Here is a 111499-nt window from a genome sequence, read left to right as displayed (position 1 = left end):
GCCCGTCTGATTGGCATTATGAGCCGTACGTTCGGCGAAGCCGCCTGCCTGCAGGAGCTGGAAGCGCTGCTGGCCCATCGCGATGCCATCACCGCGGTCGACCTCGCCGGCGACGAGCTGGGCTTCCCGGGCAGTCTGTTCCTCTCCCACTTCAACCGCGCGCGCAATGCCGGCTGGCACATTACCGTGCATGCGGGTGAAGCGGCTGGCCCGGAAAGCATCTGGCAGGCCATCCGCGAGCTGGGCGCCGAGCGTATCGGTCACGGCGTGAAGGCGGTTGAAGATCGCGCCCTGATGGATTTCCTGGCGGAGCAGCGTATCGGGATTGAGTCGTGTTTGACGTCTAACATTCAGACCAGCACCGTGGCAACGCTGGCGCATCATCCGCTGAAAACGTTCCTCGAGCACGGCGTGCTGGCCTCGCTGAACACCGACGACCCTGCGGTTCAGGGCGTGGATATCATCCACGAGTACAACATCGCCGCACCGCAGGCGGGCTTGAGCCGCGAGCAGATCCGTCAGGCGCAGATTAACGGGCTGGAAATTGCCTTCCTGACGCCTGAAGAGAAGCAGGCGCTGCGGGATAAGGTGGCAACCGCGTAAACCCTTTGCCGGGTGGCGGCTACGCCTAACCCGGCCTACAAAAGCATTTCAAACTTATGCCAGACAGAGCGTGGCGCGATGTTTGGCAGATTCGATGCCCAGTTCAATCAGCTCCATAATCTGAATCGCCTGGCTGGCCGGAACCGGATTCTCTCCCGTGCCGTTCAGCGCATCGCGGATGGCCGCATAGTAGGCCGGATAGTTCCCCGGGATCGTCAGCAAAGTCTCCTCAACGAGTTCCTCGCCTTCAACCCGCGTGACCACGCCGTCGCGCATGTCATAGCCCCAGTCTTCCTGCGGTAAACGTTCACCGCTTTTCAGTCGGTCCTCCTGCGGATCGAGACCAAACTTCACGTAGCTCCCGCGCGTTCCGTGAATGATATAGCGGGCCGATTCTGCGGCCGCGACCATCGTGCCGTGCAGTACAATCCGTCGCTGCGGGTAGCTGAGCACCGCGTGGAAGTAATCGGTTGTCTGCGCGCCGGGCCTGAGCTGGGCCAGATCGACCGTCATGCTCACCGGCAGACCAAAAAGATTGACGGCCTGATCCAGCAGGTGCGGGGCTAAATCGTACCAGATACCGCTGCCCGGACCGGCCTGCTCGCGCCAGCGGTTTCTCACCTGCGGACGGAAGCGGTCAAAGTGCGATTCAAAAAAGAGGATCTCCCCTAGCGTGCCCTCGCTGAGAAGCCTTTTTACCGTCAGAAAATCGCTGTCCCAGCGGCGGTTATGGAATACCGACAGCAGCCTGCCCAGGCTCTTTGCCAGCGCATCCAGCTCGCGAGCCTGAGACAGCGTGACGGTAAAGGGCTTATCGACAACCACGTGCTTACCGGCTTCCAGCGCGGCTTTTGCAAGCGGAAAGTGGGTGTCGTTCGGCGTGGGGATGACGATTAAATCAATATTCGGATCGTTGAAAAGGTGTTTAGGTTCAGAGACAACCGGCACGGAGGGCCAGTCGGCGTGGACTTTAGCGGCATCGCTGCTGGATACCGCCGCCAGCGCCATCCCCGGCGTCCCGGCTATCAGAGGCGCATGAAACGTTTTGCTCGCGTACCCGTAGCCGATAAGCCCGACGCGGATATTATCACTCATAGTGCCATCCTCTTTTATGACGTTCTTATTTCACACTGCCTAGCCCGGCATGACCATAGATTAATAATGTGCCATATGACTTAAAATAGCAGGTTGTACGGGTTGTTTTTGTTACATAGTATTAACCTACTGATTTTGTTTAAGGGAACCGTTCCCAAAGCCCTTGCCGTCGGGGAAACGTCGCTGTAACATTTGCGCCCTGTATTTATGGATAAAGTACAATTACGAATCATGACGTCAATTATTAATCGAATCATTGAATTAGCGGGATGGATTGTCCTTGGGGTTTCGGTCATTTTGCTGGGCGTTGCCAGCCATATCGATAACTACCAGCCGCCGGAGCCTGTCACAGTCGCCCAACCTAAGTAACCGGTTACCGCAATAAAGAGTGACATAATATGTCAGTTACTTATTGCCAGCCCTGGTGAACACGGTTAACCTTCTCTTCCAGGCATCGTCTGATGCCTGAATTTCAGCAAAGAAAACTCCTAATTTCGTCGCGTTACCTGAGTGGGCTGTTTACGTCTTAATTAATCCGTTTATTATTCGACCGAATTACCTTAACTGGTATTACTCACTTTTATATGGAAACTTATTAATATGACAGTTCAGGACTATTTATTAAAATTTCGCAAGATCAATTCGCTTGAGAGCCTGGAAAAACTGTTTGACCATCTGAACTACACCCTGTCGGATAATCAGGACATCATTAATATGTATCGCGCCGCTGACCATCGCCGTGCGGAGCTGGTTTCCGGTGGTCGTTTGTTCAACGTCGGTGAAGTGCCTAAGTCCGTATGGCGTTACGTTTTATAAGAAAGTAGCCATCCGCGCGAAATGTTATATACTCTCCGCCCTGCAAACTGGCTGTACAACATTTCGCGCAGATTATGGGAGAGTTCATGACCGCAACGCCTGGAGAACGCATTGGAGGCTGGTTAATCGCCCCACTGGCATGGCTGCTGGTTGCCTTATTAAGCGCATCGCTTGCGCTGCTGCTGTATACCACCGCATTAGTTACCCCTCACGCCATCCAGACCCTGATGTCGCAAAGCGTGCTGAATATTGCGATGTGGTTTGTGTCGTTCGTTTTCGCGATTGGAATGTGGTACTACACGCTGTGGCTGACCATTGCCTTCTTTAAGCGCCGCAAGAGTGTGCCGAAGCACTACATCATCTGGCTGCTGATTTCGGTTCTGCTGGCGGTGAAAGCCTTTGCTTTTTCGCCCGTTTCAGACGCTCTGGCCGTTCGTCAGCTGTTTTTCCCACTGCTGGCTGCGGCGCTGCTGGTGCCCTATTTCAAGCGTTCGACGCGGGTGAAAAACACCTTCGTGAACCCGTAATAACCCTACAGATAACCTGTTGTCGCCTGCGTTGGTTTGTCCGATAATAGGCGGCTTTTTTATTTCAGGCTAAATAATGACCGATTACTTACTGCTCTTTGTCGGCACCGTGCTGGTTAACAACTTCGTTCTGGTGAAGTTCCTTGGCCTGTGCCCGTTTATGGGCGTGTCCAAAAAGCTGGAAACGGCGATGGGCATGGGGCTGGCGACGACCTTCGTGATGACGCTGGCGTCCATCTGCGCGTGGTGGATCGATACCTGGATCCTCATCCCGCTGGGGTTAACCTATCTTCGTACGCTGGCCTTTATTCTGGTTATCGCGGTGGTGGTGCAATTTACCGAAATGGTGGTGCGCAAAACCAGCCCGGCGCTTTATCGCCTGCTGGGCATCTTCCTGCCGCTGATCACCACCAACTGCGCCGTTCTCGGCGTGGCGCTGCTGAACATCAACCTTGGCCATAACTTTATGCAGTCGGCGCTGTATGGTTTTTCTGCGGCAGTCGGTTTCTCCCTGGTAATGGTGCTGTTCGCCTCCATTCGCGAGCGCCTGGCAGCAGCGGATATTCCTGCGCCCTTCCGCGGTAACGCGATTGCGCTGGTGACCGCAGGTTTAATGTCTCTGGCCTTTATGGGCTTTAGTGGTCTGGTGAAGTTGTAATGAATGCTATCTGGATTGCCATCGCCTCTATCAGCGTTCTGGGGTTGGTGTTTGGCCTTATCCTGGGTTACGCCTCCCGCCGTTTCGCGGTAGAGGACGATCCTGTTGTTGAGAAAATTGATGAGCTTCTGCCGCAAAGCCAGTGCGGGCAGTGTGGCTATCCCGGCTGCCGCCCCTATGCCGAAGCGGTAGGGATTCAGGGTGAAAAAATTAACCGCTGCGCCCCCGGCGGCGAAGCGGTGATGCTGAAAATCGCGACCCTGCTCAACGTTGATCCGCAGCCCGTTGACGGCGATGCGGACGTGCAGGAGCCGGTCCGTGCCCTGGCCGTGATCGACGAAGCCAACTGCATCGGCTGCACCAAATGTATTCAGGCCTGCCCGGTTGACGCCATCGTGGGCGCAACCCGCGCTATGCACACCGTCGTGGCGGACCTCTGCACCGGCTGTAACCTCTGCGTGGCCCCCTGCCCGACGCAATGTATCGAGCTGCGCCCGGTTGAAACGACTACCGAAAGCTGGAAGTGGGATCTTCAAACCATTCCGGTTCGCAATATTCCTGTGGAACAACATGCTTAAGTTATTTTCTGCTTTCAGAAAAGAGAAGATCTGGGACTTTGACGGCGGTATTCATCCACCGGAAATGAAAACCCAGTCCAACGGCACGCCGCTGCGTCAAATTCCGCTGGCGACGCGTTACGTTATGCCGCTCAAGCAGCATATTGGCGCTGAGGGTGAGCTGTGCGTGAAAGAAGGCGATACGGTGCTTCGCGGCCAGCCGCTGACCTTTGGTCGCGGACGCATGCTGCCGGTGCATGCGCCAACCTCCGGTAAAGTGGTCGCCATTGCTCCGCATACGGTGGCGCATCCGTCCGCGCTCTCAGAACTGAGCGTGATTATTGAAGCCGACGGCGAAGACCGCTGGATTGACCGTGACGGCTGGAGCGATTTCCGCGCCCACAGCCGCGAAGCGCTTATCGAGCGAATTCATCAGTTCGGCGTTGCCGGGCTGGGTGGCGCGGGCTTCCCGACCGGCGTCAAGCTGCGCGGCGGTGGCGATAACATTCAGACGTTGATTATCAACGCCGCCGAGTGCGAGCCGTATATCACCGCCGACGATCGTCTGATGCAGGACTGTGCCGCCCAGGTGGTGGAGGGCATCCGCATCCTCGCGCACATTCTGCAGCCGCGGGAAGTGCTGATCGGTATCGAAGACAATAAACCGCAGGCTATTTCCATGCTGCGCGCCGTGCTGGCGGGCAGTCACGATATTAGCCTGCGCGTTATCCCGACCAAGTACCCTTCTGGCGGCGCAAAACAGCTGACGCAAATTCTCACCGGCAAGCAGGTTCCTCACGGCGGACGCTCTTCGGATATCGGCGTGCTGATGCAAAACGTCGGCACCGCTTATGCCGTGAAGCGCGCGGTGATTGACGGCGAACCGTTAACCGAGCGCGTGGTGACGCTGACCGGGGAATCGATTTCTCGTCCGGGCAACGTCTGGGCGCGTCTGGGTACGCCGGTGCGCCATCTGCTGGAACAGGCTGAGTTTTGCCCGGGCAGCGACCAGATGGTGATCATGGGCGGCCCGCTGATGGGCTTTACCCTGCCGTGGCTGGACGTTCCGGTAGTGAAAATCACCAACTGTCTGCTCGCGCCTTCCCCGACCGAGATGGGCGAAGAGCAGGAAGAGAAAGGCTGCATCCGCTGCAGCGCCTGCGCCGATGCCTGCCCGGCGGATCTGCTCCCGCAGCAGCTGTACTGGTACAGCAAAGGCCAACTGCACGACAAAGCAAAAGCCCATAACCTGGCCGACTGCATTGAATGCGGCGCCTGCGCCTGGGTCTGCCCGAGCAACATCCCGCTGGTGCAGTATTTCCGCCAGGAGAAGGCTGAAATTTATGCCATCTCCATGGAAGAAAAACGCGCTGCGGAAGCCAAAGCGCGCTTCGAAGCGCGCCAGGCGCGACTGGAACGCGAAAAAGTCGCCCGTCAGGAACGCCATAAGCAGGCCGCCGTTCAGCCTGCCGAAAAAGATCAGGATGCCATTAACGCCGCACTGGCGCGCGTTCGTGAGAAAAAAGCAACCGCGGCACAGCCTGTGGTGATCCCTGCAGGTGAGAAACCTGATAACAGCGAAGCCATCGCCGCACGTGAGGCGCGTAAGGCCGCAGCGCGTGCCCGTCAGGCTGAAAAAGCGCAAACGGCCCAGGCAGAGGCGGAGATCGACCCGCGTAAAGCCGCCGTTGAAGCGGCAATAGCCCGCGCCAAAGCCCGCAAAGCCGGTGAGCAAAGCGTGGTCGTCGAGCAGGATGAGGTCGACCCGCGCAAAGCGGCCGTTGAAGCGGCGATTGCCCGCGCCAAAGCGCGCAAAGCAGCGCAGCAGGCTCCTGCGGCAGAACCCGAAGCACCGGTCGACCCTCGCAAAGCCGCCGTCGAAGCGGCCATCGCTCGCGCCAAAGCCCGTAAGGCGGCGCAGCAGGAAGAGCAACCGCAGGCCGCCAACGATGACCCGCGCAAGGCCGCCGTCGCCGCCGCCATTGCGCGCGTTCAGGCGAAGAAAGCCGCACAGAAAGCAGTTAACGAGGATTAAATGGTTTTCAGAATCGCAAGCTCCCCTTACACCCACAATCAGCGCCAGACATCGCGCATCATGATGCTGGTCTGCCTGGCGGCGCTGCCGGGCATTGCCGTTCAGTGCTGGTTTTTCGGCTGGGGAACCCTGTTCCAGATAATCCTGGGCTGTGCCAGCGCCTTAGCGGCGGAAGCCCTTGTGCTTAAGCTGCGCAAGGCGGCTGTCTCCCGCATTCTTGCCGACAACTCCGCGCTGCTGACCGGTCTGCTGCTGGCCATCAGTATCCCACCGTTCGCCCCATGGTGGATGGTGGTTCTCGGGACCGTTTTCGCCGTGATCATTGCCAAACAGCTGTACGGCGGGCTCGGTCATAACCCGTTTAACCCGGCGATGATTGGCTACGTGGTGCTGCTGATCTCCTTCCCGGTGCAGATGACCAGCTGGCTGCCTCCGCACGAGATTGCGGCCACGGTTCCGGGCTTTATGGATGCCCTGCACGTTATCTTTACCGGCCATACGGCGCTCGGCGCTGACATGAACACGCTGCGCATGGGCGTGGACGGTATCAGCCAGGCGACGCCTCTCGATACCTTTAAAACGTCCCTGCACGCCGGGCACAGCGTTGAGCAGATCATGAAATCCGCGATCTACAGCGGCATGCTGGCGGGTGCAGGCTGGCAGTGGGTTAACCTGGCGTATCTGCTGGGCGGCCTGTTCCTGCTGCAGCAGAAAGCCATTCGCTGGCATATTCCGGTCAGCTTCCTCGTGACGCTGGCGGTTTGCGCGACGCTGGGATGGGTCTTCTCTCCTGAATCCCTGGCCAGCCCTCAGATGCATTTGCTCTCCGGTGCGACCATGCTAGGTGCCTTCTTTATCCTGACGGATCCGGTTACGGCGTCAACGACTAACCGCGGCCGCCTGATCTTCGGCGCGCTGGCGGGCCTGCTGGTATGGCTGATCCGCAGCTTTGGCGGTTACCCGGACGGCGTGGCATTTGCCGTCCTGCTCGCCAACATTACCGTTCCGCTCATCGACTACTACACGCGTCCGCGCGTGTACGGCCATCGCTAAGGGTTTCGCCATGCTAAAAACGATGCAAAAACACGGCGTCACGCTGGCTGTCTTCGCCGCGGTCCTGACGGGGCTGACGGCACTGGTGAATGCGTTAACCAAAACGACCATCGAAGAACAGGCTTCAAAGCAGCAAAAGGCGCTCTTCGATCAGGTGATTCCGTCAGATTTCTACGATAATGACCTGCAAAAAAGCTGCTTTGTGGTAGACGCGCCACAGCTTGGGAAAGGCGCGCACCGTGTCTTTATCGCCCGCAAAGGGGATAAACCGGTAGGCGCAGTGATGGAAGCGACGGCGCCCGACGGCTATTCCGGCGCTATTCAACTGCTTGTCGGCAGCGATTTCACCGGCACGATACTGGGCACCCGCGTGACGGAACACCATGAGACGCCGGGTCTTGGCGATAAAATTGAAACCCGGCTGAGCGACTGGATTTTGCACTTCGCCGGTAAAGTTATCCATGGCGAAGGTGACACCGCGTTTGCGGTGAAGAAAGACGGCGGCGAGTTCGACCAGTTCACCGGCGCGACCATCACGCCGCGCGCAGTGGTGAACGCCGTTAAACGAGCCGGGCTGTATGCTGAAACGCTGCCCGCGCAAATCAACAATCTTCCAGCCTGTGGAGAGTAATCATGAGCCAGGTTAAAGAGGTTATTGTCCAGGGGTTGTGGAAGAACAACTCCGCGCTGGTACAGCTTCTGGGGATGTGCCCACTGCTGGCGGTAACGTCCACCGCCACCAACGCGCTCGGTCTGGGTCTGGCAACCACGCTGGTACTGACCCTGACCAACCTCTCCATCTCCGCCCTGCGCCGCTGGACGCCGTCGGAAATTCGTATTCCGATTTACGTCATGATCATTGCGTCGGTGGTCAGTATCGTCCAGATGCTGATTAACGCCTACGCGTTTGGCCTGTACCAGTCGCTCGGGATCTTTATTCCCCTTATCGTCACCAACTGTATCGTCGTCGGGCGTGCTGAAGCCTTCGCGGTGAAAAACAGCCCCGCCATGTCGGCGCTGGATGGGTTTTCCATTGGCATGGGCGCCACGTGCGCCATGTTCGTGCTGGGCTCGCTGCGCGAGATCCTCGGTAACGGTACGCTGTTTGACGGCGCAGATGCGCTGCTCGGCGGCTGGGCCAAAGCGCTGCGCGTTGAAGTGTTCCACACCGATACGCCATTCCTGCTGGCGATGCTGCCGCCTGGCGCATTTATTGGCCTTGGCATGATGCTGGCGATAAAATACCTGATTGATGAGAAACGTAAGCGCCGCGCGGCTGAGCGTAGCGTTCTGGAAGGGACACCCGAGAAGGCTTCATGAATAAAGAAAAGCGCATTGCGATCCTGACCCGTCTGAGGGACGAGAACCCGCACCCGACGACGGAGCTGAATTTTACCTCCCCGTTTGAGCTGTTGATCGCCGTGTTGCTCTCTGCGCAGGCTACCGATGTGAGCGTCAATAAAGCCACTGCCCTGCTCTATCCGGTCGCCAATACGCCGAAAGCCATGCTGGAGCTGGGCGTGGAAGGCGTGAAGTCCTATATCAAAACCATCGGCCTGTTTAACAGCAAAGCAGAGAACGTCATTAAGACCTGCCGGATCCTGCTGGAACAGCACGGAGGCGAAGTGCCGGAGGACCGCGCCGCGCTGGAAGCCTTACCGGGCGTGGGGCGTAAGACCGCGAACGTGGTGCTCAACACCGCGTTTGGCTGGCCCACTATCGCCGTGGATACGCATATCTTTCGCGTGTCTAACCGGACAAACTTTGCGCCGGGGAAAAATGTCGAGCAGGTCGAAGAGAAGCTGCTGAAAGTGGTTCCGACTGAATTTAAAGTTGATTGCCACCACTGGCTCATTCTGCACGGCCGTTATACCTGTATTGCCCGTAAGCCTCGCTGCGGCTCCTGCATTATTGAAGATCTCTGCGAATACAAAGAAAAAGTATATTCCTGATCACCCCAATCCCATGCCAAAAGAAGGGCTATCGAGCGTTCTTCTTTTGTCCGTTATTTGTCCGTCTGTCGCTTCCTCTGACCTGTCACTTGTTCGGCTGTTTAACGCTCAAACAGGTTAATACTTTTTTCATAGCCAAAAATTTCTATACATCTGTGATCGCGATCACCCTGATAACTTCATGTTGAATTTTTGTTGTCAAAATCGGCCTAAACCCTTTGTCTGACAAGATACTCTCCTTCCCATGCCGAAGATAAGACCAGCTATTTTTCAGAATATGGGCTATATCACTGCATGAAGCGGTAAATAGCAGAACATATCGCCAAAAGCCGATTGGATAGGGTTATTGCCAGTCGAAAAAACTGCCTTTACTCATGGCATGAAATTTAACGCTGAATAACATTTATATGAACCGACGATTATACCACCCCAGATATATGTAACAGATTATTACAAACGTATTGCCAGATGGGGCAGGATAGTGAACATTACCCGCCGTTTCTCCTCCCAATATAACTATAAGGCGTATGGGCTACGGCCATCACGCTATGAACACCCCCGTTAATATGGGATGTAAAAAAAGAGGTATATGTGTCTACTGCAAACAATAAACCAACAGATGAAAGCGTGAGTCTTAACGCTTTTAAACAGCCTAAAGCGTTCTATCTCATCTTCTCTATCGAGTTATGGGAGCGTTTTGGTTATTACGGCCTGCAAGGGATCATGGCCGTTTACCTGGTAAAACAGCTGGGTATGTCCGAAGCCGATTCCATCACGCTGTTCTCTTCCTTCAGTGCTCTGGTGTACGGTCTGGTCGCTATTGGCGGCTGGCTGGGCGATAAAGTTCTCGGGACTAAACGTGTCATCATGCTGGGCGCCATTGTCCTGGCAATTGGCTATGGTCTGGTTGCATGGTCAGGGCATGATGCCGCTGTCGTGTATATGGGTATGGCGACGATTGCCGTCGGTAACGGTCTGTTCAAAGCGAACCCGTCCTCCCTGCTTTCGACCTGCTATAACAAAGACGATCCGCGCCTGGACGGTGCATTTACCATGTACTACATGTCCATTAACATCGGTTCGTTCTTCTCTATGCTGGCAACCCCATGGCTGGCGGCGAAATTCGGCTGGAGCGTGGCGTTCGCACTGAGCTTCGTGGGTATGCTGATCACCGTGGTGAACTTCCTGTTCTGCCGCAGCTGGGTTAAAGACTACGGTTCCAAACCTGACTTCGAGCCTGTGCATATGGGCAAACTGCTGGCGACCATCGTAGGCGTTGTTGTCCTCGCGGCAATTGCCACCTGGCTGCTGCACAACCAGGGTATCGCACGTGCCGTTCTGGGCGTGGTTGCGCTGGGTATCGTGGTCATCTTTGCGAAAGAAGCCTTCGCTATGCAGGGCGCTGCACGTCGTAAGATGATTGTGGCGTTCATCCTGATGCTGGAAGCGATTATCTTCTTCGTGCTTTACAGCCAGATGCCAACCTCACTGAACTTCTTCGCTATCCGTAACGTTGAGCATTCAATCCTCGGTATCGCGTTCGAACCTGAGCAGTTCCAGGCGCTGAACCCGTTCTGGATCATGATTGGTTCCCCGATTCTGGCCGCTATCTACAACAAGATGGGCGACCGTCTGCCAATGCCGCACAAGTTCGCCGTGGGCATGGTGCTGTGTTCTTGCGCCTTCCTGGTGCTGCCGCTGGGTACCAAATTTGCCACCGACGCCGGTATCGTGTCCGTTAACTGGCTGATCCTGAGCTACGCGCTGCAGTCTATCGGCGAACTGATGATCTCCGGTCTGGGCCTGGCGATGGTTGCACAGCTGGTGCCGCAGCGTCTGATGGGCTTCATCATGGGTAGCTGGTTCCTGACCACTGCGGGTGCGGCAATCATTGCAGGTAAGATTGCTAACCTGATGGCGGTTCCGGAAAACGTGACTGATCCACTGCTTTCCCTGAACGTGTACGGTACCGTGTTCATGCAGATTGGTATCGCGACTGCGGTTATTGCCGTTCTGATGCTGCTGACCGCACCGAAACTGAATCGTATGACTCAGGACGACGACAAGACGGCTGAAGCGACCAAAACCGCTACCGCGTAATATTATTGAGAAACGACGAGCCGCTAATGCATATTAGCGGCTTTTTTTTTATCCGTTTGCGCACTAACATAGCTGGAACCTCAGCAAAAAGGAGTTACCGATGAAACTGTTCTACAAACCGGGCGCGTGCTCTCTTGCTTCCCATATCACCCTGCGCGAGAGCGGCAAAGATTTTACGCTGGATGGCGTTGATCTGATGAAAAAACGTCTGGAAAACGGTGATGATTTTCTTGCCATCAACCCGAAAGGACAAGTTCCGGCGCTCCTGCTGGATGACGGTACCCTGCTGACCGAAGGCGTGGCGATTATGCAGTTCCTGGCCGATAGCGTACCCGATCGCCATCTGCTGGCGCCGGTCAGTACCGTTTCTCGCTATAAAACGCTGGAATGGCTGAACTACATTGCGACCGAGCTGCACAAAGGGTTTACGCCGCTGTTCCGCCCGGATACGCCAGAGGAGTTCAAACCGACCCTGCGCGCGCTTCTTGAGAAAAAGCTGCAGTACGTTAACGAATCGCTGAAAGACGATCAGTGGATTGCGGGTTCGCGCTTCACGATTGCCGATGCGTACCTGTTCACCGTGCTGCGCTGGGCGCGCGCGGTTAAGCTGAACCTGGAAGGGTTAGACCATATTGCATCGTATATGAAACGCGTGGCAGAGCGCCCTGCGGTGGCTGCGGCGCTGAAAGCGGAAGGTCTTAGCTAATATCGCCCGGCGGCGCTTCGCTTGCACGGGCCTACGGGTTTTGTAGGCCGGGTAAGCGCAGCGCCACCCGGCATCATTTAAAGCTGGGTTGCGCTGAAATAGTGCTCCGGCTTCGCGATACGATCCTGTGCCGCTACCACCTGCAGTTCATATTCCTGCATCTCTTTGGTCGCAATCATGATTTCGTACACCGCCGCGGTAACGTGCTCCAGCGCGTCGCGCATCGTCGCCCCTTGCAGTAATTTCACCAACAGCAGACCGCTGGTGACATCTCCGACCCCAACCGGCTGGCGCAGGCCAAAATCCACCAGCGGACGGCTGATATGCCAGGCGTCATCTTTCGTCACCAGAAGCATCTCAAAACGGTCCTGGCTCAGCCCTGCGCGCGCAAGGTGTTTAACCAGCACAACCTCAGGCCCCTGAGCGATCAGTTCACGAGACGCGCTTACCGCCTCTTCTACGCTGTTAACCGGACGCTCGCAGAGAATTTCGAGTTCGACCAGGTTTGGCGCAATGATATCGCTGGCGGGCAGCGCGTGACGGACGTGAAACTCTGCAACGCCAGGCGCCACGATGCAGCCTTTCTCCGGATGGCCCATGACGGGGTCGCAGAAGTATTTTGCCGACGGGTTTGCGGCTTTCACCTGGCGAACGATGCCGAGGATATGCTCCCCCTGCTCCGCTGAGCCGAGGTAACCGCTCAGCACGGCGTCACAGCGTTTGAGCTGGTCGATATCGGCAATACCCTGTACAACCTCCGTCAGATGCGAAGGCGGCATCACGCAGCCGGTCCATTTGCCGTACTGCGTGTGGTTAGAGAACTGCACGGTATTAAGGGGCCAGACGTTGACGCCGAGACGACGCATCGGGAATTCCGCGGCGCTATTGCCAGCGTGTCCAAAAACAACGTGGGACTGAATGGCGAGGATGTTCTTCATTTTTTTCTTACCAAACCCTGAAAAAACAAAAAGGGGCGTGGTTTCCCACGCCCCCTGGAGACTGTTAATTACTTCCAGCAGACAAGGCAGTAGTTCTTCTTGCCGCGACGCAGCAGCGTGTAGCGACCATACAGACGGTCGCCGTCAACGAAGGTGTATTCCGGGTCGGCCTGTTTCTCACCGTTGATGGTGATAGCGTTAGACGCGATGGTCTTACGAGCCTGACCGCGGGAAGGCTGGAGCTCAGAGTCCACCAGCGCCTGCATCAGGTCAGCCCCTTTCTCCATCTCAACCATCGGCACGCCGTCCTGCGCCAGCTGTTCGAAGTCCGCTTCGCTCAGATCGCTCAGGGTACCGTTGAACAGGCTTGCGGTAATGCGTTTTGCAGCGGCCAGACCTTCTTCACCGTGAACCAGTTTGGTCACTTCGTCAGCCAGCACGTACTGCGCGCGCGGTGCTTTACCGCTGTTCTTGTCTTCTTCTTCCAGCGCGTTGATCTCTTCAATGTCCATAAAGGTGAAGAACTTCAGGAAGCGGTAAACATCGGCATCCGCCGTGTTGATCCAGAACTGGTAGAATTTGTACGGGCTGGTTTTCTTCGGATCGAGCCATACCGCGCCGCCTTCGGTTTTACCAAATTTGGTGCCGTCGGCTTTGGTGATCAGCGGAACGGTCAGACCGAAGACCTGATTCTGGTGCAGACGACGGGTCAGGTCGATACCGGAGGTGATGTTACCCCACTGATCGGAACCGCCAATCTGCAGGGAAACGCCGTGCAGTTTGTTCAGGCAGGCAAAGTCATAACCCTGCAGCAGGTTGTAGGAGAACTCGGTAAAGGAGATACCCTGGTCGTCGCGGTTCAGACGCTGCTTCACGGCCTCTTTGTTAATCATCTGGTTAACAGAGAAGTGCTTGCCGATATCACGCAGGAAGGTCAGCACGTTCATGCCACCAAACCAGTCGTAGTTGTTCGCAGCAATGGCGGCGTTATCACCACAGTTGAAGTCGAGGAACGGTGCAACCTGTTTGCGGATCTTATCCACCCACTCCTGCACGGTATCTTCGGTATTCAGTTTACGCTCAGCGGCTTTAAAGCTTGGGTCGCCAATCAGCCCGGTCGCGCCGCCCACCAGGGCAACAGGCTTATGGCCCGCCATCTGGAAGCGTTTCAGGCATAACAATGGAACAAGATGCCCCAAATGCAAGCTGTCAGCGGTGGGGTCGAAGCCGCAATAGAGCGCGATCGGGCCTTGCGCCAGTCGCTCTGCTAACGCTTCCTCGTCCGTCACCTGGGCCACGAGGCCCCGCTCTTGCAATTGTTTAATCAAGTTACTGCTTGCCATCAAATTCTCCATGTATAAACGACTGCACCTTTGCCGGTACACGACTTTTCGCCTGATGCGAAAGGACAATAGAATAAAGCGCAAGCGCGGTGTGCGCTAGCGCTTAAATCAACAAATTTCGGGGATTACGGTGCCAGTCTGTCGATTTTCCAGCCGCCATTCTCGCGCTGGTATAAAAAGCGGTCGTGCAGGCGATGTTCGCCCCCCTGCCAGAACTCCATCTGCTCAATAGGGATGCGGAAACCGCCCCAGAAGCTTGGCAGGGGAATTTCACCCTGCTGGAACTTCTGTTTCAGCTCCAGGAATTTACTTTCCAGCACGCCGCGGGCAGAAATTCGGCTGGACTGTTTTGATACCCAGGCGCCAATCTGGCTGTCACGCGGACGGCTGTGGAAATACTTCACCACTTCCAGCGTCGAGAGACGTTCCGCCTTGCCGGTGACCATCACCTGGCGTTCCAGCATGTGCCAGGGGAACAGCAGGCTGATACGCGGATTGTTTTCCAAATGGTGCGCTTTGCGGCTGCCGAGGTTGGTATAGAACACCAGGCCTTTCTCGTCATAGTGCTTGAGCAAAACGATGCGCTGATACGGTTGACCGTTTTCATCAACCGTCGCGACAACCATGGCGGTGGGGTCGGCAAGTTTCGCTTCGCAGGCCTGTTTCAGCCAGCGTTCAAAAAGCACGAGGGGTTCAGCGGGAAGATCCTGGCGACGCAGGCCGCCTTTGGTGTATTCACGGCGCAGATGCGCAATTTGCTGCAGTTCGTCGTTATCTGACATGGCGTTAGCTGACATTGAGAGTGGGTGGCGCTATTGTGCGCCGCCCCTGTAAAAATCTCAACGCTTCGGATTTTCAAGCTGGCAATTGTTGAGCACAATGCGGTCGCGTTTGTAGACGGTGGCGCTGTCGCCTTTTGACCAGAAGACATAGATACCGTCGGTGTAACGTGCGCCGGAGGCCGACATGCCCTGCTTCAGCGTCAGCAGTTTATTGTCATAAACAAAGCTGGCTTCCTGGCGTGGGTTATTCAGCTTCACGGTCAGCGGTTTTTCGTCGCAGCGATACTCCAGCGTATCGGTCTGCATGCGCTCAAGGAGCTGGTTATAGACGCTGCATCCTGACAGCAATAAAGGCGCGGCAATAAGAAGAAGTTTTTTCATGGGCGTATTCCGAAGACTTTCCTGGTCCTGGAGGGCATGGCTGCCCTCCTGTTTCGTTCCATTCTAACGACGACATGCCGCGCTGAATTTCAGTTAACTCTGATTATGACGAGGATTTGCCGGGAAAATCGCCCCGAGGACGCTCGCTTCACGAGCACCGGTTACCGACGGCAAGTTGCCCGGCAGTCCGGCAATGGTGCGCCAGGCGAGCCAGGCGAAGGCCAGCGCCTCCATATCATCACCGCTGATGCCGGCCTCATCTGTCGTGGTCACTTCGGTACCCGGCAGTAGCCCCGCAAGGCGCGCCATCACCAGCGGGTTGCGGCTTCCTCCGCCGCACACCAGCAGGCGCTCACAACCGCCGCTGAGCAGCACCTGTTCGGAAATAGACACGGCTGTGAGTTCTGCAAGCGTCGCCTGGACATCCTGCGGCGCGAGCGCCGGGAATGGCGCCAGCTGACGCTCAAGCCAGCCCAGGTTGAAGTATTCACGCCCCGTGCTTTTAGGGGCAGGCAGGGCAAAATAAGGATCGCTTAGCATCGACTGCAGCAGCGGAAGAATCACTTTCCCACTGCTCGCCCACTCGGCGTTTTTATCATACGGTTGACCGCACTGACGCCAGATCCAGGCATCCATTAACATATTGCCCGGGCCGGTATCGTAGCCGCGGACGGGCTGTCCCGGGATGAGCATTGACAGGTTGGCAATCCCACCAATGTTGAGCACCATCCGCCGCTCTGTTGGGTGCGCCAGTAACGCCTGATGGAACGCGGGTACCAGCGGCGCGCCCTGCCCGCCAAGGGCGATATCGCGACGACGGAAATCGCCTACCACCGTCACGCCCGTCTTCGCCACAATTTGGTTGTTATCGCCGATTTGCAGGGTATGCGGGGCGTCCCCAATAGGCTCATGCCAGACCGTTTGTCCGTGACACCCGATAGCCACCACATCCTGCGGGCGAAGATGTTCTTTTTGCATCAAAGCCTGCACCGCCTCCGCAAACAGCGCCCCCAGGCGGACATCAAGCTGTCCAAGCTGGGAAAGGGTTAGCTGCTGCCCCTGACAGATACTCAGAATATCCTCTTTCAGTGAAATGGGGATTGGCCAGGTCAGGCTCGCCTGCTGTGCCACCATGTTTTCGTCAATGGCGGCCAGAACGACATCTACCCCATCCAGACTGGTGCCTGACATCACACCAATGTAGCGACCCGATTTCATGCGCTTTCCTTACGTTGCGTGGGCTAAGGACATCCACTCAACCATAAACGGCGCAGCTTTGCCATCCGGCAATAATATTTTTTAACAATGTCAGACGGGCAACACAGGCGGACCCTGTTTATGTCTCGTTAAGTCAAATTCAAGTACAATTTTCCTATTGTTAGTGCAAAGATATGAACTATGGCCCCTTATGCCATATAATTTAGCCATAACGGATGCCCCACTCGGGCGTTTTTGGTGAACAGGAGATTCAAATGATTTTACGTGTACTGGGCGTTTCGCTGATTGGTTTAACTCTGGCTGGCTGTGTGAATGACAGTTCACTTTCTGGCGACGTTTACAGCGCTTCTGAAGCGAAACAGGTTCAGAACGTGACTTACGGTACCGTTGTTAACGCACGTCCTGTACAGATCCAGGGTGGTGATGAAAGCAACGTAATGGGTGCAATCGGCGGTGCCGTTCTGGGTGGTTTCCTCGGTAATACCGTCGGTGGCGGCACGGGTCGCTCGCTGGCAACAGCCGCAGGCGCCGTTGCGGGTGGCGTAGCCGGCCAGGGCGTTCAGGGTGCGATGAACAAAACCCAGGGCGTAGAGCTGGAAATCCGTAAAGACGACGGCAGCACTATCATGGTTGTACAGAAACAAGGCAACACCCGCTTCTCTGCAGGTCAGCGCGTTGTTCTGGCAAGCAACGGACGTCAGGTGACCGTTTCCCCACGTTAATTAAAAATGGATGTGGCCATCAGGCCACATCCATTTACAATATATATCACTCCCACAAATATATTTACAAAATATATTCACCACACCTATTATTTACCACGGCATATATTGTTTCTGCGCAAAGTATTTAGCGCGCTAATTGATTAAACTCATCGCAATCCTCTTACCTTCATTCATTATAAAGTCGTTAAAAACGTATATGATTGCGAATCGTCGTTCTCTAAAGAGTCGTTATATCGCGTTCTGCCTCGGTTGCATTGTTGTCATCGGGATATTACAAACGCTCTATTTAAAGGTCGTTGAATGGGTACCTTCCTTTTCACCGCTTTTATTCCCTACGCTCACCATTTTTCTGCTGGTGTTCCACCTGTTTATTGCCTGTTTCATGGTGATGAAATACTGGTGTGACAGAAAACGGCTGTATCTGGTGGCCTTCGCCTTTGCCTTTGCGGGCTCCGCATTGCTGATGGTCGGAACGCTCTCCAGCTTTCCCGCCTGGCTGGACCTCTACCAGTTCAACGTGGTGAACTACAACGATGCGATGATCTACTATATGTTCCGCCATCTCTTAATGGCGGTGCTTATCATCGTTGCGGCAATACTCTATACCACGCGCAATTATCCCCTTTCACGACTGGCGCATATCGCGATTGTAAGCGGCGAGTTTCTCTTTACGGCCTGTGCGGTGGGATTGGCCTGGATCTATTCCAGTCATTCAACATACTTATCAATTGACCTGGTTGATAATGAAACGCGTCAGTTTATGGTTCTCTGGAGCCAGTTCATTAATATTTCATTAATTGCTTTGTGGGTGGTGACATTAGCAGCGCTGATGATTATTACGCGCGTACGCAATTTATTTTGGGTAGGCGGTAATTTTTTGTGCGTCTGCTATATCGTCACGCTCTCAATGCTGTTGATGGGTGGACATGCCGAAGGTATCTCCTGGTATCGCGCCCGCTTATTTGAAACTGTCGCCACGCTGCTGATTATTTTTGTTCTGCTCTATGATGTCTTCAGGCTGTATCGCGACTCGCACGTAAAATACCAGCAGTCCTACCAGAACTCGATTCGCGACCCGCTCACGCGCCTGTACAACCGCAGTTATTTTTATGAATCATTAAAGCAGGCTCTGGATATCGCCAAACCCAGCCGCCCTGTTTCCATCATCGTCAGCGATCTCGATCGCTTCAAGCGTATCAACGACACCTACGGGCATCTTCAGGGCGATAAAGTGCTCCAGTTTGTCGCCAACCTGCTGATGGATTCGGTGCGCCCGCAGGATATCGCGGCCCGTATCGGTGGTGAGGAGTTTGTTCTGATGCTGGCCAACACCCCATCAGACGCGGCGTACCAGGTGGCAGAACGCATACGGTTGAAGCTGAGCAGCTTTGATAACACCAGCAGCGGCGGTCAGCTACCGGAGCCGATCACCATCAGCATGGGGGTATTTACGGCAACCTCCTCGTCGGTAAGCGCAGAGGAGTGCGTGGAAAGTGCCGACAAGGCGATGTATGAAGCGAAGGAGACAGGCCGTAACCGTGTGGTCGTCTTTAAGTAAAAAAAAGGCCTTGCTGCTGCAAGGCCTTGTTGTTTGTCAGTCTCGCGACTGCAGCTCATGGATGTTTTGCTCCAGGCGCCCAATGAGGCTAATGAGCATTTCCAGCTCCGCCGGTGAAACACCTGACAGGATCTCACCGCGCGTCTTGGTAATCACGGCTTCCATTTCCGTGATGATAGGCGCCGCTTTCTCGGTGAGTTTAATCCGTTTCGCACGACGATCGCTGGCGCAGGTTTGCCGCGAGATCAACCCCTTCTCTTCCAGCTGGTCAAGCGTGCGCACCAGCGACGGTTGCTCAATTCCTATCGCTTTTGCCAGTTGAATTTGCGACTGATCGGGCGGCAGCTGATGGATGTTGTGCAGCGTGACCCAATGCGTCTGTGTGAGCTCCAGAGGTTTCAGGCGATGGTCAATCAGAGCACGCCAGACGCGTACCAACCTTGCCAGATCAGAACCTAATGGCGATTCCAATTTCATCTCCTTATAATTAGCTTGCTAAGTTATTATACTGATTTTAGAATAGTGTGCAGCATTTGTATTGCCAAAACAAATGCAATACTGCATTCATCGAACTTAAAAGTATGACTTACACTGAATTGTGATGCTTCATCATACTAAGACAAGCCAACGCGGCATTCTGTTCACTGCAAAGGATTTCTGCCCGTGACGTTTTTTCATCGCTCAGAGGGTTTACCCCTTCAGGACCTGATCTTCGGTGCGTCAGTCTACTTTCCTCCCCTGTTTAAGGCCGTTCTGGTGGGCTTTATTCTCTGGCTCATCGCGCATCGTCTGCTTCGCGACTGGATGTACTCCGGCGAAGTCTGGCATCCCATGCTGATGGATCTTTCCCTGTTTGCCCTCTCCGTAAGCCTGGGCCTTGTCGTTTTGACTGCGTGGTGAATATGTCCCTGAAAACGCTAAAATACTTTTCCACCCTGTTTGTCCTTGCCCTCGCGCTGGTGGCGGGCTGGTGGATGTGGAATTTTTATATGCAGTCGCCCTGGACGCGTGATGGCAAAGTTCGTGCTGAACAGGTCAGCATCACCCCTCAGGTGTCGGGAACAATCACGACGCTGTTGGTTAAGGATAACCAGTTCGTCAAAAAGGGAGATGTTTTATTCCGAATCGACGACACCCCGTACCACATTGCGATTCTGAACGCCCAGGCGCAGCTGGCTAAAGCCCAGTCGGATCTGGCAAAGGCAAACAACGAGGCCAACCGACGCCGTCACCTGTCGCAAAACTACATCTCAGCGGAAGATTTAGACACCGCGAATATTAACGTTAAGGCTATGCAGGCGAGCGTCAACGTGGCGGAGGCGACGCTTAAGCAGGCGCAGTGGCAACTGACCCAAACCGTGATTACAGCACCGGTCGATGGATGGGTGACCAACCTCTCCGCCCGCGTGGGTAACTACGCCACCACCGGCCAGCCGGTTTTTGCCCTCGTCGACAGCCACTCCTTCTACGTCGTGGGCTATTTCGAAGAGACCAAGCTTCGGCATATCCGCGAGGGATCGCCAGCCGCGATTACGCTTTATAGCGGCTCGCAAAAGTTACAGGGTCACGTATCCAGCATAGGCCGGGCCATTTACGATCAAAGCGTTGAAACAGATTCCGGGCTGGTGCCGGACATTAAGCCGAACGTTCCCTGGGTGCGCCTGGCCCAGCGCGTTCCGGTTCGCGTAGAATTTGACCGTTTGCCGGAGGACATTACCCTGGTATCCGGCACCACCTGCACCGTCTCCATCGGAACCCGCTAATGAAGCTGCAGGGGCTCACCTGGCACAACACGCCGTGGATGAAAGCGACGCGTCCCCAGTGGCGCTACGCGCTGCGTAACGGCATTGCCATGTGCCTTGCGCTGACCGTCGCCTATTACCTGAACCTGGATGAACCCTACTGGGCGATGACGTCGGCAGCGGTGGTCAGTTTCCCAACGGTCGGCGGGGTGATCAGTAAAAGCCTTGGCCGTATCGCAGGCAGCCTGCTCGGAGCCACCGCGGCGTTAATTATTGCGGGCCATACGCTGAACGATCCGTGGCTGTTCCTGCTGAGCATGGCGGCATGGCTGGGATGCTGTACCTGGGCCTGCGCCCATTTTACCAATAACGTCGCCTACGCGTTCCAGCTGGCGGGGTATACCGCCGCCATCATCGCCTTTCCGGTGGTTAACGTGCTCGACACCACCGAGCTGTGGGATATCGCGCAGGCGCGCGTCTGCGAAGTGATTGTCGGGATCCTCAGCGGCGGCTTCATGATGATGATCCTTCCCAGCACGTCCGACGGCACCGCGCTCATCACCGCACTGAGAACCATGCATACCCGGTTACTCGAGCACGCGAGCCTGCTGTGGCAACCAGATACCAGCGATGACATCCGCCTCGCGCATGAAAAGGTTATCGGACAGATCCTGACCATGAACCTGTTGCGTATTCAGGCGTTCTGGAGCCACTACCGCTTTCGCCGTCAGAACACCCTGCTTAACTATTTGCTGCACCAGCAGCTGCGCATGACCAGTGCCATCTCCAGCCTGCGCCGGATGCTGCTCAACTGGCCGACGCCGCCTGAAAACACCCGTGCCGTGATTGAAACGCTACTCGCGGCCCTTGCGCGCCCGGATGCGGACATCTACACCGTGTCGCGGATTATCGCCCCGCTCGCCCCGGCTGATGAGTACGACTACCGCCATCGTGCCTTCTGGCAGCGCCTGAATTACTTTTGTCGGCTGTACCTGCGCAGCAGCCGCTGGATCGCGTCCGTCGAAAATGCCACCCCATTAACGGAGTTCAACGTCCCCGGCAGCCCGGCACTCGCACGCCATACCGACTACCTGGAAGCGCTGTGGAGCGGTTTTCGCACCTTCTGCGCGCTGATGCTGGTGGGAGCGTGGAGCATTACCACGCAATGGGAGTCCGGCACGGCGGCCCTGACGCTTGCCGCCATCAGCTGCGTGCTTTACTCCGTCGCGGCCTCGCCGTTTAACTCGCTTACGCTCCTGCTGCGCACGCTGGTGCTGCTGTCGCTGTTCAGCTTTGTGGTGAAGTTTGGCCTGATGGTGCAGATAAGCGATCTGTGGCAGTTTCTGCTGTTTCTGTTTCCCCTGTTGACCACCATGCAGCTTCTGAAGCTGCAAATGCCAAAACTGGCGGGCCTCTGGGGACAGCTGATTGTCTTTATGGGGTCGTTTATCTCCGTGACGAATCCGCCGGTGTACGATTACGCCGACTTTCTCAATGACAACCTGGCGAAGATCCTGGGCGTGGGGCTGGCGTGGCTGGCTTTCGCGGTGCTGCGTCCCGGCTCCGATGCCCGCAAGAGCCGCAGGCATATTCGGGAGTTACGCAGAGGGTTTGTCGACCAGCTCAGCCGTAAACCGCATCTGGGTGAAAACGAGTATGAATCGCTGGTGTATCACCACGTCAGCCAGCTGGATAACAGCCAGGACGCGCTGTCGCGGCGCTGGCTGCTGCGCTGGGGCGTGGTGCTGTTGAACTGCTCGCACGTGGTCTGGCAGCTTCGCGCGTGGGAAACGCGCTCCGATCCGCTGTCGCAGGTTCGTGATGTTTGCATCTCCCTGCTGCGCGATGTGATGAGCGAGCGCGGCGTCCAGCAGCGGCCTCTGGAAACCACGCTGAATGAACTGCAGCGGATCTGCGATACGCTGGCACGGCATCATCTGCCCGCAGCCCGTGATTTGGCCTCGATAATCTGGCGCCTGCACTGCTCGCTGTCGCAGCTGGAACAGGCCCCGCCGCCGGGTACGATTGGGGATCAGATCACGCCGCACGCATAGCGTGCCCCGCCGCCACCGAGCGGTTTAGGGCTATCGGACATGTTATCGCCACCGACATGAATCATCAGCGCTTTGCCTTTCACCTCATCCAGCTTTTTCAGCCGCGGTGCGACAACGGGATCGGTGGCTTTACCATCGTTATTCACCACCAGCACAGGCAGATCGCCTAAATGCCCCATGCCATCCGGGCCTTCATGCTTGCCGGAATGCTGCGGATCGAGGTGACCCCCGGCCGCTTCCGCCGCCGACGGTTTGCCCTCTTTTAAAGCGGGCTGGCAGCTGCCTTTGGCGTGAACATGGAAACCATGTTCACCGGGAGGGAGGGCTTTGAGGTTGGGGGCAAACTCCAGTCCTTTATCGGTTTCAGTGATTTTCACCGTTCCGATGGACTGACCCACACCCTGTGAGGTGACGAGATTCATTTCCACTTCGTCACTGGCTGCCTGCGCCCCTGCGCAAACAACCAGCGTGACCAGTGCCAGAGCAAAACGCTTCATAATGACCTCCGCGGGTTATTTTTTGCCCCTTAAGTGTATACCAGGGGCAAAGATTTCACCGGAAAGTCACCTTCATGCGGTTTATGGTACGTCGTAACCCAGCGCGGCCTTGCGGATGCGGAACCACTGCTGACGGGTCATCTGCAGCTCTTCAGCCGCCAGCGCAGAACGCACGCGCTCAATTTTGCCGGAACCGATAATCGGCAGCGGTTTTGACGGCAGGCGCAGGATCCACGCGTAAACCACCTGCTCAATGCTCTCGGCGTTCAGCTCGCGGGCGATGGTTTCAAGCTCGTTGCGAAGCGGCTGGAATTCATCATCATTGAACAGACGTCCGCCCCCCAGGCACGACCAGGCCATCGGGCGAATGCGCAGCTGCTGCAGCTGATCGAGGGTACCGTCCAGCAGCAGCGGCTGGTGTACCGGGGAGATCTCAACCTGGTTAGTGGCCAGGGTAAACGGCAGACGCGACTGAAGCAGCGCAAACTGTGCCGGGGTAAAGTTAGACACGCCGAAGTGACGCACTTTCCCACTCTGGTGAAGGTTCAGGAAGGCTTCCGCCACCTCATCGGCATCCATCAGCGGGTCGGGACGGTGGATTAACAGCAGGTCGATACGGTCGGTCGCCAGATTGACCAGCGACTGCTCGGCGCTCTTGATGATGTGCGCGCTGTCGGTGATGTAATGACCGAGGGCGTGTTCAGGTTTTGCCGTGGTGGCAATCCCACACTTCGTCACGATCTCCATGCGATCGCGGAGTGCCGGAACCAGCTTGAGCGCCTCGCCGAACGCGGCCTCGCACTGGTAGCCACCGTAAATATCCGCATGATCGACCGTGGTGATGCCTAAATCGAGGTGCTCTTCAATAAAGCTCGCCAGCTGGAGGGGGGACATATTCCAGTCCATCAGGCGCCAGTAGCCCATAACAAAACGGGAGAATTCTGGCCCCTGGGGGGCAAGGGTAATTCGCTGAACCATAACATTTTCCTCAAGGACGTAATGTCATGAGTATACGCAATTACCGTGTTAAAAAAGTGAAGGTTGCTGCGGTTCTTCGGTCTCGCCAGCTTTGTTTGCACGTATTTTGCGCAGAAAACGCTGTCTGCAGAGGCGTAGCACCTCCTGCTTTTGCGTGTCGCTAAAGTTTTGCCAGTTAAAACGCTCGTCACGGGTACGCATGCACCCGCGGCAATATCCGCGTTCATCGACCTGACAAATACCCCGGCACGGGCTCTGGATGGGGAAAAACTCCAGCTGCTCTGCCACACTCACCTCCCGATAGCCACTCTCACCTACAGTGAAGACGCTAAACGCGCCGCGTGCAAGGCCTATATCACAGATTTATGGCATTAAGGTTTCACTAATCTTCCCTCTCTATACTCGGCCCATCATGACAATGACAGGTTTACCGATCGATGTGGTTAATCAAAAAGTTACAATGTAACGACATTAAATTTACTCTGGGCTGTGCACTCTTCTTTACCTTGCTGAACGGGCTGTTTATCCAGCGCAGCTGGGCCATTATTGGCCCTGTGCATCTTCACGACTTCCTGTTTGCCGCCTCCGTCCCGCTGGTGCTGTTTTGCGGTTGGGTGATTGTTTTTAGCCTGCTGAATATCCCGTATCTCCGCAAGCCGCTGCTGATTGTATTGACGATCGGATGCGCTGCGGCAACCTACTTTATGTACACCTATGGCGCGGTGATCGATCAGAACATGATTGTGAACGTGTTCGAAACCAACTCTCAGGAAGCGACCGCTCTGGTGACCCCGCAGATGATCCTGTGGATTGTCATTGCCGGCCTCGTGCCTTCCGCGGTGCTGGCGTTGACCCGTATTCGTACCGGGAAATGGTGGTATGCGCTGCTGACGCGGGTTGCCGCGATGCTCGGCGCCTTGCTGGTGATTATCCTGATTGCCGCGCTGTTTTATAAAGACTACGCGTCGCTGTTCCGCAATAACAAAAGCATCGTCAAAATGGTCACCCCGGCGAACTATGTCAGCGCCGTGGTGAAGTACAGCAAAATGCGCTGGTTTGCCGGCGATCAAACGCTGGTGCGCATTGGTGAAGATGCCCATAAAGGGCCACTGATTACCGGTCAACAAAAGAAAACCGTTCTGGTGCTTGTCGTCGGCGAAGCGTCTCGCGCGGCAAACTACTCCCTGAACGGTTACGGGCGCGAAACCAACCCGGAACTGAAAAAGCAGGATGTGATTAACTTCCCGCAGGCCTCCTCGTGTGGGACTGAAACCGCGGTCTCCGTTCCCTGTATGTTCTCCGGCATGACGCGCAGCAAATACGATGCCGACCTGGCTCACCATCGCGAAGGACTGCTCGACGTGCTCAAGCATGCGGGTATCAACCTGCTGTGGCGCGACAACGACGGCGGCTGTAAAGGTGCCTGCGATCGCATCCCTCATACCGACATGACGCAGTGGAATCTGGATCAGTTCTGCAAAGACAAATCCTGTATTGACGATGTCAATTTCTACCGTCTGGACAACGTGCTGGATGGCGTGAAGCAAGACACGGTGCTGGTTATCCACCTGATGGGGAGCCACGGTCCGGCATACTATCGCCGTTACCCGGACAACTTCCGTAAATTCACCCCAACCTGCGACACCAATGAAATTCAGGATTGCGATCATCAGGCGCTGATGAACACCTATGACAACACCATCCTCTACACCGACAGCATGGTCAGCAAAACCATTGATGCGCTGAAAGCCCGCCAGGCGAGCATGAACACCGCCCTGATTTATCTTTCAGATCACGGTGAATCGCTGGGTGAAAGCGGTATTTATCTGCACGGTACGCCGTACATGCTGGCACCGGAGCAGCAAACGCATATTCCGTTTATGTTCTGGCTGTCACCGGATTACGCGAAAAACTTTGGCGTAAACGAACAGTGTTTGCGTGACCATGCAGCAAAAAATGCGGTTTCTCAGGACAATTTGTTCTCGACCGTACTGGGTATGATGGACGTGAAATCAATGGTTTATCAACAGCAGCTGGATATCCTGAGCGCATGTCGCCAGTAAACGCGCTTGCATTAGACCGAACGGTCTATTAGAGTGCGGCCATGAGCAGAAATACTGAACACGATACCCGCGAACATTTACTGGCGACCGGCGAGCAGCTTTGCATGCATCGCGGGTTTACCGGTATGGGGTTGAGCGAGTTGTTAAAAACCGCTGAGGTACCGAAGGGGTCGTTTTACCACTACTTTCGGTCCAAAGAGGCCTTCGGCGTGGCGATGCTGGAGCGTCATTATGCTGGCTACCACCAGCGGCTGGCGACCCACTTTGCATCGGGTGAAGGCAACTACCGGGATCGTGTTCTGAACTACTATCAGGAAACGCTGAACCAGTTCTGTCAGCAGGGCATCATCAGCGGTTGCCTGACCGTTAAGCTGTCTGCAGAAGTGTGCGATCTTTCTGAAGATATGCGCACGGCGATGGATAAAGGTGCCCGCGGCGTTATCGCCCTGCTGGCCCAAGCGCTGGAGAAAGGCCGCGATGAAAAAACGCTGGCCTTTTCAGGCGAGCCGCTAACCCAGGCGCAGGTGTTATATGCGCTCTGGCTAGGGGCTAACCTGCAGGCAAAAACTTCGCGCAGTGCCGTGCCGCTGGAAAGCGCCCTGGCACATGTGAAAAACAGTATTACTGCGCCTGGCGTATAGCAGGCGTTTTTATTTACCTTATTACTAGTCGACTGGTCTACTCAGGAGTCTTTATGTCAGCTGAAAAATTATTTACCCCCTTAAAAGTGGGTGCCGTCACTGCGCCAAACCGCGTGTTTATGGCTCCGCTTACCCGTCTGCGCAGCATTGAGCCGGGTGACATCCCAACCCCACTGATGGGTGAATACTATCGTCAGCGCGCAAGCTCTGGCCTGATCATCACCGAAGCCACGCAGATTTCCGCTCAGGCTAAGGGTTATGCGGGTGCGCCGGGTCTTCACAGCCCGGAACAGATCGCCGCATGGAAGAAAATCACCGCGGGCGTTCACGCTGAAGAGGGTCGCATTGCGGTCCAGCTGTGGCATACCGGTCGTATCTCTCACAGCAGCATTCAGCCTGGCGGCCAGGCACCGGTCTCCGCTTCGGCCCTGAGCGCAAATACCCGTACATCCCTGCGTGATGAAAACGGCAATGCGATCCGCGTGGATACCTCTATGCCGCGCGCGCTTGAGCTGGACGAGATCCCGGGTATCGTGAACGACTTCCGCCAGGCCGTGGCCAACGCTCGTGAAGCCGGTTTTGACCTGATTGAGCTGCACTCCGCCCATGGCTACCTGCTGCACCAGTTCCTGTCACCGTCGTCTAACCATCGCACCGACCAGTACGGCGGCAGCGTCGAAAACCGCGCTCGCCTGGTGCTGGAAGTGGTTGACGCCGTATGCCAGGAGTGGAGCCCGGACCGTATCGGGATCCGCGTCTCCCCAATCGGTTCTTTCCAGAACGTCGACAACGGTCCGAACGAAGAAGCGGATGCCCTGTACCTGATCGAAGAACTGGCAAAACGTGGCATCGCCTATCTGCACATGTCCGAGCCGGACTGGGCTGGCGGTAAGCCTTACACGGACGCATTCCGTCAGAAAGTGCGCGAGCGTTTCCACGGGGTGATCATCGGCGCGGGGGCTTATACCCCGGAGAAAGCCGAAGACCTGATCGGCAAAGGGCTGATTGATGCCGTCGCGTTTGGCCGCGACTACATCGCCAACCCGGATCTGGTTGCCCGCCTGCAGAAAAAAGCGGCCCTGAACCCGCAGCGCCCGGAAAGCTTCTACGGCGGCGGCGCGGAAGGCTACACCGACTACCCTTCTCTGTAATCTCGCCGTTGTTCATTGATAGCGGCGATACTTCGCCGCTATACTAAAACATCGTTTCTGTTCAAAAAGACAGTCTATTTCATTGGTTAATGAGGAAATTATGCGCCTACTTCACACCATGCTGCGCGTTGGCGATCTGCAACGTTCCATTGATTTCTACACTAACGTACTGGGCATGAAGCTGCTGCGCACCAGCGAAAACCCGGAATACAAATACTCGCTGGCGTTCGTGGGTTACGGCCCGGAAACGGATGAAGCGGTGATCGAGCTGACCTACAACTGGGGCGTAGACAGCTATGAGCTGGGCACTGCCTACGGCCACATCGCGCTGGAAGTGGACAACGCGGCCGAAGCGTGTGAGCGCATTCGCAGCAACGGTGGTAACGTTACGCGCGAAGCGGGCCCGGTAAAAGGCGGCACCACCGTGATTGCGTTCGTGGAAGATCCGGACGGTTACAAAATCGAGCTGATTGAAGCCAAAGACGCGGGTCGCGGTCTGGGCAACTGATCCTTCAGGGCGCAACTTGCGCCCGTAGTTTTACTGCATCACCCTGCAAAATTTGCCATAATGCGCTCTGCTTTTTCCCCTAGTAAGAGACCCTGATGTCCGATAACGCTCAATTTAGCGGTCTGTGCGACCGTTTTCGTGGTTTTTATCCCGTTGTCATTGATGTAGAAACAGCCGGATTTAACGCTAAAACCGATGCGCTGCTCGAAATTGCCGCCATCACGCTGAAGATGGATGAACAGGGCTGGCTTATCCCGGACACCACGCTGCATTTCCACGTTGAACCTTTCGAAGGGGCAAACTTACAGCCGGAAGCGCTGGCGTTCAACGGTATCGATCCGCATAACCCGCTGCGTGGTGCAGTGAGTGAATATGATGCGCTGCACGCCATTTTTAAAATGGTGCGTAAAGGCATGAAAGAGAGTAACTGCAGCCGCGCCATCATGGTGGCCCATAACGCCACCTTCGATCACAGCTTTACCATGGCCGCCGCCGAGCGCGCCGCGCTCAAGCGCAATCCCTTCCACCCGTTTGTGACCTTCGACACCGCCGCACTGAGCGGCCTGGCCCTGGGGCAAACGGTGTTATCAAAGGCCTGCATCACGGCAGGAATTGAGTTTGACGGCACGCAGGCGCATTCCGCTTTATACGACACGGAGCGCACCGCAGAGCTGTTCTGTGAGATCGTCAACCGCTGGAAGCGTCTGGGCGGCTGGCCGCTGCCGATGGGTGATGAGGCCGAGCGCCAATCGTAGGTCGGGTAAGCGCAGCGCCACCCGACAAAAAAAAGCGACCACATAGCGGGTCGCTTTTTTATTTGCGCAGAAAATTACTCTGCGTCCGGCTCTTCAGTTTTGTACTTCGCCGCCGTCTCTTTGATCAGCTGCTGCAGTTCGCCGCGCTGATACATTTCAATCAGGATATCGCAGCCGCCAACCAGTTCACCGTCAACCCACAGCTGTGGGAAAGTCGGCCAGTTAGCATACTTTGGCAGCTCAGCGCGGATGTCCGGGTTCTGCAGGATATCAACGTAAGCAAAACGCTCACCACAGGCTGACAGCGCCTGAACCGCTTGTGCGGAGAAGCCGCAGCTTGGCAGCTTCGGAGAACCTTTCATATACAGCAGAATCGGGTTTTCAGCGATCTGGCGCTGGATTTTTTCAATAGTGGTGCTCATGTCTTGCTTCCTTTAACTTCTGTTACGGCATTCGTCTGACATTGTAGCGGGTCAGACTGGCATCGGAAAATAACATTTTTGTCACGTTTATACATTCTACCCCGAGTCACGCAAAGTTGCATTGCAAATGGTGTTTACCCCTGCGGCGGCCAGGGTTTTGCTTAGGGAGTGGGCAATTGTGCGACAATACGATGAATTTTTTTGCACTTGCTAACGAAACACGCTTGTAGATTGAAAAATGCTATTAACTTTCTGGGTTTTTATAGATTAGAATCGACGGGCTTTGTAAATCACACGCGGGTATTATTGATGACCTGCATTTATCAGGGGACTGCCCAGTGGCGCGGATAAATAAAATCTCGATCACGCTCTGTGCTTTACTGTTTACTTCACTCACTTTCACGCCAGTGGCAAACGCCTCTCAGCAGGCGCGGCATTCTGCTGTACAAAAAAACCATCTGGTGAAAGCCACAGAACGTAAGAAAAAAACCACCGCTAAGAACGACAAGAAAAAAACACCGGCTCAAACGAAACAGACCGCTTCCAGCAAGACGAAAACAAAACCTACCCGCACTGCCCACTCCGCCAAAAATAAAGCTTCGCAAACCGCCGCTAACCTCGTTACTGAAAAATGCATCACGCGTAAAGGCCACAAGGCGAAATGCACGAAGGTCACGAAAATAGCGGAAGTGCATAAAGTGCGAGTACAGAAAGCGCAAAAAACCGCGATGAACAAACTGATGGGGCAGATTGGCAAACCCTATCACTGGGGTGGCAGCTCGCCGCGTACCGGCTTTGACTGCAGCGGCCTCGTCTATTACGCCTATAAAGATCTGGTCAAGTTCCGCATTCCTCGTACCGCTAATGAGATGTACCACCTGCGCGATGCCTCACCGGTTGACCGCGGTGAGCTGGAAAACGGCGATCTGGTGTTCTTCCGCACTCAGGGTCGCGGCACGGCTGACCACGTCGGCGTCTATGTCGGCAACGGAAAATTCATCCAGTCACCGCGTAGCGGCCAGGATATTCAGATCACCTCTCTCAGTGAAGACTACTGGGTACGCCATTACGTCGGCGCACGTCGCGTGATGACGCCGAAAACCATTCGCTAACCCCTACCCTGCCACACCCGTGGCAGGGTAAGTTCCTCTTTTGCATACCCTTTCAATTTGCTATCCTGTCCTTGTTGTCTGTGTGGTTATTGGCAACGCAAAATACAATAAGGAGAGAAGCAATGTCGTTCGAATTACCTGCACTACCGTATGCAAAAGACGCCCTGGCACCGCACATTTCGGCGGAAACCCTGGAATATCATTACGGCAAGCATCACCAGACGTACGTCACCAACCTGAACAATCTGATCAAGGGCACCGATTTTGAAGGCAAAACGCTGGAAGAAATCGTCCGCAGCTCAGAGGGTGGCGTATTTAACAACGCCGCTCAGGTGTGGAACCACACCTTCTACTGGCACTGCCTGGCGCCGAATGCCGGCGGTGAACCTGCCGGTGAACTGGCTACCGCTATCACTGCCGCATTTGGCAGCTTCGCGGATTTCAAAGCGAAATTTACCGATGCAGCCATCAAGAACTTCGGTTCTGGCTGGACGTGGCTGGTTAAAGAGGCGGATGGCAAACTGGCTATCGTTTCCACCTCTAACGCGGGCACCCCGCTGACCACCAGCGCTAAGCCGCTGATGACCGTGGACGTATGGGAACACGCTTACTACATTGATTACCGCAACGCGCGCCCGAACTACCTGGAGCACTTCTGGGCACTGGTTAACTGGGACTTTGTCTCGAAGAACTTCGCCGCGTAAGAGACACGCAGAAGGGTTCGCCCTTCTGCGTTTTTGGTTTATTCCGCAGCGCAGGCTGCTTCAGGCTGTTTACGACCCGACATCATCACCAGCAGCAGGCCGAGCGCGGCAATAATCGCCCCCATCACCGGCACAAAGCTGTATCCCAGTCCCCCCGAAATCACGGCCCCACCGGCCGCCGCACCGAGCGCATTGCCCAGGTTGAAGGCACCGATGTTGACCGAAGATGAGAGGCCCGGCGCTTCATGGGCGACGCGCATCACGCGCATCTGCAGCGGCGGCACCACGGCGAAAGTGGCAGCTCCCCAGACGACCATCGCGATCGCGGCCCCAAACTCATTACGCGCCAGCCACGGAATGGCAATCATGATGACAATCAGCAGGGTTAAGAAGCCCTTCAGCGTCCCGCTCACGGAACGGTCGGCAAATTTCCCGCCGAGATAGTTACCGATCGAGAAGCCCACGCCAATCAGCACCAGCATCGCGGTCACAAAGAGTGGCGTTGCGTGGGTGATGTCATGCAATACCGGTGAAATATAGGTGTAGAGGGTAAACATCGCCCCTGCCCCCAGCACGGTGGTGAGCAGCGCGGAGAGCACCTGCGGACGCATCAGCACCGACAGTTCTCTACGCACGTCAGGACGTTCCCCCGCGCTGCCTTTCGGCAAGGAGAAGAACAACGCCACCATCGCAACCACGCCCAGCCCGGCAGTCGCCAGGAAGGACATACGCCAGCCGATCGCTTCCCCCAGCCAGGTTGCCGCAGGCACCCCGCCGATGTTGGCAATCGTTAGCCCCATAAACATGGTTGCCACGGCGCTCGCCTGCTTATGTTTTGGCACCACGCTGGCAGCCACGACCGACCCCAGCCCAAAGAACGCGCCGTGGTTAAGGCTGGTCAGAATGCGTGACAGCATCAATGTGGTGTAGTCCGGCGCAATCGCCGAAAGCACGTTGCCCAGGGTGAAGATCGCCATCAGGAAAATCAGCGCATTGCGGCGCGCGCGGTGCGAAAGCAGAAGCGTCATCAGCGGCGCCCCTACCATCACGCCGATAGCGTAGGCGCTGATTAACATGCCTGCCGCAGGGATCGAGACGTCTACGCCCCGGGCAATAACGGGCAGTAACCCCATCGGGGAGAATTCAGTGGTGCCAATCCCAAAAGCGCCAATCGCCAGGGCCAGCAGGGGAAAATTGATTTTCATGCGTCAACTCCGGATGCCGTGTCATGTGGTGACACAGAACAAAGAAGCGGAAAGCATGACATCAATCACAAAAAATGAGAAGTTAACAAAATGGCAAAAGATTTTTGCCAGAGAAGTAACAATCCGGGGAGTCGGGAGGGAGAAGGCTCTCCCTCCGCGTAAATCAGTGCAGCGCTGCCGTCAGACCGGCCGCGACAATCAGAGCCAGCACAACAACGGTGGTGAACAGCGAAAACTTAAGATCGGAACTCATCAATTTTTCTCCTTTTAATCCCCACACGAAAAGTGAGCTTGCTCATTTTTGCACAGATTACGTCAAAAATCTTCCTGGATTTATACTGATAACCACTTTACCTCTTCCCCTTTTCATCAAGATAGGACAAAATTCCACGCTAAATTTATTAGCGTACCGGCCATTGACCCCCTCCTGACGTCCCGTGTCGTTTTCCCGGCGTGCCGCAATTCAACATTGCGAGATAAGGGTGAGAGAAGGCAAACGTTTACCTTCAAATTTTTCAGGAGTTTAGGATATGGTCTGGAGTGACATTTAATGGCAACAATTAAAGACGTAGCAAAACGCGCAAACGTTTCCACTACAACCGTATCACATGTAATTAACAAAACCCGCTTCGTGGCGGAAGAGACGCGCAATGCCGTCTGGGCAGCGATCAAAGAGCTGCACTATTCGCCAAGCGCGGTTGCGCGTAGCCTCAAGGTTAATCACACCAAGTCCATTGGATTGCTGGCGACCAGCAGTGAAGCGGCCTATTTTGCCGAGATCATTGAAGCGGTTGAAAAAAACTGCTTCCAGAAAGGCTATACCCTGATTCTGGGCAACGCATGGAACAGCATTGAAAAACAGCGCGCCTACCTGTCGATGATGGCGCAAAAGCGCGTTGATGGCCTGCTGGTGATGTGTTCCGAGTACCCCGAATCCGTGCTGTCGATGCTGGAAGAGTATCGCCACATTCCGATGGTGGTGATGGACTGGGGCGAAGCGCGCGCGGATTTCACCGATTCCGTTATCGATAACGCCTTTGAAGGCGGCTATATGGCCGGTCGTTATCTGATCGAACGCGGTCACCGCGAGATTGGCGTGATCCCCGGTCCGCTGGAGCGCAACACCGGCGCGGGCCGTCTGGCCGGTTTTATGAAAGCGATGGAAGAAGCGCTGATCAACGTGCCGGAAAACTGGATTGTGCAGGGCGACTTTGAGCCGGAATCGGGCTACCGCGCGATGCAGCAAATCGTCTCTCAGCCGCACCGTCCGACAGCCGTTTTCTGCGGAGGCGACATCATGGCGATGGGCGCGCTCTGCGCTGCCGACGAGCTGGGCCTGCGCGTCCCGCAGGATATTTCCGTGATCGGGTATGACAACGTGCGTAACGCGCGTTTCTTCACGCCAGCGCTGACCACCATTCACCAGCCGAAAGATTCGCTGGGCGAAACGGCCTTCAATATGCTTATGGACAGGATCGTCAACAAGCGTGAAGAGTCGCAGTCCATTGAAGTTCACCCGCGTCTTATCGAACGCCGTTCCGTTGCGGATGGTCCGTTCCGCGACTACCGTCGTTAATCGCCTTACGGGGCCAGCTACGCTGGCTCCCGTAACCATTCCCGATTTAGCGTTTCGCTGTCTCCCAGATAATCCAGCAGCCAGGCCATCGCAGGCGAGACATCATTTTGCTGCCAGGTGAGGCAGCAGGCCGCATCCGGGAACGGATTCTCCAGCGTCAGCTCAACCCACTCTCCGGTATCGATGCGCGGACGCGCGAAATGAACGGGCACCATCGCGACGCACAGTCCGGCACTGAGGCACGTCGCCGACGATTCCCAGTCAGGCGCCACCACCCGCCGCTGGTTGTCAAGAAGCCAGGTAATACGCTTGGGCAATGAACGGGACGTATCCTCCAGCACCAGCGACGGCCAGTTCCGCAGCGTATCATCGCTCAGCGGCCCTTCCATCGCCGCCAGCGGATGATTGCTTGCCACCACGCACTTCCAGCTCAGCATCCCCATATCGCGAAAAGCGTAACGCCCCCCGACCGGGATCGCCTGCGTGGCCCCAATCGCCATCTCTGCCCTGCCGTCCGCCAGCGCATCCCAGACGCCGTTGAACACCTCCTGCGAGACCCGCAGCTCGACATCCGAAAAATGACGATAGAAGTCGACGATCATCTGCCGGGTGCGTTCCGGCTTAACGATGTTGTCCACCGCGATGGAAAGATGTCCCCGCCAGCCGTTGGCGATCTGCTGACACTGTTCGCGGGTGATCTGCATTTTTTTGATAACAGAACGCCCTTCCTTCAAAAACCACGCGCCTGCGGGCGTTAATTCCACATCACGATGCCGCCGTTCAAACAGCGGAACCGCCAGCCACTCCTCCAGCTGACGCACCGTGTAGCTGATTGCCGAAGGGACGCGGTGCAGCTCCTGCGCCGCACCGCTAAAGCTACCGTTACGCGCAACAGCATCGACCACTTCAAGAGAATAATCTGACCACATTTTCTGCCTGCAAAAAATTTGAATGCACCCGCCAAATATTAGCGTTTCACAAGCGGCTTTGCACTCCCTACACTCAGCGCCAATGTATACCTGCCTCCTCAGGAGAATAAAATAATGCAACCCAGGAACGGTTTTTTAGTCTGGCTCGGCGGCTTAAGCGTGCTGGGCTTTTTGGCCACCGATATGTACCTGCCGGCGTTTGCCGCCATGCAGGAAGATTTGCAAACCCCGGCTGCCGCCATCAGCGCCAGCCTGAGTTTATTCCTCGCCGGTTTTGCCTTCGCACAGCTTCTCTGGGGACCGCTCTCGGATCGCTTTGGTCGTAAACCGGTACTGCTGCTGGGCCTGGCCATTTTTGCCGTGGGCTGCCTGGGGATGCTGTGGGTACGCGATGCTACCTGGCTGCTGGTGCTGCGTTTTATTCAGGCCGTGGGCGTCTGTGCCGCGGCCGTGACCTGGCAGGCGCTGGTCACCGACTATTACCCGGCTAACCGCACTAACCGTATTTTCGCCACCATTATGCCGCTGGTGGGTCTCTCACCTGCCCTCGCCCCTCTGCTGGGCAGCTGGATCCTCGCGCATTTCGACTGGCAGGCCATCTTCGCCACGCTGTTTGCCATTACCCTGGTACTGATGCTGCCGGCGTTCGCCCTCAAGCCCGCGCATAAAAAAGAAGCGCATGCTGACGCGAAGCCGATTACCTTCACGTCCCTGCTCAGCACCAAAGCGTATCGCGGCAATGTCCTGATCTATGCCGCCTGCTCGGCAAGCTTTTTCGCGTGGCTCACCGGTTCGCCGTTTATTCTTCACGATATGGGCTACAGCCCGGCAGCCATCGGCCTGAGCTACGTTCCGCAGACTATCGCGTTCCTGGTGGGCGGGTACGGCTGCCGCGCGGCGCTGCAAAAGTGGGAAGGTCAGCAGATGCTGCCATGGCTGCTGGTGCTGTATGCGCTGAGCGTCGTCGGGACCTGGGCCGTTGGCTTTATTCCGGGTGCCGGTCTGGCTGAAATTTTGATCCCATTCTGCGTGATGGCCGTCGCGAACGGGGCGATTTACCCGATTGTCGTGGCCCAGGCGCTGCGTCCGTTCCCGCAGGCGACGGGCCGCGCCGCCGCGCTGCAGAACACCCTGCAGCTGGGGCTGTGCTTCCTGGCAAGCCTGGTGGTCTCGGCGCTGATTGCCACGCCGCTCCTGACCACCACCAGCGTGATGCTGGTGACCGTCGCGCTGGCTGTGATGGGCTATCGCATGCAGGCAGCCGCGCAGCGTGAGCAGGACAACCGCACTCAGGTTGAAACGTCGCATGCATAATCGCGCCGGAAATCATGTTAATTTTCAGTGATTAGGTTGCTAAGAATTTTCTATTGAATCACCAAATTTTGAGGCCTATACTAAATTTGGTTCGATTAAATACGATAAATATTAAGTGTTAACGGGAGCCGGAGCGCTCCCGTTTTACCATGGAAGGCATTTCGGCAAGGGTTATCTCCCTTCCTCTGTTCTACGTCGGATATTAGCCTCGCGGTATTTACCGTGAGATTTCTCACAAACCAAAAAAAGCGTCTACGCTGTTTTAAGGTTCTGATCACAGTAGGGTGATGGAGAAGCTATGAGTTCATCGTGTATAGAAGAAGTCAGCGTTCCGGACGATAACTGGTCCCGGATCGTCAGTGAACTGTTAGGTCGAGCAGGCATCACTATCAATGGATCATCGCCATCCGATCCTCAGGTTAAACATCCCGACTTTTTTAAACGCGTGTTGCGAGAGGGATCGTTAGGCCTGGGAGAAAGCTATATGGACGGCTGGTGGGAGTGCGAACGTCTGGATACCTTTTTCGCCAGCGTGCTGCGTGCCGGTCTTGAAAATCAACTCCCTCGCAATCTGAAAGACACCCTGCGCGTCGCGTCTGCCCGACTGTTCAATCTGCAAAGTAAAAAACGCGCGTGGATCGTTGGCAAAGAGCACTACGATCTTGGCAACGACCTGTTCAGCCGTATGCTGGACCCTTTCATGCAGTACTCCTGCGCCTACTGGAAAGAGGCGTCGACGCTTGAAGAGGCCCAGCAGGCCAAGCTGCGTCTGATTAGCGAGAAGCTGCAGCTGCAGCCCGGTATGCGCGTGCTGGATATCGGCTGCGGCTGGGGCGGGCTGGCGTATTTTATGGCGAAGCACTATGGCGTCAGCGTCGTCGGCGTGACGATTTCAGCGGAACAGCAAAAAATGGCGCGAGAGCGCTGCCAGGGTCTCGATGTCGATATCCGGCTGCAGGACTACCGTGACCTGAACGAACAGTTTGACCGAATCGTTTCCGTCGGCATGTTCGAGCACGTCGGGCCGAAAAACTACGATACCTATTTTGAGGTGGTGGATCGTAATCTGAAACCGGACGGCATCTTCCTGCTGCACACCATTGGCTCTAAGCGGACCGACAATAACGTTGACCCGTGGATCAACAAATACATCTTTCCGAATGGCTGTTTACCGTCCGTTCGCCAGATCGCCAACGCCAGTGAACCCCATTTCGTAATGGAAGACTGGCATAACTTTGGCGCGGATTACGACACCACGTTGATGGCATGGCATGCTCGTTTTCAGGAGACCTGGCCTGAGATTGCGGACAACTATTCTGAACGATTCAAGCGGATGTTTAGCTATTATCTGAATGCCTGCGCGGGGGCGTTTCGCGCACGGGATATTCAGCTCTGGCAGGTGGTATTCAGCCGTGGGATTGAACACGGACTCCGTGTCGCACGCTAAAAAATAACCCCGGATACCCGGGGTTATTTTTTTATTCTTCTTCTGCGGCGGTCTTTATTATTGCGGCTTCTTTTGCTGCCAGCACGCGCTCAACCGTATCCACCACCGCCTGGGTTTGCGGATCGATTTCAATATTCACGCGGTGTCCCAGTTTTTTCGCACCCAGCGTGGTGCGCTGCAGCGTTTCAGGAATTAAATGCACGCAAAAACGCGTGGGCGTTACTTCACCCACCGTCAGGCTAATCCCATCGATGCCAATAAATCCTTTATAGAGGATGTATTTCATTAATGAAGGATCCTGCATTTTAAACCAGATTTGACGGTTATTTTCCGAGGTCACGATTTTCGCCACTTCAGCGGTGGTCATGATGTGCCCGGACATCAGGTGGCCGCCAATCTCATCGCTGAACTTCGCCGCACGCTCAACGTTGACGGTATCTCCCACCGCCAGCTCGCCCAGGTTGGTGATGCGCAGCGTCTCTTTCATTAAATCAAAGCTAATCTGATTGCCGTTAATTTCGGTAACGGTCAGGCAGCAGCCGTTATGGGCGATCGACGCGCCGGTTTCAATGCCCTCAAGCATATATTCCGGCAGCTCAACAACATGAGTACGGAAATTAGGTTTTTCATCAATGGACACCACTTTGGCGGTGCCCTGCACAATACCAGTAAACATGCTTACAACTCCTGTTTTTTCCGGACGGTGGTGACACCGTTTAATCCCACCACAATAACAGTTGGAAAAAGAGGTTGCCAGCAGAGCGCATTTTCTGGCGATTTTTTCACTAGATAAATAGCTAAAGCCCGCTACAATAGCTGGCACCCCCCTGCATTTTCTTCTTGCTGCCAGTTAAGGCGGCTTTTTTAGTCTCTCAAATAACTACAAAATAAAGGTGTTCACGTGCAGAAGTACATGAATGAAGCGCGCCAGTTATTGGCACTGGCTATACCAGTGATCGTCGCGCAAGTGGCCCAGACCGCAATGGGATTTGTGGATACGGTAATGGCAGGTGGCTACAGCGCCACCGATATGGCGGCCGTTGCTATCGGCACGTCAATCTGGCTTCCGGCCATCCTGTTCGGCCACGGTCTGCTGCTCGCGCTCACGCCTGTTATCGCTCAGCTCAATGGCTCGGGTCGTCGCGAGCGCATTGCCCACCAGGTTCGTCAGGGTTTCTGGCTGGCAGGGTTTGTCTCCGTGCTGATCATGGTTGTGCTCTGGAACGCGGGCCATATCATTCGCGCTATGCATAACATTGACCCGGCACTGGCTGATAAAGCCGTGGGCTATCTGCGCGCCCTGCTCTGGGGTGCGCCCGGCTACCTCTTTTTCCAGGTGGCGCGTAACCAGTGTGAGGGCCTGGCGAAAACCAAGCCCGGGATGGTGATGGGCTTTATCGGCCTGCTGGTCAATATTCCAGTGAACTATATCTTTATTTACGGTCACTTCGGGATGCCGGAGCTGGGCGGCGTCGGCTGCGGCGTGGCGACGGCAGCCGTTTACTGGGTGATGTTTTTCGCGATGATCACCTATGTAAAACACGCCCGTTCCATGCGCGATATTCGCAACGAGAACAGATTTAGCACGCCGGACTGGAGCATCATGACGCGTCTGGTGCAGTTAGGGTTGCCAATTGCCCTCGCCCTGTTCTTTGAGGTGACCCTGTTTGCCGTGGTCGCCCTGCTGGTCTCCCCGCTGGGCATTGTGAACGTGGCCGGGCACCAGATTGCGCTGAACTTCAGCTCTCTGATGTTCGTCCTGCCGATGTCCCTGGCGGCGGCGGTGACGATCCGCGTGGGTTTCCGCCTGGGCCAGGGCTCAACGCTGGATGCGCAAACGGCCGCCCGGACCGGGCTGGGCGTCGGCGTCTGCATGGCTGTCTGTACGGCGCTCTTTACCGTGGCACTGCGGGAGCAGATTGCCCTGCTCTATAACGACAATCCGGAAGTGGTGGCGCTGGCCTCGCACCTGATGCTGCTGGCCGCGATTTACCAGATTTCTGACTCCATCCAGGTGATTGGCAGCGGCGTGCTGCGCGGATATAAAGACACGCGCTCCATCTTCTTTATCACCTTCATTGCCTACTGGGTGCTGGGACTGCCGGCTGGCTATATCCTGGCGCTTACCGATCTGGTGGTGGATCGCATGGGTCCGGCAGGGTTCTGGATGGGCTTTATCATCGGCCTGACGTCGGCGGCGATTATGATGATGATGCGAATGCGCTTCCTGCAACGCCAGCCATCAACGATCATTTTGCAGCGCGCTGCACGTTAACGACGCAGTAGCCGCCGCCCGGCGGCTACTTTCTCTTCACTTTGCGCGGTAATGAAGCAATCGCGTGAAATCAGAGAGAAAAATGCATTTTCCCTCTTGCCACCTCGGTGCTGTGCCGCTAATATTCGTCCCCGTTGTCACCGACAACACGTTGCGTTCATAGCTCAGTTGGTTAGAGCACCACCTTGACATGGTGGGGGTCGTTGGTTCGAGTCCAATTGAACGCACCATTCTGCGTCCGTAGCTCAGTTGGTTAGAGCACCACCTTGACATGGTGGGGGTCGGTGGTTCGAGTCCACTCGGACGCACCATTTCAGTCCTGAAATGGTGCAAATCCTCTTCTGATATCCTGAATTTTCCTAATCCCTTATTTTCATCATTATTCTCCTGCTACGCTTTTCCTATGGAAAAAAAACAGGAAGACCGTCGATGAAGAAAATCGCGATTATCGGCTCCGGCCCCACAGGGATTTATACTTTTTATCATCTCCTTAAAAACAGCACGCCGCTCTCAGTTTCCATCTTTGAACAATCCGAAGACGCTGGCGTGGGTATGCCCTATAACGACGACGATAACTCTCGTCTGATGCTGGCGAACATTGCGAGCATTGAAATCCCGCCCATTTTTATGACCTACCTCGACTGGCTTAAGGGCCAGAGTGACGCCCATCTTGCGCGCTTTAAGGTGGATAAAGCCCGCCTGCATGACCGGCAGTTCCTGCCCCGACTCCTGCTGGGTGAGTATTTCCGCGACAGCTTTCTTTCCATCGTAAAAGAGGCAAAAAGGCTGGGATTCAACGTTGATGTCCATGAATCTGCGAAGGTGACTGACATCATTACCGCGACAACCGGCGTTACGCTTTCCGTAAACGGCAGCGTCTTGCCCGATCAATTCGACCTTGCGGTTATCGCCACCGGCCACGTCTGGCCAGAAGAGGATGAAGCCACGCGCACGTTCTTCCCAAGCCCTTGGTCCGGTCTGATGGACGCCCGTATTCCTCCCTGCCGCGTCGGTATTATGGGGACATCGTTAAGCGGTCTCGACGCGGCCATGGCGGTAGTGATGCAGCACGGTGCGTTTCGCGACGATAAATTCGTGCTGGATAAAGGCAGCGAAGCATTAAACATTGTCCTGATGTCCAGGACGGGCATCCTGCCGGAAGCCGATTTTTACTGCCCTATCCCCTACGAACCGTTGTCGGTATTGACCGAACGCGCGGCTGAAAGCGAGATTGCCAAAGGGTCGTATGGCCTGCTCGACCGCATCTTTACCCTGATGGTCAAAGAGCTTCAGCTCGCTGACCCGACGTGGTGCGAGAAAATATCGCTGCATAAGCAGAATGCGGACAGCATCCGTGAGGCCTGGTTTGAGGATCGTAAACTGCACGGTCCGTTTACCTGGGCGGAGGAGAATCTCAACGAAGTTGAGCGGAACAAACGCGAACGGCGCACCGTGGCCTGGCGCTATACCGTCCTTCGGCTGCATGAGGTGGTTCAGGAGATTGTCCCCCACCTCGACGAAGAGGACAGAGAGCGCTTTAAGCAAGGCCTGGCCCGGGTATTTATCGACAACTATGCGGCCATTCCCCCGCAGTCGATCCGAAGGCTGCTCGCGCTTCGCGAAGCCGGCATCATTAGCGTGGCTGCGCTCGGTGACGATTACGCGCTGGATGTTGGCAGCGATCGAACGGTGATAACCACAAAAGAGACCGTTTACCGCTTCGACGTTTTTATTGATGCGCGCGGGCAAAAGCCGCTCAAAACGAAAGATCTGCCCTTCCCGACGCTGCGCAAACAGCTGGAAGCCACGGGCGAAGAGATACCCGACGTCGGCGAGGATTACACCTTAAAAGCGCCTGACACCGTTCGCGGGCGCATCGCCTTCGGCGCGATACCGTGGCTGATGCACGATCGTCCCTTCGTTCAGGGGCTGGCGGAGTGTGCAGAGATTGCACAAGCAATGGCGAAGGCGGCGGAAAAACCCGCGACCGGATCGCGGCGCAGATTACCGTATCTTGAGAACTGACAGGGCGTCCATGCCCTGCTGTCGCGGATTACTCGAAGAAGACTTCCGGGTTTTCAGACAGCGAAACGAAGGTTTTCGTCTCTTTATCCAGGGCAAGAATTTTGCCGCTTTCAATGTCGTACACCCAGCCGTGCAGTCGGATAGAGTTATTACGCAGGCCCACCGCGACGGACGGATGGGTCTTAATGTTGCTCAGCTGCGCAAACACGTTCTCCTGCACCATCGCATTGACTTTATCGATCGGCTTATCCCAGGTTTTCTTCTCAACCACGGCTTTCGCCGCGTCGGAATAGCGCAGCCAGTGTGACACAGCAGGCATCGGCTCCAGGTTCGCGTTATCGGCAATCGCCTTCATCGCGCCACAGTTGGAGTGACCGCAAATCACGATATCCGTGACGCCCAGCGCCACCACGGCGTATTCGATGGTGGCGGACACGCCGCCAGGCTCCGGCCCGAACGGCGGCACGATGTTGCCAGCATTACGAATGACAAAGAGTTGTCCTGGCTCCTGCTGAGTGACCAGTTCCGGGACCAGACGGCTGTCGGAGCATGAGATGAACAGCGCTTTGGGATTCTGGCTGGACGCTAAACTGCGGAAGAGTTCTTTACGTTGCGGGAAAATCTCTTTTTGAAAGCTGAGAAAACCTTCAATGATATGTTGCATAGCAATGTCTCTTTTATCTGTTTTAGTTTAGGCATGATCGAGATCACACTCGTAAAGTTTACCCATCGTGGTTTACTTCAGACAAGCAATATATTTCTGGCCCGACCGCTGCACAATCTCGTCCGCCAAGGCCTGGATGTTCTGCCCTTCGAACGCGCCGTAAAGACGTTCAAAGGTTTTGCCTTCGAGATGACTCACGACCGACGCCACGGCGCGGGCCGGCAGCGGGAGATAATTCGGGTAGCTCCACATAAACGAGACGGCATCTTTACCCGGCGTGACCTGCAGAATATCGCCCACCAGCAGTACCCCGTCCCCCTCCTGCCAGTGCAGCACGGTTCCACCGGCAAAATGCCCGCCCAGACGCAGCAAAGTGACCGACGGGAAAACGTCCAGCGCATCCCCCTCCCAGAAATGAATGGCCGGGCTGTCGCGCATAACCCACTCTCTGTCGCTGGCGTGCAGGTACACCGGTGCATCAAACGCCGCAGCCCACTCCTGCATCGTGGTGTAATAGTGCGGATGTGAAATCGCAATCGCGCTGATGCCGCCGAGGGCGGTAATGATCGTTTTGGTTGCGGGGTCGAGGTTGGCGATGCAGTCCCAGAGAATATTCCCGTGAGGCGTTTGCAGCAGCAGCGCCCGCTGGTTGATCGCAAACGCAGGGACCGTTTTGATCCCAAATAGCCGGGGCTCCAGCTGCTGCCATTTGTTGGTATGCGTGGCGGTGACGGTGTCGAGATCGGTCCACGCCTGGCCCGTGGCGGGCACATACTGGCGCTCGTCCTCGCAAATCGGACATCGGTCCGGCTGCGTATCGTAGGCGGTTCCACAGGTTTTACAGAGTGTAATCATGTGCTCTCCTCAGCGATAAAGCACTGAGTATGGCAGGGATTATCCTTATGTGCTGCGAGGTACATTGCTGGCTTTTTTTGCCCTATACTGTGCCAGTATCAAAAACTGAACTGAGCAGGTGCCACATGGAAATTGATCTCGATAACTTAGTCTTTAACGGTCTGGATGAAGCCGAAGAGCGTAATGCGGAACGTCTGGACGATGCGGACAAAAAAGCGCAGGCGATTGTCGCCGACGATGACTGCGGCGATGCCTGCAAGATCTAATAAAAAAGCACCGGGAAACCGGTGCTTTTTTATTTCACTCGTTAAACGTCACGCACACCTCGTTCCAGTACGTTTCGCGCGTGCGGCGCAGTTCAGCGTGACGTTTTATCATGGAACCACTCCGGGTCAATGTTGGCAACGTCCACGCCATACAGGCTGGCGACAGGCAGGATTGACTCAAGAACACGTTGCGCGCTGTTCTCCGCATTCACTGGTCGGGTCGCAAAAAACCGCCGTAACGTGCTGATCCACTTTTTCATCGTCTTACCCTCTCTCGCCGTGTCTGACCTCAGTTAAGCACTCAAATGCCGCGCGGGGGAAATACCAAAATCCACTGTCGATGTGCAGGATTTGCAAATAGCATCCCGTTCTTTTCACTCTTCATTAACACCTTGTTCACTAATGCTTTTTTGCTCATAGCAAAGAACGATTTCTTATTTGGCGATAGCTTTCGCTTATGGGAGCGTAGCGGGGTAAAACAAAAACAACGGGATGGCGAATGACTATGGCAGCAAACATGAAAGGGTTTACCAAACGGACACTGGTTCTGGGATTACTGGCGGCGGGCAGCCTGCTTTCAGCGCAGGCGCAGGCCGATCAGCTGGCGGATATTAAGGCCGCAGGGGTGGTGAAAGTGGCCACGTTTGACGCCAACCCGCCGTTTGGCTCTATTGATGCAAAAACGCACGAGATCGTGGGTTATGACGTGGACTTCGCCAAAGCGCTTGCAAAATCGCTCGGCGTGAAGCTTGAACTGGTTGCCACTAATCCGGCTAACCGTATTCCGCTGCTGCAGTCCGGGAAAGCAGATCTGATCGTGGCGGATATTACTATCACCCCGGAACGCGCGCAGGTGATTGATTTCTCGACCCCTTACTTCGTCACCGGCCAGCAGTTCCTGGTCCCGGCTAAGTCCCCGGACAAGCTTGATGACTATAGCCGGGCGCGCATTGGCGCGGTCAAGGGAACGACGGGCGAGCAGGCGCTGCACCAGCGTTTCCCGCAGTCGCGCGTGCTCTCGTATGACGATATTCCCCTGGCGCTGACGGCACTGCGCAACGGTAACGTGCAGGCCATCACCCAGGACAGCACCATTCTGGCCGGTCTGCTGGCGCAGGCACCGGATAAAGCGAGCTTTAAAATCCTGCCCGACCTGCTCAGTAAAGAAGAGATTGGCGTTGGGGTGAAGAAAGGTGAAACGGCGCTGCTGAAAGCCGTCAACGACGAGCTGGTCAATCTCGAGAAGAACGGCCAGGCGGCAAAAATCTACGACGTCTGGTTTGGTCCAGGCACCCCAGCCCCACAGCCTCGCGCCTTTAAAATAGAAGCCAGATAATTATGCTCTCAGGTTTATTTTCACACTCCGCGGCCGGTGCCGCGGATTTTTCACATCTGGAACAGGCCAGCGTCGAGTTTCGTCATGTGGACAAACGCTACGGTGACCATCAGGTTTTAAACGACATAAATCTCACCATCACGCCCGGTGAAGTGGTCGCCATCCTCGGCCCCTCGGGCTCCGGTAAATCCACCCTGATTCGTCTCATCAACCAGCTTGAAACTCTGAGCGGCGGAGAGATTCTGATCGACAACAAGCCTACCGGAAAGCTCTCCGGTACCGGGCTGCGCCAGCTGCGCAGCCGCGTGGGGTTTGTGTTCCAGCAGTTCAATCTTTACGCCCACCTCACCGCCAGCCAGAACATCACCCTGGCCCAGGAGCACGTTCACGGCTGGAAGCCGCAGCCTGCCCAGGAGCGCGCGCTGACCCTGCTGGAGAAGGTCGGAATGCTGGAAAAAGCCCACCATTTCCCGGCAGAGCTTTCCGGTGGACAGCAGCAGCGCGTCGCGATTGCCCGCGCCCTCGCCTCTTCACCGCAAATCATTCTGTTCGATGAACCCACCTCCGCGCTGGATCCGGAGATGATTGGTGAAGTGCTGTACGTAATGAAAGCCCTCGCCCACAGCGGGATCACGATGATCGTGGTGACCCACGAGATGCAGTTTGCCCGGGAAATTGCCGACCGGATTGTCTTTATCGACGGCGGGCAAATTCTGGAAACCGCGCCGCCGGCGCAGTTTTTCAGCCAGCCGTCGCATCCGCGCGCGCAGCGGTTCCTGCAAAAGGTGCTCAACCCGATGCATCAGGAGCATCTGTAATGCCCGCGCTCGACTGGCAGGGGGTACTGACCGGACAGCCTCTGCAGTGGATACTCTCCGGATTCCTCACCACTCTGTGGGTAACGCTTGCCGGGATGCTGCTGGCCAGCCTGCTCGCACTGCTCTTTATGCTTCTGCGCCTTTCCGGCGGACGCCTCGGGAACGCGGTCGTCAGCAGCTGGGTATCGCTGTTTCGCAATACGCCGCTGCTGGTGCAGCTGCTGTTCTGGTATTTTGCCGCCTGGAACGGACTACCGCAGGCGTTCCGCGACGCGGTGAACGCGGATCACAGCTGGTCAATTCTGCCCGGCGACATCTGGTGGTTTACGCCCGAATTTTTATGTTCTGCCTGGGGGTTGGGCGTCTTTACCTCGGCGTTTCTAATCGAAGAGGTGGAGTCGGGGTTACGTTCCGTGCCTGCCGGACAGCGGGAGGCGGCGCTCGCTCAGGGATTCTCCGCGTGGCGTCTGTTTCGTTACATTCTTCTGCCGCAGGGCCTGGCCAACGCCTGGCAGCCGGTCGTGGGCCAGTACCTTAATCTGATGAAGCTCTCCTCGCTCGCGAGCGGAATTGGCTTTGCCGAGCTGACCTATCAGGTCAGGCAGATCGAGAGCTATAACGCGCACGCGCTGGAGGCATTTACCCTCGGAACCGCACTCTATCTGCTGACCGGCCTGGTCATGGGGATGGTGCTGGTTCGCATCGGACCTGAAGCGAAACGTAAACGCCCAAACGTCGCCACCTCAGGGAGTGAAAAACATGATTGCCGGACTTAATGTCATCACCGATAACCTCGATTATCTGCTGTGGGGACGCGCGGCAACGGGTGAACCGGGGGGCGTACTGCTCTCGTTGATAATGGCGATTGGGGCCGCCGTCATCGCTCTGCCCGGCGGGATAGTGCTCGCGTGTCTGGCCTGGCGCTTTACCGGGCTTGTGCGAAAGGCCCTCTTTTTATGGGCAGAGCTGATTCGCGGTATTCCGCTCATCTTCGTGATTTTCTGGATGTGGTATCTCCTGCCGCTTATGACCGGAGGCGATCTGCCGGGGGCGCTTACCGTCACGCTGGCCCTGGCCTGGTTTACCGCGGCAACCGTAATGCACTCGGTGCTGGCCGGGCTTAATGCGCTACCGTCCGGGCAGTACGAGGCCGCACTGTCTCAGGGATTCAGCACGCAGCAAACCCTCCTGCGCGTGCTGCTGCCGCAGGCGCTGAGGAATATTCTGCCGTCGCTGGTGGGGATTTTTATCAGCCTGCTGAAGGATACGTCGCTGGCGTTTATCGTGAACGTACCGGAACTGACCACGGTGGCGGGACAGGTCAACAACCGGGTGCAAATCTACCCGGCGGCCATTTTTATCTTTACGGGCGTGGTCTACTACCTGCTCTGCTGCTCGCTCGAGCAGCTTGCGAAACGCTGGCGCTTTACCCGGCCAGCGCTTTAACCACCGTTTCCATCGCTTCGGTTGTCAATTCACTGCGTTTAACGCGCTGGTTCGCCAGCGCGGTACGCAGGACTCCGGCAATGACAATATGCTTTGGCTCCTGCCCTAAATCACGCATCTCAAGCACCACCTTCCCGACCACCCGGCACATCTCCTGGTACAGCGCTTCATCTTTGGTCACGTTACCCATCGTCATCACTCCATTGCCTTTTAAACGTTGAGCTTAAATGATTCTACTGCCGGATACAAAAAAGAAGCCCGGCGAGAGACTCGCCGGGCTTCATCTGTAAAATCAGTACATTAGTTGTTTACTGGAATAACCGCGCCTTTGTACTTGGTGCGGATCCAGTCCTGAATCTCTTTCGAGTGCAGCACGTTCACCAGCGCGACGATATCTTTCTTCTTCTCGTCACCGCGGTGCACGGTAATGATGTTGGCGTACGGGTTGTTTTCACCGCTCTCTACCGCAATCGGGTCGTGAACCGGGTCCAGACCCGCATCAATCGCGTAGTTGGCGTTGATCACCACCGCAGCGCCTTCGTCGTTGTTGTACATCTGCGGCAGCAGAGAGGCTTCCACGTTAGGCGTGAACTGCAGCTTTTTCGGGTTCTCGACGATATCGCTGATGCGCGCGGTCACTTTATCGATGCCCGGCTTCAGCTTGATCACGCCCTCTTTCTCGAAGATGGAGAGAATGCGCCCTTCTTCTGAAACCGCGTCACGCATGATGATCTTGCCACCTTCCGGCAGGTCTTTCAGCGACTTGTATTTTTTGGAGTAGATGCCAATTGGCTCAATGTGGATCGCGCCCGCACTGACAAAATCGTAGTCTTTATCGCCCGCATGATCTTTCAGCACGCTGTTCAGGTAAGGAATGTGCTGGAAATAGTTCGCGTCGATGTCATGACCCGCCAGCGCGGTGTTCGGCAGAATGTAGTCCTGGAACGGTTTAATCTCCAGGTCGATACCCTGCTTCGCCAGAATCGGCTTTGCCTGCTCCAGAATTTCGGCGTGCGGCGTGTTGGATGCACCCACGGTCAGGGTATCGGCCCAGGAAGCGAAGCTCAGGGCGCTCAGGGTTGCGGCGGCGATCAGTGTCAGTGTTTTTTTCATGATGTGGTTCCTGTGTGTTATTAGAGATTATCTTTTGTCTAACAGTGAAGTAATGACATCGCCGCAGAACTGGATAATGAAAACGATGATCAGAATGGTCACCGTTGCCACCAGCGTGACGTCACCATGGTTGCGCTGGAATCCTTCCAGATAAGCCAGATTTCCCAAACCACCGGCGCCAATCACCCCCGCCATTGCGCTGTAGCTCACCAGCGCAATCAGCGTCACCGTAATACCTGATACCAGTGCAGGTGATGATTCCGGCAGTAAAACCCGAAACACTAACGTGCTCAGTCGTGCGCCCATCGAGCGCGTTGCTTCTATGACGCCTTTATCCACTTCACGCAGGGCGATCTCCACCAGGCGTGCGTAGAACGGTGCGGCGCCCACAATCAGCGCCGGAAGCGCCGCGTTGGCGCCAAGAATGGTGCCGACGACGGTCTTGGTGAACGGGATCAGCAGGACAATCAGGATGATGAACGGAATAGAGCGGAACACGTTCACCACAATCGAAATGACGCTGTAGACCGTGCGGTTGTGGAACAGCCCGCCGCGCGCGGTTAAAAACAGCGCCAGCCCCAGCACGAGCCCCAGAACAAACGTCGCCACGCCTGACAGTGCGGTCATGTACAGCGTCTCGAGCGTCGCCGCCCAGAGCTGATCCCACTTTAGATGCGGAAAGAGATTCTCAGCCATGTTTAATCACCTCGCCTTCAATATCGCTGTGCTGCAGGTCGGCGAGGATATTGTTCAGTTGTTCATCGGAAGCCACGACATGTACCCAGAGCTGACCAAACACGCCGTGGGCGGTTTGCGTCATTTTCCCGTGTAGGATGTTAAACGGCAGGCCGTAGCGCAGGGTCAGTTCACCCACGATCGGCTTATGGGTGCTGTGCCCGGTAAAGGTCAGCCTGATGACCGTGCCTTCCAGATCCTTTGCCAGTTCGGTATTGAAAGTTTCCTCTTCGGCATACTGGCTCACCTGGCGGACAAACTGCTGCGTAATCGGCTGCTGCGGATGGGTAAAGACGCTCAGCACGTCGCCCTCTTCCACGACTTTACCGTTCTCCATCACCGCCACGCGGTCGCAGATTTTGCGCACCACGTGCATCTCGTGGGTGATCAGCACGATGGTCAGTTTGAAACGACGGTTAATATCCAGCAGCAGATCGAGTATCTGATCGGTGGTCTGCGGGTCTAGCGCGGACGTGGCTTCATCGCAGAGCAGCACGTCAGGGCTGTTTGCCAGCGCGCGGGCAATACCGACGCGCTGTTTTTGCCCGCCGCTCAGCTGGGACGGGTAGGCATGCTCACGCCCCTTCAGGCCTACCAGCTCCACCAGCTCGGCGACGCGCGCCTTGATATTGGCTTTTGGCACACCGGCGATTTGCATTGAGAAAGCGATGTTCTCGCTCACGGTGCGCGACCACAGCAGGTTGAAGTGCTGGAACACCATGCTGATTTTCAGACGCGCCTGGCGCAGCGCTTCACCCTTTGCAGCAGAGATATCCTGCCCTTTAATGGTGACGCTTCCGGCGCTGGGTTTTTCCAGGCCGTTCAGCAGACGAATCAGCGTGCTTTTCCCGGCTCCGCTGTAGCCGATAATTCCGTAAATCTGTCCCTGCTCTATCGTCAAATTGACGTTATCAACGGCAGTCAGCGCGACCTTTCCGTTGTCAAAAACCTTCGAAATATTCCTGAGTACGATCATTCTTATTCTTTATCCGTTTCGCGTATGGCTGTTTAGCAGTATGGATGTCCAAACGATAGTAAACAGGCGTTATCAGGTTTTAAATGACCAAAAAAGAATTTGTTATAACTTTCGGATATAAACAGCGGATTGAGCGGGTGGGGAGTATTTAGACCAATTTCAGCAATGATTATCTGCCGGATGCATATCTGCCGGTAGATGGCCGCGAAAAACGGTCATTTTTGCAGCATTTCATGCCGATATAGCCATCCTCACATCCAGACAACTTTACGTCTTGCTGTCCTGACTTCCAAAAATGGCATATATATTCTTTTCCGTTCTAAAGGGCAGTGAATGGTTCTTTATTGAGAAAATTTCACCGCCCTATCATCCCGTCATGACATCCAGAAAGGAAAACATCATGACGATTTATCACTCCGTCACTGAACTGATTGGTCGTACCCCGCTTATCCAATTGCATAAGCTTGATACCGGTCCCTGCTCGCTGTTCCTGAAGCTGGAAAACCAGAACCCGGGCGGTTCCATTAAGGATCGCGTCGCGCTGTCGATGATTAACGAAGCGGAGCGTACCGGGCAGCTGCAGCCGGGCGGCACGATTATTGAGGCCACGGCGGGGAATACCGGTCTCGGCCTGGCGCTGATCGCCGCCCAGAAAGGCTACTCGCTGATCCTGGTGGTACCGGACAAAATGAGCCGCGAGAAGATTTTCCACCTGCGCGCGCTGGGAGCCCAGGTGGTGCTAACCCGCTCCGACGTTAACAAAGGCCACCCCGCCTACTACCAGGATTACGCCCAGCGCCTGGCCAACGAGCTGCCCGGCGCGTTTTACATCGACCAGTTCAATAACGAAGCCAACCCGCTGGCGCACCGCACCACCACGGCGCCGGAACTGTACGAGCAGCTTGACGGCAGGATCGACGCCATCGTGGTGGGCGTCGGCTCAGGCGGTACCCTGGGCGGCCTGCAGGCGTGGTTCGCCGAGCACTCTCCGCACACGGAGTTTGTCCTGGCTGACCCGGCCGGTTCCGTTCTGGCCGACCAGGTGGAAACCGGACGCTACCACGACGCGGGATCCTGGCTGGTTGAGGGTATTGGCGAAGACTTTATTCCGCCGCTGGCCCACATCGAAGGGGTGAATCGCGCCTGGCGCATCACCGACCGCGAAGCCTTCACCACCGCGCGCGATCTGCTGAAAACGGAAGGCATTCTGGCGGGCTCCTCCAGCGGCACGCTGCTGGCGGCCGCGCTGAAATATTGCCAGGCGCAGACCGCGCCGAAGCGCGTGGTGACCTTCGCCTGCGACAGCGGCAATAAGTACCTCTCGAAGATGTTCAACGATGACTGGATGCGTCAGCAAGGGCTCATCACGCGCCCTCAGGCCGGCGATCTCTCTGACTACATCGCCCTGCGCCACGATGAAGGCACCACCGTCACCGCCGCCCCGGACGACACGCTTTCCACCGTACTGGCACGCATGCGTCTGTATGACATCTCCCAGCTGCCGGTGCTGGAGAACGGCAAGGTGGTGGGCATTATCGACGAGTGGGATCTCCTGCGGCATATCGGCGGCGACGGCGATCGCTTCTCGCTTCCGGTGACGGCAGCCATGACGCGTCAGGTGGAGTTCCTGGATAAACACGCCCCGGAAAGCGCCCTGAACGCCATCTTCGACCGCGGTCTGGTGGCCGTGATTAATGACAACGACCGTTTTCTCGGTCTGATTACGCGCAGCGACGTTCTGACCGCCTGGCGCAACCGTCTTCAGCAATAAAGGAATAGATGATGAAAAACCTGGCTACCCTGAGCGTACACAGCGGCGAGTTCAACGACCAGCACGGTGCCGTCATGCCGCCGATTTACGCTACCTCGACGTTTGCGCAACCGTCACCCGGCGAGCATACCGGCTATGAGTATTCCCGCAGCGGCAACCCCACACGCCACGCGCTGGAAACCGCCATCGCCGAACTCGAAGGCGGCACGCGCGGCTACGCCTTCGCCTCCGGTCTGGCGGCCATCTCCACGGTGCTCGAACTGCTGGATAAAGACAGCCATATTGTCGCCATCGATGACGTTTACGGTGGGACGTACCGCCTGATTGAGAACGTGCGCAAGCGCAGCACCGGCCTGCAGGTCAGCTGGGTTAAGCCGGACGACCTAGCCGGGCTTGAGGCCGCCATTCGCCCGGATACCCGCATGGTGTGGGTCGAGACGCCAACCAACCCGCTGCTGAAGCTGGCGGATCTGGCGGCCATTGCGGCGATCGCCCGTCGTCATAACGTCATCAGCGTGGCGGATAACACCTTCGCGTCGCCGGTGATCCACCGTCCGCTGGAGTCGGGTTTCGATATCGTGGTGCACTCCGCCACCAAATACCTGAACGGCCATTCTGACGTGGTGGCCGGACTGGCGATTGTCGGGGACAACAAGGAAATGGCGGATAGGCTGGGCTATCTGCAAAACGCGGTGGGCGGCGTCCTGGATCCGTTCAGCAGCTTCCTGACACTGCGCGGTATTCGCACGCTAGCGTTGAGGGTAGAAAAGCACAGCACCAACGCGCTGACGATTGCGCAATGGCTGGATCAGCATCCTCTGGTCGAAAAGGTGTTCTATCCCGGCCTGGAGTCGCATCCACAGTATCAGCTTGCCCGCACGCAGATGGCGCTGCCCGGCGGCATGATTTCCGTCGTGGTAAAAGGCGATGCGCAACGCGCCACCGAGGTGATTCGCAACCTGAAGCTGTTCACCCTCGCGGAAAGCCTCGGCGGCGTGGAAAGCCTGGTGAGCCAGCCTTACAGCATGACGCACGCCTCGATTCCGCTGGAGCAACGCCTCGCAAACGGCATTGTGCCGCAGCTGATCCGTCTGTCAGTCGGGATTGAAGATCCGAAAGACCTGATTGCCGACCTCAGCCAGGCGCTGCAAAAATAAGCAAAACGCGGCAGGTCAATCACCTGCCGCCATAAGTTGTCATCATGGCTTAACGCCTTGATAACAATATTATGTGAAACTGCATAGATTATTTCTGAAACACCGTTTCCATTTTCCTTTTATCTTAAAATCAGCGTATAATGCGCGCCTAATCCCTGGTGAATGGTTTCAGCGCTTGGAATACAAAAAACAACGTACAACTTCTCCTCTCCTTCGTTGGGCTGTCACTCAGGCACACTTTCTTCTGCACGCTCATTTGATGTCTCCTATCCTTAGTGCGTGTCATATACTCTTTTGCAACACAGGTTTGACTCCGCGGCGGTGCGCCCCCGGAGCGAGATTTCCATATCCTTCCCAACTTAAAGACTAAGACTGTCATGAAAAAGACGAAAATTGTTTGTACTATCGGCCCGAAAACCGAATCTGAAGAGATGCTGACCAAGATGCTGGACGCCGGCATGAACGTGATGCGTCTGAACTTCTCCCACGGTGACTACGCAGAACACGGTCAGCGTATCCAGAACTTGCGCAACGTGATGAGCAAGACCGGTAAAAAAGCGGCGATCCTGCTGGATACCAAAGGTCCAGAAATCCGTACCATCAAACTGGAAGGCGGTAACGACGTTTCCCTGAAAGCGGGCCAGACCTTCACCTTCACCACCGACAAATCCGTTGTCGGCAACAGCGAAATCGTTGCAGTGACCTACGAAGGCTTCACCAGCGATCTGTCCGTCGGTAACACCGTGCTGGTAGACGATGGTCTGATCGGTATGGAAGTCACCGCGATCGAAGGCAACAAGGTTATCTGTAAAGTGCTAAACAACGGCGACCTGGGCGAAAACAAAGGCGTTAACCTGCCGGGCGTCTCTATCGCACTGCCAGCATTGGCTGAAAAAGACAAACAGGACCTGATCTTCGGCTGTGAACAAGGCGTTGACTTTGTTGCGGCCTCCTTCATCCGTAAGCGCTCAGACGTGGTTGAAATTCGTGAGCACCTGAAAGCGCACGGCGGCGAGAAGATCCAGATCATCTCCAAAATTGAAAACCAGGAAGGCCTGAACAACTTCGACGAAATCCTCGAAGCGTCTGACGGCATCATGGTTGCACGTGGCGACCTGGGCGTAGAAATCCCGGTTGAAGAAGTGATCTTCGCGCAGAAGATGATGATCGAGAAATGCGTGCGCGCGCGTAAAGTGGTTATCACCGCAACGCAGATGCTGGACTCCATGATCAAAAACCCACGCCCTACCCGCGCAGAAGCAGGCGACGTGGCAAACGCCATCCTCGACGGTACTGATGCCGTTATGCTGTCCGGCGAATCCGCGAAAGGTAAATATCCGCTGGAAGCGGTGTCCATCATGGCCACCATCTGCGAACGTACCGACCGCGTAATGAAAAGCCGTCTGGACTACAACAACGACAGCCGCAAGCTGCGCATCACCGAAGCGGTTTGCCGCGGTGCAGTAGAAACGGCTGAGAAACTGGAAGCACCGCTGATCGTGGTTGCCACCCAGGGCGGTAAATCTGCTCGCGCGGTGCGTAAATACTTCCCGGATGCGACTATCCTGGCGCTGACCACCAACGAAACCACTGCCCGTCAGCTGGTGCTGAGCAAAGGCGTGATCCCTCACCTGGTGAAAGAGATCGCCTCTACGGATGATTTCTACCGCCTGGGTAAAGAAGTGGCGCTGGAGCTGGTTGATCGCGGTCTGGCACAGAAAGGTGACGTTGTGGTCATGGTTTCTGGCGCGCTGGTACCAAGCGGAACCACCAATACCGCATCTGTTCACGTGCTGTAATAATTCCCGAACGAATTAATTTTGATAAAAAGCGCCCGCCGGGCGCTTTTTTTATTCCCGGCATTAGCCAAAGTCATTCAAATTGCAAATCGGGTTTCTCTATTTAATTGCGAATTATCTAAGATGAATCCGATGATAAATGCCTTTTTTTACATAGATTTTTGCCCAAAAAGGGCTGATTCGATGCTTCTTTGAGCGAACGATCAAAAATAGGTGTATTCCCATCAAAAAAATATTCTCAACCCAAAAAACTTTGTGTAATACTTGTAACGCTACATGGAGATTAACTCAATCTAGAGGGTATTAATAATGAATCGTACTAAACTGGTACTGGGCGCGGTAATCCTGGGTTCTACTCTGCTGGCTGGTTGCTCCAGCAACGCTAAAATCGATCAGCTGTCTTCTGACGTTCAGACTCTGAACGCTAAAGTTGACCAGCTGAGCAACGACGTGAACGCAATGCGTTCCGACGTTCAGGCTGCTAAAGACGACGCAGCTCGCGCTAACCAGCGTCTGGACAACCAGGCTACTAAATACCGTAAGTAATAGTACCTGTTAATAAAATGGCGCACATTGTGCGCCATTTTTTTTGCCTGCGTCAAACGGCTACTGCGTTACCTTCTCCCCTTCATCTTCCGCTACCGCTGCGGACACCCGACTGTTCTGCACCGACAACACGCTATTGCTGGCTGACGGACCGCTACCTGACGACACGATAACCGGGATCCCGGCGCGGCGTGACAGGGCTTTCTCAATCAGAGCCTTATCGCTTCCCGCCTGAGAAACAAAGGTCGCAAAATCTGCGGAATGGGTAATCGGCGAGACCTGCGGGTTTTCCCCTTCTACCTGCGCCAGCGGGCGGTGGACTTCAACATAGCGTTTACCGTCCGGCTCCACGGAGAACTTCACGGGTTCATTGATAATCTGTACCCGCGTGCCAACCCGCACCTGTTCGAACAGTGATTTAATGTCCGGGGCATTCATCCGCATACAGCCGGAGCTGACGCGCAGGCCGACGCTGTCCGGCGCGCTGGTGCCGTGGATGAGATATTCCCCATTCCCCACGCCTAAACGCAGTGCGAAGCGTCCAAGAGGGTTATTTGGCCCGGCAGGTACCACCGGCGGTAATTTAATTCCCTGCTCCAGAGAGCGCGCTCTGATGCCCGGCGTAGGTGTCCAGGTGGGATTCGGGATTTTCTGGCTCACGCGCGTGGTCGTGACCGGCGTTTCCAGCCCCAGCTGTCCGATGCCGAGCGGGAAGACCTGAACGATGTTTTCTCCCGGCGGGAAGTAGTAGAGCCGAAGCTCTGCGAGGTTCACCACAATGCCCTCGCGCGGCGTATCCGGCAGCAGCATCTGCGACGGAATAGTAATCACGGTTCCCGGCGCAGGGTTTACCGGCGCAATGGTATTGTTCGTTTCCAGGATCACCTGCGCCGCCGTATTAAACCGGCGGGCGATGGTCTGAAGCTTATTATCCCCTTCCTGTATCGTGTAGGTTTGATTTTGCCCAATCAGGCGGCTGCCTGCGGGCGGCAATGGATAGTCCATCGCGCGGGCCGAATTAAGTGCGCCGAGCGAACTGAGGAGTAATAGAGTTATTAGAGACGCGCGCTTCATGCTGAGATTCCTTATTCACTGACAGAACGCCAGAAAGCTGAAAAACCAGCGAGGCGGGAACCACCTCGCGAAACAGAATGAATGCTGTTCTGTAAGTCTAGCTAAGGATTGCAGCTTTGGCGCGAATGGCGCGAATCATCGCTTCCAGTCCCTGGGATCGGGACGGGGTGAGGTGTTGGGTCAGGGCCATTTTTTCAAACCACGGGCGGACATCGAACGCGACAATGTCCTGCGCCGACATCTGGTGATAGAGAATAAAGACGACCGCAATAAGCCCTTTCACAATGGCCGCGTCGCTGTTGCCGCGTAATTCGATAGTGCCGTCGTCAGATTGCTTCATCACAATCCACACCTGGCTCTGGCAGCCCTGAATGATATTATCCGGGTTATGCGCCTCTTCGCTGAGCGGCGGCAGACGCTGCCCCAGCTCGATGATATAGAGATACTTCTCTTCCCAGTTTGCGCAACGCGAGAAGTTGCGCAGTAATTTATCTTTGTCCGGCAGTTCCGCCATCTTTCGCCTCTCCGTTAGCCCAGCAGTTGGTGAATACGCTTAAGCCCCGCCACCAGCCTGTCGACTTCTTCCGTTGTGTTGTACATCACCAACGACGCGCGGCACATTGCCGGTACCTGGTAAAACGCCATCAGCGGCATCGCACAGTGGTGCCCGGTACGGACCGCCACGCCGTAGTTATCGAGGAAACTGCCCACGTCATAGGCGTGATGTTTCCCGAGATTGAACACAATCACCCCTTGCCGGTCGGCAGGCCCGTAGAGGGTCAGATCCGGCACGCTGGCAAGCTCCGCAAGCGCATAGTGCATCAGCAGCTGTTCGTACTCCTGAATGCTGTCAAGGCCGATTGCGGAGACGTAGGAAATCGCCGCCCCCAGACCGATAATCCCGCCGGTATTGGGCGTGCCCGCCTCAAAACGCCACGGCGCGCGGGCATAGGTGGTGCCTTCCGTCAGGCTGACGGTGGCGATCATCGACCCGCCCCCTTCCCATGGCGGCATCGCCTGCAGGATTGCCTCTTTCACGTACAGCACGCCAATCCCGGTCGGCCCATAGAGCTTGTGGCCTGAAAAGACGTAGAAATCGCAGTCCAGCGCCTGGACGTCAACCGCGTGGTGCATCACCGCCTGAGCGCCGTCAATCAGCACCTTCGCGCCCGCCTGATGGGCCTTTTCGACAATCTCTGCCACCGGGTTTTCCGTCCCCAGCACGTTGGAGACCTGGGTGACCGCCACCAGCCGCGTTTTATCGTCAAGCAGTGCGTCTAGCTGCTCGAGCTGCAGCGTCCCGTCGGCGTTCAACGGGATCACCCGCAGCTGCGCGCCAACGCGCTCGCAGAGCATCTGCCACGGCACGATATTGGCGTGGTGCTCCATCTGGGTGATGATGATGTTATCCCCCGCGTGGACCTGCGCGTTGCCCCAGCTGTTAGCGACAAGGTTGATCCCTTCGGTGGTTCCGCGCACGAAGACCAGCTCTTCAGGCGAACGTGCATTGAGGAAGGCGGCCAGCTGCGTACGCACGTTTTCCATACGCTGGGTCGCCTCGGCGCTCAGGGTATGAATACCGCGATGCACGGCGGCGTAGCCGTGGCGATAAAACTCGGCTTCCGCATCCACCACCTGATTCGGCTTCTGCGCGCTGGCCGCGCTGTCCAGATAGGCCAGAGGAAGACCGTTTACTTCACGGGTCAGAACCGGGAAATCTGCCCGTACTTTCTCGACGGGAAAACTCATGCTTCGCCTCCAGGCAGACGCTGGCCGATACGCGCCAGCACCTGCTGTTTTAACTGACTATCGTGAAGCGCTTCCGTCAGCTCGGCGGCAAACGCATAGATAATCATTTTCTGCGCCGCCTGCTCGTCGATGCCGCGGGAACGCAGGTAGAACATCTGCTCGTCGTCGATGCGCCCGACCGTCGCACCGTGGCTGCACTTCACATCGTCAGCGTAGATCTCCAGCTGCGGTTTGGTGTCCACCTCCGCCAGGCGGCCTAACAGCAGATTGTTGTTGGTCATCTGCCCATCGGTTTTAATGGCGTGCTGCGCCACGTTAATCAGTCCGTTAAACACCGCGCGGCCTCTGTCGCTGACGATGGTTTTATGCAGCTGGCGGCTGTTGCAGTAGCCCTTATTGTGCTCAAGCCAGGTGCGCGTGTCGCACACCTCTGATTTAACCGGCATCGCCAGGCTGTTGATGCGCAGCGTGGTGTTTTCACCGTTAAGCTGCGTGCTGGTGTTGTGACGTAGCACCGCCCCGCCGAGCAGGAAGCTATGGCTGTACGCCGCGGCATCCTGACCCAGTACAATGTCGTTATGGGCAAAGTGGTGACTCTGCGCATTTTCAAACGCCAGCTTAACGTGGTGAAGCTGGGCATTGGCGGCAACGTTCATCGTCAGACGGGATCCGGTAAAGTGTCGGATATCGTTGAGGCTGACGTAATGTTCGATGACCGTGGCCTCCGCCCCCTCCGCCAGCTCCAGATGGTGACGATAGTGCGCGGTGTTGATTTCGTCGCCGTCCAGCCCCTGGGTGATGTGCAGCAGCAGCAGCGGCTTCGCCGGACGCTGGTTACGCTTCACGCGGATATGCGTCACGCTGCGGGCCAGGCTCTCGGTCAGGTGCAGGAAAACCTCAGGCTGAACCGGGGCGCTCAGGGACTGGCGATCGTCGTTAATCTCAATCTCAAATCCGCTCCCCTGAAGCGCGTCGCTCAGCTCCGGACGGAACTCACCGTCGACAAACACCAGGCGCACGGCGTCCACGCCCACTGCCAGCGCGTCACGCTGCGCAGGTGTGAGATCCGCCAGACGGGTCACAAACTCGGCGTTCAGCAGGCCATCGAGCGGGGTGTACTTCCAGTTTTCATGCTTACGCGTCGGCAGGCCGAGACGCAGCATCTGCTGCAGATGCTGCTGCGCCTGCTCAGAGCGCGTGCCGCCCTGGGCTTCAAACAGCCTGTGCCACTGCTGGAGCGCATTACTGCTGTTCGGTAAGCCAGCCATAGCCCTGCTCCTCCAGTTGTTTAACCAGCGTGAAATCACCGGATTTCACAATACGCCCCTGGTAAAGCACGTGGACGTAATCCGGCTTGATGTAGTCCAGAATGCGCTGGTAGTGGGTGACGATAATGAACGAACGCTTGCCGTCGCGCAGGGAGTTCACCCCGTCAGCGACAATCTTCAGGGCGTCGATATCCAGACCGGAGTCGGTCTCATCCAGAATACACAGCTCGGGCTCCAGCACCGCCATCTGCAGAATGTCGTTACGTTTTTTCTCGCCGCCGGAAAAGCCAACGTTCACCGAACGGGTCAGCAGATCCTCCGGCATTTTCAGCAGCTTGATCTTCTCTTCCATCAGGTCCTGGAAGTCGAAGCGGTCCAGCGCCTCCAGGCCGCGATACTTGCGCACCGCGTTCAGCGCCGTCTGCAGGAAGAACTGGTTGCTGACGCCCGGAATTTCGACCGGATACTGGAAGGCCATAAAAATGCCCTCTCCCGCGCGGTCTTCCGGTGACATCTCCAGCAGATCTTTGCCGTTAAACTCGACCGAGCCGTGGGTCACCTCATAATCTTCGCGCCCCGCCAGCGTCGCAGAAAGCGTACTTTTCCCGGAACCGTTCGGCCCCATGATGGCGTGGACTTCACCCGGTTTGACGTCAAAATTGAGGCCACGCAGGATGGCTTTGTCTTCTACGCTAACCTGTAAATCTTTAATGCTTAACATGTGCTTTCCTTAACCGACGCTGTGTTCAAGACTAATGGCGAGGAGTTTCTGGGCTTCAACGGCAAATTCCAGCGGCAGTTCAGAGAACACATCCTTACAGAAGCCGTTGACGATCATCGAGATGGCGTCTTCTTCGCTGATCCCGCGCTGCAGGCAGTAGAAGAGCTGATCTTCCCCAATACGCGACGTCGTCGCCTCGTGCTCAAGCTGGGCCGTGTTGTTACGGCACTCGACGTACGGGAAGGTATGCGCACCGCAGTCAGCGCCAATCAGCATCGAGTCACACTGGGTAAAGTTTCGCGCATTGGTGGCCGTAGGCATGATTTTCACCAGCCCGCGATAGCTGTTCTGGCTATGCCCGGCAGAGATCCCTTTCGAGATGATGGTGGATTTGGTGTTTTTACCGATGTGGATCATCTTGGTGCCGGTATCGGCCTGCTGATGGCCGCTGGTCAGCGCCACCGAATAAAACTCGCCGATGGAGTTATCCCCGCGAAGGATGCAGCTCGGGTATTTCCAGGTGATGGCCGAGCCGGTTTCGGACTGGGTCCACGACATCTTGCTGTTTTCGCCTTCGCACAGCGCGCGCTTGGTGACGAAGTTCAGAATACCGCCGGTATTGCCGTCGCCCGGGAACCAGTTTTGCACCGTGGAGTATTTCACCTCGGCATCTTTGTGGATGATGACCTCCACTACCGCCGCGTGCAGCTGGTAGCTGTCGCGGACCGGAGCGGAGCACCCTTCGATGTAGCTGACGTAGCTGCCTTCATCCGCGACCAGAATCGTGCGCTCGAACTGACCGGTTTTTTCGGCATTGATGCGGAAATAGGTGGAAAGCTCCATCGGACAGCGCACGCCTTTCGGCACATAGATAAAGGTGCCGTCAGAGGCTACCGCCGCGTTGAGCGCCGCAAAGAAGTTGTCGTTAGAGGGCACCACGGTCCCAATGTACTTTTTCACCAGTTCCGGATGATCGTGAATCGCTTCGCCGAAGGAGCAGAAAATGATCCCCTGCTCAGCGAGCTTCTCGCGGTAGGTGGTCGCCACCGAGACGGAGTCGAAAATGGCGTCCACCGCCACCTCTTTGCCCTCACGCACGGGCACGCCCAGCTGGTTAAAGGCTTCTTCCACCTCTTTGCTGAGGAAGCTGTTCTCCGCGCCGGTTTGCTGCACCGCGCCGGGCTGCGAGGCGCAGGTGTCGTCACAGCTGCCGCAGGACGGTGCAGAGTAGTAGCTGTAATCCTGATAGTTCAGCTTGTCATAATGCGCTTTCAGCCAGTGCGGCTCTTCCATCTCCAGCCAGGCGCGGAAGGCGCTCAGGCGAAACTCCAGCATCCACTCCGGCTCGTTACGTTTCGCCGAAATCGCCCGCACGACATCTTCGTTGATGCCTTTCGCCAGCTCATCGGTCTGCAGCTGGGTGAAGAACCCCTCTTTATAGTTGAGGTGTCCACCGCCCCAGGTATTTACTTCACTCGTTGCTTCAGTATTACGAGACATAGTACCGCCTATACCCCAAAGCTTTCGCCGCAGCCGCATTCGTTCTGGGCTTTCGGGTTATGAAATTTGAATAACTGGTTTAAGCCTTCGCGGACGTAGTCCACTTCGGTGCCGTCAATAAACGGCATGGCCTGCAGCGCGACGTACAGTTTCGCGCCGTCCGTCTCGAACACCAGGTCATCTTTCTCGGGTTCGGTGACGGTATCGAGCACGTAGCCAAAACCTGCGCAACCGGTCTGTTTGACGCCCAACCGCACGCCGAGGATCTCGGGCTTTTTCGCCACCAGCTCGTGAATATGTGCCGCCGCCGCTGGCGTGAGCGTTAAACCGCGCCAGGCAAAATCGGCAGGATTAAAGGTTTCTGAATGCAGTTCCATAGGTCCACCTCATCTGATAAGCCATCAGGGCATAACACCATGTTAGTGATAACGATTATCACTTCAACCCTCTGTCAGCAGGGGCATTCGGCTAAACCGCCCTTTTTGCCTACTTTTATTAAGCATAGACCCTATGGCAGGATGCAGTCAGGATGGATGTATTTGTTCAATGCATTGATTAATAATGCATTTCGTCGCGGTATTTATGACGGAGAGGAGAAAAGTAAAATATGCATCGGAAATGCCTATTTTTGAGATAGCTTTTGCTCAGAAAATGACAAAAACAAAAAAAGGCCCTCAAGGCCTCTGACGCTCACTGATGAAATGAGACAGCAAACCCCTGTTCACGCCAGTGGTCGAGCTGTTCCTGCTGGCGAGGCGTTGGGGATTTCCCCGTCCAGACGAAGATTTTTTGCCCCGGGAAGAGTTCAGGACGCGGCGAATCAATGGGTTCCGCCAGGACGTCAATGTGCCAGCCCTTCTGCGATAATCGCGCGGCTTCCAGCCACAGGTGGGTGCGGTCATCGCATTCCCAGCCAATCAGCAGCGCGTCTTTACCGGCTTTTTTGCGGGACTCCGCCAGGCTTGCAATGGCGAATTCGATCAGTACGCCGTCAAACAGGCTCGCCATGTGACGCACGGTATTTTGATCCTGATTCATTCGCTGACGGACGGGAGAGATAATATTGTCAATCAGCGCGTCCATCGCGTGATCGCGGCGGAATTCACTGATTTTGGCGCGCAACTTTGCCGGGCTGGCGTAACGCAGAACGGTCATCATCTCTTCCTGGAACGAGACCCAGTTGCCCTGAGTCAACACTTCTTTGTTTTCCAGCAGGGCTTTGACTTTCCCGACCGAAACGCCGCTCTTCATCAGGCGCTTGATCTCTTCAATACGCAGGATATCTTCATCGTCAAACTGACGATGACCCCCTTCGCTGCGCTGCGGCTTCAACAATCCATAACGGCGCTGCCAGGCACGCAGCGTAACGGGGTTGATACCGCATCGTTCGGCCACTTCGCCGATACTGTAATAGGCCATTAACTCCCTCACGCTCAGAACTTCCATACCTAACTGCACCAACCTTATCAGATTGTACACACCATTTGTATAACTAAGACCGCATTTTGAACGGGTGAACGGGGTTCTTTCCCATCCACCTGTTAATACATTGTTGTATAAAATTTGCCATTCGTACAGTTAAGTCTGCCGGATTGTGTACAGCTTTATCAGAAGTCGAACTTTTTCTCCGGCCACGCAATCGCGGGAATACCGCCGTGGCGCGGGCTGGCAAAAAGATGTCCCTGGAACTGGGAAATACCCGCGGACTCCAGCCACATCCACTCTTCCGCCTTCTCTACCCCCACCGCGCAGAACTGGATCTCAAGCGATGAGCAGCATTTGATAATCGCCTGAATAATGGCCTGTCGGGGGCCACTTTTATGCACGTTCGCCACCAGATCGCGATTAATCTTAATTCTGTCCGGCTGGAACTGCGCCAGCAGCTGCAGCCCGGCAAAACCGGCGCCAAAGTGATCGATCGTCACGCTGATGCCCGCGCTTTTTAACTGCCTGACCGAATCCGTGAATTCATCAAAACGGGAAATGGCTTCGCTCTCGGTGAACTCCACCACAATTTGCTCCGGCACAAAGCCATTTGCTTCAATCGCGGTGAGCAGAAAATCCACGGCGTTGGGAATGTTGACCAGCGTCATGGGCAGCAGGTTAAGGGATAACGTCTGGTCCTGTAGCCCCAGCGTGCTGGCCATGGAGAGCGCCACCTGCTTGCTGTGTAAATCAGAGGCATACACCTCGTCACGCGGCAGATTGGCAAAGTAATCTCCCGGAGCGCCGCCGTCAGGCGTGCGGAGAAGCGCCTCCCAGGAGACGACCCGCTGCATAAACGGATCGACTATCGGCTGGAACGCAAAGCTGCAATCCGCCCCCTTCGCGACCACCTCAGGCTGCACCGACAGGCGCGTTTCTTCGCGAACGAACTCCCAGGAATCCGCCGGCGGCAGTTCAAAATAGTTCGCTTTTTCCGTGGCCTCGACAAAGGTGCGGAAAAACTGCAACGGGCGATCGTTATACGTCAGCTGATAGCGTGTCGTTCCCCTGTTAAGCACCTGCTGCAGCACCTCGTCCCTGTCGAAGTGGCGTAAATCAAAAAGCTCCATGCCCACGTTGCCAAAGCGTCGGACAGGTCCGTGATCGCGCATCAGCTCCACCACGTTATGGTGGCGCGGGTCGCTGCAGATCTGCTCATAGATGGCAGAGACGTGCTCCACTGGCCCTTCAAGCAGCTGAAAAAAATGTGTGCCGTTAAAAAGCAGGATCCCCGTGACGTTGGATTGCCGGTTTTTACTATTTGCTGCAGCGACCATGGCTTCCAGCGCCTTCACTGGAACGTCCTCGCAGATATGACTGCGGTAAATGATGGTTGTGAGCATGCGATTCCTGGGGTTAGGGTTTTGGCCACAAATAAGGTGGATAAAGATCATTTATAGCACATTAATTGCCTGACAAATAATTTACATCTCAATCATTTACGGCAGTTAGTGATACTTTTTTTCGAGCTGTACAACTTACCAGCGCCAGACCTTTTTGTACAATATATCCTGTAACATTACCGACTCATGACAAGACTATAACCCAATGAAAAAAAAGTAATTTATAAAATATATCATAAAAATATTAAAAAACTGTACATTTTGGGTGTACAGATTTAGGAATTGTGTATACCTTAATTGTAACGTTAGTGATTACAAAATTTTACAGGAGCGAAACATGCAGCAGAAAGGTTACGCCACAGATTCCGCAGCAGCGATCGCACAGTACTTCGAAAAGGCCGCGCTGCCTACCCAGCAGGAGACGCTGGGTCAGGTGGTTGTCGAAATCCTCAGCGACGGGCGGAACCTGAATCGCAAATCGCTCTGTACCAAACTGCTCAGCCGCCTCGAAAGGGCCGATGGTCCGGAAGAGGAAGAGCATTACCACATGCTGCTTGGTCTGCTCTTCGAACGATAACGTGATGAATAGCAGTGACGCGGATCGACTGATCGACCAGCTTATCGGTGAAGCCGTTCTTTCTCTTTTGAAAGAGCGGGGGCCAGTGACAACCGAAGGATTGCTGCAGCGTCTGCGGGTAATGAAAGAACATGAAAAGGATCCCCGGCGGCGGGAGACACTTGCGGTGGTGATTGCCGACATCGGCTCAAACAGCATCGCCTTTACACGTCGCAGAACCGCGCAAGGACGAACGAACAGAGAGGGACCTCTCAACGATAACAGAGACAATGTAGTGCCGTTATTTGGAAGTGGAAAACCGTCCGATCCCAAAAAAATACATTGACTGCAATTTAACAGCTACGGTGAGAACAAATGAGACAAAATATTCAGCTTCAACCCGAATACCATTCTGCTTTTTTAGACAGTGCGCTGTCGGAATATTTCCGTCACGCAGGCGATCGTTTTGCTGAAGAGTCCGCTGTTTTTTCTACTGCAGTACGCTGTGTTCTGGCCTCCGAAGGCCATCTGTCTAATAAAGCGATCATCCTCTGGCTCATTCAGACGCTGGAAGCCACCCACGATGTGGTTCAGGCGGATGTGATTCGCAAGACCCTGGAAATCGTGGTGGGTTACACGATGGACGATCTGTAAGCTCCTGCGCTCAACGCCTCCTAACGTGTCATCGTCAAAACTGACGAACAGTCTGACGATGACACGCGCCTTTCCCGCGTAACACCCTGTAAAACCAGCAAAGCCAATCTGGCACGGTTCCTGCTTACCTCTGCTTACGGGACTGGGTTGTCCAGTCAACTTTGCTTCATTTCTTAACAGGTCTGTTATTGATGAAAAAGATCGCCAGCGTCTGCCCTTACTGCGGTGCAGGCTGTAAATTAAACCTTGTCGTTGAAAATAACCGTATCATCCGTGCCGAAGCGGCAGAGGGCGTCACAAACCAGGGCACCCTGTGTCTGAAGGGCTTTTACGGTTGGGACTTCCTCAACGATACCCGTCTGCTCACCCCGCGCCTGACTCAGCCGATGATCCGCTACCACAAAGGCGAGGCGTTCACCCCCGTTACCTGGGAAGAGGCTATCCGCTACACCGCCCACCGGCTCAGCAGCATTAAAGCGCAGCACGGGCCGCGGTCAATCATGACCACCGGCTCCTCCCGCGGAACCGGCAATGAAACAAACTATGTGATGCAAAAATTTGCCCGCGCGGTGCTGAACACCAACAACGTGGACTGCTGCGCGCGCGTCTGTCACGGCCCTTCCGTGGCCGGTTTACAGGAAACCCTCGGCAACGGCGCGATGAGCAACTCAATCAACGATATTGAAAACTCAAAATGCCTGCTGGTGTTTGGCTATAACTGCGCGGACTCCCACCCTATCGTCGCCCGACGCGTGCTGAAAGCGCGGGAAAACGGCGCGAAAATCATCGTCTGCGATCCGCGGCGAATTGAAACGGCGCGCATCGCCGACCAGCATCTGCAGCTGAAAAACGGCAGTAACATGGCGCTGGTGAATGCCTTTGGTTACGTGCTGCTGGAAGAGGAACTCTACGACAAAAGCTACGTGGCGCGCTTTACGGAGGGGCTGGAGGCCTATCGCCAGATGGTGAAAGACTATGCGCCGGAGAAGGTCGAGCATCTTACCGGCATTCCCGCCCGCGACGTTCGTCAGGCGATGCGCATCTTCGCGGCGGCCCCTTCCGCCACCGTGATGTGGGGGATGGGCGTGACCCAGTTTGGTCAGGCTGTGGATGTGGTCAAAGGGCTTTCCAGCCTGGCGCTGCTGACCGGTAACCTGGGCCGCCCCGCCGTCGGCGTCGGGCCCGTGCGCGGTCAGAATAACGTCCAGGGTGCCTGCGACATGGGCGTTCTGCCGAATATGTTCCCCGGCTATCAGGATGTGACCGATCCGGCGGTCAGGCAGAAGTTCGCCGATGCCTGGGGGATTGACGTCAACAACATGGACGATCGGGTCGGGACGCGCATTACCGAGGTGCCTCATCTGGCTCTGGAAGGCAAGGTCAAGGCCTACTACATCATGGGGGAAGATCCGCTTCAGACCGAAGCCGATCTCGGTCTCGTTCGCAGCGGCTTTGAGGCGCTCGACTTTGTCGTGGTTCAGGACATCTTTATGACCAAAACGGCAGAAGTGGCGGACGTCCTGCTTCCTGCCACCTCCTGGGGTGAACACGGCGGCGTCTTTACCTGTGCCGATCGCGGGTTCCAGCGTTTTGGCAAAGCCATTGAGGCCAGCGGCAACGTGAAGCGCGACTGGGAGATTATCAGCCTGCTCGCCACCGAGATGGGCTACCCGATGCATTATGACTCCAACCAGCAGATCTGGGATGAGATGCGCGAGCTGTGCCCTCTCTTCTACGGCGTGACGTATGAAAAAATGGGCGAGATGGGCCACGTGCAGTGGCCATGCCCGACGCTGGATCATCCGGGAACGCCGTACCTGTACAAAGACAATCTGTTCGACACCCCAACCGGTAAAGGGCAGCTTTTTGCCGCGCCGTGGCGCGCGCCGGCGGAAACTCCGGATGCGGATTTCCCGCTAGTGCTATGTACGGTACGTGAAGTGGGACACTACTCCTGCCGCTCGATGACCGGGAACTGCGCCGCGCTGCAGAGCCTGGCCGATGAGCCGGGACGGGTGCAAATGCACCCTGCCGATGCGGAAAAACTGGGCATTACTGACGGACAACTGGTCTGGGTGCGTTCGCGTCGCGGCAAAGTGATTACCCGCGCCAGCATCAGCGAGCGTATCAACGCCGGGGCCGTCTACATGACCTATCAATGGTGGATTGGCGCCTGCAACGAGCTGACCCAGGACAACCTCGACCCCATATCCAAAACGCCGGAAACGAAGTACTGCGCGGTGCAGCTGGAGGCGATTGAGGACCAGCGCTGGGCGGAGGATTTTGCGGCGTCGGCGTATCAGTCCATGAAGTCGCGGCTAATTAGCGCGGTGAATGTCTGAATAAATGTCGGGTGGCGTCACTGCCACCCGGCAACTAAACGGCGACAGTCCCACCGTCTCTTCCGCTCATCTCTCGTAATCGATCAGATGGTCACGCAATTTGTTCGGGTAGGCATTCTGTTCGACCATCCTGTGAATGAGCGCCATAAGCTCGTAATCACTGCGCAGATCGAATTTTTGCATCAGCAAATACTTATGCGTGAATACCGTTTTATCACTTGTCCTGAGCACATCCGCAATTTGCCCTACCGATAACCCTCTGTAAAAATTCACCGTAACGCGGATCTGCTGCGGCGAGAGTATCTTATGCTGGCACTCGAAACAGCCTTTATGCTGCCAGCGATATCCCGGCAGCTGCGTACGGTACCATGCACTGAAGAGCATCTCGCTAACCTGACCAAGCGGGGCGCGGCGGGAGATGAACATCATATCCTGAACACAGGATGAAAATGCGGAAAAACGCCGCTCATCGTCCACCAGCCCAATCACAATCCCTTTTTTTCGCGCTTTCAATTCGGGAATACAGGTCAGCGTTTCCCCAGGGCATAAAGCGAGAATAATAATATCGGCGGCACTGACGCTGTCATAAGTAAGCTCAGTATCAAAATGAATTTGATGCCTGAAATTATGCAGGAAGAAATCCACAAGAAAATATTGCAGGCCATTTTTAAAAAAAGAATCCGGTTCTTTAATCAGAATATTCAACATAACAATTACCGTCATCTGCATATCAATAAGGACAACTAACGCGCGTGTCGATCAGTTGTATTGCATCGTCATGACCACAACGGCACTAATGCTCCCCGGCGTCGCACCGCCGGTAATAGATTTGACTGATGCCTGCATAGCCATCGTCGCGGTTCTGTCTGCTGCAATGCTCTGCGTAATGCTTGTCCCGGTGCCTTTTAACGCATCGGTTGCAGCCTCGCGCATCGCAATCGCGACGTTCGTGGCCGAGCCGCTGTTCATATAGTAATCCCCCCCCGCGACGGGATCGGGGTTACCGGTAAAGGAGACCGTAACGCTGCGCGTGCCTGCCGGACACTGGGTAAACAGCAGGCTAAAAGGCACAGGATCGGATGTCGACCCCGGCGTGACCATATTGGATGCCTGAATATTGCCGAGATTAATATCCAGAGTGTTATTCCCACCGTTAAAGATACAGGGGGAGGCAACAATATTTCCGGTAACGCTGACGTTTACACTGTCCGCCGCAAATAAATGACAGCTGATTAATGTAGCGCCGAGTGCTGCCGTGCGCAGAATATTCATCGTTTTATCCATCACTGATACGTCAAATTTAAGGTTGCAGACGCATTGGCGGTACCGGGTTCAACCGTCGTTTGCGTCTGGTAATAACGCGCTGTTAAAGGAAACGCCTGCTGCCCGCCCGTGGTGACGTTTAGCGGTAGACGCGTATTCAACGTGATGGGGGTACCGTTGTAGAGTAACTGAACGCCAACCCCTTTTGCCGTGCCGGTATTACCCTGCCCCGTCAGCGCGAGGACGCTCGTTGTGGCCACGTCAGGGTTTTGAATACCGCTGAGCGAAACGTTGACGTTTGCGCCCGGATCGCAGTTCAGTCCCAGGTTCTGCGTATTCTGGGCGCCTGCGGGCGTGGTTCCGACCGTTGACCCAAACGTCACGGCAGAAATATCGCCGATGGGAAACGTCAGCTGCGGTGTTGTAATGCTGCAGGCCAGCACGTTGATGGTTCCGTCCAGCAGCGTCGTCGTCAGGCCATCACGATAAACGCCGTCACTGTCCTGCAGCATCACCACGCCCAGCACGCCCGGCGTCAGTGACCCCGACGCAACCGGTCCGGTAACGATGAGCTCTATTTTACCGCCCCACCATTCGACATAGCTTGCCTGTGCAGTATAAGAAAAGGTATTGGTCGGGTTTTCAAAATAATTACCCGATGAAAAGCGCACGCCTATACCGTTTACATTGGTGTTATAAACATGATTACCGTAAGTACTTGGTGTCGCATTCAGATACCGCATGCTAAAACCCAGCATTAACGGGTTGGTACATCCCGTTAAATAGGAACCGGTTAACGTCGCGTTTCGCGAAAATAATACGGTACCCACGGCAACGTCGCGCTGAACCGTAATCGTGCCGATGGACAAGGTTGATTCCTGTGGCGTAATCGTCGTGCAGGTTCCTGCATGAGCACTGTTCAAGCCTGCTGCGACACACAGCAGGAATATGATGTTAATTAAGCGCATTTTAAAAACCCTAAAGACAATTGACGTTAATTTCGGTAATTCCGCCAGCCGACGGCTGCGGGGAAAGCTCGTACGGTGCGCGGCATTGCCGATCGCTATCCGCTCCCCACGTGACGAAAACGGTTCCCTGTGTGTCCAGACCGGTGAGATAAGCCTGGCCTCTATCGCCAACAATAACGCTGCTGCCGTCGGCGCCCTTCAGGCTTGCCGTTGCGCCAAAGGGAACAAACTGGCCGTTATGCAGTAAAGTAAACAACGCCCGTCGCCCCACCTTCGCCTTATAGTCGGCCAAAACGATCGCGCCGCGCGTTGGCGTCACCGCCCGGGTATTGATATCCAGCTCAACATCATCCGGCAGGCTTTCCGGGGCAAGGGTGATGTCATTTTTACGGTATACGGAGAGATTGCTGACCACCGTGTATCCTCGGTAATCCGTTTTAACACCCGCCTGATTGCGGATATCGACGCCGTGCGCGCCCGGCGCGCTAATCAGAACATTGGTCTCACCCAGGGGCTGCGAAAGCGTGATCCCCTCTCTGTGAGCAAGAATGCCCCCCTGCAGACCGTAGTTAAGTCGCTCGCTGTTTTTGTCGTAGCTGTAACCCGCCGTCGCTTCGCCGTAGGTTCCCTTATAATCAGCATTTATATTGCCCGTGTAGCCAACGCCGTCCGACCCGTATCCCTGCTGCACGTTCCAGTTCAGGGCGTGGTTTTCCAGCGCCACGCCGTTGAGACCAACGTTGTGTGTGGTGCCGTTATTCTTGCTGGCGCTCACGCTATAGTTAGCCCAGGTCTGTGGCAAAAACTTCTCCAGAGGAATGCTGACGTTAAAGGCCAGCAGCCGATCTTTGTCGTACCGTTTATTGTCATCGTATGAACCCGCACTGCCGTTTTGACTGTAGGTCCAGGTGAGTCCATAACTGATGTTGTGCCAGTAGTTGTTGTAACCCAGGCTGTATGACGCCATCGTTTTACCCGAATTCCAGTAGTCTTCACGGGCCGCGCTCAGCGTCAGCGAGCCAAGGTTGCCGCCCAGCGTCTGGCTCATCGTCAGCTCGGCCCGGTTGCGGCGTCGGTCCTGAAGCGCGGAGCTGTCACCGTACGAATCAAGGATCTCCTGCATGCCGTAGTAGCCGCTGGTCGAGTAGCGGTAGCCCGCAATCGAAAATTGGGTTCCGGTACCCACAAAGTTTTTGCTGTATCGCGCCCGCCAGGACTGGCCGTTGGATTTCTCACCACCCTGCGGGGTGGACCAGGCCTGGGTCATGTCTGCAGAAATCGCGCCGAAATCCCCCATGTTTTTCCCAAGCCCGGTGGCGATCGACTGATATTTACTCGACTCCTGCAGCCCGCCATAGAGCGTCAGGCCATACGGCAAACCATAAATCCCGGTGATTTGCCCAAACGGGGTCTTATCAACGCTGCTGCTATAGGAACGGTACTGCCCTCCGGTCACCGCATATTTCAGGCGCCCTTCACGCTGTAAAACCGGTAAAGACGCGTACGGGAGGGTGAAATGCTGCTCGCTGCCGTCAGCTTCCTTAACGGTGACGTCCAGATCGCCCGCGCCCCCCGTGGGGTACATATCGGTAATTTCAAAAGCGCCCGGCGCCACGTAGCTCTGATAAATCTGGTAGCCATTCTGGCGAACAATTACCTGCGCATTGGTACGCGCGATACCCCGCACCACGGGCGCATAGCCTTTGAGCGAATCCGGTAGCATGTCGTCGTCTGAAGCCAGCTGTCCGCCGCGAAACGGCATGCTGTCGAACACGTCGGCTGGGGCGGAGCTATCCCCCAGGGTGAGCTGCGCCTTGAGCGGAATAATGGCCCGCTGTGCATAGGTGTAGACGGTATCCCATTTGTCCTGACCGCTCTCATCCCGCGACCAGGTGGTGTAATTTCGCAGCCGCCACGGCCCAAGGTTGATACCCGGGCGCAGGTTGGCATATTGACTGTTGGTGTTTTTACTCTCGTTCTGTTTCGCCCAGGTGTTTGCGCCACTCAGGCTGTAGTTAAGCATCGCGGCGGCAATCCCCTCATCCCACTGCTCTGGTGGGACATATCCTCTCGCAGGCAGATCGATTGCGGCCTGAGGAATGCTGATAACCAGCCGCTGCGCGCTAAACTGAAAATCCGTACTGGCATGAGGGATCGCCTGCAGGTTAACGCAGGTTGCGTTTTCTACAGCCAGGTTGGGAAACAGCGCCGTTTTGACGCCCCATTTTTTTAGCTGTGCAATGCTCAGGCAAGGCTGCAGGCTGTCGTTTTCCTTCCCGTTTTTTCCGGCAACAAAATCAATATCGCTGGTCTCAATAAGCTGGTCGTCAAGAATGATATCAACATGGTATTTCCCTGGTGCCTGCGAACCTGATTCAAACGCAGATAAATCGGCTTTACCCATTCCCGGATTATCCAGCTCTACCAGCTCGGCGTTAAAAGAATCACTGGCGTTAACCGCGGGTACTGCATTAGCCAGCGCGAAGGCGATACATATCGCCAGCCGCGCGGGTTGCATTTTTTTATTTTTCGTTGCCATCATCATAAACCTGACTCGATATTGAGGATGCTGCTTTCTTCAGAAATTAAAAGCTGGCCTGATGCGTTATTCCCGGGCTGCCGTAATCATTGATCACTTTAAATATAATCTGATTACCCGCGGTGCCCGGTGGCAGGCTAAATATGGCCACTTTGCCAGGGTCCACCCAGGTGACATCCTCCAGCTTTTTTCCGCCAATACTTATTTCATTAAAGTTAATGACGTACGGCGTGGGATTAGTAACCTGAAGTTTATTTCCGCTCCGCGACCAGGTTAATTTACTCGCCTGTTCATCAGGCGTTGACGCCTTCAGACCTGCCGGACGATAAATGAGCTTGATGCGGGTTTTAACGGCAATTTGCAACGCGTTTGCCTGTTTTGTGGCTGACGGTATCGCTTTAATATTTAACCAGAACAGGCTCTCTTTATCCTGCGGTAGCGATCCAGAGAATAAAATACGCTCAATATTTTGCTGGCCACCGTTCAGTCTGTACAGGGGGGGCGTGACGATAAATGGCGCTTTATTAGCATTACCCTCTGGCATGTCGACCCAGGACTGAATTAAATAAGGGGCTGCATCCACATTATTTACGCTAATGGACGCCTCTTTTTTCCCGCCATCAAAAATTACGCGGGTACCGCCAATCACGACCCCGGCAAACGCTTGTGACAGCGACGCAGTCATCACCGCCGCGCTCAGCAGGGTTTTGCTAATAACATTCATTTCAAACCTCTTAAAACAAGGGGGCAATAATGCCCCCGCGCAGCGCCTCGCGGCGCTGGCTCTTGTTATGCTTTATGGCTAGTTATAAACAACGGAGAAGTTAGCGACGGAGTTTGCAGGACCGGCGGTCACCGCTGCCGCTGTTGAAATATACTGCGCGTAGAAATTCAGCGTATTGTCAGCGGTGCTGCTCAGCGTATAGCTGTAGTTGTTGCTGCCGTGCAGCGGCAGATCCGCTTTATCAGCAGTCATCAAATTGATAGCAACACCCGTTGCCGCGCCGACGACGGAGGTATCGATGGCCAGCAGATCGGCGTTAGTCAGGTCAGGCGTACCGTCAAAACGGACTTTGGCACTGGTGACGGTAACCGGGCAGTTTTTCAGAATAATATCGAAGCGCGTTGCCGCCGTTCTGGAGCCCGTCGTCGTGAATTCTGTTTTATAATAATCACCTAATACGACCACCTGGTTTTGAGAGGCAACCGCCACATCACAGGCTGAATCCAGGATGTTACCATTAAAGTTAACGGTTCCTGCAGCAGCGAAAGCATTGCCCACCATTAAGGCAGAACCTGTCACAACCATCGCTAAAATAATGTTCTTTTTCATAATCTTCATTTTCCTGTTTACGGGATAACTTTATTTATTATTGAAATTCATGCAGCAGAAAGCCGATAAAAGAATCGCTATAAATTCTTTTACTTTTCGATAAATGACTTAAGGTCTTTCTGACTGGCTGGTTAAAATTTATATAATCATTTTGGTGAACACAACTTTTTGCTGGTCTAGCTGTAGACTCTGATTTAACGAAAGATCAACATTTCTTCCAGGATAGGCTTATGCCTTATTTCCCTGGTCTATTAGTAGACTTGAACATCTTTTTCTTTTCATTCAACACGTTAGATATCAAGCGCTCAACGGTCTACTTTTGGACCTTGCCGAAACATTCCCTGACCCCTTCATTTTTAAGATAATTCTCTCCTCAGATCAAAAAACGATCAGACCCGTAGTCGCTGTGAGGTATAATTATGAATACACGTTTAACCACGCCATTGAATAACCACGAATCAACCGTTCTTGGTTTAAAACCGTTTATCCATATCGATACCCTGATTAAATCAGTGCTGCCAGCTTCGAACAGAATGATCATCTGTCGGGGAGAAACCGTACATTATTATAAAGATGATGTGCGCCAGTGTTTTTTACTTCTCCAGGGAAGTGTGGCGCTTCATCGTCGCGGCGACGGTATTGTTTTAAACTCTGAATCAGCACCGTTTATTCTGGGCGTCAGCAGTCAATTTTCTTCGGAGCATCTCTACGTCAGGGCTCTGGAGACGGCAGAAATTGCCCGCGTGTCGCTGGAGACGTTTAATCAGATTGTTTCACAGCAGGATTTATGGGAGCACTTTTCAAAGCTGCTAATTTATACCGCCTCACGGGTGTATGAGCATTGCGCGCAAATATCACAAATGTCCGCCTATGACATTATTCGCTTCCAGCTTGTTGAGCTCATGCAGGAGCCCGATGCCATACGGAAAAATACGACGGCGGCCGCGTACATCAAAAGCCGGACGTATCTTTCACGCAGTGGAATTATGCGTATTCTGGCAGAACTGCGGACAGGGAAGTACATCACAATGGAGCGTGGGGTGCTGCTTGACATTCACCATCTGCCGCGAAAATATTGACTGCCAGCGTGCCTGTACCCGGGAGAAGCGCTATAATTAGCCAGGTTATTTTTAAGGTTGTCGGCTACTATGTCCCTTCCAGAAAAGTCTCAACGGGGTTCTCCCTACGCGCAAGAGCTTATTTCACACCTGTTGCCTGATTGCACTACGCGACGCGCCGCCCGCGGCGAGCGACTGGACCTGCAGGTCAACGGTCAGGGCATGTGCTATTTAATTCTTGAAGGCACCATCGCCGTTTACAGAAGAAGCGATGACATGATGCTGTCCACGGCCCGCAGCCCTGCCGTATTCGGCCTCGCTAACCTCACCGATATCTATTTCAATGATTATATTAAGACCGTCAGCCCTTGTCTGATAGGGACGCTTACCGCCGAGCGGGTGAATGAAATTATCAAAGAGAAGGCGCTATGGGGACTGCTTTCTCAACAGCTCATCTTTGTGTACAGCCGTCTTTATAACAACGTGATGCCGCAGGGCGCGCCGACGGCGTATGAGATGATTCGCCAGCAGCTGGTCAAGCTGATGGAGGAAGATGAGAGCTATCGGCTCAGCGTGACGGCGGAAAGGTATATCAGGGAGAAAACCCAGCTCTCCCGCAGCGGCGTGATGCGCATTCTGGCGGATTTAAAAACCGGCGGATTCATCGAGATGGAAGAAGGCAGGCTCATCAAAATCAACAAGCTCCCCGCCCGATACTGAATTTCAGACACAAAAAAGGCCGCACTCGCGGCCCTTTTATTCTCATGTACTCAATGGACGTGAACGCCCAACCGCCAGGCAAAGTAGATCTCTTCTTTCAGTTCATTCGAAGAGAGCGCCAGCAAATCTGTAAATTCCAGCTCAAGCTGTTTCAGCTTTTTCAGGTACTGCGCCGGAGACAGGTTGCTCTTATCGCGACGTAAATATTCAATTGCCAGCTGTGTTGGGGTTATTTCAGTATCCATGATGTCCTCGCTTATGTACAAATCCTGACCAGTATATCACAACGCACTGGCTAGTTTTTGACCAAAGGCAAGACATCTGAAAACTTTACACAACCGCCGTGGTTAGCCGTGACGTACAGCACAGGCGATCCTGCTCGTCGAGAATATCTATCTGCCACACCTGATGGCGGCTTCCGGCGTGCAGCGCGCGGCAAACACCGCGCACGCGCCCGCTGCGCACCGAGCGAATGTGGTTAGCATTTACCTCGAGCCCGACAACCTTCTGCTCCCCTTCGGTACAGAGATACCCCGCCACCGAGCCCAGCGTTTCGGCCAGCACGACGGACGCTCCGCCGTGCAATAAACCAAACGGCTGGTGGGTGCGACTATCGACGGGCATGGTGGCCTCAATCTCATCGTCGCCAATGCGGATGAACTGGATATCCAGCAGCCCTACCATATTCCCCTCGCCCATGGCGTTCAGCGCCTGCAGCGTCACGGCACGTTTCCAGATCATCCAATTATCTCCAGTAAAGCCTGCAATGGGTGACGTACGCCGTTACCTTCTACCCGTTTTACCTGGCTGCGGCAGGAGTACCCCGTCGCCAGACAGCGGTTTCGCGGCAAACGCTGCATCGCCTGATGCCAGGACAGCTCATAGATGCCGAGCGAGTTGGCGTGGTTTTTCACTTCGTGTCCGTAGGTTCCGGCCATCCCGCAGCAGCCTACGTTGACGCTCTCCAGCTTCGCTCCAAAGCGGGCAAAAACAGACGCCCACTGCGCGGGGGCACCCGGCAGCGCGGTCACTTCCGTGCAGTGACCGAACAGATACCACGGTTCACCGCTGACATCCTGAACAGCCTTATCTTCCAGCGCCATCGGCAGCCACTCGTGCACCAGCATCACGTTGAAATCGCCGCGCTTATCGCCCAGCGTCTGCCTGTATTCATCGCGATAGCAAAGCACCAGCGCCGGATCGACGCCGACCATCGGTATCCCGAGCTGCGCCACGCGATTCAGGAAGTCAGACGTTTTCTGCGCGGTCTTCGCAAAGCGGTTCAGGAAACCCTTAATGTGCTGCGCCTTCCCGTTCGGAGAGAACGGCAGCACAACCGGCTGGTAGCCCACTTTCTCCGCCAGACGGACGAAATCGGCCACGACCTGCGCATCGTAGTAGCTGGTGAACGGATCCTGCACCACCAGCACTACATTAGCTTTTTGCTCCGGAGCGAGCGCCTCCAGCTGTTCCAGGGTCATGTTTGCCGAACGGTGGCCAACAAGCTGGCGCTGCAGAGACGGGACCGACAGCAGCGGCAGATCGACCATGCCGATGTGTTTTTCGGAGAGCTTGCGCACCAGCGGCTGGTTGATAAAGAAGTTGAAGGTCTTTGGCGCACGCGCCATCAGCGGCGCGTAGCTTTCCACCGTCGCCACCAGATGGTCGCGCACCGGGCGGAGGTATCGGGTGTGATAAAGCTGCAGGAAACGCGAGCGGAATTCCGGCACGTCGATTTTAATCGGGCACTGGGTGGAGCAGGCTTTGCAGGCCAGACAGCCGGACATCGCCTCTTTCACCTCATGGGAGAAATCGTACTCGCCCTTGTTGGCATGCCAGCTGTTGCGGGTGCGCTCAATCAGCGAGCGCAGGCTGGCCCGTTTTTCCGGCAGCTCCTGCTCCAGCTTGAGCGGATCCACCCCGCGGTCGGCCAGCAGACGCAGCCACTCGCGCACCAGCGTCGCTCGCCCTTTCGGCGAGTGGATACGGTTGCTGGTGATTTTCATCGACGGGCACATCGGGCTTTTCACATCAAAGTTAAAGCACAGGCCGTTGCCGTTGCACTCCATCGCGCCGCGCCAGGAAGCGCGCACAGCAATCGGGATCTGTCTGTCGTACGTGCCGCGCTTGACGGCATCCACCTGCAGCATCGGGGCATCAACACCCTCAGGCGGGCAGATTTTACCCGGGTTGAGGCGGTTATGCGGATCGAAAGCCGCTTTCACCTTGCGCAACTCCGCGTAGAGCTGTTCGCCGAAGAATGCCGGGCTGTACTCCGCGCGGAACCCTTTCCCGTGCTCTCCCCACAGCAGACCGCCGTATTTGGCGGTTAAGGCCACCACGTCGTCGGAGATCTGCTTCATCAGGATCTCCTGCTGCGGGTCGCACATATCCAGCGCCGGACGCACGTGCAGTACCCCGGCGTCGACGTGGCCGAACATACCGTAGCTCAGGCCGTGGCTGTCCAGCAGGGCGCGAAACTCAACGATATAATCCGCCAGATGCTCAGGCGGCACGCAGGTATCTTCGGCAAAGGGAATGGGCTTCGCCGCCCCTTTCGCATTGCCGAGCAGGCCCACGGCTTTTTTACGCATCCCATAGATACGCTCAATCCCGGCCAGATCGTTACAGAGCTGCCAGCCGATCACGCCGCCTTCCCCCTGCGCAATCAGCTCATCCAGCCGCTGGCAGAGCGTGGTGACCTGGCGCTCAATCAGCTCCGCATCATCGCCGGCAAACTCCACGATATTGAGACCGAGCATCTCTTTATCCGGCACGTCGGTAATGAGGTCACTCACGGAGTGCCAGACAATATCTTCCCGGGCCAGATTGAGCACCTTAGAGTCGACGGTCTCCACCGACAGCGCCTGCGCTTTCACCATAAACGGCGCATTGCGCAGCGCGGAGTCGAAGGAGTCATATTTGACGTTCACCAGACGGCGCACTTTCGGCAACCGGGTGATATCCAGCCGCGCTTCGGTAATAAACGCCAGCGTCCCTTCGGAGCCGGTCAGCACGCGGGTTAAATCAAACTGGGTCAGGTCATCGTTAAAGACGTGGCGCAGATCGTACCCGGTCAGGAAGCGGTTCAGTTTGGGGAATTTATCGAGAATAAGCTGGCGGTTGTCGCGGCAGCGTTCCAGCACGGTGCGATAGATACGCCCGCTGGCGGTGTTATCTTTGCCCAGCGTTTCCGCCAGTTCGACCGGCATCGGCTGGGTATCGAGGATATCGCCGCCCAGCAGAACCGCGCGCACGCCCAGCACGTGATCGGAGGTTTTACCGTAGACCAGCGAGCCCTGCCCGGAGGCATCCGTGTTAATCATCCCGCCAAGGGTCGCGCGGTTGCTGGTGGAGAGCTCAGGGGCAAAAAAGTAGCCGTAAGGCTTGAGATACTGATTAAGCTGATCTTTGATGACGCCCGCTTCGACCCGCACCCACCCCTCTTCCGGGTTGATCTCAATGATGCGGTTCATATAGCGCGACATATCAACAATGATGCCCTGGTTCAGCGCCTGACCATTGGTCCCGGTGCCGCCGCCGCGCGGCGTAAAGACCAGCGAGGCAAACCGCTCCTGCGTGGCCAGCCGGGCGATAAGCGCGACGTCTGCCGTTGAACGGGGGAAAACCACGGCATCGGGAAGAAGCTGGTAGATACTGTTATCGGTCGCCATCGTCAGCCTGTCGGCATAGTTCGTGGCGGTATCACCTGTAAAACCCTGTTGCTCCAGTGCTTGCAAAAAATTAAGCACCAGCTGAACGACGCCAGGTGCCTGAGAAATCTGTGGGATCATAACTGTCGACCCTAATTAGAGTTGTATATACACGTCATCCTTCGAGTTGCCTCTGCGTTGGCTGCGTCTGCTCACCCCAGTCACTTACTTGAGTAAGCTCCTGGGGATTCTCAGACTTGCCGCCTTGATGCAACTCGAATGATTTTGTGTATAAAATCGTTTGCGTTGTGTCTGGAAAGTTTTATCACATTTTTTTCTTATAATCTCTGCTGAATTACAGGCAAAATCCGCCTGTCAAAAACCGCTGAGATCATTAATGATTAAAGAGACGCGGTTTTCCGTTCCCGCCAGTCGTACTGGCGTTCTTTTAAGGAAAGTTTCATTTATGGTCAATCTTCGCCAGCCCAGGGATGTTGCGCAAATTTTGCTGTCGGTGCTGTTTCTGGCCCTTATGATTATTGCGTGTCTGTGGATTGTTCAACCCTTTATTCTCGGCTTTGCGTGGGCTGCGACCGTTGTCGTTGCCACGTGGCCTTTGCTGCTGCGCTTGCAGAAGCTGCTGTTGGGCCGTCGCGGGTTAGCCGTGCTGGTCATGACGCTCCTGCTGTTCCTGCTGTTTATTATTCCTATTGCCCTGCTGGTGAATAGCCTGGTGGATTCCAGTGGCCCCGTTATTCGCGCCATTAGCAGCGGCGACCTGACGCTGCCGGACCTCGCCTGGCTGAACAGCATTCCGCTGGTGGGCGCCAAACTCTACAGCGGCTGGCATAGCCTGCTGGAGATGGGCGGCAGCGCGCTGATGGCAAAAGTCCGCCCGTACATTGGCACCACCACCACCTGGTTTGTCGGTCAGGCGGCGCATATCGGCCGCTTTATGATGCACTGTACCCTGATGCTGCTCTTCAGCGCCCTGCTTTACTGGCGCGGTGAGCAGGTAGCTTTAGGCGTTCGTCACTTTGCCACCCGCCTGGCGGGCAAACGCGGTGACGCAGCGGTACTGCTGGCTGCGCAGGCCGTGCGCGCAGTGGCGCTGGGCGTGGTGGTCACCGCGCTGGTGCAGGCGGTGCTGGGCGGTATCGGTCTGGCGATTTCCGGCGTGCCGTACGCCACCGTATTCACCGTTGTCATGCTGATGACCTGTCTTGCGCAACTGGGACCGCTGCTGGTGCTGGTACCCTGCATTATCTGGCTCTACTGGACGGGTGATACCACGTGGGGAACGGTGCTGCTGGTCTGGAGCTGCGTGGTCGGCACCATGGATAACGTCATTCGTCCGATCCTCATCCGCATGGGTGCAGACCTGCCGCTGATCCTGATCCTCTCCGGGGTGATTGGCGGTCTGATTGCCTTTGGCATGATTGGCCTGTTTATTGGACCGGTGCTGCTCGCCGTCACCTGGCGTCTGTTCTCCGCCTGGGTGCATGAAATTCCGCCGCCGGGAACTGACCCGGACGTGATTTTAAGCGAACTGGAAGAGCTGGAAGAGAAGAACACGCATTAAGTTTTTTTGCCGGGTGACGCTAGCGCTTACCCGGCCTACATTTCCCCTCACAATACTTTAACGCTGCTAAAGTATTTATTCGTTACTCACTGGTCAGACCCGCCCTTTCAGCATTAAGCCTGCTATTAACCTCAAGAAATCTTTACGTCTCTTAAACTATTGAGACGAATCCGATCGACGCTAAATAACACAATGCCTACTATTAGCACACGGTTATAAATCAACACCTTGATTTATAAGCATGGAAATCCCCTGAGTGAAACAACGAATTGCTGTGTGTAGTCTTTGCCCATCTCCCACGATGGGCTTTTTTTTTATCCTGACTACGCGCGCTTCACCTCACAGGCACTGAGCATCCGCCACTCCGCAGACAGCACCCGCGTTTCCCCCGTCACATTGACCGTCACCGCCTCGCGGATATCCGCCGACGATGCGCCAACCTGCAGTTCAAACTCGCCCGGCTCAACGATGCGTTTCCCGTCGCGACGGGTAAAGTTGAACATCTCAACCGGCAGCGTAAAGGCGAGCGTGGCGGTTTCGCCCGGCGAGAGCGTGACGCGCTGGAAGGCCTTCAGCTCCTGAAGCGGCCGCACCTGCGTGGCGACCTTATCCCTGACGTAAACCTGCACCACCTCGCTGCCGCTGCGCTCTCCGGTATTGGTGATATCCACACTCAGCGTCACCTCGCCGTCGACCGGCACGCTGGATGCCGCCACTTTCGCCGCTCCCCAGCTAAACTGCGTCCAGCCGAGGCCGAAGCCAAACGGGTAACGCGAACCGAAATGGAACGCAAACGGCGTGCCGCCGCTTTTGAGCTTGTGATTGTAGTAATAAGGCATTGCCCCGGCGCTTTTCGGCACGCTCACCACCAGACGCCCCTGCGGCTCGGCACGCCCCGTCAGCACGTCCGCAATCGCCCAGCCCCCTTCCTGCCCCGGCGCCCACGCCATCATCAGCGCCGCCACCTTGTCCTCCAGCCCCTGAAGGTTGTACGGACGCCCGCCGGTCATCACGACAATCACTGGCTTGCCCGTCGCCACCAGCGCCCCCAGCAACTGTTGCTGGACGCCCGGCAGGTTCAGGGAATCGGTATCGGAACCTTCCCCCACGGTACCGCTCTGGAACAGCCCGGCGAGATCGCCCACGCAGGCCACCACCACGTCACTCTCCTGCGCGGCGTTTACCGCCTCGGGGATCAGGGCGGTGCTTAGTGAAACCGGCGACTGCTGCATCGGTTTGCCGCCGCTGTCACCCGGGAAGACCGGCGCGCCCGCCATCCGTTTTTCGATGATGTGGCACCCTTTGGCATAGCGGACGTTCGATGCACCGAGATACTGCTCCAGCGCCGCGCGCGGGGTCGTGACCTGCGAGGTCTCTTCCACCATATCGCTGATGATCAAATGCACCGGGAAGCTGTAGCCGCTCAGTAACGCCAGCGGATCGTCTGCCGTCGGCCCCACTACCGCCACGCGGGGTTTGCCGCCGAGCGGTAAAATGCCGTTGTTTTCCAGCAGCGTGACCGATTTTGTCGCCACCTCCCGCGCGGCCTGGCGGGTCATATCGTTTTGCAGATCGATACCGTTTTCATCCGCGTACGGCTTTTCAAACAGCCCCAGACGGAATTTTTCGGTCAGCACGCGCGCCACGATCTCATCGACTTTCTCCATAGCGATCAGCCCGCGCTCTACCGCTTCCGCCAGATGCCGCGCGCAGTCGTCTTTCGGCAGCTCAACGTCCAGCCCGGCGTTGAACGCCAGCGCGGCAGATTCGGCCGCGTCGTGGGAAATCCCATGATGCTGGTGCAGCAGGCTAACGCCGCCGTAATCCGCCACAATAATCCCGTCGAATCCCCACTGTTCGCGCAGGACGGTGGTCAGCAGGAAGCTGTCGCTGTGCCCCGGCTGGTTATCGATATCGTGGTACGCGGGCATCACCGAACCGGCGTTTGCCAGCTTGACCGCCATTTCAAACGGCAGCAGGAAGGTGTCGTTCAGCTCGCTGAACCCCAGGTGCACCGGCGCATGGTTTCGCGCCCCCTCGCTGAACGAGTGCCCCACGTAATGTTTCAGGGTCGCCAGCAGGTCGCGTTTATCGCCCTGTAATCCTTTGACGTAGGCGGTCGCCATCACGCCCACCAGCCAGGGATCTTCCCCGAAGGTCTCTTCGGTACGCCCCCAGCGCACGTCTCGGGATACGTCCAGCACCGGCGCAAGCCCCTGCTGGCAGCCGACGGAGCGCGCCTCTTTGCCAATCTGCTCTGCCGCCCGCTGCACAAGCTCCGGATCCCAGGTCGAACCGTAGTTCAATGACGACGGGAACAGGGTGGCGTCTTTGCAGAGCAGCCCTACCAGACACTCTTCATGGAACAGCGCCGGAATGCCAAGACGCGTCTCTTCAATCATCATCCGCTGCAGGCGATTCGCTGCGCGCACGCCAGTTTCCGCATCAACGATGTGGGTGCCCAGCGGACGCGTGATCTGCCCGACGCCCAGCTTCAGCCGTTCGCTAAGCGCAGCCTGCTCGCTCACGCCGGCGAATTCGTCGCTGAGGTCGCTGCGCTCTCGGTGGTTACCGTTTTCATCGAGGATCAGCCAGTACGCGTGCATCTGGGCGAACTTCTCTTCTGGGGTCATACGCGCCAGTAAATCGGCGACGCGCTCGTGCACGGGACGTCCCGCGTCCTTATAGATAGCTGTCATGTTTTACTCCTGTAGTGCGGAAGGGGTTACCGGGCTGAGCTGCCCCGCTTCGGGTCTGACTTCACGCTTGCTGGCCAGCTCTTGGGCGATGGAGTCCACCAGCCGGCTGTTGAGCTTGTAGATGGCAAGCAGCGCGACCATGCAGAGGAACAGCGCGCAAGGGATAAGGGTGAACAGCGCGTTGATGGTCGAGAGAACGCCTGGCGCCTGGGTTGCCTGTCCCGGGGCGTAATCCACCATGCCAAGCACCCAGCCGACGACCGCCCCGCCCAGCGCCAGGCCAAACTTGATGGCAAACAGCGCGGTGGAGAAGACCAGCCCGTCCAGACGACGGCCGCTGCGGTGCTCTTCGTAGTCGACCACATCGGAGAACATGGTCCACTGCAGCGGCGTGGTGAGGTTTTGCACAAAGCTAAAGACGATGTTGAGGCCAAAAATCAGCCACACCTGCGAAGGCGGCAGGAAGAAAATCAGCGCGCCGAAAATGACGAAGGAAATAATGGTCCACTGGTAGGCGCGTACGCGATCAAATTTCCCCAGCAGCCGTTCAGATAATAATGCGCCGCTTAAGGAGGCCACCATGCCGGAAACAATAAAGGCAAAAACCAGATCCGGGCGCAACAGCACGTAGTTTACGTAATACATGGTAGCGGAACCGCGCGTCACCACCGCCGTTAACAGCAAAATATTAAACAGGAACACAATACGCCACTGGCTGTTCCCGGCCAGCAGTTTTAAATCGGTGAGCATGGAGCCGGAAGTATCATTGCGCGGAGAATAACGCTCGCGGGTCATCAGAAAACAGCAGAAGAACAGCACAATTCCCAGCAGCCCCATCAGGCTCATGGCATAGAAATAGCCTTTCTGCACGTTGCCCTGGCCTAACAATGAGACCAGCGGCAGGGCGATAACCGTCACAACCAACCCGCCGATAAACGACAGGCCAAAGCGCCACGACTGCAGAGAGTGACGCTCGCGCGGGTCCAGCGTCAGCGCGCCGGGCATGGCGCAGTAAGGGACGTTAATCGCCGAATAGATAAGGCTAAGAATGGCGTAGGTCACGCAGGCATAGACGATTTTCCCGGTCGGCCCGACGTCCGGCACGTAGAAGGTGATCAGACAGCTAACGCCAAACGGAATGGCAAACCACAGCAGCCAGGGACGGAAACGGCCGTGACGCGTCCGGGTGCGGTCGACCAGTGCGCCAATGCACGGGTCGACAAACGCATCGACCACGCGCACCACTAAAAACATGGTGCCCATAATCGCGGCGGGCAGCCCAAACACGTCTGTATAAAAATAAGCGAGAAATAACGTTGCCGTTTGCCAGACCAGCGCGCTGGCCATATCGCCTAAGCCATAGCCTATTTTATCTTTGGTACGCAATACAGAGGAGAGTGTCATTGTTATTTGCCTTTTTATCAGGTTAAAACGTATTTCAACCAGTTGCGCATCATCTGAAGGGAAATGCGCAGTAAGGCTCAAGTATTAGCAACGGTTTGCGCGCTAACAATTGTCTAAATTGACAGACAAATTATGATATTTGGTTTTTTGTTTTATTTGTGATGGGGAGCATATTCGGACGGAAATAAAAAAGGCGAGGAGATATCTCCTCGCCTTTATCCGTTTTTAAGCGGTTACTTATTCAGTTCCGCCAGGCTCAGCCAGGTTTGCACCACGGTGTCCGGGTTCAGGGACAGGCTATCAATCCCCTCTTCCATCAGCCATGCGGCAAAGTCTTCATGGTCGGATGGACCCTGACCACAAATCCCGACGTATTTACCCTGCTTCTTCGCCGCGCGGATGGACATGGAGAGCAGCGCTTTCACCGCCTCGTTGCGCTCGTCGAACAGTTCGGAAACCACGCCTGAGTCGCGGTCCAGACCCAGCGTCAGCTGCGTCATGTCGTTCGAGCCGATTGAGAAGCCGTCGAAGTGCTCCAAGAACTGCTCGGCCAGCAGGGCGTTGGACGGGATTTCGCACATCATGATGATTTTCAGCCCGTTCTCGCCGCGCTTCAGGCCCTGACGCGCCAGCTCGTCCACCACGGCTTTCGCCTGATCCACGGTACGTACGAACGGGATCATGATTTCGACGTTGGTCAGCCCCATCTCGTTGCGCACGCGTTTCACCGCCTCACACTCCAGCGCGAAGCAGTCGCGGAAGCTGTCGGACACGTAGCGTCCGGCCCCGCGGAAGCCCAGCATCGGGTTCTCTTCTTCCGGCTCGTAGCGCTCGCCGCCGACCAGGTTGGCGTATTCGTTAGACTTAAAGTCAGACAGACGCACGATCACGCGTTTCGGATAGAAGGCGGCGCCCAGCGTCGCGATCCCTTCAGTCAGACGGCCGACGTAGAACTCTTTCGGTGAGTCGTAGCCTTTCATCATCTCGCGGATTTCGTTCTGCAGCTTCGGATCCTGATCGTCAAACTCCAGCAGCGCACGCGGGTGAACGCCGATCATACGGTTGATGATAAATTCCAGACGCGCCAGGCCAACGCCTTCGTTCGGCAGGCAGGCGAAGTCAAACGCGCGGTCCGGGTTACCGACGTTCATCATGATCTTCAGCGGCAGGTCCGGCATGGTATCTACGCTGGAGCTCTTCACGCTGAAGTCGAGAATATCGGCGTACACGTAGCCGGTATCGCCTTCGGCACAGGAGACGGTCACGTTCTGCCCGTCCTTCATGCGCTCGGTGGCGTCACCGCAGCCGACAACCGCAGGAATACCCAGCTCGCGGGCAATGATCGCCGCGTGACAGGTACGACCGCCGCGGTTAGTGACGATAGCCGCCGCTTTCTTCATGATCGGTTCCCAGTCCGGGTCAGTCATGTCGGTTACCAGCACATCGCCTGGCTCAATGCGGTTCATCTCGCTGATGTCGTGGATCACTTTGACCGGACCGGCACCGATGCGGTGACCGATGGCACGGCCTTCCGCCACGATTTTGCCCTGCGCGTGCAGCGTATAACGCTCCATCACCTGGCCGCGTGAGCGAACGGTTTCCGGACGCGCCTGCACGATAAACAGCTTGCCGGTGTTACCGTCTTTCGCCCATTCGATGTCCATCGGACGGCCGTAGTGTTTTTCAATCTGCACCGCCTGCTTCGCCAGTTCCTGCACTTCGGCGTCGGTCAGGGAGAAGCGGTCGCGCTGCTCCTGCGGTACATCTTCAATTTTAACCTGCTTGCCATGCTCCTGGGTTGGGGCATAGATCATGCGGATTTTTTTCGAGCCCATAGTGCGACGCACCACCGCCGGACGGCCAGCGGCCAGCGTAGGCTTGTGGACGTAGAATTCGTCAGGGTTTACCGCGCCCTGCACCACCATCTCACCCAAACCCCACGCGGAGGTGATAAACACCACCTGGTCAAAGCCGGATTCGGTATCAATGGAGAACATCACGCCGGATGAGCCTACGTCCGAGCGCACCATGCGCTGCACGCCAGCGGAGAGCGCGACGCCGCGATGGTCGTAGCCCTGATGCACGCGATAGGAGATGGCGCGGTCGTTGAACAGGGAAGCAAACACGTGCTTCACCGCCACCAGCACCGCATCGTAACCCTGGACGTTCAGGAAGGTTTCCTGCTGCCCGGCAAACGAGGCGTCCGGCATATCTTCTGCGGTTGCAGAGGAACGCACGGCAAAGGAGGCCTGCGCATCGTCAGCAGAGAGCTGGTTGTACGCGTCGTGAATGGCTTTTTCCAGTTCCGGCTGGAAAGGTGTGTCGATGATCCACTGGCGGATCTGCGCCCCGGCTTTAGCAAGCTCGGTAACGTCATCAATATCCGTTTTATCCAGCAGGTCGTAAATGCGCTGGTTAACACCGCTCTGGTCTAAAAACAGGTTAAAGGCATCGGCGGTGGTGGCAAACCCGTTCGGTACGGAAACACCCATACCCGACAGATTTGTAATCATTTCACCCAGGGAGGCATTTTTGCCCCCAACTCTGTCTACATCATTCATGCCGAGTTGGTTATACCAAAGCACCAGCGGTGACGAGCCATTGTTGGACATCGAAACAATCCTTTTGTGATATTTGATCGGAGTAAGTAACACCTGACTACGTATTTATACTGGCATATTTATTTCCGCTAAAAAAACGGTGAATCGTGTAAGCAATTTAAATTTTCAACTTTTCGGATACTTTCCCATCAACGATTAACCCGATGATTCCTCTATATTCAGCCAGAAACCCCAAAAATAAAGTCGCTATTTGAAAAATGAAATCCGCTTTTCAGGAAAATCAAAAACACCGTTTCATTTATAATTAAGACAAGTTCTTTGCTGTGTAATTTACTTTTTTAATTTATGCTTTCAGGCAATTAGGTCTGATATTCAGGGTGAATAAAATGGATAGTGCTGTCGATCGCCACGTTTTTTATATTTCTGATGGTACGGCGATCACCGCCGAGGTGCTGGGCCACGCGGTGATGTCGCAGTTTCCCGTTTCGATTAACAGCATCACGCTGCCGTTTGTCGAAAACGAAAGCCGCGCCAAAGCGGTGAAGGACCAGATTGACGCCATCTACCAGCAGACCGGCGTCCGCCCGCTGGTGTTCTACTCTATCGTGATCCCCGAGATTCGCGCCATCATTCTGCAAAGTGAAGGCTTCTGCCAGGATATCGTGCAGGCGCTGGTGGCTCCGCTCCAGAGCGAGCTTAAGCTCGACCCGACCCCTATCGCCCACCGTACCCACGGGCTTAACCCCGGCAACCTGATTAAGTACGACGCGCGTATCGCCGCCATTGACTACACCCTTGCCCACGACGACGGTATCTCTCTGCGCAATCTCGACCAGGCGCAGGTGATCCTGCTTGGCGTGTCGCGCTGCGGCAAAACCCCAACCAGCCTCTATCTGGCGATGCAGTTTGGCATTCGCGCCGCAAACTACCCGTTTATCGCTGATGACATGGATAACCTGGTCCTGCCCGCCGCCCTTAAGCCGCTGCAGCACAAGCTGTTCGGCCTGACGATCAACCCGGAACGCCTCGCAGCCATCCGCGAAGAGCGACGCGAGAACAGCCGCTACGCCTCCATGCGCCAGTGCCGAATGGAGGTTTCCGAAGTGGAAGCGCTGTACCGCAAAAACCAGATCCCGTGGCTGAACAGCACCAACTATTCGGTCGAAGAAATTGCCACCAAAATTCTCGACATCATGGGACTTAACCGCCGCATGTACTAATATGCTAGTACATTAGCTCAGATTCAGGTATCATCATCTGCAACCACGGGGCGGTGTCGCCCCGAACTTGAAATCAGCAGGGATTGGTTTAAGGTGATGCCCATCACTTCCCGGTAGTCTGCCGATGAAGCAAAAATTTTCTGAGACATTCCATGAATAAAACCGATGAACTCCGCACTGCGCGCATTGACAGCCTGGTGACGCCGGCTGAACTGGCACAGCGGCACCCTGTTTCCGCCGCCGTCGCGGAACACGTGACGGCTTCCCGCCGCCGCATTGAAAAAATCCTGAATGGTGAAGACAAACGTCTTCTGGTGGTGATTGGGCCTTGCTCCATCCACGATCTGGATGCCGCGATGGATTATGCAAAACGGCTTCAGGGACTGCGGGATAAGTACCAGCATCGCCTTGAGATCGTGATGCGTACCTACTTTGAAAAACCGCGGACCGTGGTGGGCTGGAAGGGACTGATTTCCGACCCTGACCTCAACGGCAGCTATCGTGTGAACCACGGTATCGAGCTGGCGCGGAAGCTGCTTTTACAGGTCAACGAGCTGGGCGTGCCGACGGCGACCGAGTTTCTCGATATGGTGACCGGGCAGTTTATCGCCGACCTGATAAGCTGGGGCGCGATTGGCGCGCGCACTACTGAAAGCCAGATCCACCGTGAGATGGCCTCCGCCCTCTCCTGTCCGGTCGGCTTTAAAAACGGGACCGATGGCAACACCCGTATCGCGGTGGATGCCATCCGCGCTGCCCGTGCCAGCCACATGTTCCTGTCGCCGGACAAGAGCGGTCACATGACCATCTACCAGACCAGCGGTAACCCTTACGGCCATATCATTATGCGCGGCGGGAAGAAACCCAATTACCATGCAGAAGATATTGCAGCGGCCTGTGAAACGCTGGCCGAGTTCGACCTGCCGGAACATCTGGTGGTGGACTTCAGCCACGGCAACTGCCAGAAGCAGCATCGCCGCCAGCTGGACGTCTGCGATGAGATCTGCCAGCAGATCCGCAGCGGTTCCACCGCCGTGGCAGGGATTATGGCCGAGAGCTTCATCAAGGAAGGCACGCAGAAAATCGTTGCCGGACAGCAGATGGTTTACGGCCAGTCGATCACCGACCCGTGCCTGAGCTGGGAAGACAGCGAACTGCTGCTGGAGAAGCTGGCTTCAGCCGTGGACACGCGCTTTTAAAATCCTGCCGGGTGGCGCTGCGCTTACCCGGCCTACGGTACGTGCCCTTCTCCCTCTCCCTGTGGGAGAGGGCATCAGACCGCACTTCACCCCCAAATTTGATCCCCTCACCCTTTTTTCACAAAAACGCTTGCCGTCAATTTGCACTTTATTGATAATGATTATCATTGTTGCATTGATTGCTATTTATAAACATTATGTCACGTACGGATAACAGCGCGGCAACGCCAGCAAAAACACACACAGCGCCAGCCCCCGCCGAGCGTCGGATTGACAGCAAAACCCTCCTCGGCGATGAGGGACGGGTCATTATCGAGCATGACGGCCAGCGCTATCTTCTGCGCCAGACCCATGCCGGAAAACTGATCCTCACAAAATAAACAACACCTAAAAATACGCCAGCCACCCAGGTGATACCCAGGCAGCCAGCGCTTTTCACTTCTTATGGAGAGTTGCTATGCCACACCTGCCTTCCGCATCTTTACGTCCGTCACTTCTGGCGCTGGCGATTGCCAGTACCCTGCCGGTCGTCGCGTTCGCCGCCACAGACGACATTACCGTCACCGCTACGGGCAACGCCCGCAGCGCCTTTGAAGCGCCCATGATGGTAAGCGTGATTGACGCCAGCGCGCCGGAGAAACAAACCGCCAGCTCGGCGGCCGTCCTGCTGCGTAACGTCCCCGGTCTGACGCTGGACGGCACCGGACGCACCAACGGGCAGGACGTAAACCTGCGCGGCTATGACCGTCGCGGCGTGCTGGTGCTGGTTGACGGCGTGCGCCAGGGAACCGATACCGGCCATCTGAACAGCACCTTCCTCGACCCTGCGCTAATCAAACGTATCGAAGTGGTCCGCGGCCCGTCGGCCCTGCTGTACGGAAGCGGCGCACTGGGCGGCGTGATCTCCTATGACACCGCCGACGCCAGCGATCTGCTCGAACCGGGTAAAAACAGCGGCTACCGCGTGTTTGGAACGGGCGCGACGGGCGATCATAGCCTCGGGATGGGGGCCAGCGCCTACGGCCGCACCGATACGCTGGACGGTCTGGTCTCATGGTCCAGCCGGGATCGCGGTGATATCCGCCAGAGCGACGGTGCAACCGCGCCTAACGACGAATCCATCAACAACATGCTGGCGAAAGGCAGCTGGAAACTCGACCCGGCCCAGACCCTGAGCGGCTCCCTGCGCTACTACAACAACGCCGCTCAGGAGCCGAAAAACCCGCAAACCACCGGGGCGGACAGCAGTAACCCGATGACCGACCGCTCCACCATCCAGCGCGATGCGCAGGTTGGCTACCGCATTGCACCGGAAGGATACGACTGGCTGGACGCCGACGCGAAGATCTACTGGTCCGAAGCGCGCATTAATGCCCAGAACGTCGACGGAAGCGGTGAGTTTCGCAAGCAGACCACCAAAGGCGGCAAGGTGGAAAACCGCACCCGCCTGTTCAGCGACACCTTTGCAGCACACCTTCTGACCTACGGCGGGGAGTACTATCGTCAGGAGCAGCATCCGGGCGGGACAACCACCGGCTTCCCGGACGCGAAAATCGACTTCAGCTCCGGCTGGCTGCAGGATGAGATTACCCTGCGCGATCTGCCTGTTACCCTGCTGGGCGGCACGCGCTATGACAACTACCGCGGCAGCAGCGACGGCTACAACGATGTGGATGCCGACAAGTGGTCATCCCGCGCCGGGTTAACCGTCAGTCCAACCGACTGGCTGATGCTGTTTGGCTCTTACGCGCAGGCCTTCCGCGCGCCGACCATGGGCGAAATGTATAACGACGCCAAACACTTCTCCATTGGCCGCTTTTATACCAACTACTGGGTGCCAAACCCGAACCTGCGCCCGGAAACCAACGAAACGCAGGAGTTTGGTTTTGGCCTGCGCTTTGACGATCTGATGCTTGCCAACGATGCGCTGGAGTTTAAAGCCAGCTATTTCGATACCAAAGCCAAAGACTATATCTCCACCACCGTCGATTTTGCCGCCGCGACCACCATGTCGTACAACGTCCCGAACGCCAAAATCTGGGGTTGGGACATGATGGCAAAATACTCGGCCGACCTCTTCAGCCTCGACCTGGCCTATAACCGCACGCGCGGGAAAGACACCGATACGGGCGAGTATATCTCCAGCATTAACCCGGATACCGTCACCAGCAAGCTGGATCTCCCGGTGGCGCAAAGCGGGTTCTCCGTCGGCTGGATCGGTACTTTTGTCGATCGCTCAACGCATATCAGCAGCAGCTACAGCAAGCAGCCGGGCTATGCGGTCAACGATTTCTACGTGAGCTACAAAGGCCAGGAACGGCTCAAAGGCGTGACCACCACGCTGGTGCTGGGCAACGCCTTTGACAAAGCGTACTGGTCACCTCAGGGCATTCCGCAGGACGGTCGTAACGGCAAGATTTTCGTAAGCTATCAGTGGTAATTCCCTTCGGGGCAACTATTCAGAAGGAAGAGACAATGAATCACTACACGCGCTGGCTTGAGCTAAAAGAAGCCAATCCGGGTAAATACGCGCGCGACGTCGCAGGGTTAATGAACATCAGCGAAGCGGAGCTGACCTTTGCCCGCGTGGGTCACGACGCCTGGCGACTGCGCGGTGAAATCCTCGAGATCCTGGGCTCGCTGGAGGCAGTGGGCGAAACCAAATGTATCTGCCGCAACGAATACGCCGTTCACGAACAGGTGGGGAACTTCACCAACCAGCACCTGAACGGCCACGCCGGGCTGGTGCTGAACCCGCGCGCGCTGGATCTGCGCCTGTTCCTCAACCAGTGGGCGAGCGCGTTTCACATCAGCGAAACCACCGCCCGCGGCGAGCGGCAGAGCATTCAGTTCTTCGACCACCAGGGCGATGCCCTGCTGAAGGTCTACGCCACGGATAACACCGACGTTTCCGCCTGGGGCGACGTGCTGACCCGCTTTATCTTTGCCGACAACCCGCCGCTGGCGTTGAGGATGGCCGATGCCCCGGCTCACGCTGAAAACGCGGATGCCGCGCTGGTAGATAAAGAGTGGCGCGCCATGACCGACGTTCATCAGTTCTTCAGCCTGCTCAAGCGCCATAACCTCAGCCGCCAGCAGGCGTTTCGCCTGGTGGGTGACGATCTGGCCTGCCGGGTAGAAAACACCGCGCTGGCGCAGCTGCTGGAAACGGCGCGTCAGGACGGTAACGAAATCATGGTCTTCGTGGGTAACCGCGGCTGCGTGCAGATCTTCACCGGCGCGGTGGAAAAGCTGGTGCCGATGAAAGGCTGGCTGAACGTCTTTAACCCAACCTTTACCCTGCATCTGCTTGAAGGATCCATTGCAGAAACCTGGGTCACGCGCAAGCCGATGGCTGACGGGCATGTCACCAGCCTGGAGCTGTTTGCCGCCGACGGGACGCAAATCGCCCAGCTGTACGGTCAGCGTACGGAAGGCGAACCGGAGCAGAGCCAGTGGCGCAGCCAGATTGACGCCTTAACGGCGAAAGGGCTGGCCGCATGAAACGGTGGTTTGCCCTGCTTAGCGCCCTGCCCCTGCTGGCGCTTGCTGCGCCGCAAGAGAAAATCGTTACCCTCGGCGGCGACGTCACCGAGATTGTCTACGCCCTCGGCGCGGCGTCCTCGCTGGTGGCCCGCGACAGCACCAGCCAGTGGCCGCAGGCGGCGAACGACCTGCCTGACGTGGGCTATCTGCGCCAGCTCAATGCGGAAGGGATCTTATCCATGCGCCCCACGCTGGTGCTGGCCAGCGCTCAGGCGCAGCCGTCTCTGGCGCTAAAGCAGGTAGAGCAAAGCCACGTCAGGGTGATCGCTGTTCCTGCCGGTAACGACCTGAACGTCATTGACGAAAAGGTGAGGATCGTCGCTGAAGCGACGCACCGCGAGGTCGAGGGGGAGGTCCTGCGCAAGACGCTGCGCCAGGCGCTGTCGGCGCTACCCGCGTCACCGCTCAATAAGCGGGTGCTGTTTATTCTCAACCACGGCGGGATGACCGCGATGGCCGCCGGGCAACAGACCGGCGCAGATGCTGCCATTCGTGCGGCGGGGCTGCAGAACGCGATGCAGGGGTTCACCCGCTATCAGCCGCTGTCGCAGGAGGGCACGATCGCCAGCCGACCCGATCTGGTGGTGATTTCTCAGGACGGTCTCAACGCCCTGGGCGGTGAAGCGAATCTGTGGACGCTGCCCGGCCTGGCGCAAACCCCGGCGGGACGGAATAAGCAGGTGCTGGCGATTGACGATATGGCGCTGCTGGGCTTCAGCGTGCGAACGCCGGAAGCCATCCAGCAGCTGCGTGCCAAAGCGGAACAGCTGCCCTGATGTCCCGGCGGATAACCTTATCGTTATGGATGCTGACCGCGATCCTGACCATCATGACGCTCGCAGCGACCGGGGTTGGGGCATTACGCCTGCCGGTCAGCCTGCTGTGGGACGGCAGCGACGAGGCGCTGCGTCAAATCTGGCTGACGATCCGCCTGCCCCGCGTGCTGCTGGCGCTGGCGATCGGCGGCTCACTGGCGCTGGCGGGCTGCGTGATGCAGGGGCTGTTTCGAAATCCGCTGGCGGACCCGGGACTGCTCGGCATCAGCAGCGGCGCGGCGCTCGCCGTTGCGCTGTGGGTGGTGCTTCCGCTCTCGCTGCCTGCCCTGGTGATGCTGTACGCCCCAATGCTGGCGGCGTTTCTCGGCGCGCTGGCCGCCACCTTCGTGATTTTCCTGCTCAGCCGACAGCGTGACGCCTCCCTGTCGCGCCTGCTGCTGGTGGGAATTGCCATCAACGCCCTGTGCGGCGCGGCCGTCGGGGTGCTGTCATGGCTCAGCAATGATGCCCAGCTTCGCCAGCTTTCGCTCTGGGGAATGGGCAGCCTCGGCCAGGCGCAGTGGTCAACCCTGCTGGCCGTCGCGTCGCTGATGGTCCCCACCGCGCTGGCTATCTGGCGTCTGGCAGGCGCCCTCAACCTGCTGCAGCTGGGGGACGAAGAGGCGCATTACCTCGGCGTGGAGGTTGCCGCCGTGCAGCGGATCCTGCTGCTGTGCAGTGCCCTGCTGGTGGCTGCCGCCGTGGCGGTCAGCGGCGTGATCGGCTTCGTCGGCCTGGTGGTGCCGCACCTGGTGCGCATGTGGCTGGGAGCCGACCACCGGGCCGTGCTCCCCGGCTCGGTGCTGGCCGGCGCGCTGCTCCTGCTGGTTGCCGATACGCTGGCGCGCAGCGTGGTCGCCCCGGCGGAAATGCCGGTCGGCTTACTGACCAGCCTTCTCGGCGCGCCGTGGTTTCTGTGGCTTATCTTTCGTCGCGGAGGTGCGCATGGCTGAACGCTACTGTGCAGAAAACCTTGTTTTTCGCGCCGGACAACGCACGCTGATTAACGACGTGTCGCTGACCTTATCTCAGGGCGAGCTGGTGGCGCTGATTGGCCCCAACGGCGCCGGGAAATCAACGCTGTTGCGGCTGCTGACCGGCTATCTTAAACCTGCGGGCGGACGGTGCAGCCTGGCGGGTACATCGCTTGCGGCCTGGCAGCCGGACAGGCTCTCCCGCTACCGGGCGGTAATGCGCCAGAACACGCAGCTCGGATTTGACTGGCCGGTTGAGGCGGTCGTCGGTATGGGGCGAGCGCCCTGGACCCGCACGCCTGAAGCGTCGGTTATTGAGGAGGTCATGGCCGTCACCGGCTGTTTACCGCTGGCAGGCAGGCAGTTTGCCGCACTCTCCGGCGGCGAGCAGCAGCGCATCCAGCTCGCCCGCGCGCTGGCTCAGCTCTGGTGCGACGGCGCGCCGCGCGGCTGGCTGTTCCTTGATGAACCCACGTCTGCGCTGGATCTCTATCACCAGCAGCATCTGCTGCGCCTGCTGAAGTCCCTGACCCGTCGGGGGCATCTGCACGTGTGCGCGGTGCTGCACGACCTTAATCTGGCGGCGCTGTGGGCGGACCGCATCCTGCTGCTGCATGGCGGCACAATCGTGTCCCAGGGAGCACCGGAAACCGTTTTACAGGCCGACGCGCTGGCGCGCTGGTACGGCGCGCAGGTGATCGTCGGCAGGCATCCGGCTCACGCCGCGCCTCAGGTGTTTCTCGCCCCCTGATCGGGCTGGTAAAAATCTTTCAGGGTTTCCAGCAGGGCATGGGCCGCCTTAGAGAGCTGCGTGTGCCCTGGATGGATCGCTCCGATACACTTTTCAATGGGCGGGCTGTCCAGCGGAATACAGACCGCGCCCAGCGACGCCATCTGCGTCTCGCACAGCGCCGGGACGGCGCTGCCGCCCAGGCCACTCGCAACCATTCTCCCGACCGTCACCAGCTGGTGACTTTCCAGCGCGACGTCCAGCTTTCTGCCGCTTCGCGCCAGCTCCTCCTCCATCATCAGACGCACCGCAGAGGGGCGCTGCAGGGTGATGAAATCCAGCGTCAGCAGCTCTTCCCAGGTCAGGCGCTTTTTGCCCGCCAGCGAGGAGTCTTTCGGCACAATGGCAACAAACCTGTCGAGGCCCAGCGGGGTAAACAGCAGGTTGTGCGTCGGCGCGGGCTCAAAGGCGATGCCCATCTCGACCCGCCCTTCCCGCACCATCTCGATCACCTGCTCGTTAATAACGTCATGCACGGTGACGTTGACCCCGGCATGACGATCGCGAAATGCCTTTAGCACCTCGGGGAGGACATTCGCGGCAAACGACGGCATGGCGGCGACCGAGATTTTACCGCGCTGCAGGGTAAAGCACTGGTGCATCGCCTCTTCGACGTTATCCCAGTCGGCAAGCAGCTGGCGCGCCATGGGCAAAAACGTCTCCCCCTCCTGCGTCAGCGCGACCTTGCGCGTGCTCCGCTGCAGCAGCGGTCCGCCGAGCGTGTCCTCAAGCGCTTTAATGGTCAGGCTCAGGGCCGGCTGGGAAAGATTCAGCCGTTCGCTGGCGTGCGCGAAATTCAGAGTGTGAGCTACCGCTAAAAACGCGCGTAACTGTTTGACACTCATTCTCATTTTTCATCCTGTTAACTAATTGAAAAAATTTAGTTAACAGGAAATTAATAAAAAAACCAAATGAGTGGGTCACAAATTCAAAATTAACAAATGAGTCGCCGCCCCTAATGATACCGGCACGGTTAACGGGAGGGATGACTATGGCGGGACTGGATAAACGCGTCGGCAGCTATGCGCAGGCGCTGGATGGGCTGACGGACGGGATGACCCTGCTGGCGGGAGGCTTTGGCCTGTGCGGTATTCCGGAGAACCTGATTGCAGAGGTCAGACGCCGTCAGGTGAAAGACCTGACGGTGGTATCAAACAACTGCGGCGTGGACGGTTTCGGTCTCGGGCTACTGCTCGAAACGGGGCAGGTTCGCAAAGTGGTGGCCTCTTACGTCGGCGAGAACGCGCTTTTCGAGCGGCAGGTGCTGAGCGGCGAACTGGAGATTGAACTCACGCCTCAGGGCACGCTGGCGGAAAAGGTGCGCGCGGGCGGCGCGGGCATTCCGGCATTTTACACGGCCACCGGCTACGGCACGCCCGTGGCTGCCGGCAAAGACGTGCGCCAGTTTGCGGGGAAGCACTACATCCTTGAAGAGGCCATTACCGGTGATTTCGCGCTCATTAAGGGCTGGAAAGCGGACTGGTACGGCAACGTTGTCTATCGGCATACCGCGCAAAATTTTAATCCGCTGATGGCAACGGCGGGCCGGATAACGGTCGTCGAGGTGGAAGAGATCGTTCCCCCGGGCGAGCTGCCCCCGTCGGCCATTCATACCCCGGGAATTTACGTCGACAGGCTGATTGTCGGCCAGTTTGAAAAACGCATTGAACAGCGCACGCTGCGCGCGGAAGGAGTGTGACGATGTTAACCCGTGAACAGATGGCCATGCGCGTCGCCCGCGAGCTGCGCGACGGTTACTACGTCAACCTGGGGATCGGCATCCCTACCCTGGTGGCGAACTACATTCCGGACGGGATGGACGTGATGCTTCAGTCGGAAAACGGGCTGCTGGGGATGGGGGCCTTTCCTGACGAGCAGAGCCTTGACGCCGACATGATCAACGCCGGTAAACAGACCGTGACCGCGCGGACAGGCGCGGCCATTTTCGACTCGGCCCAGTCGTTTGCCATGATCCGCGGCGGTCATGTCGACCTGACCGTGCTGGGCGCGTTTGAAGTGGACGTCGACGGCAATATCGCCTCGTGGATGATCCCCGGAAAGATGGTGAAGGGCATGGGCGGCGCGATGGATCTTGTCGCCGGGGCGCAGAACATCATTGTGGTGATGACCCACGCCTCGAAAAGCGGTGAGTCAAAGCTGCTACCGCGCTGCACGCTGCCGCTCACGGGCGCGGGCTGCATCCGTCGGGTGTTAACGGACCTCGCGTTGCTGGAGATCGAGGACGGCGCGTTCGTCCTGCGCGAATACGCCCCCGGCGTCAGTATCGACGAAATTGCGGCTAAGACGGCCGGGAAAATGACCGTCGCGGACGACGTTCGCGAGATGCGCTTCAACTGAGGACTCACGATGAAAGAGGTCATGATTGTCGGGGCAACCCGAACCCCCATTGGCAGTTTTCGCGGATCGCTATCGTCCCTTTCAGCGGTTGAGCTGGGGGCCGCCGCGGTGCGGCATCTGCTGGAGAACAGCGGTCTTAGCGCAGAACAGGTAGATGAACTGATTTTCGGACAGGTGCTGACGGCCGGGTGCGGACAAAACCCTGCGCGCCAGACGGCCCTCACCGCCGGATTGCCCGTCAGTACGCCGGCGACAACGGTCAACCTGGTGTGCGGCGCGGGCTTAAAGGCGGTGCAGCTCGCCGCGCAGGCGATCCGCAGCGGCGACGCGGATGTGGCGATTGCTGGCGGTCAGGAGAGCATGAGCAGCGCCCCCTATCTGCTGGACGGCGCGCGTTCAGGGCTGCGTTTTGGCCATACGGGCCTGCAGGACAGCATGATTACCGACGGTCTGTGGGACGCTTTCAACGATTACCACATGGGGATCACCGCTGAAAACGTCGCCCGTGAGAATGACATTTCCCGCGCACAGCAGGACGCCTTTGCCGCCCGGTCGCAGCACAAAGCGGCCTCCGCCATCGAAGCGGGTCGCTTTGACGCCGAGATAGCGCCGGTGACGGTGAAACAGGGTAAAAAACCGCCGCTTATCGTCCGCCGTGACGAACAGCCCCGGCCAGGCACCACCGCTGAGCAGCTGGCGCAGCTGCGCCCCGCTTTTTTGCAGGAGGAAGGCACGGTCACGGCCGGAAATGCGTCAACGCTCAACGACGGTGCCGCTGCGGTGCTGCTGATGAGCGGCGAAAAGGCGCGGGAGAGCAGTTTGCCGATCCTGGGTCGCATCGTGAGCTACGCCGTAACGGGCGTTGACCCGTCGGTGATGGGCATCGGTCCGGTCAGCGCCTGCCGGACGGCGCTGGCGCGGGCGGGCTGGACGCTGGATGACGTGGACCTGATTGAAGCCAATGAGGCCTTTGCCGCCCAGGCGCTGGCGGTGGGCAAGCAGCTCGGCTGGGATGAACGCAAAGTGAACGTTAACGGCGGCGCTATCGCCCTGGGTCATCCGATTGGCGCCTCCGGCTGCCGCATCCTCGTGACGCTGCTGTACGAAATGCAGCGCCGTGACGTTAAAAAAGGGCTCGTCACCCTGTGCGTAGGCGGCGGGCAAGGCATTGCTCTCACCGTCGAGCGTTAAGCCTCTCGTTGGTACCCGAATAATAATTAAAGTGAGGAGTCGTAATGAGTGTGTTAATTGCCCTGGCGGCGCTGGCGCTGCTGATGCTGGCGGCCTATCGCGGATACAGCGTTATTCTGTTTGCGCCGATTGCGGCGCTCGGCGCCGTGCTGCTGACCGATCCGGGTGCCGTCGGCCCGACGTTTACCGGCCTGTTTATGGAAAAGATGGTGGGCTTCGTCAAGCTCTACTTCCCGGTGTTCCTGCTGGGGGCCGTTTTTGGCAAGCTGATTGAGCTTTCCGGTTTCTCACGCTCCATCGTCGCCGCCGCGATCCAGATCCTCGGTCGTCGCCACGCCATTCCGGTGATTGTCCTGGTGTGTGCGTTGTTAACCTACGGCGGCGTGTCGCTGTTCGTGGTGGCGTTTGCGGTTTACCCTTTCGCTGCAGAGCTGTTCCGCCAGAGCGGCATCCCCAAGCGGCTGATCCCGGCCACCGTGGCGCTGGGGGCATTCTCGTTTACCATGGACGCCCTGCCCGGCACGCCGCAGATCCAGAATATCATCCCCACCAGCTTTTTTGGTACGAACGCCTGGGCCGCGCCGTGGCTGGGGCTTATCGGCTCTCTGTTTATTATTGTCTTTGGCCTGCTCTGGCTGGAGCGCCAGCGTCGTAAGGCGTTCAATAACAACGAAGGTTACGGCACGGATCTGAAAAATGAGCCCGAAACGCCGGATAACATTAACCTTCCGCATCCGCTGATTGCTATCTCCCCGCTGCTGGTGGTGGGCATACTGAACCTGCTGTTTACCCGCTGGATCCCCGACTGGTACGGCACGACCCACGAGCTTACTCTGCCAGGTCTGGCGAAACCGATTGTAACCGAGGTGGGAAAGATCACCGCCATCTGGGCCGTGGAAGCGGCGCTGATCTCCGGTATCGTGCTGGTGCTGATTTTTGGCTTTCGCAATATCCGTGGGCGTCTGGCTGAAGGCAGCCGGACCGCGGTGAGCGGTGCCATTCTGGCGGCGATGAATACTGCCTCGGAATACGGTTTCGGCGCGGTGATCGCCGCCCTGCCCGGGTTCCTGGTGTTATCCAAAGCGCTGGCGGCCATCCCCAATCCGCTGCTGAATGAGGCCATCAGCGTGACGGTGCTTGCGGGGATCACCGGCTCGGCGTCCGGGGGGATGAGTATTGCGCTCGCCGCCATGTCCGACTCGTTTGTCGCCGCCGCCCACGCCGCCAATATCCCGCTTGAGGTGCTGCACCGCGTGGCCTCAATGGCGAGCGGCGGTATGGATACGCTGCCCCATAACGGCGCGGTGATTACCCTGCTGGCGATTACCGGCCTGAGCCATCGCCAGGCCTACGGCGGCATTTTCGCGATCACCATTATTAAAAGTCTGGCAGTGCTTTTTGTCATTGCCGTGTTCTATCTGACCGGCATTGTGTAAGGAGAGAAAGATGAATCTGAACGGTAAGACCGCACTGGTCACAGGCTCGACCAGCGGCATTGGGCTGGGGATCGCCCGCGTACTGGCGAAGGCCGGGGCACAGCTGATCCTCAACGGTTTCGGCGACAGCGAATCAGCAAGAGTTGAAATTGCGCAACTGGGCAAAACGCCGGGCTATCACGATGCGGACCTGCATGACGTACTGCAAATTGAAGCCATGATGCGCTACGCCGAATCGCAGTTTGGCGGCGTGGACATTCTTGTCAACAACGCCGGGATACAGCATGTCGCCCCGGTTGACGCGTTTCCGGTGGAGAAATGGAACGATATTATCGCCATTAATCTCTCCTCGGTATTTCACACCAGCCGGCTGGCGCTGCCCGCCATGCGCGAGAAAAACTGGGGGCGCATCATCAATATCGCCTCCGTTCACGGGCTGGTCGCGTCAAAAGAGAAGTCAGCCTATGTTGCCGCCAAGCATGGCGTAGTGGGTTTTACGAAATCGCTGGCGCTGGAAACCGCCCGCACCGGTGTTACCGCCAATACCATCTGCCCCGGCTGGGTACTGACGCCGCTGGTGCAACAGCAAATTGATAAGCGTATCGCAGAGGGCGTGCCGCCGGAGCAGGCGCGCGATCTGCTCCTTGCAGAGAAACAGCCTTCGGGCGAGTTTGTCACCCCTGAGCAGCTGGGTGAACTGGCGCTGTTTTTGTGCAGCGACAGCGCCGTGAACGTTCGCGGCGCCGCGTGGAATATGGATGGGGGATGGGTTGCGCAGTGATTTCCAGGCCGGGTGAAGCGAAGCCGCCACCCGGCAAACAGGGTTAGCTTGAGCAGCTGACCTCCAGCCGCTTGCCCCAGTCAGGCGGGCGGCTGACGTAGTCATCATCCCGGTCGGCAAACGGCGCGCGCAGCGCCAGATGCAGGCGGTGTAGCTCGTCGTACTGTCCCTGCTCTGCCTGCTCAATCGCCCGCTGCGCCAGCCAGTTGCGCAACACCATCGCGGGATTCGTCACGTTCATCTGCGTCTGGCGGGTGGCGTCATCCACCTGCTCCTGCTGCAGCCGCGTGCGGTACTGCGCAAACCAGTCGTCAAACGCCTGCCTGTCAATAAACTCGTCGCGCAGCGGCGAGGCCGCGCTGTGCTGCTCCGTCTGGCCCAGCATCCGGAAGGTACGGGTATAATCGCTGCCCTCACGCGCCATCAGGGCAAACAGACCATTGAGGATGTCGTTATCGCCTCTCTCCTGCGTCATCAGCCCCAGCTTGTTGCGCATCAGCGTGCCATATTCCCGCAGCAATATGTCCTGATAGCTGTCGAGCGCATCGTTGAGGGCATCAACATCGATGAACGGCGAAAGGGTTTGCGCAAGCCGCTGCAGGTTCCACAGGCCAACCGCTGGCTGATTGTCAAAGCTGTAGCGTCCCTGATAGTCGGAGTGGTTGCAGATATAGCCGGGCTGATAATCGTCCAGGAAACCAAACGGACCGTAATCAAAGGTCAACCCGAGGATCGACATGTTGTCCGTATTCATCACGCCATGGGCAAAGCCTACCGTTTGCCAGCGGGCAATCAGGGCTGCGGTTCGGGCAACCACATCCCTGAACCAGTGAACGTATTTATCCGCCTCGTCCTGCAAATGCGCCCAGTGGTGACGAATGGCAAAGTCAGCCAGCTGGCGAACCTTGTCCGGCTCGCGGCGATAGTAAAAGTGCTCAAAATGGCCGAAGCGCAAATGGCTTTGCGCGATGCGCATCAGCATTGCCCCCTTTTCTACCGTTTCGCGCACTATCGGCGTATCGCTGGTGACAATCGACAGCGCGCGGGTAGTGGGAATACCCAGGGCGTGCATCGCTTCAGACGCCAGGCTCTCGCGGATCGTTGAACGCAGCACCGCGCGCCCGTCGCCCATTCGCGACCAGGGAGTAAGGCCTGCGCCTTTCAGGTGCCAGTCAACCGTCTCCCCGTTGGGAAGCTGTTGTTCACCGAGCAGGATCCCCCTGCCGTCGCCCAGCTGCCCCGCCCAGACGCCAAACTGATGTCCGCTATAGACCTGAGCCAGAGGTTGCATACCGGCGAGAAGCGTTTCACCGCCCCAGACGCCTGCGCCCTCTGAATGCTGAAACAGCTCAGGCGGAATGGCCAACTCTTCTGCCAGCAAATCGTTATGCCAGATAAGACGTGAATTTTGTAACGGTGTCGGTTTGAGTGCGGTGTAAAAGCCAGGCAACTCGTCATGCCAGTGAGCGGTAAAAGACAGGGTCATAGGTCCTCCTGCTTTTAGTGTAGAGGGTTTACCCGGACTTAAACACGGGCGAAAGCAAGGGTTATCGCTGCTGAACCAGCGTAGTGACGTGTTCTGCAGAGACGGCTGGCCAGAGTGCCCCCTGCATGGCGCCAAAATTGAAGGATAAAACGCGTTGCAACAGGCCGTGGTCGTCAATGCCCGAGACGATCACTGACTGGCAGTGCGGCGTGATTTGCCAGAGGATGGCGCGCATAAAAGGCTCAAAAGAGAGCTCCGGAGCACGCTGCTGAATGAAGCCTTTATCAAGGATGACCCGTTTAAATAATCCATCATAGACCGCTTTGAGCGACGCGGCACCTGCGCCAAAGTTTGCCAGGACCAACGGGAAATGGATTGCCATTCTCGCCAGCTGCAGGTCGTCCTTACCATTATTTAAACCTGGATAATTCTCATTAACAGTAAACTCAAGAAACGGATAACGCTCAAGGATTGAAACAGCGTTTCCATTACTTAATAAAAATTCAACTATTGCAGGTGTAATATTGATCCATGCAATTAACTGATGCTGAATAAAAAACAGTTTACAGGTATCAAGCAATTGCAGTTTTTCGTTAAACAGCGCTAACTCTTCAGCCGCTGAAAGCCGAGGGATAACAAGCTCAGTGGGGATCCGCACATCGCTGCCGACGCCAGTAAAGTTAACCAGAATTTCTAAACCTTTAAGCTCACCTGCGCTATTACGGGCAGGTAAAAGCAGCAGTTCAGACTGGTAAGCATTATCTAGCGTAATAATCATTGCACTCGCCCCGCATTAAAGATGAGAGAGGACATCCTGGAGCAATTGCCGACACAATTCCACTGTCTTGATTTTAATAAGATTAATTTCATTAGTTCCGTATTAATTTTCAGATTTATCCCTGAATCTAAAATAATTTTATCCTGGTTGCAGAATAATAGCCAGTTTTAGATAAAACAGACACATGCAGGATTCGCTAATTTTAGGCAAATTTAACTTTAAGCATCTTATTTGAGAAAAAACGGCATGATTTATTACTGACCATGCCGTCTTAAGAGAAGTATCCGACTAAAGACTATATACGTCGTGCCTGCCAGAAATTTTTACGCCAGTAAACATTATCAAGAGAAGAGCGCATAACGCCGCGGCTGGTCGAGGCGTGAATGAACTGATTGTCTGTATCATATATACCCACATGGAGACCGCTTTCACCCGATCCGGTTTTGAAGAAAACCAGGTCCCCGGGCAGAAGATCGTCTTTATCAATTTCAGTGCCAATTTCTGCCTGTTTGCGCGTTTCGCGCGGAAGCTGTAAATCAAACTTATCGCGAAACGTCATCAGCACGAAGCCGGAGCAATCTACGCCGCCGCGGCTCATGCCGCCGTAGCGATAAGGCGTGCCGCGCCAGTTGCTCAGCTGATCGTTAAGGCTGGCAATGACGGTGATCGAATCTGAAAGCCGTGGGTTAGGCGGCGGTGCACGATGGCTACTGCATCCCGCAAGAAAAAGTGCGGCCATCAGGAGAAACCAGAATCGCATTTTCAGACGAATCCTCTGCTTTTTTTGTTCTTTTCGTAATTTAGCGTGCAATTGTGCTAAGAGGCAAGAAACGGTTACGTCTGCCCGGTAGAAATCAGCATCTTATGTCCCTCAATATCCAGCCTGCGGAACGACATGTTGTACGCGCGGGAAAGATGGGGTGGCGTAAGAACCCTATCTCGCGCACCGCTGGCGATCATCTTTCCCTTCGACAGCAGCCACACCCGGTGGGCATGACGCAGGGTGTGGTTGAGGTCATGGCTGCTCATCACCACGGCGATCCCTTTTCGGCTCAGGGCGCTTAGCAGCGTATCCAGTGCCGCCTGCTGCGCCACGTCCAGACCGCTCATGGGCTCATCGAGGAGCAGCATCCGCCCGTGAGGATTGCCTGCCGGGTGGATCTGAAGAATGACCGCCGCCAGGCGCACCCGCTGCCACTCTCCGCCGGAAAGCTGGCTGGCGTGCCGGGAGAGTTTATCTTCCAGCCCGAGCGCTGCGGCCACGTCCGTCAGGAGTGACGTTTGTTGTTTGTCGTGCAAATGCAGCATCAGATAGTGCCAGACCGGCATCGCAAAGGGCGGCATCTGCTGCTGCACAAGGTAACTGCGCCGATGCGCCAGCGAGACCGGCGTCCAGTCCGCGAGCGTATGCTCCAGCAGCGTTATCTGCCCTTCTCCGTCGGTCATGCCTGCCATCCGTGCCAGCAGCGTGCTCTTCCCCGCACCGTTTGGCCCGACAAGATGCAGGATTTCGCCCGCATTGACGATATCGGTTATCGGCTCCAGACGTCCCCTCTCGGCAACGTCCGTGAGCTGCATCAGCAACGACATTATTTCGCCAGCGCCAGCTTGATCGATTCCATGACGATCGGATCCTCAGGGGTCATATCCGGCGAAAAGCGCTGAACCACCTGGCCGTCGCGACCAATCAGGAACTTCTCAAAATTCCACAGGATATCGTCCGGGTAAAGCGGCGCGCGGCCTTTGCTGGCCATGCGTTCATAAAAACCGCTTCCTTCCGGCGCAACGGCCTTCGGCGCGGCAGCGATCAGCTTCGCATACAGCGGATGGCGGTCTTCACCATTGACATCGATTTTGCTGAACATCGGGAACGTCACACCATAGGTGGTGCTGCAGAAGGTTTTAATCTCCTCTTCGCTGCCCGGCTCCTGGCCCAGAAACTGGTTGCATGGGAAGCCCAGCACGGTGAAGCCGTCTTTCTCCCAGGCCTTCTGAATGTTTTCCAGCTGCTCGTACTGCGGCGTCAGGCCACATTTGGATGCCACGTTGACGATAAGCAACACGTTGCCTTTGTAGCCTTCCAGCGTGGTTTTCTCGCCGTCAATGGTGGTCACTTCGGTATTCAGGATTTCTGACTGCATAGCATTCCCTCAGATTGTCTTACGGCTAGTTGATTTAACGTCCAGCTTTTAATAGTAGCCAGATAAATACCGGCGCGCCCAGCGTGGCGGTCACCACGCCAATCGGCAGCTCTGCCGCCGTCAGGGCTAGCCGGGCGATGATATCGGCCACCAGCAGCGTGACGGCCCCGGCAACCGCCGAAGCCGGAAGCAGAGTCCGATGGTCCGTGAGGCCACACAGGCGCAGCATGTGCGGAATAACCAGCCCGATAAAACCGATCGCGCCCGCCAGAGCCACGCTGACGCCGACCAGCCAGCCAATGGCGATCACCAGCACATTACGCCAGAGCCCAATCGGCATGCCGAGCTGGCGGGCAGAGGTTTCACCCAGCGCGAGCATATTCAGCGGCTGCGCCTGCAGGGCAGCCCACACGATGACCGGTACCAGCAGCGCCATCAGCCAGCCCTGGTGCCAGTCAACGCCCCCAAAGCCGCCCATCATCCAGTACATCAGCTGACGCAAGTCAAAGGATGTTGAGAAGTAGACCGCCCAGGTCATCAACGCGCTGCAGATGATCCCCAGCGCCACGCCGGCAAGCAGCAGACGGCTGGTCGATAGGTGCCGTCTGGCGAAGCGAAGAAGGATCGCGGTTATCAGTAATGCGCCGAGAATAGCGCTCAGGCTAATACTCCATCCGGAGAGTTCTCCCCCGCCCAGCATCACCGCCGCAATCAGACCCACGCCAGCTCCGTTCGACACGCCGAGTAGCCCGGGCTCCGCCAGCGGGTTATCAAACAACGCCTGCATAATGGTGCCGCACAGCGCCAGCGCGGCCCCCACCAGAACTACCGCGACGGTGCGCGGCAGGCGAATTTGCCAGACAAAGAGCTGCCCGTCCGGTCCCCACCAGCTTTCAGGCCCTATCCATCGGTCTCCGGCGCAGAGGCTCACGGCTGCGGCGACAATGAGCAACAGCACCAGCAAAAGCAGGCGACGCTTATCAGAACGGTGCTGGCGGTGGGCATAATCAAGCATGGGTACGGTTTTAGTAGCGTGAGATGTAATTGATTTTACGGCGGGTTTGCCGGAGAGCGCAAAGAAAAAAGGCCGCGTGGGCGGCCTTTTTAGTTAGTTCATATTACTCTGCTTTGGGCGTTGCGTTTTCGACACGGCTTTTTAACTTCTGGCCGGGTCTGAAGGTCACCACGCGGCGGGCTGTAATGGGAATATCTTCCCCCGTCTTCGGGTTACGGCCCGGACGTTGGTTTTTGTCTCGCAAATCAAAATTGCCAAAACCGGAGAGTTTTACCTGCTCACCATTTTCCAGAGCACGACGGATCTCTTCGAAAAACAGCTCTACCAGCTCTTTGGCATCCCGTTTGCTAAGCCCAAGCTTATCAAACAGATATTCTGACATTTCAGCTTTTGTAAGCGCCATAGGTTCAATCCCTCAATGATGCCTGGAATCGCTCTTTTAATGCCTCTACACATTTGGCGACGGTAGCGGCAATCTCCTCTTCTTCGAGTGTACGGCTGGTATCCTGAAGGATAAGGCTAATAGCGAGGCTCTTGAAACCTTCTGCTACGCCCTTGCCGCGGTACACGTCAAATAAGTTTACGCCAACTACCTGATTTACGCCAACTTTCTTACATTCGGCCAAAATATCTGCTGCGGGCACATTTTCCGCGACCACAACCGCGATATCACGGCGGTTTGCCGGGAAGCGGGAGACGTCCTGAGCCTGAGGAATAACGCGGTCAGCCACCGGGTTCCATTCCAGCTCGAACACGATGGTACGGCCGTTCAGGTCCAGCTTGCGCTCCAGCTCAGGGTGAACAACCCCAATAAAACCAACGCGTTTGCCGTCTAAATAGATGGCTGCGCTCTGGCCCGGATGCAGAGCCGGGATGGCTTCTGCGCGGAATTCAATTTCAGATAATTTACCGGTCAGATCCAGAATCGCTTCCAGATCGCCCTTCATATCGTAGAAATCAACCGTGCCTTTTGCCAGGTCCCAGTGCTCTTCATAGCGGTTGCCGCTGATGGCGCCAGCCAGCATGAGATCCTGACGGATGCCTAAATTTGCCTGATTATCCGGTACAAAGCGCAAACCGCTTTCGAAAATTCGCACGCGGTTTTGCTGACGATTCTGGTTGTAAACGACTGTGCCAAGCAGGCCCGTCCACAGAGACAGACGCATCGCGGACATTTCGCTGGAGATTGGGCTTGGCAGGATCAGCGCCTCCTGGCCCGGGTGGATCAGCTGCTGCAGCTTTGGATCCACAAAGCTGTAGGTGATCACTTCCTGGTAGCCTTTGTCGTTCAGCATGGTTTTCACACGCTTCAGGGACAGGTCGGCTTCACGGTGGGAGCCCATCACCAGACCTGCCTGCACAGGCTCGTCAGGGATGTTGTTGTAGCCGTAAACGCGGGCCACTTCTTCCACCAGATCTTCTTCAATTTCCATGTCGAAACGCCATGATGGCGCAACGGCTTTCCACTCGTCCTGGCCTTCGGTCACTTCGCAGCCCAGACGCGTCAGGATGTCGGTCACCTGCGCATCCGCAACGTGATGACCAATCAGGCGGTCCAGCTTGCTGCGGCGCAGGGTAATGGTGGCACGCTTCGGCAGGGTCGCGTCGTTAGTGACGTCGATAACCGGGCCCGCTTCGCCGCCGCAGATGTCGATCAGCAGGCGGGTCGCACGTTCCATCGCTTTGTACTGCAGCGCCGGGTCAACGCCGCGCTCGTAGCGGTGGGAGGCATCGGTATGCAGGCCGTGACGGCGTGCGCGACCGGTGATGGAGAGCGGGCTGAAGAACGCGCATTCCAGCAGGACGTTTTGAGTCTCATCATTCACGCCTGAGTGCTCGCCCCCGAAGATACCGCCCATTGCCAGCGCTTTGCTGTGGTCAGCAATCACCAGGGTGTCGGCATTCAGTTTGGCTTCGCTGCCGTCCAGCAGAACCAGGGTTTCGCCCTCTTTCGCCATGCGCACAACGATGCCGCCGTCGATACGATCTTTATCGAACGCGTGCATTGGCTGGCCCAGCTCCAGCAGAACGTAGTTGGTCACGTCAACCACGGCGTCGATAGAGCGGATACCGCAGCGGCGCAGCTTCTCCTTCATCCACAGCGGGGTTGGCGCTTTCACGTTGATGCCTTTCACCACGCGACCAAGGTAGCGCGGGCAAGCATCCGCAGCGTCAACCTGAATAGGCAGCACGTCACTGATGGTCGCTTCAACCGGCGCGATGTCCGGCGCGTTCAGTTCGGTCTTGTTCAGCACGGCCACGTCGCGCGCCACGCCGATGATACCTAAGCAGTCGGCACGGTTTGGCGTGACGCTGATTTCGATGGTGTTGTCATCAAGCTTCAGGTATTCACGGATATCGGTGCCGACTGGCGCATCCAGCGGCAGCTCAATGATGCCGTTGTGGTCGTCGGAAATACCCAGCTCGGAGAAGGAGCACAGCATGCCTTCAGACGGCTCGCCGCGCAGCTTAGCCGCTTTAATTTTGAAATCGCCCGGCAGCACTGCACCGACGGTCGCCACGGCCACCTTCAGGCCCTGACGGCAGTTTGGCGCACCGCAGACGATATCCAGCAGACGGTCACCGCCCACGTTCACTTTTGTCACGCGCAGTTTGTCAGCGTTAGGGTGCTGGCCGCACTCTACCACTTCGCCGACGACCACGCCGTTGAAGGCACCGGAAACCGGCTCAACGCCGTCCACTTCCAGACCCGCCATGGTGATCTGGTTAGAAAGCGCGTCGCTGTCCAGCGTGGTGTTCACCCACTCGCGTAACCACAGTTCACTGAATTTCATTGTTCTGTCCTGCCCTTATTTAAACTGTTTGAGGAAACGCAGATCGTTTTCGAAGAATGCACGTAAGTCGGTCACGCCGTAGCGCAGCATGGTCAGACGCTCCATGCCCATGCCGAAGGCAAAGCCGGAGTAAACTTCCGGATCGATACCCACGTTGCGTAGCACGTTTGGATGCACCATGCCGCAGCCCAGCACTTCCAGCCATTTGCCGTTTTTACCCATCACGTCAACTTCCGCCGACGGTTCGGTGAACGGGAAGTAGGACGGGCGGAAACGAACCTGCAGGTCTTCCTCAAAGAAGTTGTTCAGGAAATCGTGCAGCGTGCCCTTCAGGTTGGTGAAGCTGATATTTTTATCAACAATCAGGCCTTCCATCTGGTGGAACATTGGGGTGTGGGTCTGATCGTAGTCGTTACGATAGACGCGGCCCGGCGCGATAATACGGATTGGCGGCTCCTGATCCTTCATGGTACGGATCTGAACGCCGGAGGTCTGAGTACGCAGCAGACGCGTAGCGTCGAACCAGAAAGTGTCGTGGTCAGCGCGTGCCGGATGATGGCCAGGAATGTTCAGGG

General features: G+C 56.5%; 113 protein-coding genes, 2 tRNA genes and 1 other RNA gene (2 of these 116 cut by a window edge). 63 read left to right on the top strand and 53 right to left on the bottom strand.

Annotated features, from left to right (window positions below; genetic code table 11):
- A protein-coding gene (gene add, locus GVO84_RS09765; RefSeq protein WP_159513988.1) for an adenosine deaminase crosses the window boundary here: on the top strand, nucleotides 1–603 show its 3' portion. Its footprint begins 399 nt before the window's first position; 603 of the gene's 1002 nt are visible here — the last part of the coding sequence; its start codon lies off the left edge, out of view; the stop codon is at nucleotides 601–603.
- A gap of 54 nt (nucleotides 604–657) precedes the next feature.
- Here add and GVO84_RS09760 read toward each other — a convergent pair whose 3' ends face one another.
- Nucleotides 658–1698, bottom strand: coding sequence for an oxidoreductase (locus tag GVO84_RS09760; protein WP_159513987.1), 1041 nt, complete (start codon nucleotides 1696–1698; stop codon nucleotides 658–660).
- Between the two features lie 243 nt (nucleotides 1699–1941).
- Between GVO84_RS09760 and blr the strand changes: the two genes are divergently transcribed.
- The 12 genes from blr (at nucleotide 1942) to gstA (ending at nucleotide 12102) form a co-directional block, all read left to right on the top strand.
- Nucleotides 1942–2067, top strand: coding sequence for a division septum protein Blr (gene blr / locus GVO84_RS09755; RefSeq protein ID WP_168112406.1), 126 nt, complete (start codon nucleotides 1942–1944; stop codon nucleotides 2065–2067).
- Nucleotides 2068–2298: 231 nt separating this feature from the next.
- Nucleotides 2299–2514: a transcription modulator YdgT gene (gene ydgT, locus GVO84_RS09750; RefSeq protein ID WP_013096896.1), complete on the top strand. Its 216-nt coding sequence runs from the start codon at nucleotides 2299–2301 to the stop codon at nucleotides 2512–2514.
- 86 nt (nucleotides 2515–2600) lie between these two features.
- Nucleotides 2601–3041 carry a DUF2569 domain-containing protein gene (locus GVO84_RS09745; protein WP_159513986.1) on the top strand — a complete coding sequence of 147 codons (441 nt, stop codon included), beginning with the start codon at nucleotides 2601–2603 and terminating at the stop codon, nucleotides 3039–3041.
- 76 nt (nucleotides 3042–3117) lie between these two features.
- Nucleotides 3118–3699 carry an electron transport complex subunit RsxA gene (gene rsxA / locus GVO84_RS09740; protein WP_008500564.1) on the top strand — a complete coding sequence of 194 codons (582 nt, stop codon included), beginning with the start codon at nucleotides 3118–3120 and terminating at the stop codon, nucleotides 3697–3699.
- Nucleotides 3699–4277: an electron transport complex subunit RsxB gene (gene rsxB, locus GVO84_RS09735; protein WP_032657710.1), complete on the top strand. Its 579-nt coding sequence runs from the start codon at nucleotides 3699–3701 to the stop codon at nucleotides 4275–4277. The genes rsxA and rsxB overlap by 1 nt, the downstream gene beginning before the upstream one ends.
- On the top strand, nucleotides 4270–6291 hold the full coding sequence (rsxC, locus tag GVO84_RS09730) for an electron transport complex subunit RsxC (protein ID WP_159513985.1): 2022 nt from the start codon (nucleotides 4270–4272) through the stop codon (nucleotides 6289–6291). The genes rsxB and rsxC overlap by 8 nt, the downstream gene beginning before the upstream one ends.
- Nucleotides 6292–7344 (top strand): electron transport complex subunit RsxD, encoded by a 1053-nt coding sequence (gene rsxD, locus GVO84_RS09725; RefSeq protein ID WP_159513984.1) that lies wholly within the window; start codon nucleotides 6292–6294, stop codon nucleotides 7342–7344.
- A 10-nt stretch (nucleotides 7345–7354) separates the two neighbouring features.
- Entirely contained in the window at nucleotides 7355–7975 is a 621-nt protein-coding gene (gene rsxG / locus GVO84_RS09720) for an electron transport complex subunit RsxG (RefSeq protein ID WP_063142978.1), read from the top strand.
- 2 nt (nucleotides 7976–7977) lie between these two features.
- Nucleotides 7978–8664, top strand: coding sequence for an electron transport complex subunit E (locus tag GVO84_RS09715; protein ID WP_023617347.1), 687 nt, complete (start codon nucleotides 7978–7980; stop codon nucleotides 8662–8664).
- Complete coding sequence (gene nth, locus GVO84_RS09710) at nucleotides 8661–9296, top strand: endonuclease III (RefSeq protein ID WP_159513983.1); 636 nt, start codon at nucleotides 8661–8663, stop codon at nucleotides 9294–9296. Before GVO84_RS09715 ends, nth begins: the two co-directional genes overlap by 4 nt.
- Nucleotides 9297–9887: 591 nt before the next feature.
- On the top strand, nucleotides 9888–11396 hold the full coding sequence (gene dtpA, locus GVO84_RS09705; RefSeq protein ID WP_032657721.1) for a dipeptide/tripeptide permease DtpA: 1509 nt from the start codon (nucleotides 9888–9890) through the stop codon (nucleotides 11394–11396).
- 100 nt (nucleotides 11397–11496) lie between these two features.
- Nucleotides 11497–12102 (top strand): glutathione transferase GstA, encoded by a 606-nt coding sequence (gene gstA, locus GVO84_RS09700; RefSeq protein ID WP_159513982.1) that lies wholly within the window; start codon nucleotides 11497–11499, stop codon nucleotides 12100–12102.
- Nucleotides 12103–12179: 77 nt separating this feature from the next.
- Here the strand turns inward: gstA and pdxY are convergent, their stop codons facing one another.
- The 5 genes from pdxY to anmK all read right to left on the bottom strand — a co-directional run bounded on the left by pdxY (nucleotide 12180) and on the right by anmK (nucleotide 16764).
- Nucleotides 12180–13040, bottom strand: coding sequence for a pyridoxal kinase PdxY (gene pdxY / locus GVO84_RS09695; RefSeq protein ID WP_063142973.1), 861 nt, complete (start codon nucleotides 13038–13040; stop codon nucleotides 12180–12182).
- A gap of 68 nt (nucleotides 13041–13108) precedes the next feature.
- Nucleotides 13109–14383 carry a tyrosine--tRNA ligase gene (gene tyrS / locus GVO84_RS09690; protein ID WP_121423496.1) on the bottom strand — a complete coding sequence of 425 codons (1275 nt, stop codon included), beginning with the start codon at nucleotides 14381–14383 and terminating at the stop codon, nucleotides 13109–13111.
- Between the two features lie 125 nt (nucleotides 14384–14508).
- Complete coding sequence (gene pdxH, locus GVO84_RS09685) at nucleotides 14509–15165, bottom strand: pyridoxamine 5'-phosphate oxidase (protein WP_024909355.1); 657 nt, start codon at nucleotides 15163–15165, stop codon at nucleotides 14509–14511.
- 57 nt (nucleotides 15166–15222) lie between these two features.
- The gene (gene mliC, locus GVO84_RS09680; protein WP_023335447.1) at nucleotides 15223–15546 is read right to left on the bottom strand and encodes a C-type lysozyme inhibitor; all 324 of its coding nucleotides are present in this window, start codon (nucleotides 15544–15546) and stop codon (nucleotides 15223–15225) included.
- A 93-nt stretch (nucleotides 15547–15639) separates the two neighbouring features.
- Nucleotides 15640–16764, bottom strand: a complete 1125-nt coding sequence (gene anmK, locus GVO84_RS09675; RefSeq protein WP_159513981.1) for an anhydro-N-acetylmuramic acid kinase — start codon at nucleotides 16762–16764, stop codon at nucleotides 15640–15642.
- Between the two features lie 254 nt (nucleotides 16765–17018).
- Here anmK and slyB point away from each other — a divergent pair, with 254 nt between their 5' ends.
- Both slyB and GVO84_RS09665 read left to right on the top strand, forming a co-directional pair.
- Complete coding sequence (gene slyB, locus GVO84_RS09670; RefSeq protein ID WP_063142969.1) at nucleotides 17019–17486, top strand: outer membrane lipoprotein SlyB; 468 nt, start codon at nucleotides 17019–17021, stop codon at nucleotides 17484–17486.
- A gap of 199 nt (nucleotides 17487–17685) precedes the next feature.
- The gene (locus GVO84_RS09665; protein ID WP_159513980.1) at nucleotides 17686–19047 is read left to right on the top strand and encodes a sensor domain-containing diguanylate cyclase; all 1362 of its coding nucleotides are present in this window, start codon (nucleotides 17686–17688) and stop codon (nucleotides 19045–19047) included.
- 36 nt (nucleotides 19048–19083) lie between these two features.
- Here GVO84_RS09665 and slyA read toward each other — a convergent pair whose 3' ends face one another.
- On the bottom strand, nucleotides 19084–19524 hold the full coding sequence (gene slyA / locus GVO84_RS09660) for a transcriptional regulator SlyA (protein ID WP_024909359.1): 441 nt from the start codon (nucleotides 19522–19524) through the stop codon (nucleotides 19084–19086).
- Nucleotides 19525–19710: 186 nt separating this feature from the next.
- On the opposite strand from slyA, the gene GVO84_RS09655 reads away from it, so the two are divergent.
- From GVO84_RS09655 to GVO84_RS09645, 3 genes are read left to right on the top strand one after another with little or no spacing between them, the layout of a single operon-like run.
- Nucleotides 19711–19947: a DUF1656 domain-containing protein gene (locus GVO84_RS09655; protein ID WP_121423493.1), complete on the top strand. Its 237-nt coding sequence runs from the start codon at nucleotides 19711–19713 to the stop codon at nucleotides 19945–19947.
- Between the two features lie 2 nt (nucleotides 19948–19949).
- Complete coding sequence (locus GVO84_RS09650) at nucleotides 19950–20810, top strand: HlyD family secretion protein (protein WP_159513979.1); 861 nt, start codon at nucleotides 19950–19952, stop codon at nucleotides 20808–20810.
- The gene (locus tag GVO84_RS09645; RefSeq protein WP_159513978.1) at nucleotides 20810–22843 is read left to right on the top strand and encodes an FUSC family protein; all 2034 of its coding nucleotides are present in this window, start codon (nucleotides 20810–20812) and stop codon (nucleotides 22841–22843) included. The genes GVO84_RS09650 and GVO84_RS09645 overlap by 1 nt, the downstream gene beginning before the upstream one ends.
- Here the strand turns inward: GVO84_RS09645 and sodC are convergent.
- From sodC to GVO84_RS09630, 3 genes are all read right to left on the bottom strand, one after another.
- Nucleotides 22822–23340, bottom strand: coding sequence for a superoxide dismutase [Cu-Zn] SodC (gene sodC / locus GVO84_RS09640; protein ID WP_121423491.1), 519 nt, complete (start codon nucleotides 23338–23340; stop codon nucleotides 22822–22824). The two genes, GVO84_RS09645 and sodC, sit on opposite strands and share 22 nt — an antisense overlap.
- Before the next feature lie 81 nt (nucleotides 23341–23421).
- Nucleotides 23422–24318, bottom strand: coding sequence for an aldo/keto reductase (locus GVO84_RS09635; RefSeq protein ID WP_032638255.1), 897 nt, complete (start codon nucleotides 24316–24318; stop codon nucleotides 23422–23424).
- Nucleotides 24319–24366: 48 nt separating this feature from the next.
- Complete coding sequence (locus GVO84_RS09630; protein ID WP_023335439.1) at nucleotides 24367–24606, bottom strand: DUF1289 domain-containing protein; 240 nt, start codon at nucleotides 24604–24606, stop codon at nucleotides 24367–24369.
- A gap of 149 nt (nucleotides 24607–24755) precedes the next feature.
- Between GVO84_RS09630 and eptA the strand changes: the two genes are divergently transcribed.
- From eptA to rnt, 5 genes are all read left to right on the top strand, one after another.
- The gene (eptA, locus tag GVO84_RS09625) at nucleotides 24756–26381 is read left to right on the top strand and encodes a phosphoethanolamine transferase EptA (protein ID WP_159513977.1); all 1626 of its coding nucleotides are present in this window, start codon (nucleotides 24756–24758) and stop codon (nucleotides 26379–26381) included.
- A gap of 41 nt (nucleotides 26382–26422) precedes the next feature.
- Entirely contained in the window at nucleotides 26423–27022 is a 600-nt protein-coding gene (locus GVO84_RS09620; protein ID WP_159513976.1) for a TetR/AcrR family transcriptional regulator, read from the top strand.
- A 53-nt stretch (nucleotides 27023–27075) separates the two neighbouring features.
- The gene (locus GVO84_RS09615) at nucleotides 27076–28173 is read left to right on the top strand and encodes an alkene reductase (protein ID WP_045353833.1); all 1098 of its coding nucleotides are present in this window, start codon (nucleotides 27076–27078) and stop codon (nucleotides 28171–28173) included.
- Nucleotides 28174–28273: 100 nt separating this feature from the next.
- Complete coding sequence (gene gloA / locus GVO84_RS09610; RefSeq protein ID WP_013096923.1) at nucleotides 28274–28681, top strand: lactoylglutathione lyase; 408 nt, start codon at nucleotides 28274–28276, stop codon at nucleotides 28679–28681.
- A gap of 95 nt (nucleotides 28682–28776) precedes the next feature.
- Nucleotides 28777–29436: a ribonuclease T gene (gene rnt / locus GVO84_RS09605; protein WP_159513975.1), complete on the top strand. Its 660-nt coding sequence runs from the start codon at nucleotides 28777–28779 to the stop codon at nucleotides 29434–29436.
- 74 nt (nucleotides 29437–29510) lie between these two features.
- Here the strand turns inward: rnt and grxD are convergent, their stop codons facing one another.
- Entirely contained in the window at nucleotides 29511–29858 is a 348-nt protein-coding gene (grxD, locus tag GVO84_RS09600) for a monothiol glutaredoxin 4 (RefSeq protein ID WP_003832760.1), read from the bottom strand.
- Between the two features lie 338 nt (nucleotides 29859–30196).
- Between grxD and GVO84_RS09595 the strand changes: the two genes are divergently transcribed.
- Both GVO84_RS09595 and sodB read left to right on the top strand, forming a co-directional pair.
- On the top strand, nucleotides 30197–30970 hold the full coding sequence (locus GVO84_RS09595; RefSeq protein WP_159513974.1) for a C40 family peptidase: 774 nt from the start codon (nucleotides 30197–30199) through the stop codon (nucleotides 30968–30970).
- Nucleotides 30971–31092: 122 nt separating this feature from the next.
- Nucleotides 31093–31674: a superoxide dismutase [Fe] gene (gene sodB, locus GVO84_RS09590; RefSeq protein ID WP_159513973.1), complete on the top strand. Its 582-nt coding sequence runs from the start codon at nucleotides 31093–31095 to the stop codon at nucleotides 31672–31674.
- A gap of 38 nt (nucleotides 31675–31712) precedes the next feature.
- Here sodB and GVO84_RS09585 read toward each other — a convergent pair whose 3' ends face one another.
- Nucleotides 31713–32879, bottom strand: coding sequence for an MFS transporter (locus tag GVO84_RS09585; protein ID WP_121423486.1), 1167 nt, complete (start codon nucleotides 32877–32879; stop codon nucleotides 31713–31715).
- A 163-nt stretch (nucleotides 32880–33042) separates the two neighbouring features.
- Nucleotides 33043–33132, bottom strand: coding sequence for a YnhF family membrane protein (locus GVO84_RS09580; protein WP_008500596.1), 90 nt, complete (start codon nucleotides 33130–33132; stop codon nucleotides 33043–33045).
- Nucleotides 33133–33429: 297 nt separating this feature from the next.
- Between GVO84_RS09580 and purR the strand changes: the two genes are divergently transcribed.
- On the top strand, nucleotides 33430–34455 hold the full coding sequence (purR, locus tag GVO84_RS09575) for an HTH-type transcriptional repressor PurR (protein WP_023335431.1): 1026 nt from the start codon (nucleotides 33430–33432) through the stop codon (nucleotides 34453–34455).
- A 17-nt stretch (nucleotides 34456–34472) separates the two neighbouring features.
- On the opposite strand, the gene punR is transcribed toward purR, so the two are convergent.
- A complete protein-coding gene (gene punR / locus GVO84_RS09570) occupies nucleotides 34473–35384 on the bottom strand; it encodes a DNA-binding transcriptional activator PunR (protein WP_121423485.1) in 912 nt (303 codons plus the stop codon).
- Nucleotides 35385–35498: 114 nt separating this feature from the next.
- Between punR and punC the strand changes: the two genes are divergently transcribed.
- The gene (gene punC / locus GVO84_RS09565) at nucleotides 35499–36698 is read left to right on the top strand and encodes a purine nucleoside transporter PunC (RefSeq protein ID WP_121423484.1); all 1200 of its coding nucleotides are present in this window, start codon (nucleotides 35499–35501) and stop codon (nucleotides 36696–36698) included.
- Nucleotides 36699–36996: 298 nt separating this feature from the next.
- Entirely contained in the window at nucleotides 36997–38145 is a 1149-nt protein-coding gene (cfa, locus tag GVO84_RS09560; protein WP_159513972.1) for a cyclopropane fatty acyl phospholipid synthase, read from the top strand.
- 31 nt (nucleotides 38146–38176) lie between these two features.
- On the opposite strand, the gene GVO84_RS09555 is transcribed toward cfa, so the two are convergent.
- Nucleotides 38177–38821, bottom strand: a complete 645-nt coding sequence (locus GVO84_RS09555) for a riboflavin synthase (RefSeq protein ID WP_023311347.1) — start codon at nucleotides 38819–38821, stop codon at nucleotides 38177–38179.
- Between the two features lie 225 nt (nucleotides 38822–39046).
- Between GVO84_RS09555 and mdtK the strand changes: the two genes are divergently transcribed.
- The 4 genes from mdtK to GVO84_RS09535 all read left to right on the top strand — a co-directional run bounded on the left by mdtK (nucleotide 39047) and on the right by GVO84_RS09535 (nucleotide 42445).
- Nucleotides 39047–40420 carry an MdtK family multidrug efflux MATE transporter gene (gene mdtK, locus GVO84_RS09550; RefSeq protein WP_159513971.1) on the top strand — a complete coding sequence of 458 codons (1374 nt, stop codon included), beginning with the start codon at nucleotides 39047–39049 and terminating at the stop codon, nucleotides 40418–40420.
- A 153-nt stretch (nucleotides 40421–40573) separates the two neighbouring features.
- Nucleotides 40574–40650: transfer RNA gene (locus tag GVO84_RS09545), tRNA-Val, on the top strand.
- 4 nt (nucleotides 40651–40654) lie between these two features.
- Nucleotides 40655–40731: transfer RNA gene (locus tag GVO84_RS09540), tRNA-Val, on the top strand.
- Nucleotides 40732–40849: 118 nt separating this feature from the next.
- Entirely contained in the window at nucleotides 40850–42445 is a 1596-nt protein-coding gene (locus tag GVO84_RS09535; protein WP_159513970.1) for an FAD-NAD(P)-binding protein, read from the top strand.
- A gap of 28 nt (nucleotides 42446–42473) precedes the next feature.
- Here the strand turns inward: GVO84_RS09535 and GVO84_RS09530 are convergent, their stop codons facing one another.
- Both GVO84_RS09530 and GVO84_RS09525 read right to left on the bottom strand, forming a co-directional pair.
- The gene (locus GVO84_RS09530) at nucleotides 42474–43109 is read right to left on the bottom strand and encodes a carbonic anhydrase (protein ID WP_023335425.1); all 636 of its coding nucleotides are present in this window, start codon (nucleotides 43107–43109) and stop codon (nucleotides 42474–42476) included.
- Nucleotides 43110–43181: 72 nt separating this feature from the next.
- On the bottom strand, nucleotides 43182–43964 hold the full coding sequence (locus tag GVO84_RS09525) for an MBL fold metallo-hydrolase (protein WP_159513969.1): 783 nt from the start codon (nucleotides 43962–43964) through the stop codon (nucleotides 43182–43184).
- Nucleotides 43965–44089: 125 nt separating this feature from the next.
- Here GVO84_RS09525 and GVO84_RS09520 point away from each other — a divergent pair, with 125 nt between their 5' ends.
- On the top strand, nucleotides 44090–44230 hold the full coding sequence (locus tag GVO84_RS09520) for a hypothetical protein (protein WP_003857665.1): 141 nt from the start codon (nucleotides 44090–44092) through the stop codon (nucleotides 44228–44230).
- Between the two features lie 92 nt (nucleotides 44231–44322).
- On the opposite strand, the gene GVO84_RS09515 is transcribed toward GVO84_RS09520, so the two are convergent.
- On the bottom strand, nucleotides 44323–44490 hold the full coding sequence (locus tag GVO84_RS09515; protein ID WP_014831607.1) for a hypothetical protein: 168 nt from the start codon (nucleotides 44488–44490) through the stop codon (nucleotides 44323–44325).
- A 257-nt stretch (nucleotides 44491–44747) separates the two neighbouring features.
- Here GVO84_RS09515 and GVO84_RS09510 point away from each other — a divergent pair, with 257 nt between their 5' ends.
- Genes GVO84_RS09510 through GVO84_RS09495 form a run of 4 tightly spaced genes read left to right on the top strand, consistent with a single transcriptional unit; the run spans nucleotide 44748 to nucleotide 47830 of the window.
- Complete coding sequence (locus GVO84_RS09510; protein ID WP_159515621.1) at nucleotides 44748–45566, top strand: ABC transporter substrate-binding protein; 819 nt, start codon at nucleotides 44748–44750, stop codon at nucleotides 45564–45566.
- A 2-nt stretch (nucleotides 45567–45568) separates the two neighbouring features.
- Nucleotides 45569–46384: an amino acid ABC transporter ATP-binding protein gene (locus GVO84_RS09505; RefSeq protein WP_159513968.1), complete on the top strand. Its 816-nt coding sequence runs from the start codon at nucleotides 45569–45571 to the stop codon at nucleotides 46382–46384.
- The gene (locus GVO84_RS09500; protein WP_159513967.1) at nucleotides 46384–47160 is read left to right on the top strand and encodes an amino acid ABC transporter permease; all 777 of its coding nucleotides are present in this window, start codon (nucleotides 46384–46386) and stop codon (nucleotides 47158–47160) included. Before GVO84_RS09505 ends, GVO84_RS09500 begins: the two co-directional genes overlap by 1 nt.
- Nucleotides 47144–47830: an amino acid ABC transporter permease gene (locus tag GVO84_RS09495; RefSeq protein ID WP_121423476.1), complete on the top strand. Its 687-nt coding sequence runs from the start codon at nucleotides 47144–47146 to the stop codon at nucleotides 47828–47830. Before GVO84_RS09500 ends, GVO84_RS09495 begins: the two co-directional genes overlap by 17 nt.
- Here the strand turns inward: GVO84_RS09495 and fumD are convergent.
- The 4 genes from fumD to GVO84_RS09475 all read right to left on the bottom strand — a co-directional run bounded on the left by fumD (nucleotide 47811) and on the right by GVO84_RS09475 (nucleotide 50654).
- On the bottom strand, nucleotides 47811–48020 hold the full coding sequence (fumD, locus tag GVO84_RS09490; protein ID WP_008500615.1) for a fumarate hydratase FumD: 210 nt from the start codon (nucleotides 48018–48020) through the stop codon (nucleotides 47811–47813). The genes GVO84_RS09495 and fumD overlap by 20 nt on opposite strands.
- A gap of 110 nt (nucleotides 48021–48130) precedes the next feature.
- Nucleotides 48131–48943, bottom strand: coding sequence for a MetQ/NlpA family ABC transporter substrate-binding protein (locus GVO84_RS09485; RefSeq protein WP_003857677.1), 813 nt, complete (start codon nucleotides 48941–48943; stop codon nucleotides 48131–48133).
- Between the two features lie 27 nt (nucleotides 48944–48970).
- Nucleotides 48971–49639, bottom strand: coding sequence for a methionine ABC transporter permease (locus GVO84_RS09480; protein ID WP_063142944.1), 669 nt, complete (start codon nucleotides 49637–49639; stop codon nucleotides 48971–48973).
- On the bottom strand, nucleotides 49632–50654 hold the full coding sequence (locus tag GVO84_RS09475) for a methionine ABC transporter ATP-binding protein (protein ID WP_159513966.1): 1023 nt from the start codon (nucleotides 50652–50654) through the stop codon (nucleotides 49632–49634). The genes GVO84_RS09480 and GVO84_RS09475 overlap by 8 nt, the downstream gene beginning before the upstream one ends.
- A gap of 400 nt (nucleotides 50655–51054) precedes the next feature.
- Here GVO84_RS09475 and GVO84_RS09470 point away from each other — a divergent pair, with 400 nt between their 5' ends.
- From GVO84_RS09470 to lpp, 5 genes are all read left to right on the top strand, one after another.
- Nucleotides 51055–52425 carry a pyridoxal-phosphate dependent enzyme gene (locus tag GVO84_RS09470; RefSeq protein WP_159513965.1) on the top strand — a complete coding sequence of 457 codons (1371 nt, stop codon included), beginning with the start codon at nucleotides 51055–51057 and terminating at the stop codon, nucleotides 52423–52425.
- An 11-nt stretch (nucleotides 52426–52436) separates the two neighbouring features.
- Entirely contained in the window at nucleotides 52437–53582 is a 1146-nt protein-coding gene (locus tag GVO84_RS09465; protein WP_159515620.1) for a trans-sulfuration enzyme family protein, read from the top strand.
- A gap of 73 nt (nucleotides 53583–53655) precedes the next feature.
- Nucleotides 53656–53952, top strand: coding sequence for a hypothetical protein (locus GVO84_RS09460; RefSeq protein ID WP_418921897.1), 297 nt, complete (start codon nucleotides 53656–53658; stop codon nucleotides 53950–53952).
- Between the two features lie 7 nt (nucleotides 53953–53959).
- The gene (gene pykF, locus GVO84_RS09455; RefSeq protein WP_023335415.1) at nucleotides 53960–55381 is read left to right on the top strand and encodes a pyruvate kinase PykF; all 1422 of its coding nucleotides are present in this window, start codon (nucleotides 53960–53962) and stop codon (nucleotides 55379–55381) included.
- 309 nt (nucleotides 55382–55690) lie between these two features.
- A complete protein-coding gene (gene lpp, locus GVO84_RS09450) occupies nucleotides 55691–55927 on the top strand; it encodes a murein lipoprotein Lpp (RefSeq protein WP_001082307.1) in 237 nt (78 codons plus the stop codon).
- Nucleotides 55928–55987: 60 nt separating this feature from the next.
- Here lpp and ldtE read toward each other — a convergent pair whose 3' ends face one another.
- The 9 genes from ldtE to GVO84_RS09405 all read right to left on the bottom strand — a co-directional run bounded on the left by ldtE (nucleotide 55988) and on the right by GVO84_RS09405 (nucleotide 65067).
- The gene (gene ldtE, locus GVO84_RS09445; protein WP_159513964.1) at nucleotides 55988–57001 is read right to left on the bottom strand and encodes a L,D-transpeptidase LdtE; all 1014 of its coding nucleotides are present in this window, start codon (nucleotides 56999–57001) and stop codon (nucleotides 55988–55990) included.
- A gap of 97 nt (nucleotides 57002–57098) precedes the next feature.
- The gene (gene sufE / locus GVO84_RS09440; protein ID WP_159513963.1) at nucleotides 57099–57515 is read right to left on the bottom strand and encodes a cysteine desulfuration protein SufE; all 417 of its coding nucleotides are present in this window, start codon (nucleotides 57513–57515) and stop codon (nucleotides 57099–57101) included.
- Nucleotides 57516–57529: 14 nt separating this feature from the next.
- Nucleotides 57530–58750: a cysteine desulfurase SufS gene (gene sufS / locus GVO84_RS09435; protein WP_159513962.1), complete on the bottom strand. Its 1221-nt coding sequence runs from the start codon at nucleotides 58748–58750 to the stop codon at nucleotides 57530–57532.
- A complete protein-coding gene (gene sufD, locus GVO84_RS09430) occupies nucleotides 58747–60018 on the bottom strand; it encodes a Fe-S cluster assembly protein SufD (protein ID WP_159513961.1) in 1272 nt (423 codons plus the stop codon). The genes sufS and sufD overlap by 4 nt, the downstream gene beginning before the upstream one ends.
- Complete coding sequence (gene sufC / locus GVO84_RS09425) at nucleotides 59993–60739, bottom strand: Fe-S cluster assembly ATPase SufC (protein WP_014831592.1); 747 nt, start codon at nucleotides 60737–60739, stop codon at nucleotides 59993–59995. The genes sufD and sufC overlap by 26 nt, the downstream gene beginning before the upstream one ends.
- 9 nt (nucleotides 60740–60748) lie before the next feature.
- Nucleotides 60749–62239 carry a Fe-S cluster assembly protein SufB gene (gene sufB / locus GVO84_RS09420; protein ID WP_023335409.1) on the bottom strand — a complete coding sequence of 497 codons (1491 nt, stop codon included), beginning with the start codon at nucleotides 62237–62239 and terminating at the stop codon, nucleotides 60749–60751.
- A gap of 8 nt (nucleotides 62240–62247) precedes the next feature.
- On the bottom strand, nucleotides 62248–62616 hold the full coding sequence (gene sufA, locus GVO84_RS09415) for a Fe-S cluster assembly scaffold SufA (protein WP_008500631.1): 369 nt from the start codon (nucleotides 62614–62616) through the stop codon (nucleotides 62248–62250).
- 313 nt (nucleotides 62617–62929) lie between these two features.
- Entirely contained in the window at nucleotides 62930–63658 is a 729-nt protein-coding gene (locus GVO84_RS09410; protein WP_159513960.1) for a MerR family transcriptional regulator, read from the bottom strand.
- A gap of 188 nt (nucleotides 63659–63846) precedes the next feature.
- Nucleotides 63847–65067 carry a diguanylate phosphodiesterase gene (locus tag GVO84_RS09405; RefSeq protein WP_121423466.1) on the bottom strand — a complete coding sequence of 407 codons (1221 nt, stop codon included), beginning with the start codon at nucleotides 65065–65067 and terminating at the stop codon, nucleotides 63847–63849.
- Nucleotides 65068–65404: 337 nt separating this feature from the next.
- On the opposite strand from GVO84_RS09405, the gene ycgZ reads away from it, so the two are divergent.
- From ycgZ to fdhF, 4 genes are all read left to right on the top strand, one after another.
- On the top strand, nucleotides 65405–65644 hold the full coding sequence (ycgZ, locus tag GVO84_RS09400) for a regulatory protein YcgZ (RefSeq protein ID WP_029739771.1): 240 nt from the start codon (nucleotides 65405–65407) through the stop codon (nucleotides 65642–65644).
- Between the two features lie 4 nt (nucleotides 65645–65648).
- On the top strand, nucleotides 65649–65969 hold the full coding sequence (locus GVO84_RS09395) for a hypothetical protein (protein WP_159513959.1): 321 nt from the start codon (nucleotides 65649–65651) through the stop codon (nucleotides 65967–65969).
- Nucleotides 65970–65998: 29 nt separating this feature from the next.
- Nucleotides 65999–66277, top strand: a complete 279-nt coding sequence (locus GVO84_RS09390; RefSeq protein WP_023311323.1) for a biofilm/acid-resistance regulator YmgB/AriR — start codon at nucleotides 65999–66001, stop codon at nucleotides 66275–66277.
- A gap of 191 nt (nucleotides 66278–66468) precedes the next feature.
- Nucleotides 66469–68619, top strand: a complete 2151-nt coding sequence (gene fdhF / locus GVO84_RS09385) for a formate dehydrogenase subunit alpha (RefSeq protein WP_159513958.1) — start codon at nucleotides 66469–66471, stop codon at nucleotides 68617–68619.
- Nucleotides 68620–68685: 66 nt separating this feature from the next.
- On the opposite strand, the gene GVO84_RS09380 is transcribed toward fdhF, so the two are convergent.
- The 6 genes from GVO84_RS09380 to GVO84_RS09355 all read right to left on the bottom strand — a co-directional run bounded on the left by GVO84_RS09380 (nucleotide 68686) and on the right by GVO84_RS09355 (nucleotide 74722).
- Entirely contained in the window at nucleotides 68686–69327 is a 642-nt protein-coding gene (locus GVO84_RS09380; RefSeq protein ID WP_159513957.1) for a helix-turn-helix transcriptional regulator, read from the bottom strand.
- Between the two features lie 51 nt (nucleotides 69328–69378).
- Nucleotides 69379–69891 (bottom strand): fimbrial protein, encoded by a 513-nt coding sequence (locus GVO84_RS09375; protein ID WP_159513956.1) that lies wholly within the window; start codon nucleotides 69889–69891, stop codon nucleotides 69379–69381.
- Between the two features lie 11 nt (nucleotides 69892–69902).
- Nucleotides 69903–70850 carry a fimbrial protein gene (locus GVO84_RS09370; protein ID WP_159513955.1) on the bottom strand — a complete coding sequence of 316 codons (948 nt, stop codon included), beginning with the start codon at nucleotides 70848–70850 and terminating at the stop codon, nucleotides 69903–69905.
- 10 nt (nucleotides 70851–70860) lie between these two features.
- Nucleotides 70861–73389, bottom strand: coding sequence for a fimbria/pilus outer membrane usher protein (locus GVO84_RS09365; protein ID WP_159515619.1), 2529 nt, complete (start codon nucleotides 73387–73389; stop codon nucleotides 70861–70863).
- Between the two features lie 46 nt (nucleotides 73390–73435).
- Nucleotides 73436–74113, bottom strand: a complete 678-nt coding sequence (locus tag GVO84_RS09360) for a fimbrial biogenesis chaperone (RefSeq protein ID WP_159513954.1) — start codon at nucleotides 74111–74113, stop codon at nucleotides 73436–73438.
- A 78-nt stretch (nucleotides 74114–74191) separates the two neighbouring features.
- The gene (locus GVO84_RS09355; protein ID WP_159513953.1) at nucleotides 74192–74722 is read right to left on the bottom strand and encodes a fimbrial protein; all 531 of its coding nucleotides are present in this window, start codon (nucleotides 74720–74722) and stop codon (nucleotides 74192–74194) included.
- Nucleotides 74723–75141: 419 nt separating this feature from the next.
- Between GVO84_RS09355 and GVO84_RS09350 the strand changes: the two genes are divergently transcribed.
- Nucleotides 75142–75801: a helix-turn-helix domain-containing protein gene (locus GVO84_RS09350; protein WP_121423458.1), complete on the top strand. Its 660-nt coding sequence runs from the start codon at nucleotides 75142–75144 to the stop codon at nucleotides 75799–75801.
- Between the two features lie 69 nt (nucleotides 75802–75870).
- Complete coding sequence (locus tag GVO84_RS09345) at nucleotides 75871–76500, top strand: helix-turn-helix domain-containing protein (protein ID WP_159513952.1); 630 nt, start codon at nucleotides 75871–75873, stop codon at nucleotides 76498–76500.
- A 50-nt stretch (nucleotides 76501–76550) separates the two neighbouring features.
- Here GVO84_RS09345 and GVO84_RS09340 read toward each other — a convergent pair whose 3' ends face one another.
- The 3 genes from GVO84_RS09340 to ydiJ all read right to left on the bottom strand — a co-directional run bounded on the left by GVO84_RS09340 (nucleotide 76551) and on the right by ydiJ (nucleotide 80294).
- Nucleotides 76551–76745, bottom strand: a complete 195-nt coding sequence (locus GVO84_RS09340; protein ID WP_003857766.1) for a YdiH family protein — start codon at nucleotides 76743–76745, stop codon at nucleotides 76551–76553.
- A gap of 85 nt (nucleotides 76746–76830) precedes the next feature.
- Entirely contained in the window at nucleotides 76831–77241 is a 411-nt protein-coding gene (gene menI / locus GVO84_RS09335; RefSeq protein WP_159513951.1) for a 1,4-dihydroxy-2-naphthoyl-CoA hydrolase, read from the bottom strand.
- Nucleotides 77238–80294 (bottom strand): D-2-hydroxyglutarate dehydrogenase YdiJ, encoded by a 3057-nt coding sequence (gene ydiJ, locus GVO84_RS09330; protein WP_159513950.1) that lies wholly within the window; start codon nucleotides 80292–80294, stop codon nucleotides 77238–77240. The genes menI and ydiJ overlap by 4 nt, the downstream gene beginning before the upstream one ends.
- 325 nt (nucleotides 80295–80619) lie before the next feature.
- Here ydiJ and ydiK point away from each other — a divergent pair, with 325 nt between their 5' ends.
- Both ydiK and rprA read left to right on the top strand, forming a co-directional pair.
- Nucleotides 80620–81735 carry an AI-2E family transporter YdiK gene (gene ydiK / locus GVO84_RS09325; RefSeq protein ID WP_159513949.1) on the top strand — a complete coding sequence of 372 codons (1116 nt, stop codon included), beginning with the start codon at nucleotides 80620–80622 and terminating at the stop codon, nucleotides 81733–81735.
- Between the two features lie 209 nt (nucleotides 81736–81944).
- An RNA gene (gene rprA, locus GVO84_RS09320) (antisense sRNA RprA) lies at nucleotides 81945–82052 on the top strand.
- A gap of 6 nt (nucleotides 82053–82058) precedes the next feature.
- Here rprA and GVO84_RS09315 read toward each other — a convergent pair.
- The 3 genes from GVO84_RS09315 to ppsA all read right to left on the bottom strand — a co-directional run bounded on the left by GVO84_RS09315 (nucleotide 82059) and on the right by ppsA (nucleotide 88450).
- A complete protein-coding gene (locus tag GVO84_RS09315; RefSeq protein WP_159513948.1) occupies nucleotides 82059–84434 on the bottom strand; it encodes a glycoside hydrolase family 3 N-terminal domain-containing protein in 2376 nt (791 codons plus the stop codon).
- Between the two features lie 3 nt (nucleotides 84435–84437).
- Nucleotides 84438–85838 carry an MFS transporter gene (locus GVO84_RS09310; protein ID WP_159513947.1) on the bottom strand — a complete coding sequence of 467 codons (1401 nt, stop codon included), beginning with the start codon at nucleotides 85836–85838 and terminating at the stop codon, nucleotides 84438–84440.
- Between the two features lie 233 nt (nucleotides 85839–86071).
- Nucleotides 86072–88450, bottom strand: coding sequence for a phosphoenolpyruvate synthase (gene ppsA, locus GVO84_RS09305; RefSeq protein WP_047648034.1), 2379 nt, complete (start codon nucleotides 88448–88450; stop codon nucleotides 86072–86074).
- Nucleotides 88451–88785: 335 nt separating this feature from the next.
- Here ppsA and ppsR point away from each other — a divergent pair, with 335 nt between their 5' ends.
- From ppsR to GVO84_RS09265, 8 genes are all read left to right on the top strand, one after another.
- The gene (ppsR, locus tag GVO84_RS09300) at nucleotides 88786–89619 is read left to right on the top strand and encodes a posphoenolpyruvate synthetase regulatory kinase/phosphorylase PpsR (RefSeq protein ID WP_063142920.1); all 834 of its coding nucleotides are present in this window, start codon (nucleotides 88786–88788) and stop codon (nucleotides 89617–89619) included.
- Nucleotides 89620–89771: 152 nt separating this feature from the next.
- Entirely contained in the window at nucleotides 89772–90818 is a 1047-nt protein-coding gene (gene aroH / locus GVO84_RS09295) for a 3-deoxy-7-phosphoheptulonate synthase AroH (protein WP_048991567.1), read from the top strand.
- 197 nt (nucleotides 90819–91015) lie between these two features.
- The gene (hemP, locus tag GVO84_RS09290) at nucleotides 91016–91198 is read left to right on the top strand and encodes a hemin uptake protein HemP (protein WP_032638304.1); all 183 of its coding nucleotides are present in this window, start codon (nucleotides 91016–91018) and stop codon (nucleotides 91196–91198) included.
- A gap of 77 nt (nucleotides 91199–91275) precedes the next feature.
- Nucleotides 91276–93258: a TonB-dependent hemoglobin/transferrin/lactoferrin family receptor gene (locus GVO84_RS09285; RefSeq protein ID WP_159513946.1), complete on the top strand. Its 1983-nt coding sequence runs from the start codon at nucleotides 91276–91278 to the stop codon at nucleotides 93256–93258.
- Between the two features lie 35 nt (nucleotides 93259–93293).
- Nucleotides 93294–94322, top strand: coding sequence for a hematinate-forming heme oxygenase ChuS (gene chuS / locus GVO84_RS09280; RefSeq protein ID WP_159513945.1), 1029 nt, complete (start codon nucleotides 93294–93296; stop codon nucleotides 94320–94322).
- Complete coding sequence (locus GVO84_RS09275) at nucleotides 94319–95140, top strand: heme/hemin ABC transporter substrate-binding protein (protein WP_159513944.1); 822 nt, start codon at nucleotides 94319–94321, stop codon at nucleotides 95138–95140. The genes chuS and GVO84_RS09275 overlap by 4 nt, the downstream gene beginning before the upstream one ends.
- Nucleotides 95140–96132, top strand: a complete 993-nt coding sequence (locus GVO84_RS09270; RefSeq protein WP_159513943.1) for a FecCD family ABC transporter permease — start codon at nucleotides 95140–95142, stop codon at nucleotides 96130–96132. The genes GVO84_RS09275 and GVO84_RS09270 overlap by 1 nt, the downstream gene beginning before the upstream one ends.
- On the top strand, nucleotides 96125–96904 hold the full coding sequence (locus GVO84_RS09265) for a heme ABC transporter ATP-binding protein (RefSeq protein WP_159513942.1): 780 nt from the start codon (nucleotides 96125–96127) through the stop codon (nucleotides 96902–96904). Before GVO84_RS09270 ends, GVO84_RS09265 begins: the two co-directional genes overlap by 8 nt.
- Here GVO84_RS09265 and GVO84_RS09260 read toward each other — a convergent pair.
- Nucleotides 96883–97794 (bottom strand): LysR family transcriptional regulator, encoded by a 912-nt coding sequence (locus GVO84_RS09260; protein WP_159513941.1) that lies wholly within the window; start codon nucleotides 97792–97794, stop codon nucleotides 96883–96885. The genes GVO84_RS09265 and GVO84_RS09260 overlap by 22 nt on opposite strands.
- Before the next feature lie 140 nt (nucleotides 97795–97934).
- On the opposite strand from GVO84_RS09260, the gene GVO84_RS09255 reads away from it, so the two are divergent.
- From GVO84_RS09255 to GVO84_RS09235, 5 genes are read left to right on the top strand one after another with little or no spacing between them, the layout of a single operon-like run.
- Nucleotides 97935–98642: a CoA transferase subunit A gene (locus tag GVO84_RS09255; RefSeq protein ID WP_159513940.1), complete on the top strand. Its 708-nt coding sequence runs from the start codon at nucleotides 97935–97937 to the stop codon at nucleotides 98640–98642.
- A gap of 2 nt (nucleotides 98643–98644) precedes the next feature.
- A complete protein-coding gene (locus GVO84_RS09250; protein ID WP_159513939.1) occupies nucleotides 98645–99301 on the top strand; it encodes a CoA transferase subunit B in 657 nt (218 codons plus the stop codon).
- A gap of 9 nt (nucleotides 99302–99310) precedes the next feature.
- The gene (locus GVO84_RS09245; protein ID WP_159513938.1) at nucleotides 99311–100492 is read left to right on the top strand and encodes an acetyl-CoA C-acetyltransferase; all 1182 of its coding nucleotides are present in this window, start codon (nucleotides 99311–99313) and stop codon (nucleotides 100490–100492) included.
- A 44-nt stretch (nucleotides 100493–100536) separates the two neighbouring features.
- A complete protein-coding gene (locus GVO84_RS09240; RefSeq protein WP_159513937.1) occupies nucleotides 100537–101928 on the top strand; it encodes a GntP family permease in 1392 nt (463 codons plus the stop codon).
- 10 nt (nucleotides 101929–101938) lie between these two features.
- On the top strand, nucleotides 101939–102709 hold the full coding sequence (locus GVO84_RS09235; protein WP_159513936.1) for a 3-hydroxybutyrate dehydrogenase: 771 nt from the start codon (nucleotides 101939–101941) through the stop codon (nucleotides 102707–102709).
- 43 nt (nucleotides 102710–102752) lie between these two features.
- Here the strand turns inward: GVO84_RS09235 and selO are convergent, their stop codons facing one another.
- The 9 genes from selO to pheS all read right to left on the bottom strand — a co-directional run.
- Nucleotides 102753–104195 carry a protein adenylyltransferase SelO gene (gene selO, locus GVO84_RS09230; RefSeq protein ID WP_159513935.1) on the bottom strand — a complete coding sequence of 481 codons (1443 nt, stop codon included), beginning with the start codon at nucleotides 104193–104195 and terminating at the stop codon, nucleotides 102753–102755.
- 61 nt (nucleotides 104196–104256) lie between these two features.
- Complete coding sequence (locus GVO84_RS09225) at nucleotides 104257–104973, bottom strand: EAL domain-containing protein (protein ID WP_023335378.1); 717 nt, start codon at nucleotides 104971–104973, stop codon at nucleotides 104257–104259.
- Between the two features lie 295 nt (nucleotides 104974–105268).
- Nucleotides 105269–105733 (bottom strand): NlpC/P60 family protein, encoded by a 465-nt coding sequence (locus GVO84_RS09220; RefSeq protein WP_008500650.1) that lies wholly within the window; start codon nucleotides 105731–105733, stop codon nucleotides 105269–105271.
- A 74-nt stretch (nucleotides 105734–105807) separates the two neighbouring features.
- A complete protein-coding gene (btuD, locus tag GVO84_RS09215; RefSeq protein WP_159513934.1) occupies nucleotides 105808–106563 on the bottom strand; it encodes a vitamin B12 ABC transporter ATP-binding protein BtuD in 756 nt (251 codons plus the stop codon).
- Nucleotides 106563–107114: a glutathione peroxidase gene (locus tag GVO84_RS09210; protein WP_063142904.1), complete on the bottom strand. Its 552-nt coding sequence runs from the start codon at nucleotides 107112–107114 to the stop codon at nucleotides 106563–106565. Before GVO84_RS09210 ends, btuD begins: the two co-directional genes overlap by 1 nt.
- 34 nt (nucleotides 107115–107148) lie before the next feature.
- Nucleotides 107149–108129 carry a vitamin B12 ABC transporter permease BtuC gene (gene btuC, locus GVO84_RS09205; protein WP_159513933.1) on the bottom strand — a complete coding sequence of 327 codons (981 nt, stop codon included), beginning with the start codon at nucleotides 108127–108129 and terminating at the stop codon, nucleotides 107149–107151.
- 103 nt (nucleotides 108130–108232) lie between these two features.
- Nucleotides 108233–108532, bottom strand: coding sequence for an integration host factor subunit alpha (gene ihfA / locus GVO84_RS09200; protein ID WP_003857805.1), 300 nt, complete (start codon nucleotides 108530–108532; stop codon nucleotides 108233–108235).
- Nucleotides 108533–108536: 4 nt separating this feature from the next.
- Nucleotides 108537–110924 carry a phenylalanine--tRNA ligase subunit beta gene (gene pheT / locus GVO84_RS09195; protein WP_121423438.1) on the bottom strand — a complete coding sequence of 796 codons (2388 nt, stop codon included), beginning with the start codon at nucleotides 110922–110924 and terminating at the stop codon, nucleotides 108537–108539.
- Nucleotides 110925–110939: 15 nt separating this feature from the next.
- Nucleotides 110940–111499: the 3' portion of a phenylalanine--tRNA ligase subunit alpha gene (gene pheS / locus GVO84_RS09190; RefSeq protein WP_010426091.1), read on the bottom strand. 424 nt of this gene lie beyond the right edge of the window; only the last 560 of its 984 coding nucleotides appear in the window; its start codon lies beyond the right edge, outside the window; it ends in the stop codon at nucleotides 110940–110942.

Origin of the sequence: Enterobacter sp. SM3 (assembly GCF_009811935.2) — a bacterium.
Lineage (GTDB): Bacteria > Pseudomonadota > Gammaproteobacteria > Enterobacterales > Enterobacteriaceae > Enterobacter > Enterobacter asburiae_D.
This window is presented reverse-complemented; position numbering and strand designations above follow the sequence as displayed.

What these genes read in the sequence shown, in the direction of transcription:
- GVO84_RS09760 (WP_159513987.1), bottom strand. Translation starts at nt 1,698, where the DNA reads ATGAGTGATAATATCCGCGTCGGGCTTATCGGCTACGGGTACGCGAGC.
- ydgT (WP_013096896.1), top strand. Translation starts at nt 2,299, where the DNA reads ATGACAGTTCAGGACTATTTATTAAAATTTCGCAAGATCAATTCGCTT.
- GVO84_RS09745 (WP_159513986.1), top strand. Translation starts at nt 2,601, where the DNA reads ATGACCGCAACGCCTGGAGAACGCATTGGAGGCTGGTTAATCGCCCCA.
- rsxA (WP_008500564.1), top strand. Translation starts at nt 3,118, where the DNA reads ATGACCGATTACTTACTGCTCTTTGTCGGCACCGTGCTGGTTAACAAC.
- rsxB (WP_032657710.1), top strand. Translation starts at nt 3,699, where the DNA reads ATGAATGCTATCTGGATTGCCATCGCCTCTATCAGCGTTCTGGGGTTG.
- rsxC (WP_159513985.1), top strand. Translation starts at nt 4,270, where the DNA reads ATGCTTAAGTTATTTTCTGCTTTCAGAAAAGAGAAGATCTGGGACTTT.
- rsxD (WP_159513984.1), top strand. Translation starts at nt 6,292, where the DNA reads ATGGTTTTCAGAATCGCAAGCTCCCCTTACACCCACAATCAGCGCCAG.
- rsxG (WP_063142978.1), top strand. Translation starts at nt 7,355, where the DNA reads ATGCTAAAAACGATGCAAAAACACGGCGTCACGCTGGCTGTCTTCGCC.
- GVO84_RS09715 (WP_023617347.1), top strand. Translation starts at nt 7,978, where the DNA reads ATGAGCCAGGTTAAAGAGGTTATTGTCCAGGGGTTGTGGAAGAACAAC.
- nth (WP_159513983.1), top strand. Translation starts at nt 8,661, where the DNA reads ATGAATAAAGAAAAGCGCATTGCGATCCTGACCCGTCTGAGGGACGAG.
- gstA (WP_159513982.1), top strand. Translation starts at nt 11,497, where the DNA reads ATGAAACTGTTCTACAAACCGGGCGCGTGCTCTCTTGCTTCCCATATC.
- pdxY (WP_063142973.1), bottom strand. Translation starts at nt 13,040, where the DNA reads ATGAAGAACATCCTCGCCATTCAGTCCCACGTTGTTTTTGGACACGCT.
- tyrS (WP_121423496.1), bottom strand. Translation starts at nt 14,383, where the DNA reads ATGGCAAGCAGTAACTTGATTAAACAATTGCAAGAGCGGGGCCTCGTG.
- pdxH (WP_024909355.1), bottom strand. Translation starts at nt 15,165, where the DNA reads ATGTCAGATAACGACGAACTGCAGCAAATTGCGCATCTGCGCCGTGAA.
- mliC (WP_023335447.1), bottom strand. Translation starts at nt 15,546, where the DNA reads ATGAAAAAACTTCTTCTTATTGCCGCGCCTTTATTGCTGTCAGGATGC.
- anmK (WP_159513981.1), bottom strand. Translation starts at nt 16,764, where the DNA reads ATGAAATCGGGTCGCTACATTGGTGTGATGTCAGGCACCAGTCTGGAT.
- slyB (WP_063142969.1), top strand. Translation starts at nt 17,019, where the DNA reads ATGATTTTACGTGTACTGGGCGTTTCGCTGATTGGTTTAACTCTGGCT.
- GVO84_RS09665 (WP_159513980.1), top strand. Translation starts at nt 17,686, where the DNA reads ATGATTGCGAATCGTCGTTCTCTAAAGAGTCGTTATATCGCGTTCTGC.
- slyA (WP_024909359.1), bottom strand. Translation starts at nt 19,524, where the DNA reads ATGAAATTGGAATCGCCATTAGGTTCTGATCTGGCAAGGTTGGTACGC.
- GVO84_RS09650 (WP_159513979.1), top strand. Translation starts at nt 19,950, where the DNA reads ATGTCCCTGAAAACGCTAAAATACTTTTCCACCCTGTTTGTCCTTGCC.
- GVO84_RS09645 (WP_159513978.1), top strand. Translation starts at nt 20,810, where the DNA reads ATGAAGCTGCAGGGGCTCACCTGGCACAACACGCCGTGGATGAAAGCG.
- sodC (WP_121423491.1), bottom strand. Translation starts at nt 23,340, where the DNA reads ATGAAGCGTTTTGCTCTGGCACTGGTCACGCTGGTTGTTTGCGCAGGG.
- GVO84_RS09635 (WP_032638255.1), bottom strand. Translation starts at nt 24,318, where the DNA reads ATGGTTCAGCGAATTACCCTTGCCCCCCAGGGGCCAGAATTCTCCCGT.
- eptA (WP_159513977.1), top strand. Translation starts at nt 24,756, where the DNA reads ATGTGGTTAATCAAAAAGTTACAATGTAACGACATTAAATTTACTCTG.
- GVO84_RS09620 (WP_159513976.1), top strand. Translation starts at nt 26,423, where the DNA reads ATGAGCAGAAATACTGAACACGATACCCGCGAACATTTACTGGCGACC.
- GVO84_RS09615 (WP_045353833.1), top strand. Translation starts at nt 27,076, where the DNA reads ATGTCAGCTGAAAAATTATTTACCCCCTTAAAAGTGGGTGCCGTCACT.
- gloA (WP_013096923.1), top strand. Translation starts at nt 28,274, where the DNA reads ATGCGCCTACTTCACACCATGCTGCGCGTTGGCGATCTGCAACGTTCC.
- rnt (WP_159513975.1), top strand. Translation starts at nt 28,777, where the DNA reads ATGTCCGATAACGCTCAATTTAGCGGTCTGTGCGACCGTTTTCGTGGT.
- grxD (WP_003832760.1), bottom strand. Translation starts at nt 29,858, where the DNA reads ATGAGCACCACTATTGAAAAAATCCAGCGCCAGATCGCTGAAAACCCG.
- sodB (WP_159513973.1), top strand. Translation starts at nt 31,093, where the DNA reads ATGTCGTTCGAATTACCTGCACTACCGTATGCAAAAGACGCCCTGGCA.
- GVO84_RS09585 (WP_121423486.1), bottom strand. Translation starts at nt 32,879, where the DNA reads ATGAAAATCAATTTTCCCCTGCTGGCCCTGGCGATTGGCGCTTTTGGG.
- GVO84_RS09580 (WP_008500596.1), bottom strand. Translation starts at nt 33,132, where the DNA reads ATGAGTTCCGATCTTAAGTTTTCGCTGTTCACCACCGTTGTTGTGCTG.
- purR (WP_023335431.1), top strand. Translation starts at nt 33,430, where the DNA reads ATGGCAACAATTAAAGACGTAGCAAAACGCGCAAACGTTTCCACTACA.
- punR (WP_121423485.1), bottom strand. Translation starts at nt 35,384, where the DNA reads ATGTGGTCAGATTATTCTCTTGAAGTGGTCGATGCTGTTGCGCGTAAC.
- punC (WP_121423484.1), top strand. Translation starts at nt 35,499, where the DNA reads ATGCAACCCAGGAACGGTTTTTTAGTCTGGCTCGGCGGCTTAAGCGTG.
- cfa (WP_159513972.1), top strand. Translation starts at nt 36,997, where the DNA reads ATGAGTTCATCGTGTATAGAAGAAGTCAGCGTTCCGGACGATAACTGG.
- GVO84_RS09555 (WP_023311347.1), bottom strand. Translation starts at nt 38,821, where the DNA reads ATGTTTACTGGTATTGTGCAGGGCACCGCCAAAGTGGTGTCCATTGAT.
- GVO84_RS09535 (WP_159513970.1), top strand. Translation starts at nt 40,850, where the DNA reads ATGAAGAAAATCGCGATTATCGGCTCCGGCCCCACAGGGATTTATACT.
- GVO84_RS09530 (WP_023335425.1), bottom strand. Translation starts at nt 43,109, where the DNA reads ATGCAACATATCATTGAAGGTTTTCTCAGCTTTCAAAAAGAGATTTTC.
- GVO84_RS09525 (WP_159513969.1), bottom strand. Translation starts at nt 43,964, where the DNA reads ATGATTACACTCTGTAAAACCTGTGGAACCGCCTACGATACGCAGCCG.
- GVO84_RS09520 (WP_003857665.1), top strand. Translation starts at nt 44,090, where the DNA reads ATGGAAATTGATCTCGATAACTTAGTCTTTAACGGTCTGGATGAAGCC.
- GVO84_RS09515 (WP_014831607.1), bottom strand. Translation starts at nt 44,490, where the DNA reads ATGAAAAAGTGGATCAGCACGTTACGGCGGTTTTTTGCGACCCGACCA.
- GVO84_RS09510 (WP_159515621.1), top strand. Translation starts at nt 44,748, where the DNA reads ATGAAAGGGTTTACCAAACGGACACTGGTTCTGGGATTACTGGCGGCG.
- GVO84_RS09505 (WP_159513968.1), top strand. Translation starts at nt 45,569, where the DNA reads ATGCTCTCAGGTTTATTTTCACACTCCGCGGCCGGTGCCGCGGATTTT.
- GVO84_RS09500 (WP_159513967.1), top strand. Translation starts at nt 46,384, where the DNA reads ATGCCCGCGCTCGACTGGCAGGGGGTACTGACCGGACAGCCTCTGCAG.
- GVO84_RS09495 (WP_121423476.1), top strand. Translation starts at nt 47,144, where the DNA reads ATGATTGCCGGACTTAATGTCATCACCGATAACCTCGATTATCTGCTG.
- fumD (WP_008500615.1), bottom strand. Translation starts at nt 48,020, where the DNA reads ATGGGTAACGTGACCAAAGATGAAGCGCTGTACCAGGAGATGTGCCGG.
- GVO84_RS09485 (WP_003857677.1), bottom strand. Translation starts at nt 48,943, where the DNA reads ATGAAAAAAACACTGACACTGATCGCCGCCGCAACCCTGAGCGCCCTG.
- GVO84_RS09480 (WP_063142944.1), bottom strand. Translation starts at nt 49,639, where the DNA reads ATGGCTGAGAATCTCTTTCCGCATCTAAAGTGGGATCAGCTCTGGGCG.
- GVO84_RS09475 (WP_159513966.1), bottom strand. Translation starts at nt 50,654, where the DNA reads ATGATCGTACTCAGGAATATTTCGAAGGTTTTTGACAACGGAAAGGTC.
- GVO84_RS09470 (WP_159513965.1), top strand. Translation starts at nt 51,055, where the DNA reads ATGACGATTTATCACTCCGTCACTGAACTGATTGGTCGTACCCCGCTT.
- GVO84_RS09465 (WP_159515620.1), top strand. Translation starts at nt 52,437, where the DNA reads ATGAAAAACCTGGCTACCCTGAGCGTACACAGCGGCGAGTTCAACGAC.
- pykF (WP_023335415.1), top strand. Translation starts at nt 53,960, where the DNA reads ATGAAAAAGACGAAAATTGTTTGTACTATCGGCCCGAAAACCGAATCT.
- lpp (WP_001082307.1), top strand. Translation starts at nt 55,691, where the DNA reads ATGAATCGTACTAAACTGGTACTGGGCGCGGTAATCCTGGGTTCTACT.
- ldtE (WP_159513964.1), bottom strand. Translation starts at nt 57,001, where the DNA reads ATGAAGCGCGCGTCTCTAATAACTCTATTACTCCTCAGTTCGCTCGGC.
- sufE (WP_159513963.1), bottom strand. Translation starts at nt 57,515, where the DNA reads ATGGCGGAACTGCCGGACAAAGATAAATTACTGCGCAACTTCTCGCGT.
- sufS (WP_159513962.1), bottom strand. Translation starts at nt 58,750, where the DNA reads ATGAGTTTTCCCGTCGAGAAAGTACGGGCAGATTTCCCGGTTCTGACC.
- sufD (WP_159513961.1), bottom strand. Translation starts at nt 60,018, where the DNA reads ATGGCTGGCTTACCGAACAGCAGTAATGCGCTCCAGCAGTGGCACAGG.
- sufC (WP_014831592.1), bottom strand. Translation starts at nt 60,739, where the DNA reads ATGTTAAGCATTAAAGATTTACAGGTTAGCGTAGAAGACAAAGCCATC.
- sufB (WP_023335409.1), bottom strand. Translation starts at nt 62,239, where the DNA reads ATGTCTCGTAATACTGAAGCAACGAGTGAAGTAAATACCTGGGGCGGT.
- sufA (WP_008500631.1), bottom strand. Translation starts at nt 62,616, where the DNA reads ATGGAACTGCATTCAGAAACCTTTAATCCTGCCGATTTTGCCTGGCGC.
- GVO84_RS09410 (WP_159513960.1), bottom strand. Translation starts at nt 63,658, where the DNA reads ATGGCCTATTACAGTATCGGCGAAGTGGCCGAACGATGCGGTATCAAC.
- GVO84_RS09405 (WP_121423466.1), bottom strand. Translation starts at nt 65,067, where the DNA reads ATGCTCACAACCATCATTTACCGCAGTCATATCTGCGAGGACGTTCCA.
- ycgZ (WP_029739771.1), top strand. Translation starts at nt 65,405, where the DNA reads ATGCAGCAGAAAGGTTACGCCACAGATTCCGCAGCAGCGATCGCACAG.
- GVO84_RS09395 (WP_159513959.1), top strand. Translation starts at nt 65,649, where the DNA reads ATGAATAGCAGTGACGCGGATCGACTGATCGACCAGCTTATCGGTGAA.
- GVO84_RS09390 (WP_023311323.1), top strand. Translation starts at nt 65,999, where the DNA reads ATGAGACAAAATATTCAGCTTCAACCCGAATACCATTCTGCTTTTTTA.
- fdhF (WP_159513958.1), top strand. Translation starts at nt 66,469, where the DNA reads ATGAAAAAGATCGCCAGCGTCTGCCCTTACTGCGGTGCAGGCTGTAAA.
- GVO84_RS09380 (WP_159513957.1), bottom strand. Translation starts at nt 69,327, where the DNA reads ATGTTGAATATTCTGATTAAAGAACCGGATTCTTTTTTTAAAAATGGC.
- GVO84_RS09375 (WP_159513956.1), bottom strand. Translation starts at nt 69,891, where the DNA reads ATGAATATTCTGCGCACGGCAGCACTCGGCGCTACATTAATCAGCTGT.
- GVO84_RS09370 (WP_159513955.1), bottom strand. Translation starts at nt 70,850, where the DNA reads ATGCGCTTAATTAACATCATATTCCTGCTGTGTGTCGCAGCAGGCTTG.
- GVO84_RS09365 (WP_159515619.1), bottom strand. Translation starts at nt 73,389, where the DNA reads ATGGCAACGAAAAATAAAAAAATGCAACCCGCGCGGCTGGCGATATGT.
- GVO84_RS09360 (WP_159513954.1), bottom strand. Translation starts at nt 74,113, where the DNA reads ATGAATGTTATTAGCAAAACCCTGCTGAGCGCGGCGGTGATGACTGCG.
- GVO84_RS09355 (WP_159513953.1), bottom strand. Translation starts at nt 74,722, where the DNA reads ATGAAAAAGAACATTATTTTAGCGATGGTTGTGACAGGTTCTGCCTTA.
- GVO84_RS09350 (WP_121423458.1), top strand. Translation starts at nt 75,142, where the DNA reads ATGAATACACGTTTAACCACGCCATTGAATAACCACGAATCAACCGTT.
- GVO84_RS09345 (WP_159513952.1), top strand. Translation starts at nt 75,871, where the DNA reads ATGTCCCTTCCAGAAAAGTCTCAACGGGGTTCTCCCTACGCGCAAGAG.
- GVO84_RS09340 (WP_003857766.1), bottom strand. Translation starts at nt 76,745, where the DNA reads ATGGATACTGAAATAACCCCAACACAGCTGGCAATTGAATATTTACGT.
- menI (WP_159513951.1), bottom strand. Translation starts at nt 77,241, where the DNA reads ATGATCTGGAAACGTGCCGTGACGCTGCAGGCGCTGAACGCCATGGGC.
- ydiJ (WP_159513950.1), bottom strand. Translation starts at nt 80,294, where the DNA reads ATGATCCCACAGATTTCTCAGGCACCTGGCGTCGTTCAGCTGGTGCTT.
- ydiK (WP_159513949.1), top strand. Translation starts at nt 80,620, where the DNA reads ATGGTCAATCTTCGCCAGCCCAGGGATGTTGCGCAAATTTTGCTGTCG.
- GVO84_RS09315 (WP_159513948.1), bottom strand. Translation starts at nt 84,434, where the DNA reads ATGACAGCTATCTATAAGGACGCGGGACGTCCCGTGCACGAGCGCGTC.
- GVO84_RS09310 (WP_159513947.1), bottom strand. Translation starts at nt 85,838, where the DNA reads ATGACACTCTCCTCTGTATTGCGTACCAAAGATAAAATAGGCTATGGC.
- ppsA (WP_047648034.1), bottom strand. Translation starts at nt 88,450, where the DNA reads ATGTCCAACAATGGCTCGTCACCGCTGGTGCTTTGGTATAACCAACTC.
- ppsR (WP_063142920.1), top strand. Translation starts at nt 88,786, where the DNA reads ATGGATAGTGCTGTCGATCGCCACGTTTTTTATATTTCTGATGGTACG.
- aroH (WP_048991567.1), top strand. Translation starts at nt 89,772, where the DNA reads ATGAATAAAACCGATGAACTCCGCACTGCGCGCATTGACAGCCTGGTG.
- hemP (WP_032638304.1), top strand. Translation starts at nt 91,016, where the DNA reads ATGTCACGTACGGATAACAGCGCGGCAACGCCAGCAAAAACACACACA.
- GVO84_RS09285 (WP_159513946.1), top strand. Translation starts at nt 91,276, where the DNA reads ATGCCACACCTGCCTTCCGCATCTTTACGTCCGTCACTTCTGGCGCTG.
- chuS (WP_159513945.1), top strand. Translation starts at nt 93,294, where the DNA reads ATGAATCACTACACGCGCTGGCTTGAGCTAAAAGAAGCCAATCCGGGT.
- GVO84_RS09275 (WP_159513944.1), top strand. Translation starts at nt 94,319, where the DNA reads ATGAAACGGTGGTTTGCCCTGCTTAGCGCCCTGCCCCTGCTGGCGCTT.
- GVO84_RS09270 (WP_159513943.1), top strand. Translation starts at nt 95,140, where the DNA reads ATGTCCCGGCGGATAACCTTATCGTTATGGATGCTGACCGCGATCCTG.
- GVO84_RS09265 (WP_159513942.1), top strand. Translation starts at nt 96,125, where the DNA reads ATGGCTGAACGCTACTGTGCAGAAAACCTTGTTTTTCGCGCCGGACAA.
- GVO84_RS09260 (WP_159513941.1), bottom strand. Translation starts at nt 97,794, where the DNA reads ATGAGAATGAGTGTCAAACAGTTACGCGCGTTTTTAGCGGTAGCTCAC.
- GVO84_RS09255 (WP_159513940.1), top strand. Translation starts at nt 97,935, where the DNA reads ATGGCGGGACTGGATAAACGCGTCGGCAGCTATGCGCAGGCGCTGGAT.
- GVO84_RS09250 (WP_159513939.1), top strand. Translation starts at nt 98,645, where the DNA reads ATGTTAACCCGTGAACAGATGGCCATGCGCGTCGCCCGCGAGCTGCGC.
- GVO84_RS09245 (WP_159513938.1), top strand. Translation starts at nt 99,311, where the DNA reads ATGAAAGAGGTCATGATTGTCGGGGCAACCCGAACCCCCATTGGCAGT.
- GVO84_RS09240 (WP_159513937.1), top strand. Translation starts at nt 100,537, where the DNA reads ATGAGTGTGTTAATTGCCCTGGCGGCGCTGGCGCTGCTGATGCTGGCG.
- GVO84_RS09235 (WP_159513936.1), top strand. Translation starts at nt 101,939, where the DNA reads ATGAATCTGAACGGTAAGACCGCACTGGTCACAGGCTCGACCAGCGGC.
- selO (WP_159513935.1), bottom strand. Translation starts at nt 104,195, where the DNA reads ATGACCCTGTCTTTTACCGCTCACTGGCATGACGAGTTGCCTGGCTTT.
- GVO84_RS09225 (WP_023335378.1), bottom strand. Translation starts at nt 104,973, where the DNA reads ATGATTATTACGCTAGATAATGCTTACCAGTCTGAACTGCTGCTTTTA.
- GVO84_RS09220 (WP_008500650.1), bottom strand. Translation starts at nt 105,733, where the DNA reads ATGCGATTCTGGTTTCTCCTGATGGCCGCACTTTTTCTTGCGGGATGC.
- btuD (WP_159513934.1), bottom strand. Translation starts at nt 106,563, where the DNA reads ATGTCGTTGCTGATGCAGCTCACGGACGTTGCCGAGAGGGGACGTCTG.
- GVO84_RS09210 (WP_063142904.1), bottom strand. Translation starts at nt 107,114, where the DNA reads ATGCAGTCAGAAATCCTGAATACCGAAGTGACCACCATTGACGGCGAG.
- btuC (WP_159513933.1), bottom strand. Translation starts at nt 108,129, where the DNA reads ATGCTTGATTATGCCCACCGCCAGCACCGTTCTGATAAGCGTCGCCTG.
- ihfA (WP_003857805.1), bottom strand. Translation starts at nt 108,532, where the DNA reads ATGGCGCTTACAAAAGCTGAAATGTCAGAATATCTGTTTGATAAGCTT.
- pheT (WP_121423438.1), bottom strand. Translation starts at nt 110,924, where the DNA reads ATGAAATTCAGTGAACTGTGGTTACGCGAGTGGGTGAACACCACGCTG.